Source organism: Streptomyces sp. NPDC007863, assembly GCF_040633895.1.
Lineage (GTDB): Bacteria > Actinomycetota > Actinomycetes > Streptomycetales > Streptomycetaceae > Streptomyces.
Window position 1 is genome coordinate 1 of the sequence record NZ_JBEYEI010000023.1, and the last position, 111,213, is coordinate 111,213.

Annotated in this window: 107 protein-coding genes and 2 pseudogenes (1 of these 109 only partly in view); 61 read left to right on the forward strand and 48 right to left on the reverse strand. The window is 73.9% G+C overall.

The annotated features are described in order from the left end of the window. The first annotated feature begins 872 nt into the window (after window positions 1-872). A complete protein-coding gene (locus ABZ621_RS30655; protein ID WP_360609694.1) occupies window positions 873-1,382 on the forward strand; it encodes a hypothetical protein in 510 nt (169 codons plus the stop codon). A 65-nt stretch (window positions 1,383-1,447) separates the two neighbouring features. Here the strand turns inward: ABZ621_RS30655 and ABZ621_RS30660 are convergent, their stop codons facing one another. Further along, entirely contained in the window at window positions 1,448-1,681 is a 234-nt protein-coding gene (locus ABZ621_RS30660; protein WP_360609695.1) for a helix-turn-helix domain-containing protein, read from the reverse strand. A 503-nt stretch (window positions 1,682-2,184) separates the two neighbouring features. On the opposite strand from ABZ621_RS30660, the gene panD reads away from it, so the two are divergent. From panD to ABZ621_RS30675, 3 genes are all read left to right on the forward strand, one after another. After that, complete coding sequence (panD, locus tag ABZ621_RS30665) at window positions 2,185-2,610, forward strand: aspartate 1-decarboxylase (RefSeq protein ID WP_169091533.1); 426 nt, start codon at window positions 2,185-2,187, stop codon at window positions 2,608-2,610. Window positions 2,611-2,628: 18 nt separating this feature from the next. Further along, window positions 2,629-2,988, forward strand: a complete 360-nt coding sequence (locus ABZ621_RS30670; protein WP_360609696.1) for a GNAT family N-acetyltransferase — start codon at window positions 2,629-2,631, stop codon at window positions 2,986-2,988. A 380-nt stretch (window positions 2,989-3,368) separates the two neighbouring features. Then, window positions 3,369-4,787 carry a transglycosylase family protein gene (locus ABZ621_RS30675; protein ID WP_360609697.1) on the forward strand — a complete coding sequence of 473 codons (1,419 nt, stop codon included), beginning with the start codon at window positions 3,369-3,371 and terminating at the stop codon, window positions 4,785-4,787. Here the strand turns inward: ABZ621_RS30675 and ABZ621_RS30680 are convergent. Continuing rightward, window positions 4,668-5,636, reverse strand: coding sequence for a DMT family transporter (locus ABZ621_RS30680; protein WP_360609698.1), 969 nt, complete (start codon window positions 5,634-5,636; stop codon window positions 4,668-4,670). The two genes, ABZ621_RS30675 and ABZ621_RS30680, sit on opposite strands and share 120 nt — an antisense overlap. A 313-nt stretch (window positions 5,637-5,949) precedes the next feature. Here ABZ621_RS30680 and ABZ621_RS30685 point away from each other — a divergent pair, with 313 nt between their 5' ends. From ABZ621_RS30685 to ABZ621_RS30695, 3 genes are all read left to right on the forward strand, one after another. Continuing rightward, on the forward strand, window positions 5,950-6,675 hold the full coding sequence (locus tag ABZ621_RS30685) for an IucA/IucC family C-terminal-domain containing protein (RefSeq protein ID WP_360609699.1): 726 nt from the start codon (window positions 5,950-5,952) through the stop codon (window positions 6,673-6,675). 64 nt (window positions 6,676-6,739) lie between these two features. Then, window positions 6,740-8,215: an SDR family NAD(P)-dependent oxidoreductase gene (locus tag ABZ621_RS30690; protein WP_360609700.1), complete on the forward strand. Its 1,476-nt coding sequence runs from the start codon at window positions 6,740-6,742 to the stop codon at window positions 8,213-8,215. Between the two features lie 284 nt (window positions 8,216-8,499). Next, on the forward strand, window positions 8,500-8,670 hold the full coding sequence (locus tag ABZ621_RS30695) for a hypothetical protein (RefSeq protein WP_360609701.1): 171 nt from the start codon (window positions 8,500-8,502) through the stop codon (window positions 8,668-8,670). Window positions 8,671-8,779: 109 nt separating this feature from the next. On the opposite strand, the gene ABZ621_RS30700 is transcribed toward ABZ621_RS30695, so the two are convergent. The 3 genes from ABZ621_RS30700 to ABZ621_RS30710 are packed head-to-tail and all read right to left on the reverse strand — an operon-like array spanning window position 8,780 to window position 11,657. Then, window positions 8,780-10,189, reverse strand: coding sequence for a lipase maturation factor family protein (locus tag ABZ621_RS30700; protein ID WP_360609702.1), 1,410 nt, complete (start codon window positions 10,187-10,189; stop codon window positions 8,780-8,782). A gap of 11 nt (window positions 10,190-10,200) precedes the next feature. Continuing rightward, a complete protein-coding gene (locus tag ABZ621_RS30705; protein ID WP_360609703.1) occupies window positions 10,201-10,743 on the reverse strand; it encodes a DUF1990 domain-containing protein in 543 nt (180 codons plus the stop codon). Further along, entirely contained in the window at window positions 10,740-11,657 is a 918-nt protein-coding gene (locus ABZ621_RS30710; RefSeq protein ID WP_360609704.1) for a YndJ family protein, read from the reverse strand. The genes ABZ621_RS30705 and ABZ621_RS30710 overlap by 4 nt, the downstream gene beginning before the upstream one ends. Before the next feature lie 163 nt (window positions 11,658-11,820). Between ABZ621_RS30710 and ABZ621_RS30715 the strand changes: the two genes are divergently transcribed. From ABZ621_RS30715 to ABZ621_RS30745, 7 genes are all read left to right on the forward strand, one after another. After that, window positions 11,821-13,131, forward strand: a complete 1,311-nt coding sequence (locus ABZ621_RS30715; RefSeq protein WP_360609705.1) for a DUF6777 domain-containing protein — start codon at window positions 11,821-11,823, stop codon at window positions 13,129-13,131. A gap of 168 nt (window positions 13,132-13,299) precedes the next feature. After that, window positions 13,300-15,276 (forward strand): SpoIIE family protein phosphatase, encoded by a 1,977-nt coding sequence (locus ABZ621_RS30720; protein WP_360609817.1) that lies wholly within the window; start codon window positions 13,300-13,302, stop codon window positions 15,274-15,276. A gap of 121 nt (window positions 15,277-15,397) precedes the next feature. Continuing rightward, window positions 15,398-16,270 (forward strand): DNA-formamidopyrimidine glycosylase family protein, encoded by an 873-nt coding sequence (locus ABZ621_RS30725; protein ID WP_360609706.1) that lies wholly within the window; start codon window positions 15,398-15,400, stop codon window positions 16,268-16,270. A gap of 10 nt (window positions 16,271-16,280) precedes the next feature. Then, the gene (locus ABZ621_RS30730; RefSeq protein WP_360609707.1) at window positions 16,281-17,033 is read left to right on the forward strand and encodes a LytTR family DNA-binding domain-containing protein; all 753 of its coding nucleotides are present in this window, start codon (window positions 16,281-16,283) and stop codon (window positions 17,031-17,033) included. A 75-nt stretch (window positions 17,034-17,108) separates the two neighbouring features. Then, window positions 17,109-17,492, forward strand: coding sequence for a hypothetical protein (locus tag ABZ621_RS30735; protein WP_360609708.1), 384 nt, complete (start codon window positions 17,109-17,111; stop codon window positions 17,490-17,492). 19 nt (window positions 17,493-17,511) lie between these two features. Then, window positions 17,512-19,245: a cation acetate symporter gene (locus tag ABZ621_RS30740; RefSeq protein ID WP_360609709.1), complete on the forward strand. Its 1,734-nt coding sequence runs from the start codon at window positions 17,512-17,514 to the stop codon at window positions 19,243-19,245. Then, window positions 19,242-20,453 carry a histidine kinase gene (locus ABZ621_RS30745; protein WP_360609710.1) on the forward strand — a complete coding sequence of 404 codons (1,212 nt, stop codon included), beginning with the start codon at window positions 19,242-19,244 and terminating at the stop codon, window positions 20,451-20,453. Before ABZ621_RS30740 ends, ABZ621_RS30745 begins: the two co-directional genes overlap by 4 nt. A 5-nt stretch (window positions 20,454-20,458) precedes the next feature. Here the strand turns inward: ABZ621_RS30745 and ABZ621_RS30750 are convergent, their stop codons facing one another. From ABZ621_RS30750 to ABZ621_RS30760, 3 genes are all read right to left on the reverse strand, one after another. Continuing rightward, window positions 20,459-20,932 carry a hypothetical protein gene (locus tag ABZ621_RS30750; protein WP_360609711.1) on the reverse strand — a complete coding sequence of 158 codons (474 nt, stop codon included), beginning with the start codon at window positions 20,930-20,932 and terminating at the stop codon, window positions 20,459-20,461. 184 nt (window positions 20,933-21,116) lie between these two features. Beyond that, window positions 21,117-21,566: a PaaI family thioesterase gene (locus tag ABZ621_RS30755; protein WP_360609712.1), complete on the reverse strand. Its 450-nt coding sequence runs from the start codon at window positions 21,564-21,566 to the stop codon at window positions 21,117-21,119. A gap of 4 nt (window positions 21,567-21,570) precedes the next feature. Next, window positions 21,571-22,149: a sigma-70 family RNA polymerase sigma factor gene (locus ABZ621_RS30760; protein WP_360609713.1), complete on the reverse strand. Its 579-nt coding sequence runs from the start codon at window positions 22,147-22,149 to the stop codon at window positions 21,571-21,573. A 279-nt stretch (window positions 22,150-22,428) separates the two neighbouring features. Between ABZ621_RS30760 and ABZ621_RS30765 the strand changes: the two genes are divergently transcribed. After that, window positions 22,429-23,661 (forward strand): CapA family protein, encoded by a 1,233-nt coding sequence (locus tag ABZ621_RS30765; protein ID WP_360609714.1) that lies wholly within the window; start codon window positions 22,429-22,431, stop codon window positions 23,659-23,661. Between the two features lie 13 nt (window positions 23,662-23,674). On the opposite strand, the gene ABZ621_RS30770 is transcribed toward ABZ621_RS30765, so the two are convergent. Further along, window positions 23,675-24,136: a universal stress protein gene (locus ABZ621_RS30770; protein ID WP_360609715.1), complete on the reverse strand. Its 462-nt coding sequence runs from the start codon at window positions 24,134-24,136 to the stop codon at window positions 23,675-23,677. Window positions 24,137-24,226: 90 nt separating this feature from the next. Here ABZ621_RS30770 and ABZ621_RS30775 point away from each other — a divergent pair, with 90 nt between their 5' ends. Further along, window positions 24,227-25,075, forward strand: coding sequence for a polysaccharide deacetylase family protein (locus tag ABZ621_RS30775; RefSeq protein WP_360609716.1), 849 nt, complete (start codon window positions 24,227-24,229; stop codon window positions 25,073-25,075). A gap of 63 nt (window positions 25,076-25,138) precedes the next feature. Here the strand turns inward: ABZ621_RS30775 and ABZ621_RS30780 are convergent, their stop codons facing one another. After that, window positions 25,139-25,801 (reverse strand): class F sortase, encoded by a 663-nt coding sequence (locus tag ABZ621_RS30780; protein ID WP_360609717.1) that lies wholly within the window; start codon window positions 25,799-25,801, stop codon window positions 25,139-25,141. A 415-nt stretch (window positions 25,802-26,216) separates the two neighbouring features. Between ABZ621_RS30780 and ABZ621_RS30785 the strand changes: the two genes are divergently transcribed. Beyond that, on the forward strand, window positions 26,217-26,702 hold the full coding sequence (locus ABZ621_RS30785) for a hypothetical protein (RefSeq protein WP_360609718.1): 486 nt from the start codon (window positions 26,217-26,219) through the stop codon (window positions 26,700-26,702). A 100-nt stretch (window positions 26,703-26,802) separates the two neighbouring features. On the opposite strand, the gene ABZ621_RS30790 is transcribed toward ABZ621_RS30785, so the two are convergent. From ABZ621_RS30790 to ABZ621_RS30800, 3 genes are all read right to left on the reverse strand, one after another. Next, window positions 26,803-27,363, reverse strand: a complete 561-nt coding sequence (locus ABZ621_RS30790) for a hypothetical protein (protein ID WP_360609719.1) — start codon at window positions 27,361-27,363, stop codon at window positions 26,803-26,805. 164 nt (window positions 27,364-27,527) lie between these two features. Further along, the gene (locus tag ABZ621_RS30795) at window positions 27,528-28,292 is read right to left on the reverse strand and encodes a hypothetical protein (RefSeq protein ID WP_360609720.1); all 765 of its coding nucleotides are present in this window, start codon (window positions 28,290-28,292) and stop codon (window positions 27,528-27,530) included. A gap of 70 nt (window positions 28,293-28,362) precedes the next feature. Further along, window positions 28,363-29,010 carry a hypothetical protein gene (locus ABZ621_RS30800; RefSeq protein ID WP_360609721.1) on the reverse strand — a complete coding sequence of 216 codons (648 nt, stop codon included), beginning with the start codon at window positions 29,008-29,010 and terminating at the stop codon, window positions 28,363-28,365. 557 nt (window positions 29,011-29,567) lie between these two features. Between ABZ621_RS30800 and ABZ621_RS30805 the strand changes: the two genes are divergently transcribed. After that, a complete protein-coding gene (locus ABZ621_RS30805; protein ID WP_360609722.1) occupies window positions 29,568-30,380 on the forward strand; it encodes an SAM-dependent methyltransferase in 813 nt (270 codons plus the stop codon). After that, window positions 30,377-32,554: an EAL domain-containing protein gene (locus ABZ621_RS30810; RefSeq protein ID WP_360609723.1), complete on the forward strand. Its 2,178-nt coding sequence runs from the start codon at window positions 30,377-30,379 to the stop codon at window positions 32,552-32,554. Before ABZ621_RS30805 ends, ABZ621_RS30810 begins: the two co-directional genes overlap by 4 nt. Before the next feature lie 146 nt (window positions 32,555-32,700). Here the strand turns inward: ABZ621_RS30810 and ABZ621_RS30815 are convergent, their stop codons facing one another. Both ABZ621_RS30815 and ABZ621_RS30820 read right to left on the reverse strand, forming a co-directional pair. After that, window positions 32,701-34,878 (reverse strand): hypothetical protein, encoded by a 2,178-nt coding sequence (locus ABZ621_RS30815; RefSeq protein WP_360609724.1) that lies wholly within the window; start codon window positions 34,876-34,878, stop codon window positions 32,701-32,703. Window positions 34,879-35,119: 241 nt separating this feature from the next. Next, window positions 35,120-35,590 (reverse strand): TrkA C-terminal domain-containing protein, encoded by a 471-nt coding sequence (locus ABZ621_RS30820; RefSeq protein WP_360609818.1) that lies wholly within the window; start codon window positions 35,588-35,590, stop codon window positions 35,120-35,122. A 337-nt stretch (window positions 35,591-35,927) separates the two neighbouring features. Here ABZ621_RS30820 and ABZ621_RS30825 point away from each other — a divergent pair. Beyond that, window positions 35,928-36,857: pseudogene (locus tag ABZ621_RS30825) on the forward strand (HAMP domain-containing sensor histidine kinase); the annotation flags it as partial. Between the two features lie 284 nt (window positions 36,858-37,141). Then, window positions 37,142-37,810 (forward strand): response regulator transcription factor, encoded by a 669-nt coding sequence (locus ABZ621_RS30830; RefSeq protein WP_360609725.1) that lies wholly within the window; start codon window positions 37,142-37,144, stop codon window positions 37,808-37,810. Window positions 37,811-37,817: 7 nt separating this feature from the next. On the opposite strand, the gene ABZ621_RS30835 is transcribed toward ABZ621_RS30830, so the two are convergent. Beyond that, the gene (locus ABZ621_RS30835; protein ID WP_360609726.1) at window positions 37,818-38,741 is read right to left on the reverse strand and encodes a LysR substrate-binding domain-containing protein; all 924 of its coding nucleotides are present in this window, start codon (window positions 38,739-38,741) and stop codon (window positions 37,818-37,820) included. 97 nt (window positions 38,742-38,838) lie between these two features. Here ABZ621_RS30835 and ABZ621_RS30840 point away from each other — a divergent pair, with 97 nt between their 5' ends. The 4 genes from ABZ621_RS30840 (at window position 38,839) to ABZ621_RS30855 (ending at window position 43,182) form a co-directional block, all read left to right on the forward strand. Then, window positions 38,839-39,636 (forward strand): succinate dehydrogenase, encoded by a 798-nt coding sequence (locus tag ABZ621_RS30840; RefSeq protein ID WP_360609727.1) that lies wholly within the window; start codon window positions 38,839-38,841, stop codon window positions 39,634-39,636. 2 nt (window positions 39,637-39,638) lie between these two features. Further along, a complete protein-coding gene (locus ABZ621_RS30845; RefSeq protein ID WP_360609728.1) occupies window positions 39,639-41,579 on the forward strand; it encodes a fumarate reductase/succinate dehydrogenase flavoprotein subunit in 1,941 nt (646 codons plus the stop codon). Further along, a complete protein-coding gene (locus ABZ621_RS30850) occupies window positions 41,576-42,319 on the forward strand; it encodes a succinate dehydrogenase/fumarate reductase iron-sulfur subunit (RefSeq protein ID WP_360609729.1) in 744 nt (247 codons plus the stop codon). Before ABZ621_RS30845 ends, ABZ621_RS30850 begins: the two co-directional genes overlap by 4 nt. Before the next feature lie 182 nt (window positions 42,320-42,501). After that, the gene (locus tag ABZ621_RS30855; RefSeq protein WP_360609730.1) at window positions 42,502-43,182 is read left to right on the forward strand and encodes a DUF5701 family protein; all 681 of its coding nucleotides are present in this window, start codon (window positions 42,502-42,504) and stop codon (window positions 43,180-43,182) included. Here the strand turns inward: ABZ621_RS30855 and ABZ621_RS30860 are convergent. Both ABZ621_RS30860 and ABZ621_RS30865 read right to left on the reverse strand, forming a co-directional pair. Then, on the reverse strand, window positions 43,179-45,593 hold the full coding sequence (locus ABZ621_RS30860) for an excinuclease ABC subunit UvrA (RefSeq protein ID WP_360609731.1): 2,415 nt from the start codon (window positions 45,591-45,593) through the stop codon (window positions 43,179-43,181). The two genes, ABZ621_RS30855 and ABZ621_RS30860, sit on opposite strands and share 4 nt — an antisense overlap. Before the next feature lie 9 nt (window positions 45,594-45,602). After that, window positions 45,603-46,658, reverse strand: coding sequence for an LLM class flavin-dependent oxidoreductase (locus ABZ621_RS30865; RefSeq protein ID WP_360609732.1), 1,056 nt, complete (start codon window positions 46,656-46,658; stop codon window positions 45,603-45,605). An 88-nt stretch (window positions 46,659-46,746) separates the two neighbouring features. Here ABZ621_RS30865 and ABZ621_RS30870 point away from each other — a divergent pair, with 88 nt between their 5' ends. Further along, window positions 46,747-47,235 carry a hypothetical protein gene (locus ABZ621_RS30870; RefSeq protein WP_360609733.1) on the forward strand — a complete coding sequence of 163 codons (489 nt, stop codon included), beginning with the start codon at window positions 46,747-46,749 and terminating at the stop codon, window positions 47,233-47,235. 43 nt (window positions 47,236-47,278) lie between these two features. Here the strand turns inward: ABZ621_RS30870 and ABZ621_RS30875 are convergent, their stop codons facing one another. Then, entirely contained in the window at window positions 47,279-47,494 is a 216-nt protein-coding gene (locus tag ABZ621_RS30875) for a dodecin (protein WP_360609734.1), read from the reverse strand. A gap of 291 nt (window positions 47,495-47,785) precedes the next feature. On the opposite strand from ABZ621_RS30875, the gene ABZ621_RS30880 reads away from it, so the two are divergent. From ABZ621_RS30880 to ABZ621_RS30890, 3 genes are all read left to right on the forward strand, one after another. After that, entirely contained in the window at window positions 47,786-49,036 is a 1,251-nt protein-coding gene (locus ABZ621_RS30880) for an extracellular solute-binding protein (protein ID WP_360609735.1), read from the forward strand. 338 nt (window positions 49,037-49,374) lie between these two features. After that, window positions 49,375-50,226, forward strand: coding sequence for a GNAT family N-acyltransferase (locus tag ABZ621_RS30885; protein WP_360609736.1), 852 nt, complete (start codon window positions 49,375-49,377; stop codon window positions 50,224-50,226). After that, window positions 50,223-51,158: a lysophospholipid acyltransferase family protein gene (locus ABZ621_RS30890; RefSeq protein WP_360609737.1), complete on the forward strand. Its 936-nt coding sequence runs from the start codon at window positions 50,223-50,225 to the stop codon at window positions 51,156-51,158. Before ABZ621_RS30885 ends, ABZ621_RS30890 begins: the two co-directional genes overlap by 4 nt. Here the strand turns inward: ABZ621_RS30890 and egtD are convergent. Genes egtD through egtA form a run of 4 tightly spaced genes read right to left on the reverse strand, consistent with a single transcriptional unit; the run spans window position 51,053 to window position 55,408 of the window. Then, window positions 51,053-52,018 (reverse strand): L-histidine N(alpha)-methyltransferase, encoded by a 966-nt coding sequence (gene egtD / locus ABZ621_RS30895; RefSeq protein ID WP_360609738.1) that lies wholly within the window; start codon window positions 52,016-52,018, stop codon window positions 51,053-51,055. The genes ABZ621_RS30890 and egtD overlap by 106 nt on opposite strands. Further along, entirely contained in the window at window positions 52,015-52,767 is a 753-nt protein-coding gene (gene egtC / locus ABZ621_RS30900; RefSeq protein WP_360609739.1) for an ergothioneine biosynthesis protein EgtC, read from the reverse strand. Before egtC ends, egtD begins: the two co-directional genes overlap by 4 nt. Next, on the reverse strand, window positions 52,767-54,149 hold the full coding sequence (egtB, locus tag ABZ621_RS30905; protein ID WP_360609740.1) for an ergothioneine biosynthesis protein EgtB: 1,383 nt from the start codon (window positions 54,147-54,149) through the stop codon (window positions 52,767-52,769). Before egtB ends, egtC begins: the two co-directional genes overlap by 1 nt. Continuing rightward, window positions 54,146-55,408: an ergothioneine biosynthesis glutamate--cysteine ligase EgtA gene (gene egtA / locus ABZ621_RS30910; protein WP_360609741.1), complete on the reverse strand. Its 1,263-nt coding sequence runs from the start codon at window positions 55,406-55,408 to the stop codon at window positions 54,146-54,148. Before egtA ends, egtB begins: the two co-directional genes overlap by 4 nt. 390 nt (window positions 55,409-55,798) lie before the next feature. Here egtA and ABZ621_RS30915 point away from each other — a divergent pair, with 390 nt between their 5' ends. Together ABZ621_RS30915 and ABZ621_RS30920 are read left to right on the forward strand one after the other, a co-directional pair. Further along, window positions 55,799-56,641: a TIGR02452 family protein gene (locus ABZ621_RS30915; protein ID WP_360609742.1), complete on the forward strand. Its 843-nt coding sequence runs from the start codon at window positions 55,799-55,801 to the stop codon at window positions 56,639-56,641. 103 nt (window positions 56,642-56,744) lie between these two features. Then, the gene (locus ABZ621_RS30920; protein ID WP_360609743.1) at window positions 56,745-56,915 is read left to right on the forward strand and encodes a hypothetical protein; all 171 of its coding nucleotides are present in this window, start codon (window positions 56,745-56,747) and stop codon (window positions 56,913-56,915) included. Between the two features lie 156 nt (window positions 56,916-57,071). On the opposite strand, the gene ABZ621_RS30925 is transcribed toward ABZ621_RS30920, so the two are convergent. Then, a complete protein-coding gene (locus tag ABZ621_RS30925; RefSeq protein WP_360609744.1) occupies window positions 57,072-57,413 on the reverse strand; it encodes a hypothetical protein in 342 nt (113 codons plus the stop codon). A gap of 324 nt (window positions 57,414-57,737) precedes the next feature. Between ABZ621_RS30925 and ABZ621_RS30930 the strand changes: the two genes are divergently transcribed. After that, window positions 57,738-57,920, forward strand: a complete 183-nt coding sequence (locus tag ABZ621_RS30930; RefSeq protein WP_360609745.1) for a hypothetical protein — start codon at window positions 57,738-57,740, stop codon at window positions 57,918-57,920. Between the two features lie 159 nt (window positions 57,921-58,079). On the opposite strand, the gene ABZ621_RS30935 is transcribed toward ABZ621_RS30930, so the two are convergent. The 3 genes from ABZ621_RS30935 to ABZ621_RS30945 all read right to left on the reverse strand — a co-directional run bounded on the left by ABZ621_RS30935 (window position 58,080) and on the right by ABZ621_RS30945 (window position 61,270). After that, entirely contained in the window at window positions 58,080-59,510 is a 1,431-nt protein-coding gene (locus tag ABZ621_RS30935) for an SPFH domain-containing protein (RefSeq protein WP_360609746.1), read from the reverse strand. 94 nt (window positions 59,511-59,604) lie between these two features. After that, entirely contained in the window at window positions 59,605-59,808 is a 204-nt protein-coding gene (locus tag ABZ621_RS30940) for a hypothetical protein (protein WP_189951754.1), read from the reverse strand. Between the two features lie 79 nt (window positions 59,809-59,887). Next, complete coding sequence (locus ABZ621_RS30945; protein ID WP_360609747.1) at window positions 59,888-61,270, reverse strand: MFS transporter; 1,383 nt, start codon at window positions 61,268-61,270, stop codon at window positions 59,888-59,890. A gap of 156 nt (window positions 61,271-61,426) precedes the next feature. Here ABZ621_RS30945 and ABZ621_RS30950 point away from each other — a divergent pair, with 156 nt between their 5' ends. Both ABZ621_RS30950 and ABZ621_RS30955 read left to right on the forward strand, forming a co-directional pair. After that, window positions 61,427-62,473: a LacI family DNA-binding transcriptional regulator gene (locus ABZ621_RS30950; RefSeq protein ID WP_360609748.1), complete on the forward strand. Its 1,047-nt coding sequence runs from the start codon at window positions 61,427-61,429 to the stop codon at window positions 62,471-62,473. A 17-nt stretch (window positions 62,474-62,490) separates the two neighbouring features. Next, window positions 62,491-62,760, forward strand: coding sequence for a hypothetical protein (locus tag ABZ621_RS30955; RefSeq protein WP_360609749.1), 270 nt, complete (start codon window positions 62,491-62,493; stop codon window positions 62,758-62,760). A gap of 92 nt (window positions 62,761-62,852) precedes the next feature. Here the strand turns inward: ABZ621_RS30955 and ABZ621_RS30960 are convergent, their stop codons facing one another. Next, complete coding sequence (locus ABZ621_RS30960) at window positions 62,853-63,452, reverse strand: hypothetical protein (protein ID WP_360609750.1); 600 nt, start codon at window positions 63,450-63,452, stop codon at window positions 62,853-62,855. Window positions 63,453-63,610: 158 nt separating this feature from the next. Between ABZ621_RS30960 and ABZ621_RS30965 the strand changes: the two genes are divergently transcribed. Beyond that, window positions 63,611-64,798, forward strand: coding sequence for a thiolase family protein (locus tag ABZ621_RS30965; RefSeq protein WP_360609751.1), 1,188 nt, complete (start codon window positions 63,611-63,613; stop codon window positions 64,796-64,798). Between the two features lie 84 nt (window positions 64,799-64,882). On the opposite strand, the gene trxA is transcribed toward ABZ621_RS30965, so the two are convergent. Next, window positions 64,883-65,257, reverse strand: a complete 375-nt coding sequence (gene trxA, locus ABZ621_RS30970) for a thioredoxin (RefSeq protein WP_360609752.1) — start codon at window positions 65,255-65,257, stop codon at window positions 64,883-64,885. Window positions 65,258-65,434: 177 nt separating this feature from the next. On the opposite strand from trxA, the gene ABZ621_RS30975 reads away from it, so the two are divergent. Then, complete coding sequence (locus ABZ621_RS30975) at window positions 65,435-66,922, forward strand: NAD(P)/FAD-dependent oxidoreductase (RefSeq protein WP_360609753.1); 1,488 nt, start codon at window positions 65,435-65,437, stop codon at window positions 66,920-66,922. 509 nt (window positions 66,923-67,431) lie between these two features. Here the strand turns inward: ABZ621_RS30975 and ABZ621_RS30980 are convergent. Then, window positions 67,432-67,629, reverse strand: a complete 198-nt coding sequence (locus tag ABZ621_RS30980) for a hypothetical protein (RefSeq protein ID WP_360609754.1) — start codon at window positions 67,627-67,629, stop codon at window positions 67,432-67,434. 138 nt (window positions 67,630-67,767) lie between these two features. Here ABZ621_RS30980 and ABZ621_RS30985 point away from each other — a divergent pair, with 138 nt between their 5' ends. Next, the gene (locus ABZ621_RS30985; protein WP_360609755.1) at window positions 67,768-67,977 is read left to right on the forward strand and encodes a hypothetical protein; all 210 of its coding nucleotides are present in this window, start codon (window positions 67,768-67,770) and stop codon (window positions 67,975-67,977) included. Window positions 67,978-68,033: 56 nt separating this feature from the next. Here the strand turns inward: ABZ621_RS30985 and ABZ621_RS30990 are convergent, their stop codons facing one another. After that, window positions 68,034-68,639 (reverse strand): TetR/AcrR family transcriptional regulator, encoded by a 606-nt coding sequence (locus tag ABZ621_RS30990; protein WP_360609756.1) that lies wholly within the window; start codon window positions 68,637-68,639, stop codon window positions 68,034-68,036. Window positions 68,640-68,824: 185 nt separating this feature from the next. On the opposite strand from ABZ621_RS30990, the gene ABZ621_RS30995 reads away from it, so the two are divergent. Together ABZ621_RS30995 and ABZ621_RS31000 are read left to right on the forward strand one after the other, a co-directional pair. Beyond that, a complete protein-coding gene (locus ABZ621_RS30995) occupies window positions 68,825-70,225 on the forward strand; it encodes a cytosine permease (RefSeq protein ID WP_360609757.1) in 1,401 nt (466 codons plus the stop codon). 62 nt (window positions 70,226-70,287) lie between these two features. Further along, on the forward strand, window positions 70,288-71,979 hold the full coding sequence (locus tag ABZ621_RS31000; RefSeq protein ID WP_360609758.1) for an amidohydrolase: 1,692 nt from the start codon (window positions 70,288-70,290) through the stop codon (window positions 71,977-71,979). A gap of 19 nt (window positions 71,980-71,998) precedes the next feature. Here the strand turns inward: ABZ621_RS31000 and ABZ621_RS31005 are convergent, their stop codons facing one another. The 4 genes from ABZ621_RS31005 to ABZ621_RS31020 all read right to left on the reverse strand — a co-directional run bounded on the left by ABZ621_RS31005 (window position 71,999) and on the right by ABZ621_RS31020 (window position 74,859). Continuing rightward, on the reverse strand, window positions 71,999-72,895 hold the full coding sequence (locus tag ABZ621_RS31005) for a F510_1955 family glycosylhydrolase (protein WP_360609759.1): 897 nt from the start codon (window positions 72,893-72,895) through the stop codon (window positions 71,999-72,001). A gap of 383 nt (window positions 72,896-73,278) precedes the next feature. Next, window positions 73,279-73,890, reverse strand: coding sequence for a DUF305 domain-containing protein (locus ABZ621_RS31010; protein WP_360609760.1), 612 nt, complete (start codon window positions 73,888-73,890; stop codon window positions 73,279-73,281). Window positions 73,891-73,981: 91 nt separating this feature from the next. Further along, window positions 73,982-74,416: a DUF6153 family protein gene (locus tag ABZ621_RS31015; protein WP_360609761.1), complete on the reverse strand. Its 435-nt coding sequence runs from the start codon at window positions 74,414-74,416 to the stop codon at window positions 73,982-73,984. Window positions 74,417-74,514: 98 nt separating this feature from the next. After that, window positions 74,515-74,859, reverse strand: a complete 345-nt coding sequence (locus ABZ621_RS31020; protein ID WP_169091412.1) for a tetratricopeptide repeat protein — start codon at window positions 74,857-74,859, stop codon at window positions 74,515-74,517. A gap of 136 nt (window positions 74,860-74,995) precedes the next feature. Here ABZ621_RS31020 and ABZ621_RS31025 point away from each other — a divergent pair, with 136 nt between their 5' ends. From ABZ621_RS31025 to ABZ621_RS31045, 5 genes and pseudogenes are all read left to right on the forward strand, one after another. Beyond that, the gene (locus tag ABZ621_RS31025) at window positions 74,996-75,961 is read left to right on the forward strand and encodes a pirin family protein (protein WP_360609762.1); all 966 of its coding nucleotides are present in this window, start codon (window positions 74,996-74,998) and stop codon (window positions 75,959-75,961) included. A 219-nt stretch (window positions 75,962-76,180) separates the two neighbouring features. After that, window positions 76,181-76,420, forward strand: a pseudogene (locus ABZ621_RS31030) (alkanesulfonate monooxygenase); the annotation flags it as partial. Between the two features lie 214 nt (window positions 76,421-76,634). Then, entirely contained in the window at window positions 76,635-76,991 is a 357-nt protein-coding gene (locus tag ABZ621_RS31035) for a DoxX family protein (RefSeq protein WP_360609763.1), read from the forward strand. A gap of 310 nt (window positions 76,992-77,301) precedes the next feature. Beyond that, the gene (locus tag ABZ621_RS31040; RefSeq protein ID WP_360609764.1) at window positions 77,302-79,395 is read left to right on the forward strand and encodes a SpoIIE family protein phosphatase; all 2,094 of its coding nucleotides are present in this window, start codon (window positions 77,302-77,304) and stop codon (window positions 79,393-79,395) included. 146 nt (window positions 79,396-79,541) lie between these two features. Further along, complete coding sequence (locus ABZ621_RS31045) at window positions 79,542-81,944, forward strand: SpoIIE family protein phosphatase (RefSeq protein WP_360609765.1); 2,403 nt, start codon at window positions 79,542-79,544, stop codon at window positions 81,942-81,944. Window positions 81,945-81,986: 42 nt separating this feature from the next. On the opposite strand, the gene ABZ621_RS31050 is transcribed toward ABZ621_RS31045, so the two are convergent. Continuing rightward, window positions 81,987-82,385, reverse strand: a complete 399-nt coding sequence (locus ABZ621_RS31050; protein WP_360609766.1) for a hypothetical protein — start codon at window positions 82,383-82,385, stop codon at window positions 81,987-81,989. 383 nt (window positions 82,386-82,768) lie between these two features. Between ABZ621_RS31050 and ABZ621_RS31055 the strand changes: the two genes are divergently transcribed. Further along, entirely contained in the window at window positions 82,769-83,359 is a 591-nt protein-coding gene (locus ABZ621_RS31055) for a TetR/AcrR family transcriptional regulator (protein ID WP_360609767.1), read from the forward strand. Between the two features lie 28 nt (window positions 83,360-83,387). Here the strand turns inward: ABZ621_RS31055 and ABZ621_RS31060 are convergent, their stop codons facing one another. Further along, window positions 83,388-83,648: a LapA family protein gene (locus ABZ621_RS31060; RefSeq protein ID WP_360609768.1), complete on the reverse strand. Its 261-nt coding sequence runs from the start codon at window positions 83,646-83,648 to the stop codon at window positions 83,388-83,390. 149 nt (window positions 83,649-83,797) lie between these two features. Between ABZ621_RS31060 and recQ the strand changes: the two genes are divergently transcribed. Beyond that, window positions 83,798-85,930, forward strand: coding sequence for a DNA helicase RecQ (gene recQ / locus ABZ621_RS31065; protein ID WP_360609769.1), 2,133 nt, complete (start codon window positions 83,798-83,800; stop codon window positions 85,928-85,930). A gap of 88 nt (window positions 85,931-86,018) precedes the next feature. On the opposite strand, the gene ABZ621_RS31070 is transcribed toward recQ, so the two are convergent. From ABZ621_RS31070 to ABZ621_RS31085, 4 genes are read right to left on the reverse strand one after another with little or no spacing between them, the layout of a single operon-like run. Next, window positions 86,019-87,443, reverse strand: coding sequence for an MFS transporter (locus ABZ621_RS31070; protein WP_360609770.1), 1,425 nt, complete (start codon window positions 87,441-87,443; stop codon window positions 86,019-86,021). After that, window positions 87,440-89,224 (reverse strand): condensation domain-containing protein, encoded by a 1,785-nt coding sequence (locus ABZ621_RS31075; protein ID WP_360609771.1) that lies wholly within the window; start codon window positions 89,222-89,224, stop codon window positions 87,440-87,442. Before ABZ621_RS31075 ends, ABZ621_RS31070 begins: the two co-directional genes overlap by 4 nt. Further along, window positions 89,221-90,567, reverse strand: coding sequence for a DUF6271 family protein (locus ABZ621_RS31080; protein WP_360609772.1), 1,347 nt, complete (start codon window positions 90,565-90,567; stop codon window positions 89,221-89,223). The genes ABZ621_RS31075 and ABZ621_RS31080 overlap by 4 nt, the downstream gene beginning before the upstream one ends. Beyond that, window positions 90,549-91,733, reverse strand: coding sequence for a phytanoyl-CoA dioxygenase family protein (locus ABZ621_RS31085; RefSeq protein ID WP_360609819.1), 1,185 nt, complete (start codon window positions 91,731-91,733; stop codon window positions 90,549-90,551). The genes ABZ621_RS31080 and ABZ621_RS31085 overlap by 19 nt, the downstream gene beginning before the upstream one ends. A gap of 580 nt (window positions 91,734-92,313) precedes the next feature. Here ABZ621_RS31085 and ABZ621_RS31090 point away from each other — a divergent pair. From ABZ621_RS31090 to ABZ621_RS31100, 3 genes are read left to right on the forward strand one after another with little or no spacing between them, the layout of a single operon-like run. Further along, window positions 92,314-93,207, forward strand: a complete 894-nt coding sequence (locus ABZ621_RS31090; protein ID WP_360609773.1) for a hypothetical protein — start codon at window positions 92,314-92,316, stop codon at window positions 93,205-93,207. Window positions 93,208-93,263: 56 nt separating this feature from the next. After that, the gene (locus ABZ621_RS31095; RefSeq protein ID WP_360609820.1) at window positions 93,264-93,494 is read left to right on the forward strand and encodes an acyl carrier protein; all 231 of its coding nucleotides are present in this window, start codon (window positions 93,264-93,266) and stop codon (window positions 93,492-93,494) included. Further along, on the forward strand, window positions 93,491-94,141 hold the full coding sequence (locus tag ABZ621_RS31100; RefSeq protein WP_360609774.1) for a 4-phosphopantetheinyl transferase: 651 nt from the start codon (window positions 93,491-93,493) through the stop codon (window positions 94,139-94,141). The genes ABZ621_RS31095 and ABZ621_RS31100 overlap by 4 nt, the downstream gene beginning before the upstream one ends. A 21-nt stretch (window positions 94,142-94,162) precedes the next feature. Here the strand turns inward: ABZ621_RS31100 and ABZ621_RS31105 are convergent, their stop codons facing one another. Further along, window positions 94,163-96,490 (reverse strand): excinuclease ABC subunit UvrA, encoded by a 2,328-nt coding sequence (locus ABZ621_RS31105; protein WP_360609821.1) that lies wholly within the window; start codon window positions 96,488-96,490, stop codon window positions 94,163-94,165. A 269-nt stretch (window positions 96,491-96,759) separates the two neighbouring features. On the opposite strand from ABZ621_RS31105, the gene ABZ621_RS31110 reads away from it, so the two are divergent. The 3 genes from ABZ621_RS31110 (at window position 96,760) to ABZ621_RS31120 (ending at window position 99,294) form a co-directional block, all read left to right on the forward strand. After that, window positions 96,760-97,053 (forward strand): metalloregulator ArsR/SmtB family transcription factor, encoded by a 294-nt coding sequence (locus ABZ621_RS31110; RefSeq protein WP_360609775.1) that lies wholly within the window; start codon window positions 96,760-96,762, stop codon window positions 97,051-97,053. Beyond that, window positions 97,050-97,436, forward strand: a complete 387-nt coding sequence (locus ABZ621_RS31115; protein WP_360609776.1) for a VOC family protein — start codon at window positions 97,050-97,052, stop codon at window positions 97,434-97,436. Before ABZ621_RS31110 ends, ABZ621_RS31115 begins: the two co-directional genes overlap by 4 nt. Before the next feature lie 367 nt (window positions 97,437-97,803). Further along, window positions 97,804-99,294 (forward strand): hypothetical protein, encoded by a 1,491-nt coding sequence (locus ABZ621_RS31120; protein WP_360609777.1) that lies wholly within the window; start codon window positions 97,804-97,806, stop codon window positions 99,292-99,294. Between the two features lie 89 nt (window positions 99,295-99,383). Here ABZ621_RS31120 and ABZ621_RS31125 read toward each other — a convergent pair whose 3' ends face one another. Beyond that, entirely contained in the window at window positions 99,384-100,019 is a 636-nt protein-coding gene (locus ABZ621_RS31125) for a LysE family translocator (RefSeq protein WP_360609778.1), read from the reverse strand. A 147-nt stretch (window positions 100,020-100,166) separates the two neighbouring features. Here ABZ621_RS31125 and ABZ621_RS31130 point away from each other — a divergent pair, with 147 nt between their 5' ends. After that, window positions 100,167-100,931 carry an alpha/beta hydrolase gene (locus ABZ621_RS31130; protein ID WP_360609779.1) on the forward strand — a complete coding sequence of 255 codons (765 nt, stop codon included), beginning with the start codon at window positions 100,167-100,169 and terminating at the stop codon, window positions 100,929-100,931. A gap of 131 nt (window positions 100,932-101,062) precedes the next feature. After that, window positions 101,063-102,715 (forward strand): glycosyl hydrolase family 8, encoded by a 1,653-nt coding sequence (locus ABZ621_RS31135; protein WP_360609780.1) that lies wholly within the window; start codon window positions 101,063-101,065, stop codon window positions 102,713-102,715. Window positions 102,716-102,730: 15 nt separating this feature from the next. Here the strand turns inward: ABZ621_RS31135 and ABZ621_RS31140 are convergent, their stop codons facing one another. Beyond that, window positions 102,731-103,246 (reverse strand): hypothetical protein, encoded by a 516-nt coding sequence (locus ABZ621_RS31140; RefSeq protein WP_360609781.1) that lies wholly within the window; start codon window positions 103,244-103,246, stop codon window positions 102,731-102,733. Between the two features lie 176 nt (window positions 103,247-103,422). Here ABZ621_RS31140 and ABZ621_RS31145 point away from each other — a divergent pair, with 176 nt between their 5' ends. The 5 genes from ABZ621_RS31145 (at window position 103,423) to ABZ621_RS31165 (ending at window position 107,127) form a co-directional block, all read left to right on the forward strand. Continuing rightward, window positions 103,423-103,773, forward strand: coding sequence for a polyprenyl synthetase (locus tag ABZ621_RS31145; protein ID WP_360609782.1), 351 nt, complete (start codon window positions 103,423-103,425; stop codon window positions 103,771-103,773). Next, window positions 103,766-104,821, forward strand: a complete 1,056-nt coding sequence (locus ABZ621_RS31150; RefSeq protein WP_360609783.1) for a polyprenyl synthetase family protein — start codon at window positions 103,766-103,768, stop codon at window positions 104,819-104,821. The genes ABZ621_RS31145 and ABZ621_RS31150 overlap by 8 nt, the downstream gene beginning before the upstream one ends. Before the next feature lie 30 nt (window positions 104,822-104,851). After that, entirely contained in the window at window positions 104,852-106,054 is a 1,203-nt protein-coding gene (locus ABZ621_RS31155) for an oxygenase MpaB family protein (RefSeq protein WP_360609784.1), read from the forward strand. Between the two features lie 79 nt (window positions 106,055-106,133). Continuing rightward, window positions 106,134-106,628: an STAS domain-containing protein gene (locus ABZ621_RS31160; protein ID WP_360609785.1), complete on the forward strand. Its 495-nt coding sequence runs from the start codon at window positions 106,134-106,136 to the stop codon at window positions 106,626-106,628. A 13-nt stretch (window positions 106,629-106,641) separates the two neighbouring features. After that, window positions 106,642-107,127 (forward strand): ATP-binding protein, encoded by a 486-nt coding sequence (locus tag ABZ621_RS31165; protein WP_360609786.1) that lies wholly within the window; start codon window positions 106,642-106,644, stop codon window positions 107,125-107,127. Here ABZ621_RS31165 and ABZ621_RS31170 read toward each other — a convergent pair. After that, entirely contained in the window at window positions 107,078-108,001 is a 924-nt protein-coding gene (locus tag ABZ621_RS31170) for a SigB/SigF/SigG family RNA polymerase sigma factor (protein WP_360609787.1), read from the reverse strand. The genes ABZ621_RS31165 and ABZ621_RS31170 overlap by 50 nt on opposite strands. Window positions 108,002-108,104: 103 nt before the next feature. Here ABZ621_RS31170 and ABZ621_RS31175 point away from each other — a divergent pair, with 103 nt between their 5' ends. Together ABZ621_RS31175 and ABZ621_RS31180 are read left to right on the forward strand one after the other, a co-directional pair. Continuing rightward, window positions 108,105-108,557, forward strand: coding sequence for an ATP-binding protein (locus tag ABZ621_RS31175; RefSeq protein WP_360609788.1), 453 nt, complete (start codon window positions 108,105-108,107; stop codon window positions 108,555-108,557). A gap of 60 nt (window positions 108,558-108,617) precedes the next feature. Beyond that, window positions 108,618-108,941 carry a DUF3040 domain-containing protein gene (locus tag ABZ621_RS31180; RefSeq protein WP_360609789.1) on the forward strand — a complete coding sequence of 108 codons (324 nt, stop codon included), beginning with the start codon at window positions 108,618-108,620 and terminating at the stop codon, window positions 108,939-108,941. A 34-nt stretch (window positions 108,942-108,975) separates the two neighbouring features. On the opposite strand, the gene ABZ621_RS31185 is transcribed toward ABZ621_RS31180, so the two are convergent. The 3 genes from ABZ621_RS31185 to ABZ621_RS31195 form a co-directional block, all read right to left on the reverse strand. Then, window positions 108,976-110,322 (reverse strand): carboxyl transferase domain-containing protein, encoded by a 1,347-nt coding sequence (locus tag ABZ621_RS31185; protein ID WP_360609790.1) that lies wholly within the window; start codon window positions 110,320-110,322, stop codon window positions 108,976-108,978. Window positions 110,323-110,431: 109 nt separating this feature from the next. Then, entirely contained in the window at window positions 110,432-110,821 is a 390-nt protein-coding gene (locus tag ABZ621_RS31190; RefSeq protein WP_360609791.1) for a DUF6114 domain-containing protein, read from the reverse strand. Between the two features lie 100 nt (window positions 110,822-110,921). Next, on the reverse strand, window positions 110,922-111,213 hold the 3' portion of the coding sequence (locus tag ABZ621_RS31195) for a cyclic nucleotide-binding domain-containing protein (RefSeq protein WP_360609792.1). Its footprint extends 167 nt past the window's final position; the window shows 292 of its 459 coding nt (coding positions 168-459); its start codon lies off the right edge, out of view — the gene reads right to left on this strand; it ends in the stop codon at window positions 110,922-110,924.

Genomic DNA, 111,213 nt, shown 5'->3' on the forward strand with positions numbered 1-111,213 from the left:
CGCGGCCTCACCGACGAAGACTTCACCATCCTCGATCAATGGCTACGGGCCACTTGCGGCCCCCCACGTTGATCCACAGAAATTGACAATTGCTCCTCAAGGACGGCCCTACGGATGATCCGGCCCATGTCGCAGGACCGATTCCGCTCAATATGTTGCGAGGGGATGCGCGTCGGCGACTGCGCACGGCACGGGACTACCTGAAGCTCGCGCAGGAGCACGAGGCCGAGGGCAGGCCGCTCAGCGCGCAATGGGCGCTCAGCCGTGTCCTCCCTGAGATCGTCCCTGACGTGGATGCTACCGATGAGGAACAGGAAAGGATCCGTGCACCGTTCAGTGCCACAGCGGCGATCGGCCCCGGATTGGCCTACGGAGTGACGTCCACCCGGGCATGGGCTCCTTGAGGTGAGCCGCTGGTACGGGAGCGAGCCGGTGTGGTGGGCCCCGCTCGAACGAGATGCCAGGCTTCGCTTCGGCTCTGACCTGGCGCACCGCTACGGCGACGGCCGGTTGACCTATCGTCTCTCCGGCCTCGATGTCGTCGGCGAAACGGATCCTGTCCTGGTCACCGTCAGCTTCTACGCTGATCCGTGGTACGACACGTACGGGCAGCAGCCTCAGGACTTCCCCCGGGTCCACGCCAAGCCGGGTGCAGCGTCCAAGCATCGTTATGCCACGGACGATGCGCTCTGCCTGTGGTACCCGTACGACCCCGAGGAGCGCCGGTGGACCAGCGAGAAGGGTCTCCTCGACCTTATTGGGATCGTTGAGAGGCACCTCTTTCTGGAACACTGTTGGCGCCGCACAGGCGGGCATGCCGGCGGTGATTGGATCGTTGAGGACGCACCACATGGCCTTCCGGAGGATCGCGATTGGTCCAGGATCGGTTCCTCTCGACCACGGCGCAGGCGGGCAGTTGGTCATGGGTTCAGACAACGGCCCTGATCGTGCCCGTCATCGCGCTGCTGGGCGTCTACGTCACGTACACCCTCAACCAGCGTGCAGCCCGTCGGGAGCGACGAGCAAAAACGTTCGCCGAAGCGCTGACCGCGGTGGAGGAGTACCTGGAGATGCCGTACCGGATACGGCGGCGCCCCGACTCACCCGACGCCCGGAGGGAACTCACCGACCAAGTCAGTTTCCTCCTCGCCCGCATGGCCTTCCATCACGCATGGCTTCAGATCGAGGCGTCCGCGGTCGCCGAGCCCTACGCGGCCCTGGTGTCGGCAGCTCGTTCTGAAGCCGGCATGCACATGAGTGAGGCGTGGACGCAGCCGCCGATTCAGAGTGACGACGGCATGAACCTGGGGCAGGCGTATGCCCGAGATCGGTCTGCCGCCGCGCGTGCTGTGTGCATCGAAGCCATGAAGGCCAACCTCTGACGGTGTCCTTCTGTCGTCGGGGCGTCCGTGCAAGGAAGCTGTTGCTATAGCTGCGGGATGATCTCTCAATAGATCTTCTGCTGTTCCAGCCACTTGAAGACCTCGGTCCTTTTGTACAGAACCTTGGCGTTCTTGCCTCGGCCGAGCTTGTACCCCTTCAAGCCCAGCTTCGACGCTTCCCTGTAGACCCAGCTCGTCGACATGCTCAGCATCACGGCGACCTCGGAAGTCTCCATGAGGATGGGCTCGACGGGTGGGCGCCGTCGCGGGTGGGTGGTGTCGAAAGACTGCGGTTCCATGACTGAGACGACTCCTTCGAGGCTGGGCTGAGCGCGATCACGGTGCCGAATTGCTCTGTCCTCTGGCGGGTTCCCATGTCGTTGCCGACCGCCGTGCGGAACTGGCAGAGCCATCGGTCTGGCTAGGCCATGGTCACGAGAAGAGCCGGTTTTGCTCAGCCGGAGATTGCTGCTAAACGGCCGCGCTGTTTGTGGCTTCCGGAGGCGGCGAGTCCTCGCGCTCACGCGGATCGTGTGTCGCCGTGCCGCGAGAGTGACGGTGGTCACGAGGGCTTCTGCGGGTGCACTGCGTAGGCTTACGAGGCCGTCGCGGCGGATCCGGGGCATGCGCATGCAGTCCCTCGGGATCGCCTGATGGTGAGTCAGAAAAGTCAGCAAGTGGTCAGCATCAGTCCTGAAAAACCTGGGGAATGCTGCCCGAACTTGCGACTCGTTGTAAGGTGTGGAAACAGCCCTTGACCTGCAAAAACGCAGGCAGGGAGCCTATGTCCAGGAGTACCTCGATGATACGAACGATATTCAAGTCCAAGATCCACCGCGCCACCGTCACCCAGGCCGACCTGCACTACGTGGGTTCCGTCACCGTGGACGCCGATCTGCTCGACGCCGCCGACCTGCTGCCCGGTGAGCTCGTGCACATCGTGGACATCACCAACGGGGCCCGGCTCGAGACCTATGTCATCGAGGGCGAGCGGGGGTCCGGTGTCATCGGGATCAACGGCGCGGCCGCCCATCTGGTCCACCCCGGGGACCTGGTGATCCTCATCAGTTACGCCCAGATGGACGACGCCGAGGCCCGGGCGTTCGTGCCGCGCGTCGTGCACGTCGACGGTGCGAACCGCATCGTGGAGCTGGGTGCCGACGCCTCGGCGCCCGTGCCCGGCAGCGACACGGTGCGTCCGCCGCACGCGGTGCCGGCGTCCGTCTGACCCGAGGGAGCGCGGCGCATGGCCGAGCGGCAGCAGGTGGAACCGGAGATCCGTGACGTCCCGGAGCGGGGCCGCCTGGAGGCGTACGCCGACGGCGTCTTCGCCGGGGTGATCGTCTACTTCACGCTCGACGAGGAGCCGCACGCCCTCGTCGCCGTCCACACGGTCGTCGACGCGGACCACGAGGGGCGGGGGATCGCGGGCGCGCTCGTCCGCGAGTTCTACGCCATGGCCGCCCGCCGGGGCGTCCCCGTCGTGCCGCTCTGCCCGTACGCCGCCAAGTGGGCCCGGCGGCACCCCGAGGAGGCCCCGCCGGTCTCCGCGGAGGTGACCCGCGCCGCCCAGCGGCAGCTGGCCGCCACGCCCGGGCTGTGGTGAAGCGGCTCCTCGCGGTGTCACCCTGGTAGAGAGGGGGAGACCGCGGGGGGCCGTCGACCGGGAGGTCCGTCATGACCCATCCGTATCCCGACCCGCTGCCGCCCTCGCCGATCCCGCCGCCGCAGCCCGGGCCTCCGCCGGTGCCGCCGCCGAACCCCGTCCCCGTGCCGCCCGAGCCGGCCCCGCCCGGGCCGCCGCAGCCCGGCGGGCCGGTGCCGCCGCCCGAGCCGCAGCCCCAGCCGGGCCCCGCCGGACAGCACGGGCCGCCAACGGACCGGTGACACAAGGGAGTCGACCCCGGCGGACTTCCGCGACCGGCTTGTCACACAGCGTGCGACCCCCGTAACTTGGATCGCTGTCGCTGTGTTCTAGGGGGGCCCATGGCCGTACGCGGACGTCACCGCCGCCACCAGCCGAGCCGGATCAACCGCGCCTCGCTCACCGTCACCGCCGGAGGGGCCGGCATCGCCCTGCCCCTCGTCGGCGCGGGCGCCGCGCAGGCCGCCTCGCTCGACGTCTGGGAGAAGGTCGCCAGGTGCGAATCCTCCTCCAACTGGCGGATCAACACCGGGAACGGCTACTTCGGCGGCCTCCAGTTCAGCCAGTCCACCTGGGTCGCCTACGGCGGGCGCGAGTTCGCCCCCCGCGCCGACCTCGCCTCCAAGGACCAGCAGATCGCCGTCGCCGAGCGGGTCCTCAAGGGCCAGGGCCCCGGCGCCTGGCCCGCCTGCGGGCCCGACGCGGGACTCCGGCGCGGCGGCCCCGCGCCGGACGCGTCCGGCGGCGGCAACGACGTACGGACCACCGCGCTGCCCGGGCAGCGCGCCTTACCGCGGGAAGCCGCCGCGAAGCCCGGTCCGACGACCGTCCCCACCGTCCGCGAGATGTACACCGTCACGCCCGGCGACTCGCTCTCCGAGATCGCCCGCGACGAACGGGTGCGCGGCGGCTGGCAGCGCCTGTACGAGATCAACCGCAAGGTCGTCGGCGACGACCCCGACCTGATCCTGCCCGGCCAGCGCCTCACCCTGCGGATCGCAGCCCCGGCCCGCCCCGCGCCCGCCCCGGCCCCCGCCGCGCCGAGCGCCCGTCCGAGCTCCCCGCAGGCGCCGCCCACCCTGAAGCCGCCCGCGCCCCCGAAGCCCCCCGCCGCCCAGGCGCCCGCCACCAAGCCCCCGGCCGTCGCCCCCGCCGGCCACCGGCCCGGCGCGCGGCCCACCGCGGAGGCGCAGACCAAGCCCCAGACCAAGCCCCAGCAGAAGCCCCAGGCCAAGCCCGCGCCGAAGCCCCAGCAGCAGGTCAAGCCGAAGCCGCAGCCCCAGGCCAAGCCCCAGGCGAAGCCGAAGCCCAAGCCGACGCAGCAGAGCAGGCCCGCGCCCGCCGCCCCCCGCGAGGACCGTTACTCCGCCCCGGTCTCGGCCGACGTCGGCACCCGCTACGGCAAGCCCGGCTCGTCCTGGTCCAGCGGCTACCACACCGGCGTCGACTTCCCGGTGCCCACGGGCACCACCGTCAAGGCCGTCTCCGACGGGCGGATCGTCTCCGCCGGATGGGCCGGCGCGTACGGCTACCAGATCGTCGTCCGCCACGACGACGGCCGCTACAGCCAGTACGCCCACCTCTCCGCCGTCTCCGTCCGCGAGGGGCAGCGGGTCACCGGCGGTCAGCGGATCGGGCGCTCAGGATCGACCGGCAACAGCTCGGGACCGCACCTCCACTTCGAGGTGCGGACGGGTCCCGGGTACGGCTCCGACATCGACCCCCTCGCCTACCTCAGGGCGCGCGGCGTCTCCATCTGACGCCGAGGGCCCGTCCCCGCCGGGGCGGGCCAGCCGGTCGAGGGTCAGCTCGACGAGTCCGCCCGCCGCGACCGCGCCGCAGACCAGCGCGGCGACGGTGCCGGCCGCCCCGTACCGGAAGCCCTCGCCGAAGAGCGTGAGGCCGACGGTGGCGGCCACCACGGGGTTGACGACGGTGACCGTGGCGAGCGGCGCGGCGAGCCCGGCGCCCCGGTACGAGGCCTGCGACAGCAGCAGACCGGTGACCGCGAGCGCCGACAGCACCAGCGCGGAGCCCCACTCGGCGAGCGGGGCGTCCGGCGACCACTCCTCGGCGACGGCCTTGGTGAAGACCGACGCCACCCCGAAGGCCACGCCGGCCGCGGCCGCCAGCGCGACCCCGCGCAGCGCCGAGCGGCCCACGAGCCGTGCCAGGACGAAGAGCGCCGCGACCGCCGCGAAGGTGGCCCCGGCGAGCAGCCAGCGCTCGCCGCCGTCGGGGGTGCGGCCCTCGCCGCCGTCCGTCACGCTGAGCAGCCCCGCCAGGCCCGCCGTCGCCATCAGCGCCCCGTGCCAGGCCCGCCGCCCCGCCGGGCGCCGGACGAACAGGGCGGCCATCGGCAGCGCGAAGACGATGGTGAGGGCGCCCAGCGGCTGCACCACGCTGAGCGGCCCGTACGCGAGGGCGACCACGTGCAGGGCCGCGCCCAGGCCGTTGAGCAGGACGGCGCCCCACCAGACCGGATTGCGCAGCGGCGCGTAGGTCGGCCCGGAGGCGGCCGCGGCGACCCGCTCCTGCACGATCGCCGCGCCCGCGTACGCCACCGCGGAGACCAGTGACAGGACGACGGACAGCACGAGGGGACTCATACCCTCCACGATCGCTCTCCGGGCCGTTCCCGTCGTCAGACCAGGGAACGCCTTCACCGGTACCGCCGACGCAGTACGCGACCGTCCCGTACAACCGGAGTCGTACGCCACCGCAGGTCACATGGGGTCCAAACGGGACAAGACGGCTGCGGGAAGCGGTACCGGCGCGGCCCGCACGCGCGTACGAGAGCCACATCCCGAGCCAGTCGCCGTCCCGGCCGGTCCACTTTGGCCCGTAAGATCCCCGGCCCGGCGTTGGATACGGTGGCTCCGCACCGCCGGGCCCGCCGGCGGCGGACTCCGAGGGGGAGCGGTGGATCCCGAGACGAGCGGCACGGTGCTGGGTGGCTTCTTCGCCCTGCGGACCGTCCCGCCGCCCACCGGCGGCGACCACCGTCCGCTGGCCCGCCTCTACGACGGCGACGGGCTCGGCGACGGCCCCCTGCACGCGCGCGTGGACCGGGTCGCCGCCCGGCTCGGGGCGCCCGAGCGGAGGGTCGCCGCGTCCATCGCGCACCTCGGGCTCGCCGCCCGCCTGTGGTCGACCGCGCTCGGCCCTGCCGCCCTCAGCGGCCGCTTCCCGGTCCTCGACCCGGCCGAGCTGCGCTGGGACCCGGCGCTCACCGCACCGGACGACCTGTGGTGGGCCGGCGCCGGCACCCGCCCCGCCACCGTCGACGCGCTCCGCGAGGCCGTCCAGGAGACGCACCTCGTCCCGCTGCACGCGGCCCTCGCCCGCGACGGGCGGATCTCGCCCCGGCTGCTGTGGGGCAACGCGGGCTCCGCGCTCGCCGGCGCCCTGCGCGAGGTGATCCGCTGGTCCCGCGCCCACGACCGGCCCGAGGCGGCCTCCCGGGCCGCCGAGCTCGTCCAGGGGCTCCTCGACCACCCGGACCTCGCCGGCACCCTGCGCGGCCCCGCCCTGCGCCGCACCACCTGCTGCCTCTACTACCGCGCCACCCCCGGAGGCCTCTGCGGCGACTGTGTGTTCGACCACGCCCCGCGAACGGGTTTGGAGCGGCGGCCCCCGGCTCCGTAAAGTTGCCTCTTCGGAACCCCCCGGCGGCATCCCGCCCGCGAGCGATCGAGGAACGACGAAGGCCATGACGGTGACTGAAGAAACCCAGGAGTACGGGCCGGGCATCGACCCCGAGCGCCTGGCCGTCTGCCTGAGCGTGCTCGACGAGCTGGAGAAGATCGACGTCGACCACCCCGACGCGATCGCCGTCCGCCGCGCCACCGCCGGCATCTACCGCACGGTCAAGCAGCGCCGCCGCCAGGAGCGCCGGGCCTCCAAGACCGCCCACGACCGGGCCGTCACCGAGGCGACCGCGACCGGTTCCGCCCAGCGCATCGACGACGAGACCGAGGGCATCCTGCCCTCCTCGGTCACCGAGGCCGGCCGGATCGCGGGCATACTCCAGCGCCCCCGGTCCTGCTACACCTGCAAGACCCGGTACGTCGAGGTCGACTACTTCTACCACCAGCTCTGCCAGGACTGCGCGGCCCTGAACCGCTCCAAGCGGGACATCCGCGCCGACCTCACCGGCAAGCGCGCCCTGCTCACCGGCGGCCGCGCCAAGATCGGCATGTACATCGCGCTGCGGCTGCTCCGCGACGGCGCGCACACCACGATCACCACCCGCTTCCCCAAGGACGCCATCCGCCGCTTCAAGGCGATGGAGGACTCGGCGGAGTGGATCCACCGCCTGGAGGTCGTCGGCATCGACCTGCGCGACCCGGCCCAGGCCGTGGCCCTCGCCGAGCAGGTCGCCGCGGCCGGCCCGCTGGACATCCTGATCAACAACGCCACGCAGACCGTGCGCCGGCTGCCGTCCGCGTACGCCGCCCTGGTCGACGGCGAGACCGCGCCGCTCCCGGCCGGCGAGCTGCCCGCCCACCACGTCATCGGCGCCTTCAACTCCGGCGCGGTCGACGGCCTCGCCGCGCTCCCCGTCGGCACCAGCGGCCTCGACGCCCAGAAGGTCGCCGACCTCGCGCTCGTCGCGGGCAACGCCAGCCTGGAGCAGTACCAGGCGGGCACCGCGATCGACGCCGGCGGCCTGCTGCCGGACGTGGTGGAGTCCAACACCTGGGTGCAGACCATCGACCAGATCTCCCCGGTGGAGCTCCTGGAGACCCAGCTCTGCAACTACACCTCGCCGTTCATCCTGATCAGCGCGCTGCGCCCGTCGATGGCCAAGGCCGCGGCGCAGGCCGCGAGCGGCCGGGCGTACGTCGTGAACGTCTCCGCCATGGAGGGCGTCTTCTCCCGCGGCTACAAGGGCGCCGGGCACCCGAACACCAACGCCGCGAAGGCCGCCATGAACATGGTGACCCGGACCAGCGCCCAGGAGATGTTCGAGGCCGACAAGATCCTCATGACCTCGGTCGACACCGGCTGGATCACCGACGAGCGCCCGCACTTCGAGAAGCTGCGCCTCGCCGAGGCGGGCTTCCACGCCCCGCTGGACCTGGTCGACGGCGCCGCCCGCGTCTACGACCCGGTGGTCCGCGGCGAGGCGGGCGAGGACCTGTACGGCGTGTTCATGAAGGACTACGCCCCCGGCAAGTGGTAGCCCCCACCCTCTGACGACCGCCGTTTCAAGAGCGCCCTTCCCGCCGGGAAGGGCGCTCTTTCGGTCTCCGTCACCCGATTGCGTCACACTTTGGAGCCCGGTAGAGCGCATGCCCGCTCATTTGGTTACTCTGATGCCCACCGACGGCCACCGGAGCGACACACCGCTCCACGGCCGTCCAGGGGACTGGCCACCCACCTCGGCCGCGGCCCCGCCCCAGACCGGCGCCACCGCGACCGAACGGTCCTCCGTCCCCGACCTGACGCGACACAAAGGAGTGCGCGGTGACACCCGAAACCACGAAGCAGGAACCCCGGCCGTCGGAACCTTCCGAACGGCAGCGGCGCAACGGCGAGCTGGGCAGCCTCGAAGTGTGGGCCCGCTCGGCCCCGATCCGCCTCGCGGGCTACGAGGACGACCTCGCCGAGCCCCACATCCTGCCGGGCATCGACTGATCGAAGCCCCGGCGCCGGCGTACGGCGTCGCCCCCGGGGCCGTACCGCCACGGCCCGTGCGGCTCCGGTGCCCCCGGCCCTCCCGGCCGGGGGCACCGCCGCGTCCGGCTCACCCCCGCAGCCGGACCGGCGGCAGGTACTCCCGCAGCAGCCGCCGCTGCCACCAGTCGCCGCTCGCCCGCAGCTCGCTCCAGGTGGAGAAGCGGTACCGGTAGAGCAGCGCGCGGACGTGCACCGGCGGGGCGTCCGGGAAGGGGTTGTGCCCGAGCAGCCGCAGGGTGTCCCGGTCCCCCGCGAGCAGCCGCTCCACGAAGGGCCCGAACCACTCGCGGGCGTAGCCGGGCGAGAGCGCCGCGAACCACATCAGCCAGTCGAGCCGCAGGTGGTAGGGCGCGAACTGGCGCGGCCACCGGCCGGGATCGCCCGGCTTCCCCTTGAAGCCGTACGCGCGCCACTCCGTGTCCGGGCCGGGCACCTCGTCGCTCGTGCCCTCCACCACGATCTCGTCGCGGACACGGCCCACCGTGCCGAAGGCGCCGTACGTGTTGACCAGGTGGAAGGGGTCGTACGAGCGGTTCATGGCCTGGTCGTGGGAGAGGAGGTTGCGGACCGGGCGGTAGCTGCGGACCAGGACCATGGCAGTGAGGGCGAGGACCAGGGCCGCGTACCAGAGCGGCGGGTCGGGGCGCGGGTGGTCGCCGGTGAGCGCGGAGAGGTCCAGGGCGGAGGCGGCGAGGACGATCGTCAGCCAGTTGAGCCAGGCGAAGTTGCCGGAGAGGACCAGCCACAGCTGGGTGGCGATCATCAGGCCGGCCGCGACCGAGGCCACCGGCTGCGGGGTGAAGAGCAGGAACGGCACGCCGAGCTGGACGACGTGGTTGGCGGCGACCTCGACGCGGTGCAGGGGGCGGGGAAGCCGGTGGAAGAACCAGCTCAGCGGGCCGGGCATCGGCTGGGTCTCGTGGTGGTGGTAGAGGCAGGTGAGGTTCCGCCAGCAGGCGTCGCCGCGGATCTTGATGAGCCCGGCGCCGAACTCGACGCGGAAGAGCAGCCAGCGCAGCAGCAGGAGGACGAGGAGGGGCGGGGCGACGTCGTCGTTGCCGAGGAAGACCGCGAGGAAACCGGCCTCCAGGAGCAGCGACTCCCAGCCGAAGGAGTACCAGGTCTGGCCGACGTTCACGATCGACAGGTAGAGCCCCCAGAGCACCAGCCACAGCGGCATCGCGACGGCCAGCGGCACCGCGTCCCCCGCCCCTGCGGCCATCGCCGCCGCGAGCCCGGCCCCCGACCACGCGACCGCGGCGAAGAGCCGGTCCGAGTAGCGCCAGTGGAAGAGCGAGGGGGAGCGGAGCGGGGTGGTCCGGCGCAGGAACGCCGGTACGGGAAGCATGCCGCGCTCCCCGATGAGCGCCCGGAACTGGAGCGCGGCCGACAGGAAGGCCACGCAGTACAGCACCGCCAGGCCGCGCTGGAAGACGGTCCGGCCCATCCACAGCTCGGGCGCGTTGAACCACTCCATCGCCTCCAGTATCAGCCCGCGGCGACGAGCCGGCGGAGGACGCGGCCGAGCCGGCGGGCGTAGGCGCGCTGGAGGCGCGGGACGAGCGGGCCGGCGAGCCGGGTGTACCAGGCGGCGGGCCGGCTGAAGGCGGTCACCGTGAAGCGGACCGTGCCGTCGGGTTCGAGCTCCACGAGGAAGGCCTCCTCGCCGCTCTCCGGATGCCCGGTGAGGGTGCCGTACGCGAACCCCGCCCGGTGCTCCTCCGCGGGGAGCCAGACGACCTCGCAGGGGACCGCGTAGGCGAGCGGGCCGAGGCCGAGGGCGACCTCCACGGTGACGCCGGGGGCGGCGCGGCCGGCCGTGGAGCGGACGCGGGCGCCGCTGGCGCGGTGCATCCGCCAGGTGGTGACGGCCTCGGCGGCGGCCCGGAAGTCGGCGGGGCCGTGGCCGACGGCCGCGCTGTGGCGCAGGTGGTGGTAGCCGGCCGGGAGGGCGTCGGGGGTGCGGGTGGCACCCGCCTCCGGGTAGCTGAGGACGCGGCGCGGGGTGAGGTCGCCGAGGATGCGGCTCATGCCGGGAGCTCCGTTCGCGGGAGAGGGGCGGGGCGGCGGTGTCCGGCGGCGCGGAGCCGGCGGTGGGCGAGCAGGGCGCAGACGGCGAAGCCGAGCGCGTTGCCCAGGCCGTGGGTGGCGGCCATCCAGGTCAGGGTGGGGTGCGGAAGGCCGGTCGCCTCGCCCAGCGCCCACCAGAGCGCGAGCGCCATGGTGGCGGCCAGGACGAGGGCCGAGACGCCGAGCAGGGTCCGGGTGGCGCGGTCGGCGGCGAGCCCGCGCCGCTCCCGCAGGGTCAGCACCGAGACGGCGGCCATGCCGACGGTGAGGACGACCGCGCCGGCCAGCTCGGCCCAGTCGTCCACGAAGTAGCCGATCAGGACGAGCAGGGTGCCGGCGGGCACGCTGAGCGCGGCGGTCGTGGCCAGGGCCCCGCCGCCGGACGTCCGGCAGAGCAGTCCGGCGACCAGGGCGGCGGCGAAGCCGGCGAAGTGGAAGTGCGGCACGGTCAGCGCGAGGAGGTCGAGCTCGAAGCCGAAGAGCGGGTACGAGGCCCGCTCGGCGACGAGCGCGAGACCGGCGACGGACGGCGAGACGAGGGCCGTGAGCACCGCGAGCTCGGCGGGGCGGAGCGAGCGGAGCGAGAGGCGGGCCCTCCCGGCCGGCGACCGGGGGAGGAGGAGCGCGAGGCGGGCCGGGGCCTGGAGCGCCAGCGCCAGGGTGGCCAGGGCGTAGCAGGCCGCGAGCGCGGTCGCCGGGCCCGAGCGGGGGAGCCAGAGCGAGACCGCGCCGGGCAGGGCGAGGAGCGGCCAGGCCCGGCGCAGTGGCTCCCAGCCGGGCGGCCGGGGCCCCTCGACGAGGCCGAGCCCGGTCGGTACGACCCAGAGCATCCCGACCGTCACGACCGGGACCACGAAGGCCGACAGCGCGGTCATGGCGCCCACCCCCTGACTTGAACGTGTTCAACGGTGTCGGGACCGAGCGTAGGGCTTCCCTTGAACGTGTTCAAGTCCGGGGTGGGGGTCTCCGGGGCGCCCGGTCGGACGCGCTCCGCTTGCCGCCCGTCACCGACTGCGACAGAACGGGAGGAACCCAACCGTGACGACCGGGAGAAGCAACGTGCGCCCCACACAGCGCCGGACGCGGAGCCACCCCGCCGTCCGCCCCGCCCCCGGAGCCGCCCGCACCCAGGGCCGCACCGCCCTCGCCGCGACGCTCGGCGCCGCCGCCCTGTTCCTCGCCGGGTGCTCCGCCGGGGAACCCGGAAGCGCCATGGGCCGCGCCGCCCTCGGCGCCGGGGACGAGGTGCACCTCCAGCCGGTCGCCGCCCAGGGCCCCGACCCCTTCACCTCCTCCACCGCGCGCGGCGCCGGACTGCGCGCCCTGCAGGAGGACGCCGACCCCGGGGCCCAGCCCGTCAGCGCCCCCGGCATCCGCGAGGTCACCGGCTCCGCCCCCGGCCTCTACGGCGGCACCCGCGCCGAGTCCAGCTGCGACGTCGAGCAGCAGGTCGCCTACCTCGCCGCCGAACCCGCCAAGCTCCGGGCCTTCGCCGAGGCCGCCGGCATCCCCGAGGGCGGCGTCGCCGACTGGCTCCGCGAGCTCACCCCCGTCCTGCTGCGCGCCGACACCCGCGTCACCAACCACGGCTTCCGCGACGGCCGCGCCGCCGCCTTCCAGTCCGTCCTCCAGGCCGGCACCGCCGTCCTCGTCGACCCCTACGGGGCCCCGCGCGTCCGCTGCGCCTGCGGCAACCCGCTCCGTTCGCCCGTCAGCGTCCCCGGCGCCGTCCACCACGGCGACCCCTGGTCCGGCTTCGACCCCGACCGCGTGATCATCGTCAAACCCACCACCGCCGTCGTCACCAGCCTCGTCATCGTCAACGTCTCCGACGACAGCTGGATCGAGCGGAAGGCGGGCAGCGACGGCGACCAGGACCGCAAGCCCGACACCGTCCCCGACTGCGACCCCGACACCTGCGCCCTCAGCGACCCCGTCACCCCCGACACCGACCCCGGGACCGGTACCGGCGACCCCGACGCGCCCGCCGCCCCGAAGACCCCCACCGAGCGCCCCGCCGCCCCGAAGACGCCCGAAGCCCCCGTCGTACCGGAGACGCCGAGCGCGCCCGACACCCCCGCCGTGCCGGACACGCCCGCGGCGCCCGACCCGACGGTCCCGGACGCGCCCTCGGAGCCGTACGCCGACCCGTACGCCCCGGCCGACCCGTACGAGGAGCCGCCGGCGGACCCGTACACGGACCCCTCGGCGGACCCGTACCAGGACCCCTACCAGGACCCGTACACCGACCCGTACAACGACCCGTACGCGGACCCCTACGCGGACCCGGACACCGCCCCCGACGGCCAGGTCCCCGACGAGCCCGAGCCGACCACCTTCCCCGGCTGAAAGATCTTCGTGGTGCGCGAGGAACCCGCCGGCCCTAGCGTGGCCCCCATGAGTGTGGGCAGCGGGGGAGCGGACACGGAACAGGACACGGCGGCGGACACGGCGGCGGACACGGCGGCGGACACGGCGGCGGCGCCGATCCTCAGCGCGTTCGGAGCCGCCTTCCGCATGGGCGGCTTCGACTGGGACCTGGTCACCGGCCACATGGAGATGGACGAGGCCGCCCTCGACGTCTTCGACTTCGACCCCGACGAGTACGACGGCCGCCCCGAGACCCTCGGCAGCCGCGTCCTGCCCGACGAGGGCCGTCAGCTCGACACCCTCGTCGCCCAGGCACTCAAGGACGGCAGCGACCAGTACGGGGCGTACTTCCGCATCCGCCGCCGCGACGGCTCCCACCAGTGGACCCACACCCAGGGACTCGTCCACCGCGACCCCGACGGCCGCCCCGTACGGATCATCGGCGTCATCAGGGACGCCACCCACGAACTCACCGAGTCCGCCGCCCGCCTCGGCCTCGACGAGGGCCGCAGACGCCGCGCCGGGGTCGTCGAGGGCACCACCGCCGCCCTCGCCTACGCCCGGACCGTCCAGGACGTCATCGACCTCCTCAACGACTCGCACGCCCTGGAGCACTTCGGCGCCGCCAGCCTCGTCGTGGGCCTCCTGGAGGCCGGCCGCATCCACCTCGTCGCCGAGGGGCCCGACGGCGCGTTCGTCCCCGGCACCCGCTTCACCCGGGTGGACGAGCCCTACCCGATGAGCGAGGTGATCCGCACCCTGCGGCCCCGCTTCATCGACACCGCCGAGGACTTCGCCGCCTCCTTCCCGGTCCTCTGGCCGCACATCAGCGGCCTCGGCATCACCGCCGCCGCCTACCTCCCGCTCATCGCCCAGGCCCGCCCCATCGGCGCCCTCGGCCTGCTCTACAGCGACCGCACCGGCTTCAGCGAGGACGAGCGGACCCTCCTCGTCGCCCTCGGCAGCAGCATCGCCCAGAGCCTCCAGCGGGCCATGCTGTACGAGCAGGAGCACGACCTCGCCGAAGGGCTCCAGCAGGCGATGCTGCCCCGCCGGATCCCCGACGTGCCCGGCGCCCAGATAGCCGTCCGCTACCGCTCCGCCCGCCTCGGCCGGGACATCGGCGGCGACTGGTACGACATCATCCCGCTCCCCGGCGGCCGGGTCGGCGCCGTCATCGGCGACGTCCAGGGCCACGACACCCACGCCGCCGCCGTCATGGGCCAGCTCCGGATCGTGCTGCGCGCCTACGCCGCCGAGGGCCACACCCCCGCCACCGTCATGGCCCGGGCCTCCGTCTTCCTCCACGAACTCGACACCGAACGCTTCGCCACCTGCACCTACGCCGAGGCCGACCCGGCCACCGGCGTCGTCCAGGTCGTCCGCGCCGGGCACGTCGACCCGCTGGTCCGCGAGCCCGACGGCTCCTGTCGCCGCGTCCCCGTCGAGGGCGGGCTCCCGCTCGGCCTCTCCGCCGAGTTCGGCCGGCTCGACTACCCCGTCACCACCCTGGAACTCGACCCCGGCCAGACCCTGATGCTCTACACCGACGGGCTCGTCGAGAAGCCCGGCGCCGACCTCGACGAGGGCCTCGAATGGCTCTCCTCCCTCGTCCGGCACGGCCCCGCCGACCTCCAGCAGCTCGCCGACCTGCTCTGCGACGTCGTCGCCGAGCGCGGCGGCGAGGACGACGTCGCCATCCTGCTGCTGCGCCGCCTCGGCGCGTACGCGCCCAGCGGCGGCCGCTTCCGCCAGCACGTCGCCCAGAGCGACCCCGAGGCGCTCAGCGCCGCCCGCCACATGATCCGGGCCGCCGTCCGCGCCTGGGGCGCCGGCTCCCGCGCCGACGAGATCGAACTCGTCGCCGACGAGCTCATGACCAACGCCCTGATGCACACCGACGGCGGCGCCATCATCACCCTGCGGATCCTGCCCGGCGCCGAACGGCGGCTGCGCGTCGAGGTCGAGGACCGCTCCAGCGCCCTGCCCCGCCGCCGCGAGGCCGGCGAGGCCGGGGTCTCCGGCCGAGGCCTCCTCCTCGTCGACCAGCTCTCCGACAGCTGGGGCGTGGAGTCCCGCGGCGGCGGCAAGTGCGTCTGGTGCGAGTTCGCGGTGACGGACTGACCCGGTTCGGCGCGGTCCGGCACGGCGCGGTGCCGTTTGGCCCGGTCCGGCCCTGCCCTGCCCTGCCCTGCCAGGCCCGGTCCGCCGCGCGACGCCCGCGCCCGTGCGGCAGGGTGGTGGCATGCCCGAACTGCCCGAGGTGGAAGCGCTCCGCGAGTTCCTCGGCGAGCACCTGGTCGGCAAGGAGTTCGCCCGCGTCCTGCCCGTCGCGATCAGCGTCCTCAAGACGTACGACCCGCCGCTCGGCGCGCTCGACGGCGCCGAGGTCACGGGTGTCGGCCGGCACGGCAAGTGGCTCGACATCACCGCCGCCACCGACAGCGGGCCGCTCCACCTCGTCGTCCACCTCGCCCGGGCCGGCTGGCTGCGCTGGCAGGACCCGCTGCCCTCGGGGCCGCCGAAGCCCGGCAAGGGGCCGCTCGCCCTGCGGGCCGCGCTCACCGGCGGCGACGGCTTCGACCTCACCGAGGCCGGCACCACCAAACGCCTCGCCGTCCACCTCGTCCACGACCCGCACGAGGTCCCCGGCGTCGCCCGCCTCGGCCCCGACCCCCTCGCCGACGGCTTCGGCCCCGAGGACCTCGCCGCCCTCCTCACCGGCGAACGCCGCCAGATCAAGGGCGCCCTGCGCGACCAGAGCCTGATCGCCGGCATCGGCAACGCCTACAGCGACGAGATCCTGCACGCCGCCAGGATGTCCCCCTTCAAGCCCACCGCCACGCTCACCCCCGACGACGTCACCACCCTCTACGAGGCCCTGCGGACCACCCTCCGCGACGCCGTCGCCCGCTCCCACGGCCTCGCCGCCGGCAGGCTGAAGGCCGAGAAGAAGAGCGGCCTGCGCGTCCACGGCCGCACCGGCGAACCCTGCCCCGTCTGCGGCGACACCATCCGCGAGGTCAGCTTCGCCGACTCCTCCCTGCAGTACTGCCCCACCTGCCAGACCGGCGGGAAGGTCCTCGCCGACCGCCGCATGTCCCGGCTGCTCAAGTAGGCTCCCGCGCATGCTGCGCGTACTGGCCGTCGACGACGAGGAACCCGCCCTCGGGGAGCTGCTCTACCTGCTGCGCGCCGACCCCCGGGTCAGGACCGCCGAGGGGGCCGGGGACGCCACGGCGGCGCTGCGCCGGATCGGGCGCGCGCTCGACTCCGGGCCGGACGGCGAGGAGACCATCGACGTCGTCTTCCTCGACATCCACATGCCGGGCCTCACCGGGCTCGACGTGGCCCGGCTGCTCGCCGGCTTCGCCCGGCCGCCGCTCGTCGTCTTCGTCACCGCCCACGAGGGCTTCGCGCTCCAGGCCTTCGACCTCAAGGCCGTCGACTACGTGCTCAAGCCGGTCCGGCGCGAGCGGCTCGCGGAGGCCGTCCGGCGGGTCCACGAGCTGGTCCACGCCGGCGCCGCGCCCGCCCCGGCCCCCGCGCCCGAGCAGATCCCGGTCGAACTCGGCGGCGTCACCCGCTTCGTCTCCGTCGACGACATCGCCTACGTCGAGGCCCACGGCGACTACGCCCGCCTCCACACCGACCAGGGCAGCCACCTCGTCCGCATCCCGCTCTCCACCCTGGAGGAGCGCTGGGCCGACCGCGGCTTCGTCCGCATCCACCGCAGTCACCTCGTCGCCCTCGGCCGCGTCGACGAGCTCCGCCTCGACGGCGGCGCCACCTCCGTCCGGGTCGGCTCCACCGACCTCGCCGTCAGCCGCCGGCACGCCCGCCACCTCCGTGACCTGCTGATGCGCCGGGCCGGCGGCTGACCGGAAACCCCTACCGGCGCCCGGCCCCGTCTGCCTACACTCCACGGGCCCACCCGCCGTCAGAGAGCGAAGCCGATGCCGGAGCACCCCCAGCCGCGCCGGCCGCGGCGCGAGACCGTCACCCACGCCTCCGCCCTCGGCGACCGGCCCGCGCCCCGGCTGCGGCCCCGGGCGCCGCACCCGCCCGCCCGCTCCGAGATCGACGAACAGACCACCCTCGGCCACACCTACGTGCGCTCCCTGATGCGCAGCCAGCTCCGCGCCGCGCTCACCGCGCTCGGCGCGCTCGCCCTGCTCGTCGGCACCCTCCCGCTGCTGCTCGCGCTGCCCGCCCCCGAGGCCCTGGTGTGGGCGGCGCTCGGCGTCGGCGTCTACCCGGTCGTCTGGGCGGTCGCCCACTGGTACGTCCGCAGGGCCGAGCGCAACGAGCGCGACTTCACCGGCCTCGTCGAGCGCTGAGACCGGTGGACCGTCCCGCATGAACCAGACCTACGCGGTCGCCGCCGTCACCGCCGTCGTCCTCGCCACCGTCCTCATCGGCGCCCTCGGCCTGCGCGTCTCCCGCACCACCTCCGACTTCTACGTCGCGTCCCGCACCGCGGGGCCCCGGCTCAACGCCGCGGCCATCAGCGGCGAGTACCTCTCCGCCGCCTCCTTCCTCGGCATCGCCGGACTCGTCCTCGTCCAGGGCCCGGCCATGCTCTGGTACCCGGTCGGCTACACCGCCGGCTACCTGGTGCTCCTCGTCCTCGTCGCCGCCCCGCTGCGCCGCTCCGGGGCGTACACGCTCTCCGACTTCGCCGAGGCCCGGCTGGAGTCCCCGCAGGTCAGACGGCTCGCCAGCCTCTTCGTCGTGGGCATCGGCTGGCTGTACCTGCTGCCGCAGCTCCAGGGCGCCGGGCTCACCCTGGAGATCCTCACCGGTGCCCCCGACTGGTTCGGCGGCCTCCTCGTCGCCCTCGTCGTCACCTGTACGGTCGCCGCGGGCGGCATGCGCAGCATCACCTTCGTGCAGGCCTTCCAGTACTGGCTGAAACTGACCGCCCTGCTGGTCCCGGCCTTCTTCCTGGTCGCCGCCTGGTTCGGGGACGGGGCGCCCCGGGCCCGCTTCGACGCGCCGGCCGTGCTCCGCGAGCACACCGTCGTCCGGGTCGCCGACACCGTGCGCATCGGGCTCGACGCCCCGCTGACCCTCACCGTCACCGGCACGGTGGACTCCGTCCGGTACGAGGAGCGGGCCGTCACCCTCGCGCCGGGCACCCACCACGTCGGCGGCGGCACGGTCCTCGCCCTCGCGCCGGGCAGCGGCCTCCCCGAACGCCGGGCCGAGGGGGCCGACCCCCTCGGCTGGTCGCAGCCGCTGGCCGGCGGCCACGACGGGCACCAGCTGTACGCCACGTACGGGCTGATCCTCGCCACCTTCCTCGGCACCATGGGCCTGCCGCACGTCGCCGTCCGCTTCTACACCAGCCCGAACGGACGGGCCGCCCGCCGCACCACCCTCGTCGTCCTCGTCCTCATCGGCGGCTTCTACCTGCTGCCCGCGCTCTACGGGGCGCTCGGCCGGATCTACGCCCCCGAGCTCGCGCTCACCGGCTCGGCCGACGCCGCCGTGCTCGTCCTGCCCGACCGGATCCTCGGCGGCGCGCTCGGCGACGTCCTCGGGGCCTTCCTCGCCGGCGGTGCCTTCGCCGCCTTCCTGTCCACCGCGTCGGGACTCACCATGTCCGTCGCCGGCGTCCTCGCCCAGGACGTGCTGCCCTCCCGCGCGGTCCGGCACTTCCGGCTCGCGACGCCGCTCGCCACCGCCGTCCCGCTCGCCGTCGGCGTCGCCGCCTCCAAGGTGCCGGTCGCGGACGCCGTCGGGCTCGCCTTCGCCGTCTCCGCCTCCTCCTTCTGCCCGCTCCTCGTCCTCGGCATCTGGTGGCGGCGGCTCACCCCGCCCGGCGCCGCCGCCGGGCTCGTCCTCGGCGGCGGCTCCGCGCTCGCCGCCGTGATGGCGACCCGCGCCGGACTCGCCCCGGACGGCTGGCCGCACACCCTGATGGCCTGGCCCGCCGTCTGGTCCGTCCCCCTCGGCTTCCTCACCATGGTCCTCGTCTCGCTCGCCACCCCGCGCAGCGTCCCGCCCGGCACCGCCGCCACCCTCGCCAGGCTCCACCTGCCCGAGCGTTTCACCGCCCCCGTACCCGCCCAGGAGGCACGCCGGTGAGCGGCATCGCGTGGGCCGCGGCGAGCGCCGCAGGCGCCGTCCTCCTCGCCGCCGGGGTCGTCCTCGGCCGGCTCACCGCCCGGCGCGGCGCCCGCGCCGCCGACCCCGACCTCGGCACCCCCGTCGAACGGGCCACCTTCCACACCCTGCACACCGCCTCGCTCGCCGCGCCGCCGCTGCGCGCCGGACTCACCGAGGAGACCGCGCACCGGGCGGCCCGCCCGCTGCGCTCGCTCCTCGGCACCGAGGCCCTCTGCCTCACCGACGGCACGGCCGTCCTCGCCTGGGACGGGCCCGGCGAGGAACACCACCACGCGGGCGTGCCCGACCTGGCCGCCGCGACCCTGGAGACCGGCCGCAGCCGCTCCGCGCCCACCGGCTGCGCCGAGCCCGGCTGCGAGCTGCGCTGGGCGGTGACCGCCCCGCTGACCGGCGAGGAGGGCGTGCTCGGCGCGCTCGTCGCCTACGGCTCCCGGGAGTCGGCGGTGCTCGTCCGGGCCGCGACGGAGGTGGCCCGCTGGGTCTCGGTCCAGCTGGAGCTCGCCGAGCTGGACCGCTCCCGCACCCGGATGGTGGAGGCCGAGATCCGCGCGCTGCGCGCCCAGATCTCCCCGCACTTCATCTTCAACTCCCTCGCCGCCATCGCCTCGTTCGTCCGCACGGACCCCGAGCGGGCCCGCGATCTCCTCCTGGAGTTCGCGGACTTCACCCGCTACTCCTTCCGCCGGCACGGCGACTTCGCCCAGCTCGCCGACGAACTGCGGGCGATCGAGCAGTACTTGGCGCTCGCCGGGGCGCGCTTCGGCGACCGGCTCAAGGTGACGCTCCAGATCGCCCCCGAGGTGCTGCCGGTCGCCCTGCCCTTCCTCTGCCTCCAGCCGCTGGTGGAGAACGCGGTCAAGCACGGCCTGACGGACCGGGAGCGGGGCTGCCGCGTCACCATCGCCGCGCGGGACGCCGGCGCCGAGGCGGTGGTGACCGTCGAGGACGACGGGGTCGGCATGGACCCCGAACGGCTGCGGGCGGTGCTGCGCGGCGAGCATCCCAGCGGCTCCGGCATCGGCCTGTGCAACGTCGACGAGCGGCTGCGGCAGGTGTACGGGCCGGAGTACGGCCTCGTCATCGAGACCGGTGTCGGTGCCGGCATGAAGGTGACGGCGCGCTTCCCCAAGTACCGCTCCGGCGTGCACCCTTCGCCGCCGGGCTGACCGGATCAGGCGAGCCAGAGGGCGAGATGGGCGAGCGGCAGGCCCAACTGCCAGGCGGGCAGCCAGGTCCGGGCCGTCTCGTCGACCAGCAGGGCGGGTCCCGGTCCGGGCGCGCCGTCCAGGTCGGCGGCGTGCACCCAGGTCTCCCGCAGCGCCGTCCAGGCGCCGCGGGCGAGCGCCAGGTCCGCTCCGTCGGGGTCCTCGTCCGCCTCGGCGGCGAGCCGTTCCTCCACCCACTCCGGCCAGCCGGCCTCGTGGGCGGTGTGCCGGAGCCAGGCGTCGGCCGCGGGCTCCCCGGACAGATGGACCGTCAGGGCCAGCGCCCGCAGCGCGGCGCGGTGCTCCAGCGAGCCGGGCTCGGCGAGGCCGGCCGCGGTCAGGTACTGGTCGGCCAGGTACTCGGCGCACAGCCAGGCCATCGGAACGGCGAGGCTCCCGCCGTTCCTGCGGCCGGCGCCGTTCGTGCTCTCGGGCGGCAACGCTCCCACCTTCTCCCGGACGTCGGGGACCCGCGGTTTCCGGGACCCCGAGCAGAGCTTCCTCCGCCCGGGGCGTCCGCGTGGACCGCTTTGCTCAACTCGCCGGTGTGGTTTCGGATACGTTCCCGGGCCGGATCGGTGCCACGGAGGCCGGTGGTGCGGGAGGGGCGTTTGGGGTGCGGGCTCAGCCCAGCAGGGCGTAGACGGCGGTCGCGTGGGCGGCCGGTTCGGCGGTGCCCTCGGCGGTCATCGTGATGTCGGCGAAGGCCATCCGCTTCCCCAGCTTGGTGAGGCGGGCGCGGACCAGGACGTCGGCGCCGAGGACCGCCCGCTGGAAGCTGGTGGACTGCTGGACGGTCGTCATCGGGACGAAGCCGCCGCGGGCCGCCGAGACGGCGATCACGGTGGCCGTGTCGGCCGCCGCCATCAGGGCCTGGCCGGAGATCCCGCCGCCCTCGCGCGCCAGCCGGTCGGACCAGGGCAGCCGCAGGACGGCCTCGTGGCCGTCGAGGGAGTCGACCCTGAGTCCCAGGTCCAGGACCCAGGGGGCGAAGTTGTCGGCGAGGATCTTCTCGGCCCCGGCGGGCGTCAGCGGCGGGGTGCCGGGCAGGGTCACGGCGTCGGTGTGCGTCACGGCGTCATTGTGCGGCCGCGGCCCGCGGCCGGGCAACGGAGCCGTGGCGCGGCCGGTAGCCGGGCAGTGAGCGGCCCAGCTGCCGCAGGGCGTAGTGCGAGCGGGACTTGACCGTGCCGGCCGGGATCCCGAGGGAGGCGGCGGCCTCGTTGACGGTGAGCCCGTCGAAGTAGAGCCGGACGAGGACCGCCCGGTGCTCGGGGCTCAGGCCGCGTACCGCCGCCCGGACGTCCAGCGCCGCGTCGGCGGACTCGGTGGCGTCCGAGGGGTCGGGGGTCACCGCGAGCACCCCGTCGCCGATCTCGGCGGGGCGGGCGAGCCGGGAGCGGCGGGCGTCGATGGCGAGGCGGCGGGCCACGGTGAAGAGCCAGGGCCGCATCGAGGCGTAGGCGCCGCTGAACGCCTCGGGGTGGAGCCAGGCCCGGACCAGGGTCTCCTGGACGAGGTCCTCGGCGCGCTGGCGGTCCCCGTAGGTGAGCCCCAGGAGGAAGGAGAGCAGGGCGGGCCCGTGCTCCCGCTGGAGCTCCTGGAGCGTCCGCTCGTCGGTCGTCGCGGTCGCTGTCGCCGCCGTCGCCGTCGTCATGAGTGCCACCCTTCCCCGCCCGCTCAGCGGTTCGTCGTCCGCGCCGTATACGAACGCATCCGGGCGGAAGGGGACAGGGAGCGGACAACGGTCTGCGGCGAACGGTCGGAACGAGCGGCGAATGGCACGCCGAGCGGTCGAGCGGGGGCCGGGTGAGGGGCGTACGTCCGATTCGGTGGGGTTCGCGCTCCGCCCCGGCCACGTCCCTTGACGGAGGACCGCCCGAAGGGTGAATTCGGCAGAACACATGTTCTTCCTATGATCGGGGTGGCAGTCGTCATGACCGCAGGCACCAGACCCGCAGGCGCCCGACCCGTACGCGCCCGACTCGTCCGGGCCGGCTCCGCCGTCCTCGCCGGCTCCCTGCTCGCCGTCGTCGCCGCGTGCAGCCAGAACGGCACGGACGGCGGCGCCCCGCCGCCGGGCGGCTCACCCGGCGGCTCCACCGCCCCCCGCCCGGCCGCCCCGGCCCCGAAGCCGGCCGGCTTCACCCTGGTGGCCTCCGGCGACGTCCTCCCGCACGACTCGATCATCCGCCGGGCCGCCGCGGACGCGGGCGACGGCGGCTACGACTTCCGCCCCATGCTCGCCGGCGCGAAACCGGTCGTCTCCCGTGCCGACCTGGCCATCTGCCACATGGAGACCGTGTACGGGAAGGCCGGCGGGCCCTACACCGGCTACCCCGCCTTCAAGTCCCCGCCCGAGATCGCCGCCGCCCTCGGGGCCACCGGCTACGACTCCTGCTCCACGGCCTCCAACCACACCCTCGACGACGGCGCCGCCGGTCTCGGCCGCACCCTCGACGCCCTCGACGCGGCCGGCGTCAAGCACGCCGGCTCGGCCCGCACCGCCGCCGAGGCCGCCCGCCCCACCCTCCTCAAGGCCGGCGGCGCCACCGTCGCCCAGCTCGCCTACACCTACGACACCAACGGCTACCCGCTCCCCGAGGGGAAGCCCTGGGCGGTGAACCTGCTCGACGAGTCCAGGGTGATCGCCGACGCCCGCGCGGCCCGGGCGGCCGGCGCCGACGTCGTCGTGGTCAGCGTCCACTGGGGCACCGAGTGGCAGACCGAGCCCGACGAGCGCCAGCTCTCCCTCGCCCGCGCGCTCACCGCCTCCGCCACCGGGGGCCGCCCCGACATCGACCTGATCCTCGGCACGCACGCGCACGTGCCGCAGGCGTACGAGAAGGTCAACGGCACCTGGGTGATCTACGGCATGGGTGACCAGATCGCCGGCGACATGATCAACCACCAGGGCGCCTTCGACCCGCGCGGCAACCAGAGCAGCATCGGCCGCTTCACCTTCGCCCCGCCGAAGAAGCCCGGCGCCCGCTGGGAGGTCACCAAGGCCGAGTTCCTGCCCCAGTGGTTCGACACCGGCCGCGGCCGGATCGTGAACCTCGGCGCCGCCGACGGCTCCGACCCCCGCCACCCCGGCATCCGCGAGACGATCCGCCAGGTCGTCCTGGGCCGGGGCGCCGACAAGGACGGCCTCACCCTGGGCAAGTGACCCCGTCGGCCGGTCAGGGCACCACCGTGACCGGCCAGCGGCCCGCCTTCACCAGCCGCACCGCCACCGAGCCGACGAAGCGGTGCCCGGCCGACTCCGAGACGCCCACCACCACGGCGTCCGCCTTCAGCTCCTCCGCCGCCCGCACGAGTCCCGTGTACGCGTCGCCCTTGAAGGTGCGGAACTCCCACCGGACCTGCCACAGGTCCTTCACACGCTCGGCCGACGTCCGGATCTCCTCGACGAGCCCCTCCGCGATCTCCTCGGTGGTCCCGGTCACCGGCGCCCCCAGCGAGGCGCCGGCCGCCATCACCGGCTGGACGTAGACGAGCGCGAGGAGCGCGTTCTGCCTGCGGGCGAGCCCCGCCGCGTACGCCGTCGCGCGCAGCGAGGAGGCCGAGCCGTCGACCCCCGCCATGATCACCTTGGGGCCGTCGGTGCCCCGTTCGAACCGGTGGGGCTGGTGTTCGCTCACCCTTCGAGGGTATCGGCCCATCGGGTGCATTCGACGGGCGGCCCGGTGTCGGTGAGGGGCACGGGACCCTCCCCGGACGAACCATTGGTCATGAAAAACGATCAGCTGCCCACCGGTCGGAGGTCGGTACTGCGCCTGGCCGCCGCCCTCGGCGTCACCGTCACCGCCGGGGCACTCGCCGTCGACCGGCTCGGAGCCCTCGACGACACCGCGGCCCCGTCCCCGGGCGGCCGCGGCGCCGCGGGACCGCCGGCCGCCGCGCCCCGGCTGCGCCCCTCCGCGTACCGGCTCCAGCCCATGACCGCGTACGCCCCCGCCGTCCGCCCCCGCGCGCTGCCGCCGGTCCGCAGGAGGCCCTTCCTCTCGCTGAGCGACGTCGGCCGCTCCATGGTCCTCACCTTCGACGACGGCCCCGACCCCCGCTACACCCCGGCCATCCTGGAGACCCTGCGCCGCCACGGCTGCCGGGCGATGTTCTTCGTCTGCGGCGAGATGGCGGTGGAGAACCAGGACCTGCTGCGCGAGATGGCCGACGACGGGCACGTGGTCGGCAACCACTCCTGGTCGCACCCGCTCGTGCCGAAGCTCCGGCCCTCCCGCATCCGGGACGAACTCGGCTCCACCAGCGAGGTGGTGGAGCGCGCCCTCGGCACCGCGCCGGTCTGGTACCGGGCCCCGTACGGCGCCTGGAACCGGCACTCCTTCGAGATCGGCGCCGAGCTGGGCATGGAGCCGCTCGCCTGGACCGTGGACACCCTCGACTGGAAGGAGCCCGGCAGCGACACCATCGTCCACCGGGTCCTCGACGGCGCCGGACCCGGCGTGATCGTCCTCTCGCACGACGCCGGCGGGAACCGCTCGCAGAGCGTCACGGCACTGCGCCGCTATCTGCCCGAGCTCCTCGACGCCGGGTACACCCTCACCGTGCCCCGGCGCTGACCGGGCGTCACGCGGAGCGGGGCCCCGGGGAGTTCCCCGGGGCCCCGCGCACGCGCGCGTGCGTCAGCGGGAGCCGACCATCCGCGCGTAGACGACCACGTTCCCGTCGTATCCGTGGGCGCGGGTGTAGCCGCCGCCGCAGGTGATCACGCGGAGCTCCGGGTGGCCGGTGTCCCCGTACACCTGGGGGCCGGGGAATTCCTGCTTGGAGTAGACCTCGACGCCGTAGATCTCGAAGACCGCCACCCGTCCGTCGTACCGCTCGACCTCGACGTGCTGCCCCTTCTCCAGGGAGCCGAGGCCGTAGAAGACCGCCGGGCCGCTGTTGTTGTCGACGTGCCCGACGATCACGGCGGTGCCGCGCTGGCCGGGCGCGATGCCGTTCTGGTACCAGCCGGCGAGGTTGGCGTCCTGCGGGGGAGGGGCCGCCACCCAGCCCTCCGCGTCGAGCCCCACGTCCATCACCGGGGCCGCGACGTCGATCGCCGGGATGCGGACCCGCGAGGCGGGCGCGAAGGGCAGCGCCTGGACGCCCGCCGAGGCCTCGGCGGGCGGGGCGACGACCGGACGCGCCACCGGACGGGCCGCGGCGGCCGGCTGCGGGGGGCCGCCGGCGATGTCCACGCCGTTGCGCATCATCGCGATCCCGGACAGCATGGCGAGGGCCAGGACGCCCCAGGGGTGTCGTCTCCTGCGCTCAGGGACGCGGAAGTCCTTCGGGGGCATGGTTCTCCCTTCGTGGCGACGTGTGAACGGTAAGGGCGACCGGGCGCCCCCGCGCTCCGGGCGGCCCGAACGGGTAGCCCCCGCCGCCGTACGGGTGGCGACGCGCCGGAGGAGGACCGCGCGGTGGCCGACCCTCCGTCAGAAACCCGTCGGGCGACGGCTCTCGGGCCCCACTGGTCGGCTCGGGTGACAGACCGCTGATCCATCCGAGTACTCGTCGGACAATCGTTTCGCGCGCCCCTGACCTGCGATTGTGCCCTTCCGGGCAACTCGATCGGCGGCATAGGCCCTCACCGGACCGGCCCAGTGCCGAGGTGCAGGGCGGTGCCCGAGTTGTGATGGTTCGTCATGGAAGGCGTACTCGTCGAATCTCCCGGAGCACCGCTTCGGGGCGTCTTCCACTGGAGGTTCAACCATGCGTGCTGCACGCACTCTGGCGGTGACCGCCACCGCGTTCGCGGCGGTCGGCCTGGCCGCGCCCCTCGCCGTCGCCACCAACGGTCCCAGCAATGTCCAGGTCAGCCCCTACGACGTCCACGCGGGGTCCACGATCACGATCACCGCCAAGGGGTGCGGCCACGGTGGCACCGTCACGTCCAACGCCTTCCCGGAGACCAACCTCTCGGTCAACTCCAACGGCCTGTCCAGCGCCATCGCCCGCGTCTACAACAACGCGACGCCCGGCAACTACAACCTCGCCGTCAAGTGCAGCGACAACTCCCGTGTCGTCACGCACCCGTTCCGCGTCCTCGCGGGCCGCGGCGCCCAGGGCGGTCTCGGCGGTTCGCTGGCGCCCAGCTCCACCGAGATGGCCATCGGCGGCAGCCTGGTCGCCGCTGCCGCGCTCGGCGGCGGTGTCTTCGTCCTCCGCCGTCGCCGCATGACCGGCACGAGCGCCTGACCGGCCGAACCTCCCGGTCGGCCGACCGTGCCCGCCGCCCCCGCGTTCCGGAAGGGACCCGGGGGCGGCGGGCTGTCCGGCGCCGCCCCCGGGCCGGGGCTCAGTGCTTGCGCTCGCTCGTACGGCGCCGGATCGCGTACGCCGAACCGGCCGCCGCGACCAGCACCAGGGCCGTACCGGCCGCCAGCGTGCCCGGCCCGACGGCGCTCTGCGAGCCGCCGAGGCCGCCCTGCACCCCGCGCGGGGTGAGCAGCACCGTCGAGCGGGCGGTGGGCGAGAGCGTGGCGAGACCGCTGATGGTCAGGTCCACGGTGTCCTGCACTCCGCCCGAGCAGTTGAACGCCACCGTGTACACGGCGCCGCGCTTGGCGTCCGCGTCCACGGTGGCGGTCACCGACGACCCGGGGGCGATCTGGACGGTGTCGAAGACGCCCGCGGTCGCCGTCGCCGTGCTGGAGCAGCCGGGGGCGCTGAGCGTCACCTGGCCGCCGGGGGAGACGAGCGAGGGGGAGACGACGAAATCGCCCGGGGCCTTCGCGCCCCGCACCCGCGGGTTCGGCGCGGGCGCGCCGTCGGCCGCGAAGGCGACGGTGACGGGGGCGGCCAGGGCGAGGGCGGCCGCCCCAAGGAGGGCGGTGGACGCGGCTCGTATCGCGCGCATGGTGATTCCTCCGGGTACCGAGGGCCGGCCGCGGCGGATTGGCCGCATGGAGCCTGCGTGCACCTCGTTGCCCGAAACGCTAGGAGCGCACTACCACAGCCGCGATCCCAGACGTGCGAATGGGGCACGGATGTCCCCCGGGCGGCCCAGCCCCGCCCCTTCGGTCAGCCGGTGACCTGCGGGAACAGCTCGGTGAACGGCGCGGCGGAATCGGCCAGGCCGCGGCCGTACGGCGCGTCGAAGTCCCAGATGAGGAAGAGCAGGAAGGCGATCAGCGCGCTGTAGAGGCCCGCGAGCAGCAGCTCGCGCCCGGTGCGCCGGATCTGGAGGGTGAAGATCAGCCCCACCGAGACCAGGGCGCCGATGATGAGGCCGAACCAGACGACCCCCGGCATGGTGTCCCCGGCGCTCTGGCCGCGGGCGCCGCGGGCGTCGTCGGCGACCATCGCCTGGTCGACCAGCGGCTGGTAGGCCTGCCCCTCGAAGTCGTTCGCCGGCTGGTAGTCGGTGACGCTCCGGCGGACCTTCTGGAGCAGGGCGTCGCCCTCCGGCGTCGTACCGCCCTGCGCGGCCTGCCGCTCGAACTCCTCGTCGACGACGTAGGTCACGTACGCGTCGACGTCGGCGCGGATCTGTGTGCGGTCCATCACCGGGTAGACCTCGACGCGTTCGGAGATCTCGTGCATGGCCTGCGCCTCCTGCCGCGCCACTTCCTGGGCGGCGCCGCGCGCCTCCCACACGCCGGCGATGGCGAGGCCGAGGACGATCGCGTAGATCACGCCGATCATCATCGTCATGTACTCGATGACGTCGGGGGTCTCGCTGGGGTCGTCGTCCGCGGGGATCCGCCGGTGGTTGATGACGACGATGGCCAGGACGACGGCGCAGGCCGCCGCCATCGCCAGGGTCAGGACGAGCCATTCGGACATGGGTGTTCGGTCTTCCTCACGGGAGTCGGGTTCGGGGTCGTGGTGCGGGGGTGCTGCGGCCGGGGCCGGATCAGCGGGAGGAGCGCGGGCGCAGGATCGCGGTGGCGAGGACGGCGGGCGCGGTGATGAGGAGCATCGTGGTGACGGGTGACGCGGTGCTCTTGGGCTGGGGCCTGCTGGTCCGCTGGTAGTGCGGCAGCGCGGCGGGGGGTGCGGCGGCCGGGCGCGGCGCCGCCGTGCGGGCGGGCGGCGGGGCCGGAGGCGCGGGGGCCGGCGGTGCCTCGGGCGCCGGGGTGGCGGGCGCGGGGGAGGGCGACGGCGGGTCGGGGGCCGGCCGCGGTGCCGGGGTGGTGGCGGGCGGCCGTGCGGGGGACGGAGGAGGCGGGAGCAGCGGCGCGGGCACCGGCTCGATGGACGGCGGCTTGGGCGCGGGCCGTACGGGCGGCCTGGGCGGCACCGACTGCTGCGGCGGCTCGGGCGGGGTGGGCGGCTTCGGCTCGGGCGGCTTCGGAGGCTTGGTCGGCTTGGGCGGCTTGGTCGGTTTCGGCGGCGGTGAGCACGCGTCCGGGCCGACGACCGCCACCGAGGTGTGCGAGCCGTTCGGCCCGACGGTGGCGTAGGCGCAGGAGTCGGCGGCCGCCGGCGCGGGCGAGGCGAGCAGCCACACCAGGCCGGCGGCCGCCAGCGACCGCGTGAGAGGTGATCCGTACAGAGACACGCCGACGAGCTTGAACACACGGACGGCGAACCGGGGGCCGAATCCGCTCTGATTCCCCGGATGGTGGGGATCTTGGGATGCACCGGTTTGACGTTTTGCCGCGGACTGCCCGATCCGGAGCAAGGATCAGGGCCGTCGGAGCAGGTGTGGAGGGGGCGTGCGCCGGGGCATGAAATGGCCGACGGAAGCCGTCGACGGCCCCCGTGGGAAGAACTGTCCGGTTGTCGCCCTGCCCTGAATCCGGTTCCGGCGGTAAGGCGGCCGGCGGCGGCCCGGTGCCGGGAAGCCGACCGCCGAGGTGCGGAGGGGTGTGGGGGTGCGCAACGGGCCCCCGACGGCGGGCCGGAGAGCCGTCGCACGACCATATGCACGTGAATTTGCACGACCTGAAGGCGTGAACTCTTCGTTCCGCACGCACGTGCCAAAGGCGTGTGACCAAGAACGGACCGCGAATTTCCGTTTCTACTCGCTCTCTCGGCGGGCGATCAGTAGCCTCACCTCGAACACGGCCGCGAACACCGGGCCGCATCCCCCATGGCGACTTGTTGGAGACATTGATGGAGCGTCCCGCCTGGGCTCCGCCGGGTATCGACATTTCGGTACCGAGCGTGTCCCGTATGTACGACTTCTATCTGGGCGGCTCGCACAATTTCGAAGTCGACCGGGAAGCGGCCCGCAAGGCCATGGAGTTCCTGCCGGGCCTCCCCAAGATCATGCAGGCGAACCGGGCGTTCATGCGCCGCGCCGTCCGCTTCGCCGTCGAGGGCGGCGTCACCCAGTTCCTCGACATCGGCTCCGGGATACCGACCTTCGGCAACGTGCACGAGGTCGCGCAGGCCGCCGACCCCGCCGCCCGGATCGTCTACGTCGACCACGACCCCGTCGCCGTGGCGCACAGCAGGGCCGTCCTGGAGGGCGTCGACGGCGCCGCCGTCGTCCCCGCCGACCTCCGCAAGCCGGCCGACATCCTCCACAGCCCCGAGCTCACCGGCCTGCTCGACCTCGACCGGCCGGTGGCCCTGCTCCTCGTCGCCGTCCTGCACTTCCTGGAGGACGCCGACCGGCCGCACGAGGCCGTCGCCGAACTCCTCGACGCCCTCGCCCCCGGCAGCCTCCTGGTCGTCACCCACGCCTCGTACGAGGGCATCCCCGTCGACGAGGAACGGGCCAGCGGCACCGTCGACGTCTACCGCAGCACCCGCAGCCCGCTGGTGATGCGCTCCCGCGAGGAGATCGCCCGCTTCTTCGACGGCACCGAGACCGTCGAACCCGGCGTGGTCTCCATGCCGCTGTGGCGGCCGGACAGCCCGGCCGAGGAGGAGGATCCGTACGCCTTCTCCGGCTTCGCAGGTGTGGGGCGCAAGGCGTGAAGGTGCCGTCGCAGCCGTCCGGATCCGCCGCGGAAGCCGACGGCCCGGAGGACAGACTCAGGCGGTTCGTCACCATCTGGAGCCGGGCCATCTTCCCGGTGACCGCCACCTCCCTCACCCGCACCGAGTTCGAGGGCCATCTCCTCCCGCTCGCCCGCCTGCTGTGCGAGGCGCTGCTCGCCCGGCCCTTCGACACCGCCCCCGCCCAGCGGGCCGGCGCCGGCCTGGTCGACGCCCACTGCACCGACCCGGACGCCCTCGGCCGCAGCCTCGGCGTCGTCGACTCGTACCTCGTCCTCTACTGCGGTACGGACCCCGAGTTCGCCGCCGAGGAACTGCGGGCCCGCTGCGCCCGCCTCCAGCACGCCATGGCCACCGGCTACGCCCAGGCCCTGCGCGAGCGCACCCGTCTGGAGCAGGAGGCCATCGCCCGCTCCGCGCTCGCCGCCCGCAGCGCCGCCGAGATCGCCCTGCACGCCACCGAGAGCCGCTTCCGGGCCGTCTTCGACGGCGCCGCCATCGGCATCGGCATCGCCGACCTCGACGGCCGGATCGTCGAGATCAACGACACCATGACCCGCATGTTCGGCGGGGTCGAGGCGCACGTCCGCAGCCGCAACGTCAGCGAGTGGGTCCACCCCGAGGACGGCCCGCACGTCTGGCGGCTCTACGAGGAGCTGGTGCGCGGCGAACGCGAGCAGTACCGGGTGGAGAAGCCGTACTACCGCGGTGACGGCACCGTGCTGTGGACCAACCTCACCGTCTCCCTGCTCCGCGACGCCGAGGGCCGCCCCCAGTACCAGCTCGCCCTCATGGAGGACATCACCGAACGGCGCCTGCTCCACCTGCGCCTGCGGTACGAGGCCACCCACGACGCCCTCACCGGACTCCCCAACCGGACGCTCTTCTTCGAGCGCCTGGAGAAGGCCGTCGCCCCCGCCACGGGCGGCGACGACGCCCGCTTCGCCCTCTGCTACCTCGACCTCGACGGCTTCAAGGCCATCAACGACAGCCTCGGCCACTCCGTCGGCGACCGGCTCCTCGTCGAGGTCGCCGACCGGCTCCAGGCCTGCGCCACCGGCCCCGGCGAGATGGTCGCCCGGCTCGGCGGCGACGAGTTCGTCGCCCTCACCACCGGCACCGACGGCGAAGGGGACGCGGTCGCCCTCGCCGACCGCATCCTCGCCGCGCTCTCCACCCCCGTCGGCGTCGACGGACGCGAACTGACCGTGCGCGGCAGCCTCGGCGTCGTCGAGGGACCGGCCGGCGAGCGCACCGCCGCCGAGGTCCTGCGCAGCGCCGACATCACCATGTACCGGGCCAAGTCCGCGGGCGGCAACCGCTTCGAGCGCGCCGACCCCGAGGCCGACGCCCGCGCCATCACCCGGCACGGCCTCACCACCGCTCTGCCGACCGCCCTGGAACGCGGCGAGTTCTTCATCGAGTACCAGCCGCTCGTCCACCTCGACGACGGCAGCGTCCACGGTGCCGAGGCCCTCGTCCGCTGGAGCCACCCGCAGCACGGCGTCCTCGGCCCCGACCGCTTCATCCCGCTCGCCGAGGACACCGGGCTGATCGTCCCGCTCGGCCGCTGGGTCCTCCAGGAGGCCGTCCGGCAGGCGCGCTCCTGGGAGCTCGACAACCCCAGGTCCGGCAACCAGCTCCGCATCAACGTCAACCTGTCGCCGACACAGCTGCACCACCCCCGGCTCGTCGCCGACACCGTCGACGTCCTGGAGCGCGCCGGGCTCGCACCGGGCGCGCTCTGCCTGGAGGTCACCGAGTCCGCCCTGATCGGCGCCGACGAGGACCTCCTGAAGCCGCTGCGCCAACTCGCCGAGATGGGCGTCGACATCGCCCTCGACGACTTCGGCACCGGCTACTCCAACCTCGCCAACCTGCGCCGCCTCCCGGTGAGCGTCCTCAAGCTCGACCGCTCCTTCACCCGCGGCATGCAGCAGCACCCGGTGGACCCCGTCGACCTGAAGATCGTCGAAGGCATCGTCTCCCTCGCCCACAGCCTCGAACTCGCCGTCACCGTCGAGGGGGTGGAGACCGCCGCCCAGGCCGCGCGCCTCCGCGAGATCGGCTGCGACACCGCCCAGGGCTGGTACTACGCCCGCCCCGGCGCCCCGGACCGCATCCACTCCCTGGTCCTCGCCGACGCGGTGTGAGCACACGCGCGTGTGGGCCCGGAACTCCTGAGGACCGGGCCCACACGGGTGAAGCGCGAAGGGGGCGAGGAAAGCGAAGGGGCTATGTCATCAGGAGTATGAGAAGGAAGCCCCTTCATGGCCTCGCCCCGCACCGACCGTAACACTCAGGCCGGGACCAGGTCGCGCAGATTTTCCGGCGTGACGACCCGGGAACCCGGCGCGAGACCCTCGGGCCGGGCCAGACCGAGGTACGTCACCGGCTCCGCCGGCACCGCGCCCCCGGACCACTCCGAGACCTCCGCGCCCGACTGCCGTGCGAGCTCGACCAGATGACGGACCGTCACCGGATTCCGCTCGACCGCGCCCCGCAGCAGGAGTGCCAGCGAGACCCGGTGGTCCTCGACCCGGTTGTCCGACGGCGTGCCCCGCAGGCACAGGTGGAGCCAGTGCGCGTGCCACCGCCCCTCGTCGTCCCGCCGGAAGGCCACCGGCAGCGCCACCCGCCCCGGCCCGCGCAGCTCGGACTTCATCCGGACCGTGCGCGGCTCGAAGGGACGGCCGCCCCGCTCGCCCTCGCGGAGCATGTACCCGAAGAAGGACTCGGCCGTCTCCTCGAAGGTCTCGCCCGCGTACACGTGCACGTGCGGGACCACGAACGCGCCGCGCACGGCCCCGAGCCGCAGCTCGATGAACTCCGAGGCGCCGTCCGGGGCCTCGGTGATGTCCCCGGAGTGCCGGCCCTCCACCGTGGTCAGCTCCGTGTACGACAGCCAGGAGATCGTCGCGTACCGCTCGTCGAGGAGCAGCGCCGACAGGTCCAGGTCCGTCCTGCGCCGTGCCTCCTTCCAGTACATGAAGAACCGCAGCAGCTCGCCGTCGACCGGCGAGACGGAGCCGCGCGGCAGCACCCCGAACCCTCCCGTCGAGGCCCGGCCGCTCAGCGGCAGCGCCACGTCCAGGATCGCGGGGTCGACCAGCAGGCGCCCGGTCACGGGAAGCCGCCGCAGGGTCTCCCCGTCGAGCAGCGCGAGCAGCCGCCGCTGGACGGCCCTCGGCAGGTCGCGGCGGGTGTCCGCGGTCGCCCACGCGGTGCCGTTCCGGTTCACGAACAGGCGCCGGGGCGCGCCCGAGGCGTCGTGCCGGTTCTGCAGGTGCTCCCGCACCGACAGCACCACCCGGCCCGCCACCCGCGGCGCGGCGCGCTCCGCCGCGGCCAGCACCGCTTCCCGGCCGGCGTCGTCCGGCGCGGTGCGCAACAGCCGGTCCAGGGCCCGGAAGAGCCGCCCGGGCGCGGCCGCGGCCAGCAGCTCCGCCGCCCCCGGCGCGTCCTCGTCGGCGAGCAGCGCCTCGACCCGGGCGTCCAGGGACGGCGCCCGCAGCTCGCCGCGCGCCACCGCGAACACCCGGGCCGCGTGCGGCCACGCCGGGTGCTCGTGCGGGTGCAGTCGCTCGCCGAGCCGCTTCCACGCCTCCCGGTCCCGCCCCACGTCGGCCAGCTTCTCCGGCGCGGCCGCCACCACCGCGTCCAGGCCCGCGAGCAGGACCCGGCGCAGCGGCCGGGACAGGCCGCGGAAGCGGGTCCGCTCCCGCAGCGTCACGTCCCCGTCCGACAGCGCGCAGGCCAGCCGCAGCACGTCCGTGACGGTGTCGAGCAGCGGGGCGGCGCCGGCCCGCAGCCGGGCGGCGTTGACCACGGCCCGGTTCTCCCGGACCGGGATCTCCGCCGGCTGCGGCCCGTCCGCGCAGTGCGCGGCGAGCACCGACAGATCGGCCAGGTGCTCCTCGCCCAGCGGCGTCACGGAACCGGCCAGCGACACGTACAGCGCGCCGATCTCCTCCCCGAGGGGGCCGCCGAGGTGCAGCACGGTCAGCCGGTCACCGTCCGACGGGGTCAACTCCTCGTGCGCCGCGAGCAGTTCCTCGTACGAGTGCTGGTACCGGCCGTAGCCGGGCAGCGTCAGAAGGTTCAGGACCCCGGCGCTCGGCCGCGCCTCGACGGCCTCCCGGGCCTCGGGGTCGTCGAGCGCCTTCAGGACGCACGACAGCCAGAACTCCCCGGTGTCGGGGACGTTGTGGGGGAAGTCGATGAAGTACGCGTTGTGCCGGACGTGGTCGCCGACCCGCTCGCGGACCGCCTCCAGCGCCCGGCGGGCCAGCTCGACGACGGTCTCGGCGGACCGCCCGGACAACTCCCGCAGCAGCGGGTTCGCCAGGGCGAAGCCCGCCGTCCGCAGCGCGGCGTCGAACCGCAGGGCGGCGGCGGAGCCGTCCCCGGCGGGACCGGCGGGCAGGGGAAGCCGCAAGGTGTGCCGGACGAGCAGGCGTTCGAGAGCGTGGTCCATTCCGCGATGCTCGCAGCCCGCCCGACCGCCACGCACGCGGATTTCCGGCGGCTCCCCGGCCGGTCAGCCGGGCCGCGCTCGCCCCCAACGGCAGCAGTCCGCCCTTGCCGAACGCGAGCCCGGCCAGCAGATACAGGGGTATGGGCGAGAACCTCAGCCGCCCGGCCATCCGGCCCAGCAGGCCGAGACCGAGGATGATCGCTCCGAACTCGATGAGGAAGACGGCGGACGAGTGCACCGATCACTCCCTTCCCAGGATGGTGGCGGCGGCGTCCACGCCCTCGTGGGTGCCGATGACGATGAGGGTGTCCCCGCCCGCGAGGCGGAAGCCGGGGCCGGGGGAGGGGACGGCGTCGGCGCGGCGCAGGACGGCGACGATGGACACGCCGGTCTCCGTGCGCATGCGGGTCTCGCCGAGGGTGCGGCCGTTCCAGTGGGAGGCCGAGGACAGCTCGATGCGCTCGGCCACCAGGCCCAGCTCGGTGGTGTGGAGCAGGTTCGGGCTGTGGTGGGCGGGCAGCAGCGCGTCGACGAACGCGGCGGACTCCCCGGCGGTCAGGTGCAGCGACTGCAGACAGGCGTCGGGGTCGTCGGACCGGTACACGTTGACCGTGCGGGTGCCGTCGCGGTGGGCGATCACCGACAGGTGCCGGTGTTCCCGGGTGGTGAGGTCGTACTGGACGCCGATGCCGGGAAGCGGCGTCGAGCTCATCCGTGAAGTGGGCACGGCCCGGACTCCTCGTGTCGTCGAATGGCGTGGGCGCGCGCGGCGAGGAGGCCGGTGCCCCTGTGCAGAGGCGGGAGTTCCGGGGCCGCGGCCGGAACATGCTGCCACGCCGGACGCCCTTCGCACATGGGTGCCGGCACGGATGGACAGGGGGCCCGGGCGGCGGTGACGATGGGGCGGGGACGTAGGCTTCTTCGCAGGTCAGCGCGGTCTGCGCAGTCAGTGCGGTCGGCGCGGTCGGCATGGCCGGTGCGGTCGGCGGGTGAGCGGCCACCGGGGCCGACCGGAGTCGGCGGAGTCAGGAGAGGGAGAGGGCGGGACGGTGTCACTGTACGGACGGATCTTCCTCCTCAACGCGGCCGTCCTCGTCCTCGCCGCGGGACTCCTCCTGGGACCCGTCACCGTCTCCACCCCGGTCCTCCTCGGCGAGGCGATCGTCGTGGTCGGCGGCCTCGTCCTGATGCTCGTCCTCAACGCGGTGCTGCTGCGCGTGGGCCTCGCCCCGCTCGGCCGGCTCGGCCGCGCCATGGGCGCGGCCGACCTCCTCAAGCCGGGCACCAGGGCCGAGGTCACCGGACGCGGCGAGATCGCCGACCTGACCGCCGCCTTCAACGCCATGCTGGACCGGCTGGAGGCCGAGCGGGCCACCAGCAGCGCCCGGGTCCTCACCGCGCAGGAGGCGGAGCGCCAGCGGATCGCCCGCGAGCTCCACGACGAGGTGGGCCAGACCCTCACCGCCGTCCTCCTCCAGCTCAAACACACCGCCGACCACGCTCCGGCGGACCTCCGCGAGGACCTGCGTCAGGCACAGGAGACCACCCGCGCCGGACTGGAGGAGATCCGCCGGATCGCCCGCCGGCTGCGGCCCGGGGTCCTGGAGGAACTGGGCCTGCACAGCGCCCTCCGCTCCCTCGCCGGCGAACTCTCCACACCGGGCCTCCGGGTGACCACCCAGCTCGCGCCCGCCCCAAGGCCCCTCGACCCGGCCACGGAACTCGTCGTCTACCGGGTGGCCCAGGAGAGCCTCACCAACGCGGCCCGCCACGCCGCCGCCGGCCTCGTCGAACTGCGTCTCGGCCCGTCCCCGCACGGCGGCACCCGCCTCCTCGTCCGCGACGACGGCCGGGGCACGGCCGGCGCCGAGGAGGGCGCAGGGATCGGCGGCATGCGCGAGCGCGCGCTGCTCGTCGGCGCCGAGCTGAGGGTGGGACCGGGGGAGGACGGCGGTACGGAGGTACGCCTCGACCTGCCGGAGCGGCGGACGGCGGAACCGGTCGCGGAACCGGTCCCGGAACCGGTCCCGGCGGCGGCACGCGCGCGTGGGGAGGTGGTCGGGCCCGCGGCCGGTCCTGTGGCCGTGCCTGTGCCTGCGGCGGTGCCCGGTCCTGCGGCGGTGCCCGGTCCCGGTCCTGGGCCTGTGCCCGGATCCGGCGGTGAGCCCGTACCCCGTGCCGATTCCGTACCCCGTGCCGGTTCCGTACGGACGCCCGGAACCGATCCCGTACCCCTGCCGGCCCCGACCTCTGGACACGAGCCATGACCTCCCCCGTACGCCCGCCCGCCCGGATCCTCCTCGTCGACGACCACGCGCTGGTACGGCGCGGGGTGCGGCTCATCCTCGACGCGGAGCCGGATCTGGAGGTCGTCGCGGAGGCGGGGGACGGGGCGGAGGCGGTCGCCGCCGCGCGCGGGGACGACCGGCTGGATCTCGCCGTCCTGGACATCGCGATGCCCCGGATGACCGGGCTCCAGGCGGCGCGCGAACTCGCCCGGCTGCGGCCCGGGCTGCGGATCCTGATGCTGACCATGTACGACAACGAGGAGTACTTCTTCGAGGCGCTGAGGGCCGGCGCCAACGGGTACGTGCCGAAGTCCGTCGCCGACCGGGACCTCGTCGAGGCCTGCCGGTCGGCGCTGCGCGACGAACCCTTCATCTACCCGGGCGCGGAGACCGCGCTGATCCGCAGCTACCTCGACCGGGCGCGCTCCGGCGCCGGGCTGCCCGAGCGGCCGGTCACCGAGCGGGAGGAGGAGATCCTGAAGCTGGTGGCCGAGGGACACACCTCGAAGGAGATCGGCGATCTGCTCTTCATCAGCCCGAAGACGGTGGAGCGGCACCGCGCCAACATCCTCCAGAAGCTCGGGCTGCGCGACCGCCTCGAACTGACCCGGTACGCGATCCGGGCCGGGCTCATCGAACCCTGACCTCCCGCTACCCGCCTGCTGCCTGCTGCGGGGCGTCCAGGCCCGTCTTGCCGCGCCGCGTGGCCATCAGGAGCTTCTGGAGCTCGCGGGCGGCGCGCGGCGGGGCGACGTCGCTGCGGTGGGCGAGGGCGATCGTGCGGCGCAGACCGGGCCGGGCGAGCGCGGTGACGCGCAGGTCGCGGCCGGCCCGGGAGGCGACCATGGCGGGGACGACGGCGAGCCCGAGCCCGGCCCGTACGAAGCCGAGGACCGCGTCCAGCTCGCCGCCCTCGACGGTGAACGTCGGCTCGAATCCGGCGGCCCGGCACGCCCCGACGGTCAGCTCCCGCAGGTCGTAGCCGTGCCGGAACATGACCAGCGGCTGGTCGCGCAGGTCGGTGATCCGGACCGGCCGGCGCGGCGGTGGCGCGGAGGCCGCCGAGACCACCACGAGGTCCTCGCGCAGCAGCTCCACCGTGGTCAGCGCCGGCGACGGCGACGGCAGCGGCAGCACGACGAGCGCCAGGTCGAGGGAGCCGCGGGCCAGCTCCCGCACCAGGTCGTGCGAGCCGCCCTCCTCGATGAGCAGCTCGATCCCCGGGTGCAGGTCGTGGAAGGCGCGCAGGACGTCGGGGAGGAGGCCGGTGCAGAGGCTGGGGGTGGCGCCGAGGCGCACCCGGCCGCGCTTGAGCTGGGCGAGTTCCTGGACCTCGCGGCGGGCGGTCTCGGTGTCGGCGAGGATCCGGCGGGCCAGCGGGAGGAGGGCCTCTCCGGCGTCGGTGAGCGCGATGTTGCCGCGGGCCCGGCTGAACAGTTCCGCGCCCAGTTCCTGCTCCAGCGCCTTGATCTGCTGGGAGAGGGAGGGCTGCGACACGTGGACGCGTTCGGCGGCCCGGGTGAAGTGGCGGGTCTCGGCGACGGCCACGAAGTAGAGGAGCTGCTGGAACTGCATGAAGCCCAGCCTAGGGCACACGCATAGCTACAGCCTATGGATATCAGCCGGACCATGTCTTGGACCTCTCGGGTCCTTCGGCCCTAGCGTCGAAGGCATGGCTCTGGCACCCAGCAAGGACACGGCGACCCCGAAGGACACGGGGTCCGCGAAGGGCTCGGCGTCCGCGAAGGGCTCGGCGTCCGCCCGCGAGGCGGCCCCGGCCCGACCGCCGTCCCGCACCCCCACCCGCGGCTTCTGGTCGTCGACCATCGGCAAGAAGACCGTGATGGCCGCGAGCGGCCTCGTCATGCTCGCCTACCTCGTCGCACACGTGGCCGGAAACCTCAAGGTCTTCTTCGGCCCCGAGGAGTTCAACGGCTACGCCCACTGGCTGCGGGTGATGGGCGCCCCGGTCCTGCACCACGAGTGGGGACTGTGGCTCGCCCGGATCGTGCTCCTCGCCGCCGTCGGCGCGCACGCCGTCTCCGCGTACCAGCTCAGCCGCCGCGACATCAAGGCACGTCCCACCCGGTACGCCCACCGGCGCAAGGGCTCCTCGTACGCCACCCGCACCATGCGCTGGGGCGGGATCATCCTCGCCCTCTTCATCGTCTGGCACGTCCTCGACCTCACCACCGGGACCGTCCACCCCGGCGGCTTCGAGGAGGGCAGGCCCTACCAGAACGTCATCGACACCTTCTCCACCTGGTACGGCAACACGATCTACATCGTCGCCATGCTCGCCGTCGGACTCCACGTCCGGCACGGCTTCTGGAGCGCCGCCCAGACCCTCGGCGTCGGCAACGCCCGGCGCGAACGCGCCCTGCGCCTCACGGCGAACCTCCTCGCGCTCGCCCTGACCGCGGGCTTCATCGCCGTCCCCGTCGGCGTCATGACCGGAGTGGTGAACTGACCATGAGCTACCTCGACTTCCGCACCGGCGAACCGATCGCCGACACCAAGGCGCCGGCCGGGCCCATCGCCGAGCGGTGGGACACCCGCCGCTTCGAGGCCAAGCTGGTCAACCCCGCCAACCGGCGCAAACACCGGATCATCGTCGTCGGCACCGGCCTCGCCGGCGGCTCCGCCGGCGCCACCCTCGCCGAACAGGGCTACCACGTCGTCCAGTTCTGCTTCCAGGACTCGCCCCGCCGCGCCCACTCCATCGCCGCCCAGGGCGGCATCAACGCCGCGAAGAACTACCGCAACGACGGCGACTCCGTCCACCGCCTCTTCTACGACACCGTCAAGGGCGGCGACTTCCGCGCCCGCGAGTCCAACGTCCACCGGCTCGCGCAGATCTCCGTCGAGATCATCGACCAGTGCGTCGCCCAGGGCGTCCCCTTCGCCCGCGAGTACGGCGGACTCCTCGACACCCGCTCCTTCGGCGGCGTCCAGGTCTCCCGCACCTTCTACGCCCGCGGCCAGACCGGCCAGCAGCTCCTCCTCGGCGCCTACCAGGCGCTGTCCCGGCAGATCGCCGCCGGGAACGTCGAGATGCACGCCCGTACCGAGATGCTCGACCTGATCGTCGTCGACGGCCGGGCCCGCGGCATCGTCGCCCGCGACCTGATCACGGGCGAGATCTCCACCCACTACGCCGACGCCGTCGTCCTCGCCAGCGGCGGCTACGGCAACGTCTTCTACCTGTCGACGAACGCGATGAACTCCAACGCCACCGCCGTCTGGCGGGCCCACCGGCGCGGCGCGTACTTCGCCAACCCCTGCTTCACCCAGATCCACCCCACCTGCATCCCGCGCACCGGCGACCACCAGTCGAAGCTGACCCTGATGAGCGAGTCGCTCCGCAACGACGGCCGCATCTGGGTGCCGAAGGCCAAGGGCGACACCCGCCCCGCCGCCGAGATCCCCGAGGACGAGCGCGACTACTACCTGGAGCGGATCTACCCCTCCTTCGGCAACCTCGTCCCCCGCGACATCGCCTCCCGCGCCGCCAAGAACGTCTGCGACGAGGGCAGGGGAGTGGGCCCCGGCGGCCAGGGCGTCTACCTGGACTTCGCCGACGCCATCGCCCGGATGGGCCGCAAGGCCGTCGAGGCCAAGTACGGCAACCTCTTCGACATGTACGAGCGGATCACGGCGGAGAACCCGTACGAGGTCCCCATGCGGATCTACCCGGCCGTCCACTACACGATGGGCGGACTGTGGGTCGACTACGACCTCCAGACCACCGTCCCCGGCCTCTTCGCCGTCGGCGAGGCCAACTTCTCCGACCACGGGGCCAACCGGCTCGGCGCCTCCGCCCTCATGCAGGGCCTCGCCGACGGCTACTTCGTCCTGCCGGCCACCATCAACGACTACCTCGCCCGCCACCCGCACGCCGAGCCCGTCACCGACGAACACCCGGCCGTCCGCGAGGTCCTGGCCGAGACCGAGGACCGGCTCAACCTCCTCCTCTCCGTCGACGGCGACCGCACCCCCGACTCCTTCCACCGCGAACTCGGCGAGATCATGTGGGAGTTCTGCGGCATGGCCCGCACCGAGGAGGGACTGCGCACCGCGCTCCGCCGGGTCCCCGAGATCCGCGAGGAGTTCTGGCGCCGCATCAAGGTCCCCGGCACCGGCGCCGAGCTCAACCAGTCGCTGGAGAAGGCCAACCGGATCGTCGACTACCTCGAACTCGCCGAGCTGATGTGCCTCGACGCCCTGAACCGCGCCGAGTCCTGCGGCGGCCACTTCCGCGAGGAGTCCCAGACCCCGGACGGCGAAGCCGCCCGCCGCGACGAGGAGTTCGCGTACGCCGCCGCCTGGGAGTTCACCGGCGGCGCCCCTGTCCTCCACAAGGAGGACCTCGCCTTCGAGTACGTCCACCCCACCCAGCGGAGCTACGCATGAAGCTCAACCTGCGCGTCTGGCGCCAGAAGAACCCCGGCGCCGAGGGCGCCATGGTCACCTACGAGGTGGACGGCGTCTCCCCCGACATGTCGTTCCTGGAGATGCTCGACACCCTCAACGAGGACCTCATCCTGCGCGGCGAGGACCCCGTCGCCTTCGACCACGACTGCCGCGAGGGCATCTGCGGCGCGTGCAGCCTCGTCATCGACGGCGACGCCCACGGCCCCGAGCGCACCACCACCTGCCAGCTCCACATGCGGTCCTTCCGCGACGGCGACACCATCGACGTCGAACCCTGGCGGGCCTCCGCCTTCCCGGTCGTCAAGGACCTCGTCGTCGACCGCACCGCCTTCGACCGGATCATCCAGGCCGGCGGCTACGTCACCGCCCCCACCGGCTCCGCCCCCGAGGCCCACGCGACCGCCGTCCCCAAGGCGGACGCCGACTTCGCCTTCGAGCACGCCGAGTGCATCGGCTGCGGCGCCTGCGTCGCCGCCTGCCCGAACGGCTCGGCGATGCTCTTCACCTCCGCCAAGATCAACCACCTGAACGTGCTGCCGCAGGGCGCCCCGGAGCGCGAGACCCGGGTCCTCGACATGGTCGCCCAGATGGACGCCGAGGGCTTCGGCGGCTGCACCCTCACCGGCGAGTGCGCCACGGCCTGCCCCAAGGGCATCCCGCTGCCCTCGATCGCGGCCATGAACAAGGAGTGGCTGCGGGCCCGGCGCAAGGTGAAGTGAGAGAACCTCGTCCTGCCGGACACGGGTGAGGCGAGAAGTCCTCGTCCCGCCGGACACGGGTGGGGCGAGAAGTCCTCGTCCCGCCGGACACGGGTGAGGTGAGAAACCTCCTCGCCACCGGGAACAAAGCGCCGGCCCGGGCCGTTCTCCCCGGGCCGACGCCATCCCGACCGAGGAGAACCTTGCCCGACGCGCACAGCACCACCCCCTCCGCCGACGTCCACACCAGCCCCTTCCCGCTGCCCCCGCTCGCCGCCCAGGCCGAGCGGCTCATCGAGCTCGGGGTGCCCGCCCGCACCGGCGTCGACGCCGGCGAGCTGCGGGCCTACGCCGAGAAGGCCGCCGCCGACGCCCCGGCCGGCTCCCTGCTGGCCGTCCACCCGGACGCCGCGCCCGCCTCTGCCCTCGCCCCGCTGCTCCGCCTCGCGGACAAGCCCGGATTCGTCGTGGTCGACATGGAGGACGTGGACGCCTTCGCCCCGCAGGGCGTGGAGCTCCCCGACGGCCCCTTCTACCTGGTCCACGACCTGGACCGGGGCGACCACATGGGCAACTGGTCGCCCGAGGAGGCCCTTCCGGCCCTCACCGGCGCCGGGCGCACCCCGCTGCTCCTCACCGAGGGCATCCACTGGCTGCTCCAGCGGCCCGAGGTCCTGGAGCGCAACAAGTGCTTCATGACCATCGGTTCGCGCCTGCGCAAGCCCAACGGCTCCTTCGACGCCCGCACTCCGGCCATCTGGATCAGCAACGGCACCGGACGCGACGGCAAGGAGCGCAAGGGCGCACCCAAGGTCGGCTGGTGCTGGTGGAACAACCGCCACACCTGGCTCGGCTTCGGCTCCACCACCGGACGGAACGGCTAGGCGGTTCCGCCGGGGATCCCCAGGGCCCGGGCCAGATAGGGCGCGGTGCGGCTGTCCGCCGTACGCGCCACCCGGGCCGGGGGCCCCTCGGCGACGATCCGGCCGCCCGCGTCGCCGCCGCCCGGGCCGAGGTCGATCACCCAGTCAGCGCCGGCGGCCACGTCCATGTCGTGCTCGACGACGACCACCGTGTGGCCACCGTCCACGAGCCCCCGCAACTGCCGCACCAGCACCTCGACATCGGCCGGGTGCAGCCCGGTGGTCGGCTCGTCGAGGACGTACAGGGTGTGGGCGCGCCGCAGGCGCTGGAGCTCGGTGGCGAGCTTGATGCGCTGTGCCTCGCCGCCGGAGAGTTCGGTGGCGGGCTGACCGAGCCGCAGATAGCCGAGGCCGACGTCGAGGAGGGTGGTCAGGCTCCGGGCCGCCGCCGGGACCTCCGCGAAGAAGGCGGCCGCCGACTCCACGGTCAGGTCCAGGACTTCGGCGATCGTCAGACCGCGCAGCCGTACCTGGAGGGTCTCCGGGTTGTAGCGGGCGCCGTGGCAGTCGGGGCAGGGCGCGTACGTGCTCGGCAGGAACAGCAGCTCCACCGAGACGAACCCCTCGCCCTGGCAGGTCTCGCAGCGGCCGCCCCGCACGTTGAACGAGAAGCGTCCGACCTTGTAACCGCGGGCCCTGGCCTCCTCGGTCTCCGCGAACAGTTTGCGCACCACGTCGAAGAGGCCGGTGTACGTGGCCAGGTTGGAGCGCGGGGTGCGGCCGATCGGCCGCTGATCGACCGTCACCGTCCGTCCGCTGCCTTCGGTCTCCTCGGCGAGCGCCGCGACGAGGGTGGACTTCCCGGAGCCCGAGACGCCGGTGACGGCGGTGAGGGCGCCCCGGGGGAAGGCGGCGTCCACTCCGCGCAGGTTGTGCCGGGTGACGGGGCCGGTGCGCAGCCACCGACCGGGGGCGAGCGCGGGCCGCTCGGGCACGGGGGGCCGGTCGAAGAGGAAGCGGCGGGTGGCCGACTCCGCGACGTGCGCGAGGAGTTCGGGCGGTCCGCTGTGCAGGACCCGGCCGCCGTGTTCCCCGGCGCGCGGGCCGACGTCGACGAGCCAGTCGGCGTGCCGGACCACGTCCAGGTGGTGTTCGACGACGAAGACCGTGTTGCCGGCCGCCTTCAGCCGGTCGAGGACCACGAGGAGGGCCTCGGTGTCGGCCGGGTGCAGTCCGGCGGACGGTTCGTCGAGCACGTAGACGACGCCGAAGAGTCCGGCGCGGAGCTGGGTGGCGAGCCGCAGCCGCTGGAGCTCCCCGCTGGAGAGGGTGGGGGTGGTGCGGTCCAGGGAGAGGTAGCCGAGGCCGAGTTCGGTGACGGTGGCGATCCGGGCGAGCAGGTCGTCGGCGAGGACACGGGCGGTCTCCGGGCCGCCGGGCGTGGCGGTGGGGCCGGTGGGTGTGGTGGCCCGCGCGGCCGGCGCGGCGGCCGGGGTCAGCACCTCCGCCAGGGCGGTCAGCGGCAGCGCCGCCAGCTCGGCGATGGTCCGGCCGGCGAAGGTGACGGCCAGCGCCTCGGGGCGCAGCCGGCTCCCGCCGCACACCGGGCACGGCGCGCTGGTGAGGAAGCGTTCCGCCTTGGCCCGCAGCGCCGGGCTCTTCGACTCGGCGTAGGTGCGCAGGACGAGCCGGCGGGCGCCGGTGTACGTGCCCTGGTACGGACGCTGGATCCGGCCCGCCTCACGGACCGGGTGGACCGTGACGACCGGCTGCTCGTCGGTGAAGAGGATCCACTCCCGGTCCTTCGGGTCCAGCTCGCGCCACGGCCGGTCGACGTCGTACCCGAGGGTGTCGAGGACGTCGCGCAGGTTCTTCCCCTGCCAGGCGCCGGGCCAGGACGCGACGGCGCCCTCCCGGATCGACAGGCCCGGGTCGGGGACCAGGAGTTCCTCGCTGGTCTCGTGGATCCGGCCGAGGCCGTGGCAGGACGGGCAGGCGCCCGCGGCCGTGTTGGGGGAGAAGGCGTCGGAGTCGAGCCGGGGCGCCCCCGCCGGGTAGTCGCCGGCGCGGGAGTAGAGCATCCGCAGAGAGTTCGACAGGGTGGTGACCGTGCCGACGGAGGAGCGCGCGCTCGGCGCGGCGCGCCGCTGTTCCAGGGAGACCGCCGGGGGCAGGCCGGTGATCTCCCCGACCTTCGGGGCGCCCACCTGGTGGATGAGCCGGCGGGCGTACGGCGCCACGGACTCGAAGTAGCGGCGCTGCGCCTCCGCGTAGACGGTCCCGAAGGCGAGCGAGGACTTCCCGGAGCCGGAGACGCCGGTGAAGACGGTGAGGGTGTCGCGGGGGATGTCGACGTCCACGGCCTGGAGATTGTGTTCGCGGGCGCCGCGGACACGGACGTAGGGGTCGTGAGCGGAGACTGGATCCAGCATTCGGAGATTTTATCCAATATCCGTTTCTCGGCCGGTATCCGTCCCTCGGCCGCTCCAGGGCGTCAGCCCCGCCGCCCGGGCCAGCCCCCGGTACGAGGCGAGCAGCGCCTCCCGGTCGTACGTGCTCGTCGTCACCAGGATCTCGTCCGCCCCGGTCTCCCGCACGGCGTCCGCGAGCCCCTCGGCCACCTGCGGCTCCGTGCCGTACAGATGGCCGGCGAGCCCCTCCTCGTACAGACCGCGCTGGCGGTCCGTCATCGGCAGCCGCTCGATCCGCTCCGGCGGCGCGAGCGGCGGGAAGTCGCCCCGGGTGCGGGAGTACGCCATGCCCCACGCCTCCGGGACGAGCAGCCGGCGCGCCTCCGCCTCGGTCGGGGCGACCGCGATCGTGCCGGAGACGACCACGTACGGCTCCGGGGCCCATGCCGAGGGCCGGAAGGCGGCCCGGTACGCCTCCACGGCGGCCAGCAGCCGGGAGCGGTGGCGCAGGTCCCCGACGACCAGCGGCAGCCCCGCCTCCGCCGCGATCCGGGCGCCCGCGCCGGTCGCCAGCACGAACGGCGGGACCCGCAGCCCCTCCGCCGGGCGGGCGTGGACGCCGGGATGGGCCGTCTGGGTGCCGGTGAACCAGCCCAGCAGCTCCTCGATCCGCTCCGGGAAGGACTCCGCCTCGTCCTTCTCGTGGCCGAGGGCGCGCCGGACCCCGTCGGTGAAGCCCAGCGAGCGGCCGAGGCCCATGTCGATCCGGTCAGGGAAGAGCGAGGCCAGGACGCCGAACTGTTCGGCCACCACCATGGGCCGGTGATTGGGCAGCATCACCCCTCCGGTGCCCACCCGGATGGCCGTGGTGGCGGCGGCGACGGCCGCGGCGAGCACGGTCGGCGCGGAACCGGCGACGCCGGGCACGCCGTGGTGCTCGGAGACCCAGAAGCGGTGGTAGCCGAGCGCCTCGACCTCGCGGGCGAGCCGCACGGTGTCGCGCAGGGCCTGGGACGGCGACTCGCCCTCCCGTGTGCGGGAGCGGTCGAGGACCGAGAGGCGGAGGCCCGGGGGCAGAGTGCTCATGAGGGTTCCAACGCGCGCGTGCCGCCGGTGTTCCCGGCGGCCGCCCCGCCGCGCGACGGTTGTCGGTCCCGGCTCCTAGGCTGGACGCGTGACAGGAGACTCCCGGCCGCTGGCCGTCTTCGACCTCGACGGCACACTGGCCGACACGGCCCACCGGCAGCACTTCCTGGAGCGCAGGCCGCGGGACTGGGACGCCTTCTTCGGGGCGGCTCCGGACGACCCGCCGCTGGTGGAGGGCGTGGTGCTGTGCCGGTCGGCGGCCGAGGAGTGCCAGGTGGTGTACCTGACCGGGCGTCCGGAGCGCTGCCGGCGGGACACCCTGGAGTGGCTGGCCGCGCAGGGCCTGCCCGAGGGGCCGCTGCACATGCGGCGTCACCGCGACTTCCGGCCGGCGCGGGTCACCAAGGTGGAGATCCTGCGGCGGCTCGCCGCCGGCCGGGAGGTGCGGATGCTCGTCGACGACGACGGGCTCGTCTGCGACGCCGCGGAGGCGGCCGGCTTCCCGGTCGTCCGCGCCCACTGGGCGACCCCCTCCGAGGCGCTGAGGGAGGCCCAGGAGCGCGAGGGCAGGACCTGACCCCGGCCGCGGAGGGCCGCGCAGCCCGCCGGCCCGACCCGCGTCAGGCGTTCTCGTCCAGCCGGAAGCCGACCTTCAGGCCGACCTGGTAGTGCTCGATCCGCCCGTCGACCAGGTGCCCGCGGACCTGCGTGACCTCGAACCAGTCGAGGCCGCGGAGCGTCTGCGAGGCGCGGTCGATGCCGTTGCGGATGGCCTGGTCGACGCCCTCGGTGGAGGTGCCGACGATCTCGGTGACGCGGTAGGTGTGGTTCGACATGGGGGCCGGATCCTCTCGGTGCCCGCGAGTGGGACCACTCCACCGTGCCCCAGCGCGCGGCACCCCGCGACACGACACGGGGGCGGTCCCGCCCCCTTCGCCCGTACCCGTGGGTAACCGTTCCGAATGCCCGCCCGATCCGGGAACGAGATGGTCAAGGACTTGACCACCTCGGTTGGTCCAGACCAGAATCCTGGCCACATACCCGCGCGAACATCCCGTTCGGTCCCCCCACACGTCGGGTCAGCCGCCCATGTCGCACCACCGTGTGCTGAACCGAAGGTGACCTCCGTGAAGAACCGCTTCCTCGCATGCCCGCTGGCTGCCGCCACCGCACTCGCCCTCGCGGGCTGCGGGCTGTTGCCGGGCTCCGGGGGCGAGACCCGGACGGTCGACATATGGCTCATGCGGGACAGCGTCAGCGAGGACTTCCTGAACCGCTTCACCGAGGCGTACGAGGACGAGCACGACGACGTCGAACTCAACGTCACCATCCAGGACTGGACCGGCATCGGCAAGAAGGTCACCGAGGCCATCAAGGGCGGCGGCGGACCGGACCTCATCGAGGTCGGCAACACCCAGGTCGCCCAGTACGCCGACACCGACCGGCTCTTCGACCTCACCCTGGAGTCCGTCCGCGACCTCGGCAGCGAGGACTGGCTGCCCGGCCTCGCCGAACCCGGCAGCGTCGGCGGCTCCCAGTACGGCATCCCCTGGTACGCCGCGAACCGCATCGTCATCTACAACAAGGACCTCTTCGCCCAGGCCGGCGTCACGGAACCGCCCGCCACGCGCGCGGAGTGGCTCGACGCCACCGAGAAGCTGAACCGCCAGGGCTCCCAGGGCATCTACCTGGCCGGCCAGGACTGGTACACCCTCGCCGGCTTCATCTGGGACGAGGGCGGCGAGCTGGCCGTCGACGAGGGCGGCGTGTGGAGCGGCACGCTCGACAGCCCCGAGGCCCTGCGCGGCATGGAGTTCTACAAGGACCTCCAGTCCCTCGGCGCGGGCCCGAAGAACGCCGACGAGCAGAACCCGCCGCAGGCCGAGGTCTTCGCCCGCGGCGACGTCGCCCAGATCGTCGCCGTACCCAGCGCCGTCTCCGCCATCCTCAAGGCCAACCCCGGCCTCAAGGACAAGCTCGGCTACTTCCCCGTCCCCGGCAAGAAGGCCGGCACCCCCGGCGCCGTCTTCACCGGCGGCTCCGACCTGATCATCCCGGAGAACGCCCCCGACCGCACCGCCGCCCTCGACGTCGTCAAGGCGCTGGCCGGGGAGAAGTGGCAGACCGAACTCGCCCGCGCCATGGGCTACGTGCCCAACAAGAAGGGCCTCGCCTCCGTCGTCTCCGGGCAGGAGGCCACCGCGGCCATGGCCGCCGGCGCCGCCAACGGACGCGCCACCCCCAACTCCCCGCAGTGGGCGAGCGTCGAGGGCGACAACCCCATCAAGCCCTTCATGACCGCCGTCCTGGAAGGCGAGGACGCCAGGAAGGCGGCCCGCAAGGCGTCGGAGGCCATCACGGAGACCCTGGCCGAGTAGGCCGAGTAGGGCCAGCAGGGCCAAGCCGGGCGAGTGGGTCGGGTGGCCGAGGGGGCCGGGAACGGTGGCGGCGGGACCGTCGGCCAGGGGGAGGTGGCCGGCCGCTCCGGCCGGACGGCGAGCCGCCCTGCCCCGGCCTGGAGGCCAGGGGCCAGGCCGGGCGGCCGGGCGTGGCGCCCCCGGGCACGGGCGCCGCGGAGCATTCAGCCTTCCCACACCCGCGATCCCCCGGGCGGTCATGTCGAATCCAGGCTGCGGCGGAAGAAACGAGGGGCCGGGCCGCACCGCTCGCGGACCGGCGCCGCCCCTTCACCTTCCGTATCCCGGAGGAGACCGCCATGACCGCCCTCTCGCACGTGCTCGCCGACGCCACCGCCCCCGCCGTCCCCGTGCCCGCGGGCATCCAGCCCGCCGTGGCGCTGCCCGCGCAGCCCGGACGGGCCGGCGGCCCCGAACCCGAACCGCGCTACCTGGTGGGACTCGCCCGCGACCAGGACGACGTCCGCGCCGCCCAGCGCCTGCGCCACCTGGTCTTCGCCGGCGAGATGGGCGCCCGCCTCGACGGACCGGAGCCCGGCCTCGACACCGACGCCTTCGACGCCTACTGCGACCACCTCCTGGTCCGCGAGGAGTCCACCGGCGAGGTCGTCGGCACCTACCGGATCCTGCCGCCCGAGCGGGCCGCCGTCGCCGGCCGCCTCTACTCCGAGTCCGAGTTCGACCTCGCCCGGCTCGCGCCGATCCGGCACGACCTCGTCGAGGTCGGCCGCTCCTGCGTCCACCCCGCCCACCGCAACGGCGCCGTCATCGCCCTCATCTGGGCCGGCCTCGCCCGCTACATGACCGACACCGGCCACGAGTGGCTCGCCGGCTGCTGCTCTGTCCCGCTCGCCGACGGCGGCGCGCTCGCCGCGGCCACCTGGGACACCGTCAAGGCGAAGCACCTCGCCCCCGAGGAGTACTGGGTCACCCCGCACAAGCTGTGGAACTCCGACGGCGTCCGCCGCCCCGAGGGCCGCACCGAACTGCCCCCGCTGCTGCGCGGCTACATCCGGCTGGGCGCCTGGGTCTGCGGGGCCCCGGCCCACGATCCCGACTTCGGCGTCGCCGACCTGTACGTGCTGCTCTCGCTGCGCCGGACCAACCCGCGCTACCTGCGCCACTTCCTCTCGCTCGTCCCGGCCTCGTGAACGCCGCGGTCCCGGTCCCCTCGCCGTGGCTCCCCACGGCGCCCTGCACCCCGGGCCGCCGCTGCGCGGCCCACCCGGACCCCTTACCGGCGGCCCGGAATGCCTTCCGGACCGCGCCCGCGGCGCTCGCCGGCGCCCGCCTCGCGGCGGGCCTCGCGACCGTCCTCCTCGGCGTGCTCCTGCTGCCCGTGGCGGGCCCGCTGCCCGCCGCCGCGCGGTACGCCCTGGTGCGGTTCTGGACGCGGGCGGTCGTCCGGGCCTTCGGGGTCCGGCTGACCGTCACCGGCGCCCTCCCGGGCGCCGGCCGGTCCGCGCTCGTGGTCGCCAACCACGTCTCCTGGCTCGACATACCCGTCGTCGCCGCCGTCCTGCCCGGCCGGATGATCGCCAAGCGGGAGGTGCGCGGCTGGCCGGTGCTCGGCCCGCTCGCCGCCCTGGGCGGCACGCTCTTCATCGACCGCGACGGGCTGCGCCGGCTGCCCGGGACGGTGCGCGAGGTCGCCGGGGTGCTGGCCGGGGGCGGCCGGGTGACGGTCTTCCCGGAGGGCTCCACGTGGTGCGGGCGGGACGGCGGACGGTTCCGTCCGGCGCTCTTCCAGGCCGCTGTGGATACGGGATCCGATATACAACCGGTACGCATCGCCTATCGGCCCGAAGGGGCGGCGGCGTATGTGGGGGAGGACCCGCTGGGCGCGTCGCTGTGGCGGGTCGCGCGGACGCCGGGACTCACCGTGGAGATCCGGATACTGGATCCGATATCCGCAATCCAGTATCCAGACCGTCGGCTTCTCGCCTCCGCGGCCCAGCGGGCCGTCCTGCCGGCTTCCTACCGGGCCGTCGCCAGCGACAGCGCGAAGCGGCCCTCCGCGTCCGTCCACCAGCGCGTCAGCTCGAACCCGGCCTCGGCCAGCTCCGCCCGCACGCCCTCCTGACGGAACTTCGCCGACACCTCGGTCCGCAGCTCCTCGCCCTTCTCGAACTCGACCATCAGGTCGAGCTCGGGGATCTTCACGGTCAGCGCGTGCCGGGCGCGCAGCCGCATCTCGATCCACTCGCGCTCCCGGTCCCACCGGGCCACGTGGTCGAAGTCGTCCGGATTCGCGTCGGCGCCCAGCTCACGGTCGAGCACGGCCAGCACGTTCTTGTTGAACTCCGCCGTCACCCCGGCCGCGTCGTCGTACGCGGCCACCAGGGTCGACTCGTCCTTCACCAGGTCCGTGCCGAGCAGGAAGCCGTCACCCGGCGCCGTCATCTCCCGGACCGAGCGCAGGAACGTCCGCCGCTCCTCCGGCAGCAGATTGCCGATCGTCCCGCCCAGGAAGGCCACGAGCCGCGGCCCCGGCGTCTCCGGCAGCACGACGCTCCGGGTGAAGTCGGCGATCAGCGCGTGCACGTGCAGCCCGGGACGTTCGGCGAGCAGCGCCTCCGCCGCCCCGGTCAGCGCCGACTCGCTGACGTCCACCGGCACGTACGCGGCAAGGCCCGGCAGCAGCGCGTCGATCAGGAACCGGGTCTTCTCCGAGGAACCGGAGCCCAGCTCCACGAGCGTCCCGGCCCCGGTCGCCGCCGCGATCTCCGGCGCCCGGTCCATCAGGATCTCCCGCTCCGCCCGCGTCGGGTAGTACTCGGGCAGCCGGGTGATCTCCTCGAACAGCTCACTGCCCCGCGCGTCGTAGAACCACTTGGGCGGCAGCTCCTTGGGCGTGCGGGTCAGCCCGTGCAGCACATCGGCGCGCAGATCCGCGGCGGCCGCGTCCGGGGCGAGGGTGCGGGTCAGCTGGAACGTGCTCACGCGGTGAACTCCTTGAGCGGAATGAGGGTGACGTCGGAAGGGCGGGCGGTGACGAGCGTCTGCTCGGGCACCTCCTGCCACAGCGGATCGTCGTCGTAAGGTTCGGAGGCCACGACCACCCGGCCGGGGCCCGACAGGTACCACAGGCTGTTGCCCCAGGCCGTGGCGGCGATCTGTTCGCCGTCGGTGAGCAGCAGGTTGAGCCGCGCGTCGGGGGCCGCCTCGGCGGCCGCGGTCACCGTCTCGGCGAGCGCGTCGCCGGGACTCCGGCCCGCCCGGAGCCGGTGCAGCACCAGTGCCCACAGCAGCGCCGCGTCGGTCCGCGCCTCCAGTTCGAGCAGCTCTGCCGCCGGCAGCGTCGACGCCAGCGGCGTCAGCGTCCCCGGCCAGCCCGGCACCGCGCCGTTGTGGCTGAACAGCCACGGCCCCGAGGCGAGCGGCGCGGCCGCCGCCTCGCCGTCGGCGCCGGGCAGCGTCGCTCCCCGGACCGCGCCGAGGAACGCCCCGCTGCGTACGACCCGGGCGAGGTCCGCGAAGGACAGGTCGCCCCAGATGGGCCCCGTGCGCCGGTACCGCGCCGGGACCGGGTCCCCGTCCGCGTACCAGCCGACGCCGAAGCCGTCCGCGTTCACCACGCCGCTGCTCTGCGTCCGAGGCGCCCAGGCCTGGCGGAGCAGCGCGTGCGGCGGCCGGACGATCAGGTCGCCGAGCGCCACCGGCTCGCCCAGATAGGCGAGATGACGGCACATCAGTCCGTCTCCGCGGAGCGGGCCGTGCGGAAGCCGGCGAAGATCTGCCGCCGCACCGGATAGTCCCAGTTGCGGAAGGTGCCCCGGCAGGCCACCGCGTCCACGGCGAACGAACCGCCGCGCAGCACCTTGTGCTCGGGCCCGAAGAACACCTCCGAGTACTCCTTGTACGGGAACGCCCGGAAGCCCGGGTACGGCAGGAAGTCGCTCGCCGTCCACTCCCAGACGTCACCGATCAGCTGCCGCACCCCGAGCGGCGAGGCGCCCGCCGGGTAGCTCCCCGCCCGGGCCGGCCGCAGATGCCGCTGGCCCAGGTTGGCGTGGTCCGGGCCCGGGTCGGCGTCGCCCCACGGATAGCGGTGCGAGCGGCCGGTCACCGGGTCGTGCCGGGCCGCCTTCTCCCACTCCGCCTCCGTCGGCAGCCGCCGCCCCGCCCACCGGGCGTACGCGTCCGCCTCGTACCAGCTCACGTGGACCACGGGCTCGTCCTCCGGCACCGGTTCCGTCACGCCGAACCGGCGGCGCAGCCACTGGCCGCCCTCCTGCCGCCAGAACAGCGGGGCCACGATGCCGTGTTCACGGATCTGCGCCCAGCCCTCCGGGTGCCACCACCGGCGTTCGGTGTAGCCGCCGTCCGCCATGAAGGCCAGGTAGGCGCCGTTGGTGACCGGCACCGTGTCGATGTGGAAGGCGGCCACGGTGCGGACGTGCGCAGGACGCTCGTTGTCCAGCGCCCACGGCTCGTCCGACGTTCCCATCGTGAACGGGCCGGCGGGTATCAGGACTTCGGGAGGGAGCGGCCCCGAGGGGTGGACCGGGGGCGGCGGTGCGCTCAGCGCGGCCGGCCCCTTCCTCAGCTGATGGGTGATCAGCATGGTCTCGTCGTGCTGCTGTTCGTGCTGGGCGATCATCCCGAAGGCGAACCCCTCGTCCAGCAGCGGACGTCCGTCGGGGCGCACCTCGGTCAGGACGTCGAGGACGCGGGTCCGTACGTCGGAGGCGTACGCCCGGGCCTCGGCCGGCCCGAGGAGCGGCAGCGACGGCCGCTCCGACCGGGGGTGCGCGAAGGCGTCGTACAGCGGGTCGATCTCGGGCCGCAGGGCGTCCCGTCCCGCCACCTCCCGCCACAGCCACTGCTCTTCCTGGTTCCCGATGTGCGCCAGGTCCCAGACGAGGGGGGACATCAACGGAGAGTGCTGGGCGGTGAGTTCGCCGTCGTCCACGCTGTCCGTGAGCAGCGCGGTGCGCTCCCGGGCGGTCGTCAGCGCCTCCAGCGCCCGCTCCCGCAGCGCTTCCGGCCCGAGCTTCCCGCCCGTGGCCGGGCCCGTCTCCGTGCCCGTCGTCGTGCCGGTCGTCGTGTTCGTGTCGGCCGTGCTGGTCATGACGTCACCACCTGGAGCTCGTCTGCGGGGCAGCCCCCGGGGTCCACATACCGTTCCCGGAAGGCGTCGACGGCCTTCCGTACCTGCTCGCTCGCGCCGATCCGGTGGAGGGCGGGCCGGACCGCGGCGAAGACCTCGACCGCCACCGCGTGCAGCAGCGGATCGGCGAGGCCGTCCCTGGCGGCCCGCAGCCAGAGCGGGTTGCGGGGCGCGGGTTCCGTCCCGGCGAGCTCTGCCAGCGGCCGTACCGCCCGGTACACCGCCTCGGAGGCCGTCACGTCCTCGAAGGCCGCGGCCGTCACCGCCACCGGCACCATCCAGCCGTCCGGGCCGGGCTGCGCGTCGATCATCCGCAGCTCCAGATGCCCGCGCGGCCGGACCGGCGGGAAGAGCGTCGTCAGGTGGTAGCGCAGGTCGTCGGCGTCGGCCGGCCGGGGCTTCCCGGTCCGCAGCCACTCCCGGAAGGTCAGTCCTTCCGGCACCAGCCACGGGCCGTCGTCCTCCGCCCGCACACAGAGCACCGGCGTGTCCAGGACGTGCGCGGCCCACGCCTCGCGCGGGTCGCCGTCCGCCGGCGGGGCCAGCGCCCGCGTCGGGTCCAGATCCGTCCACAGCGCCTGCCGGGTGGAGCGCCAGCCGGTCTGACGGCCGCCGTGCAGCGGGGAGTTGGCGAAGACCGCCACGAGGACCGCGCCGAAGAGGTGCGCCAGTTCCCAGCGGCGCAGATAGCCGAGCGGACCCGGATCCTCGTGTCCGGCGTCGAGGCAGACCTGCACCGAGGCCGACTCGCACATCATCGCCCGGCCCGAGGGTCCCGTCCGGCCCAGTGCGAGCTCCATAGCGTCGTACCGGGGCTCGCGCAGCACCCGCTCGCGGGGTGCGTGCCAGGGGTCGACCCCGTATCCGCTCAGCGTCAGACCGAGCGGTCCGAGCGCCGCGCGCACCGCCGACAGGTCGGAGGCGAGGGAGTCCATGCATTCCATGAGAGAACCGGCAGGGAGCGAGCTGAGCTCCAGCTGCCCGCCGGGTTCGAAGGTGAGCGACGACACCAGGGGCAAGGACCGTACGGTGTCGAGCGCGGCCGCCAGACGGTGCGGACGCACCGGTTCACGCGGGTCGCGCAGATCGTGGACGAGCCACTCCAGCTCCGCCCCCACGGTCCGGGGCGGGCCGGTCTTGAAACAGATACAGCGCAGCAGGTCCTCTGCCGCCTCCTCGGTGAGGGGCGGGCCGCTGCGCGGAGTGACGCCGGGCGCCATCCGTGCACCTCCAAGTGCTGGTCGCGGAGCCGTTCGGCTAGCCGCTGCCTTCCACCTAAGGCCACGGTCGGGCGGCGTGCAAGAGCGCGTCGGCGCCCCTGAGTGCGCCCTCCGCGCCCCTTGAGGGGCGCTGCGGCGGAGAGTCGAGAAGGACTCAAGAATTACCCGAGCAAGACTCAAGCAAGACTCAAGCGGGATTCGAGTGGGATTCGAGCGAGATTCAAGAGTGGTTCGAGTGAGATTCGAGAGTGACTCAAGAGAGACCAGACGAAGACCGGACGATGATTCGAGGATGACCCGGACGGATACCGAGCGTGCTCCGGAGGGGCGCCGAGGGTGAGCGTGGAAAACCGTTTGTCGCGAACCCGCCGAAACGATCATCCTCGGGACATGAGTGCACGACTGCGCGAGATCGCGCGGCAGACCGAGGCGATCGTCGCCGCGGCTTCCTACACCGCCCCCGACGGGCGGACCGTCTCCCTCCACGAGGACCTCTCCGCCGCCCTGGCCGGAACCCGGCTGTACGGGCCCGAGCCGGTCCCCGTCACCCCCGCCACCGGCCGCGCCGGCCGCATCGAGGTCACCGGCGAGAGCAGCCTCGCCGCCGCCCGCCGGATGACCGCCGCCGAACCGGCCGGGCCGGTCGCCGTCCTGAACTTCGCCTCCGCCCGCAACCCCGGCGGCGGCTACCTCAACGGGGCCCAGGCCCAGGAGGAGGCCCTGTGCCGCTCCTCCGCCCTCCACGCCACGCTGCTCCGCGCCCCCGCCTACTACGAGCACCACCGGAGCGAGCGGGACGCCCTGTACACCGACCGGGTGATTCACTCGCCCAGGGTCCCGGTCTTCCGTGACGACCGCGGCGCCCTGCTCGCCACCCCCTTCACCGTCGGCTTCCTGACCTCTCCCGCCCCCAACGCCGGCGTCGTCCGCCGCCAGGACCCGGCACGGGCCCATCTGGTGCCGGTGGCCCTGGCCTCCCGCGCCGAGCGGGTCCTGGAGACGGCGGTCGCCGAGGGGTACCGCCGGATCGTCCTGGGCGCGTGGGGCTGCGGAGTCTTCCGCAACGACCCGGCCGAGGTGGCCGGGGCCTTCAAGGCGCTGCTGACCGGTGACGGACGGTTCTCCGGCCACTTCGACGAGGTCGTCTTCGCGATCCTGGACCGCGCGTCGGGCACCCCGACCCTCGCCGCCTTCCATCGGATCCTGGATCCGATATCCCGATCCGCTCCGTAATGCGGTGTTCGTACCCCCGTGCGAGCCTGGAAGGAGACGGGCGCGCTGCCGAACCGCGGCGCGGCCGAGAGTCTTCGCACGTCTTCGTACGGGAGGCACGATCGTGGGCAAGAAGCAGACCCGGGTGAACAAGGGCGCCCGCACGGGTGGTCACGAACACCGCGAAACCCCGCCCGCCAAGGAGAAGAGCGGCAGCCCGGCCATGGGCGAGGCGCCGCGCTCCGTCATCGAGCAGCCCTCCCACCGCAGAGAGCGGAAGTTCGGCCACAACTGACTTCCGCGTGACAGGAAGTACCTCGCTGCTCCCGCGCCGTCGCGCGGGAGCTTCGTCGTTGCCGTCCGCGGGGGAGAGGGGCCGGCGGACGTGTCGCGGCGACGGGGACCTGACGACTTCGGTCGTCAAGGAGCCCTCGCCGGGCCCTCCATGAAGTCAGCCGTTCCGGTCCCGGTCCTTGATCACCACGACCAGCAGGGCGACTCCGCCCACTCCGATGGCCCCTCCGGCGGCGATGCCGATCCAGCCGAAGATCCGCCGGGCCAGCTCGTCGCCTTTCTTCTGCTCGTCCGCACTGGACTGGACGGCGTCGTCGCCGATGCCCCGGACGCAGACCTGCCCGTCATCCATCTCCCGGCTCCCGCACAGGGCTCGCCCCTCCGAGGCGGCCAGTCCCCAACTGACGTTCAGCAGCCAGATGCCGGCGGCCGCGATGGCCAGGGCGATCGGAATCGCACAGCCGAGCACGGGTCCTTGCCGCTGCGATCTCGATGTCATGTGCCTGACACACCCCTCGACGGCTCATTAGAATTTCATTCTAGTTCTCGCGTCATCATATCCAGCGAGCCGCATGCGCTCCGGCGGCGATCGGAGGGGCGCGTCGACGAACAGATGAACATTCCGCAACGCGACCCCCACGGCACGCCGTCCAGGGCAAGGCTGCGCCCGACGAACGAAGAGACCGGGCGAACTCGCCGACTCAGGGCCCGTGTTCGGCCCGCTGCCCGATAAGGTGCGGGCGCCGCACGAAGAAGGAGTCACGTACGGTCAGGCGGCGGGAGGCGGACGCCCCTTCGCCCCGAAGCGCCGACAGGAGCAGATGTGAACGGATGGACCGCCTACGGAGCGATGGCCGTGGGCGCGGTGATGCTCGGCGTCCACCTGGCCGACGTCCTCGCGATCCCCTACTCGATCTTCGCCGTCCTCGCCGGAACGGCTCTGGTGGTCGACGGAGGGCGACGGGTCATCGAGCTACGACGTCACCGGCATCCGCGGGGTTCGTAGGGTTCCTGGACGGCCGACCCCGGAAGGTCCCCGGTCCACGCGGCGTCGAGGAGCGTCAGGCGCGGCGGCCACCCGACGTCCGGCAGACGGAGCGCGGGCCGGGTCCGGCACGCCGGTGGCGCGTCGTACCCGGCCCGCGTGCGTACGGGGACCGTCAGGTCACGTGTCGGCGTCGCCGACGGTGATCTCGACCGTCGTCACCTCCTCCTCCGCGGCCGGCCGGGCACCCGGTACGGCCGTCGAGGCCGGGCGCTCGGAACCGTTCGGGCCCATCGTGGCGAGCAGCTGACGGGCCAGGCCGAGGCCCGTACCGCCCATGGTGAGCGCCTTGGCGAACATGTCCGCCATGCCGTCGGCGCCGTTCAGGAGGACCATCTGGTCCACGTTCCCGAAGGCGGAGGCACCGGCCTCGACGATCTCCGGCCACCGTTCGGCCAGCTGCTGCGCGACCACGGCCTCCTGGTTCTCGGCGAGGGCCGCCGCCCGCGCCTTGATCGCCTCCGCCTCGGCCAGACCCTTGGCCCGGGTGGCCTCGGCCACCGCGAGGCCCTTGGCGTGCGCCGCCGCGGCCTCGGCCTCACCGGTGACGCGGGTCGCCGTCGCCGACGCCGCGCTCGCCAGCTCGGTCTCCCGCGCCTTGGCCTGCGCGGCCGAGATCCGGGCGTCGCGCTCGGCCTCGGCCAGGGTCCGCGTCTCGTACGCCATCGCGTCCGCCGGCTTGCGGACCTCCGCCTGGAGCTGCTGCTCCTTGCGGTGTCCTTCCAGCTCCGCGACCCGCGTCTCCTGGACCACGACCTCCTGCCGCGAGGCCGCCTCGGCGAGCGGGCCGGCCTGCCGGGCCCGGGCACTGGCCTGGTCCCGCTCGGCCTGGTAACCGGCCTGGAGGATCTCGCTGTCGCGGGTCGCCTCCGACATCCGGGCCGCCGCCTGCTGCTCGGCCTCGGTCGCCAGCCGGTTGGCCTCCGCCTGCGCGATCCGGGCGTCACGCTGGACGGCGGCCGCGTGCGGGGCGGCGAGGTTCTTGATGTAGCCGGTCGGGTCCTCGATCTCGTGGATCTGGAGCGAGTCGACGATCAGACCGAGCTTCTCCATCTCCGTGCCACAGGCCGAACGCGCCTGCCCGGTCAGCTTCTCCCGGTCACGGATCATGTCCTCGACGGTCAACCCGCCCACGATGGCGCGGAGATGACCGGCGAAGACGATGTGGACCCGCTCGCTCATCAGCTTCTGCTGGTCGAGGAAGCGTCGGGCCGCGTTGGCGATCGACACGAAGTCGTCGCCCACCTTGAAGATCACCACACCCCGGACCTTGAGCGGAATGCCCTGGTGGGTGACGCATTCGACTTGCAGCTGCGTCTCGTTGAGGTCCAGCGACAGCTTCCGTACCGCCTGCACGCCGGGCACCACGAGGGTGCCGCGCCCGGTGACGATGCGGAACCCCATGCCGTCGCCGAGGCCCTCGTTCTTGTGGTTGGAACCGGAGATGATCAGGGCCTCGTTGGGTTCCGCGACCCGCCACATCATTTTGAACAGGACGATCAGGACGGCGACCGCGCCGACGACGGCGCCCGCCAGAATGCCGATGCCCATGGGAAAGGTCCCCCTTCACCGGAGCCGTGCGGATCCGGTGAAGGGAGTGTGCGCCCGGGGCGGCCACGGCTCAACGGCTGTGCCGGACGTCGTGTCAGACGCCGTACACGGCTGTGACATAGACGGTGCGCGGAGGAAGGTGTTCCACGACGGTCACCAGGGTGCCGACCTCGATCCGCTCCTTCGGGGCCGCCGCGTACGCGAGGAAGTGCTCGGCCCCGCCGCGGATCCGCAGCATCACCTCGCCGACGAGTCCGGGCCCGATGGTCCCGGTCACGCGGCCGAGCAGTCCCACCATCGAGCTCTCCATCGACTCGTCCATGACCAAACGGTACGTCAGAACCCGCGCGCACGGAGATGGTTGCCGCCCGCGCTGATCAGCGGACCGAGCGGATCGGCCGCACCGCGAGGGCGCCCAGGACCGACAGCACCGCCGCCACGAGGAACAGCGGCGTGTAGCCGCCGCCGATCGACACCACGGCCGAGGCGACGAAGGGCGCCACGATCTGCGGACCCGCGTTGGCGATGTTCAGCACGCCCATGTCGCGGGCCGCGTCCTCCGCCGCCGGGAGCACCATGGTCACCAGAGCCGTGTCCACCGCCATGTAGCAGCCGAAACCGAGCCCGTTGACGACCGAGAAGGCCAGCATCGCCGTCCAGCTGCTGGAGAGCGCCGGGATGAGCAGCGCCCCGGCGGCCAGCGCGGCGGAGGCGCCGACGAACAGCTTGCGGCGGTCGTAGCGGTCGGACAGCCAGCCGCCGACGACCGTCGAGACCACCATGGCGACGGAGTTGACCGGCATCAGGATGGCGACGGCCTCCTCGGCAGAGAGCCCGGCCGGCAGATCGGTGTGGTCCTTGAGGATGTAGAGCTGGAAGCCGGACACCGCGAAGTAGCCGAGGACGAGCAGCGCCCGGCCGATGAACGCCCAGCGGAAGTCGTGGTCCTTGAGCGCGCTGCCGAAGGCGGCGATCTGCTCCTTCACCGGCAGCGGCGCCTTCGCCGGCATCCGTTCCTCGCGGGCGAGCGAGGTGAAGACCACCGAGGTGACGGCGACGATCGCACCGAAGACCAGATAGCCGGTCCGGTAGTCGTCGGAGTACGCCGCGCCGACCAGGGCGCCGATGGTGGAGCCGATCGGCAGACCGAGGCCGACGGCCGCCGAGGCCTTGCCTCGGGAGGCGAGCGGGACGCGGTCGGGCACGACGGAGGTGATGGCCGCCTGGTACACGTTCATCACCGCCTGCCCGAGACACCAGGCGATGGTGACCAGCAGGATCGTGTGCACGCTGCCGAGCAGCAGCATCACCGGCACGGCGAGCAGCCCGCCGCCGAGGATCCACGGGTTGCGCCGCCCGGAGCGGTCGGAGAGCGCCCCCGCGACCGGGTTGAAGACGGTCGCGAAGATCGCGGATATGCCCGCGACGAGCCCGAAGTTCGCCACCTTCCCGGCCGGGTCGATGGCCTCGATCTGGAGCGCGAGCAGCATGCCCGCCACGCCGATGTAGAGGGCGTACATCGCGCTGTTGCCGAGGAGCAGCAGGGGGAGCAGTCCACGGGTGGGGCGGGGGCCGCCGGGGGAGTGCGGGCCGGGGGAGCCGGGGCCGGCGGGACCGGGGGCGGGGGCGGAGCCCGTACCGGCTTCGGCTCCGGCGTCGGCGTCGGCTGCGGCTCCGGCGTCGGCCTTGGAGTCGGCTCCGGTGTGGGATCCGGTGTGGGATCCGGATCCGGAGCCGGTCCCGGGGGAGGAAAGGGCCACGTTGCCCTCCAGGGGAGAACGCCCGATGAGAGGGCGGAAGGCGGATGATTTCGGGGTAGTGACACGTGTCAGTGACGCGTGTCAGCATTGTGTAGCACTCGATTCCGGCCATCCGCCAGACCTGGCGCCGGATTGTTCTGGAAAGATGCCGAAGCGATGAGTCAGTCGATCGAACAGCCTGCCGACGGCACCCCGGGCCGCACCCCCGCCCGCACCGTGCCGACCAGCGCCGACGTGGCGCGCCTCGCGGGCGTCTCCCGGGCCACCGTCAGCTACGTCCTGAACAACACCTCCGCGGTCCGCATCAGCGAACCGACCCGCGAACGGGTCCGCGAGGCCGCCCGCGAGCTGGGCTACGTCCCCCACGCCGCCGCCCGCACCCTGCGCGCCGGCCACAGCCGGATGGTGGTCCTCCCCAGTGCGCACGTCCCCGCCGGCCCGCTCTACAGCCACTTCTTCAACGACCTCCAGTGGGCCCTGCGCCGCCTCGACTACACCGTCGTCCAGTACGGCAGCGTCGGCCTCGCCCCCGAGGACGCCGCCCGCGCCTGGGCCGAGCTGCGCCCCGCCGCCGTCGTCTCGGTGGGCGAGGTCGAGGTGACCCCCGCAGCCGTGGAGATCCTCAGGCGCTCCGGCGTCAAGGCCGTCATCACCGTGGGGACCCGGCCGACGGAAGGCGCCCACTCCCTCGTCCTCGACCAGCCGCGGGTCGGCCGGGTCGCCGCCGAGCACCTCATCGCCACGGGCCGGCGCCGGATCGGCGTCGTCGTCCCCGAGGAGGCGGGCCTCGGCATGTTCTCCGGGCCCCGCCTGGACGGCGCCCGCCAGGCCGCCGAGGCCGCCGGCATCGGAGTCGTACCCCTGCCCCTCGCGTACACGGAGGAGTCCGCCGCGGCACTGGCCGCACGCTGGCCGGAACTCGCTCTCGACGGTGTGTTCGCCTACAACGACGAGTACGCCATGCTCCTGATGCGCGCCCTCCAGGACGCGGGCGTCGCCGTGCCCGAGGAGACCGCCGTCGTCGGCGCCGACGACCTCCTCCTCGGCCGGCTCCTGCGCCCCCGGCTGAGCACCGTGCACATCGACCTGCTCCAGGGCGGGGAGCTGGCCGAGCTCGTCGACAGCGCCGTGAACGGCACCGCCGTCGAGACGAGCACCCGCCCCCTCCTGGGCTCGCGGGTCGTCCGGCGCGAGTCCAGCTGAACGCTTAGCGTCGGTTCATGAGCACTCACCCGAACCGATACGAGATCCTCCTGGTCCCCGGCCACGTCGAGGACCGGGGCGGCGCGAGCGTCGCCGACAGCGCGGTGCGCTCCGCCGTGGTGGAGCGCACCGGCCGGTACGGCGAGACCGGATACCCGATCTACGAGGGCCACGGCATGACCGCCGACATCGACCCCGAGACCCGCACGGTGGAAGCCCTCCTGGTGGACGGCCGCGAGCTGGACTACGGGCTGGTGGCGCTGGTGAGGGACGCGGGGGAGCGCTGAGAGGGGTGCCGGGAAGGGCCGAGGGGCGTGAGTGAGGCGGGGAGGGGCGTGAGTGAGGCGGGAGGGGCGGGAGGGGCGGGAGGGGCGGGGAGTCAGCAGCTCCCGTCGTCCGGCGCCCCCTCCGCGTCCCTCCGGCGACCCGGGCCCGTCGAGCCGTCCAGCTGCCACGTGAGGAGCCGGGTCACGGAACGGGCCGCTGCCGGGCCGAAGCGTGCCCCCGCCGCCTCGGCCGCGCGGACGACGTACGCCTCGGCCTCGGCGCGGGCGGCTCCCGGGGTACGGGCCTCCCGTGCGGCGTGGGCGGCCTCGACGGCGCGGAGTTCCGCCTCGGCGCGATCCAGCTCGGCGTCGTACGCGTCGGCCTCGAAGTCCAGTTCGGGCGGGCGCGACTCCCCGTCGGGAACCAGCCACTCCGTCCACTGGACGACATCGCCGTGGCGCTGCACGACCGCGGAGAGGAATCCGCAGCATCCGCCGGTGCAGTCCGGCTCGCCGAGCTCGACGCGGCGCGCTTCGGGCGTCGCCCGCAACGGGCTGGGGGCACCCAGGGGAAACATCCGGTCGACGCCCAGCCCACGGGCGCCAGGCCCCGCGCCCTCCTCGACGACGTCCTCGCCGTCGACGCACAGGCGCACCAGGCGGTGGCTCTCGAAGGACACCGCTTGAAAGGAGATCTCCAGCCGGTCGAACACCGGACCAGCCTACGGGCCGGCCTATGGACCCGGCCCGCGGACCGCCCCATGGACCGTTGACAGCCGGGACGCCGGGGCCCAGAATCTGCGCGCGCAGCCGCGCGAAACTTGTTTCACCAGGCGAACAGAGTCGTCCGCCGGGACCCGGGAGAGATCCGATGAGCATCCGCGACGTGTACATCGTCGACGCCGTCCGCACCCCCATCGGGAAGTTCGGCGGCGCCCTCGCCTCCGTACGGCCGGACGACCTCGCCGCCCATGTCGTCAAGGCCCTCGTCGACCGCACCCCCGGCCTCGACCCGGCCCTCGTCGACGACGTCTACTTCGGCGACGCCAACGGCGCCGGCGAGGACAACCGCGACGTCGCCAGGATGGCCGTCCTCCTTGCCGGCCTGCCCGTCACCGTCCCCGGGGTCACCGTCAACCGCCTCTGCGGCTCCGGCCTGGAGGCCGTGATCCAGGCGGCCCGCGCGATCGCCCTCGGCGACGCCTCCGTCGCGATCGCCGGCGGCGTCGAGTCCATGTCCCGCGCCCCCTGGGTGCTCCAGAAGCCCGAGCGCGCCTTCCCCGCCGGCCACCAGCAGCTGCACTCGACCACCCTGGGCTGGCGCATGACCAACCCGGCGATGCCCGCCGAATGGACCGTCTCCCTGGGCGAGGGCGCCGAACTCGTCGCCGACAAGCACGCCCTCGGCCGCGACGTCCAGGACGCCTTCGCCCTCGACAGCCACCGCAAGGCCGCCGAGGCGTGGGCCAAGGGACTGTACGACGGCGAGGTCGTCCCGTACCCGGGCGCGGAGCCGACCCGCGACGAGTGCGTCCGCGAGAACACCTCCCTGGAGGCACTCGGCCGCCTCAAGCCCGCCTTCAGGGCCGACGGCGGCACGGTCACCGCGGGCAACGCCTCCCCGCTCAACGACGGAGCCGCCGCCCTCCTCCTCGTCGACGAGGACGGCCTGCGGGAGACCGGCCGGGAGCCGCTCGCCCGGATCCGTACCTCCGCCGTCACCGGCATCGAGCCCCAGCTCTTCGGCCTCGGGCCGGTCGCCGCCGTCCAGCGCGCGCTGGGCAAGGCCGACCGGTCCTTCGCCGACCTGACGACCTTCGAACTCAACGAGGCCTTCGCCGCCCAGGCCCTCGGCTGCCTCGCCGAATGGCCGGAACTCGACCCCGCGATCGTCAACCCGCGCGGCGGCGCCATCGCCCTCGGCCACCCGCTCGGCGCCTCCGGTGCCCGCCTCGCCGGCTCCGTCGCCCACCAGCTCGCCGCCGCCGGCTCCGGCACCGGTCTCGCCGCCCTCTGCATCGGCGTCGGCCAGGGTCTGGCCCTGGTCCTGGAGCGCTGACCGCACCCTCCGGGAGGGAAGCCGTACGGACATGGGAGAGCCCCCGCCGGGGCGGGGGCTCTCACCGGGCGCGGGGCGCCCAGGTCACTCGGAGGCGGCCTGCTGCTGCGCCGCGACCGACTTGCGGACCTCGTCCATGTCCAGCTTGCGCGCCTGGCCGATGACGTCCTCCAGGGCGGCCTCGGGCAGCGCGCCGGGCTGCGCGAAGATCGCCACGTTGTCCCGGACGATCATCAGGGTCGGGATCGACCGGATCTCGAAGGCGGCCGCGAGCTCCTGCTGCGCCTCGGTGTCGACCTTGGCGAAGACCAGGTCCTGGTGGCGCTCGGAAGCGGCCTCGTACACCGGGCCGAACTGACGGCACGGTCCGCACCAGGAAGCCCAGAAGTCGATCAGGACGAACTCGTTGCCGCTCACGACCTCGTCGAAGTTGTCCTTGGTGAGCTCGATGGTGCTCATGCTTCCGCCTTTCGGTCTCCGGTGGTGTCCTCACGGTCCTCTGGGGACTCGCCCCGCACAACGGCCTATCGAGCCGCGCTATTCCGGCCCCTACCCACCAGACTGGTCCGCATGACGCGAACCACGGGGAACGAACACGCGAACGAGCACGGAAACGGGCAGGGGAAGGGTCGGGGCATGGGAGAGGTCCAGGGGACGGGAGCGGGGCGGGGGACGGGACACGGCACCGAGCACGAGTACGACGTGGTGGTCCTCGGCGCGGGACCGGTCGGCGAGAACGTCGTCGACCGGGTACGGGCAGCCGGGCTGACCGCCGCGATCGTGGAGGCCGAACTCCTGGGCGGCGAGTGCTCCTACTGGGCGTGCATGCCCAGCAAGGCCCTGCTCCGCCCGGTCCTCGCCCGCTCCGACGCCCGCAAGGTCCCCGGCCTGCGCGAGGCGGTCTACGGACCTCTGGACGCCCTGGAGGTCTTCGCGCACCGCGACGAGACCGTCGGGCACTGGAAGGACGACGGGCAGGTCGACTGGCTGGACTCGATCGGGGCACGCGTCTACCGCGGGCACGGGCGTGTGGCCGGGCCCCGCCGCGTCGTCGTCGACGGATTCGAGGGCGAGCACCACGTCCTGACCGCCCGGCACGCCGTGGCCGTGTGCACCGGCAGCCGCGCCGTCCTGCCCCCGCTGCCCGGGCTCTCCGGTGCCCGGCCCTGGACCAGCCGCGAGGCGACCAGCGCCGACCGGGTGCCGGGCCGGCTGATCGTCGTCGGCGGAGGCGTCGTCGGCGTCGAGATGGCCACCGCCTGGCACGCCCTCGGCTCCCACGTGACGATGCTGGTACGCGGCGACCGGCTGCTCCCCCGCATGGAGCCCTTCGTCGGCGAACGCGTCGCCGAGGCCCTGCGGGCGCGCGGCGCCGACGTCCTCACCGGCACCGGCGTCGAGGCGGTCGTACGGGACGGGGGCAGCGGCCCCGTCACCGTGGTCCTGGAGGGCGGCGACACCGTCGAGGGCGACGAGGTCCTCTTCGCCACCGGTCGCGCCCCGCGCACCGAGTCCATCGGCCTGGAGACCATCGGTCTGGAACCCGGCTCCTGGCTCGACGTCGACGACAGCCTCCTCGTCGAGGGAACCGACTGGCTCTACGCCGTCGGCGACGTCAACCACCGGGCCCTCCTCACCCACCAGGGCAAGTACCAGGCCCGCATCGCCGGCGCCGCGATCGCCGCCCGCGCGTCCGGCACTCCGCTCCCGGACGCCGCGCCCTGGGGGCCGCGCGCCGCCACCGCCGACCACGCCGCCGTCCCCCAGGTGGTCTTCTGCGACCCGGAGGCCGCGGCCGTCGGCCTGAGCCTCGCCGAGGCCGAACGCGCCGGACACCGGGTCCGCGCCGTCGACGTCGAGATGAGCTCCGTCGCCGGCGCGGGCCTCTACGCCCACGGCTACCGAGGCCGCGCCCGGCTCGTCGTCGACCTCGACCGCGAGGTGCTCCTCGGCGCCACCTTCGTCGGCCCCGCCGTCGGCGAACTCCTCCACGCCGCCACCATCGCCGTCACCGCCGAGGTCCCCGTCTCCCGCCTGTGGCACGCCGTCCCCTCGTACCCCACGCTCAGCGAAGTCTGGCTCCGTCTCCTGGAGGCCTACCGGGACGGCGCCGACCCGGCGTGAACCCCGACTCCCACACCAACGCCTACGACGCCCCCTGCGCCCACTGCGGCGCCCCGGTCCCGGCCGGCGCCGGACTCCTCCGGCGCGGCCGACGCGGCTGGGACGTCTACCACCGCGAGCACGCTCCCGCGCCGGGGCCACCGGCGCGGGGCGACCACTCGGGGTGGCATCGTCGACGGCTGCTGTCCCTGGATATTGGATCCACCGGGAACCGGCCGGAGAGGGACCGGATCACGGGGGCGGCGGTGCGGGGGAGTGACGGGACGGCGCGAGACTGGGTACTGGATCTTGGATCCAACCTCCAGGATCCGAAATCCAGCTTCAGCCCTCGGAGTTCGGATCCCGGATCCGAACTCCCGGATCCGGATCCGGGACCGAGTCTCCAGCAACCGAAGCCCGGCTTCCGCCTCCAGGATCGGGATCCTGGATCCAATCTCCAAGATTCGGATCCAGCATCCAGGATCCCGGATCCCACCGTTGGATCCACCCACCAGGATCCGGACTCCGGATCACAGCTCCGGGATCCAGATGTTGGATCCGATCTTCACTATCCGGATGCTGGATCCAAGATCCAGCCCTCCCCACCCGCCCAAGCCCTGGAAGAGCTCGCCACCCTCCTCGCCGACCACCTCGCGAGCCGCGAACTCCTCGTCGTCTGGTACGCCCCGCACGTCCTGTCGACCCTCCACGCCGAACTGCTCCGCCACGGACTCACCCCCCTCGCCGACCGGCTCGCGGAGAGCGGAGGCGTCGCCCCGATCTGCGATCCGCTGATCCTGGACAGGCACGTCGACCGCTACCGGCCCGGCGGCCGTTCGCTGCCCGCCGTCGCCGAGTGGTACGGCGTGCCGCACGAGCGCCCGGGTGATCCGGCCTCGGACGCCGAGGCGGCGCTGCTCGTGGCGGGTGCGCTCGCGGCCTCGTATCCGGCGGTGGCGCGGTTGTCGCGGCCGATGCTCCACACGGAGCAGATGATCTGGTACGCGGAGCAGATGGAACGTCACCCCGACGCGCCGGCCTGGCCGTTCGACCCCGTGGAGCCGGCCACAGGCTGAACAGTCGCCCGTCGGCCCGTCGGCCCGTCGGCCCGTCGGCCCGTTGGCCCGTAGGCTCAGGCGCGAGGTACGAGCAGGGCCGCCGCGGCGCGGGCGGACTCCAGGGCGGGGCGGGCGCCGGGAGCGGAGTCCTGCCCGAGGACGACCCGTGTGCTCAGGCCGTCGAGGAGGGCGAGCAGTTCCGAGGCGCGGGCGGCCGCGTCGAGCGGGGCGAAGCGGCCGCGGGCCGCGCCCGCGGCGAGCAGGGACTCCAGATCGCGCTGCCAGTCGCCGTCCAGTTCCCGCTGGGCGTCGCGGAGTTCGGGGTTGCCCGCGGTCCTGGCCCAGAGTTCGATCCACAGCGTCCAACGCGGATCGCGCGGACCGCGCGGCAGATAGAGGCGGAGGAAGTCGTCGAGTTTCCGCTCGGCGCCGGTCCGGCGGTCGAGCAGCGCCCTGCGTTCCTCGGCGAGCGCGGCCTCGCTCCAGCGCAGCGCGGCGAGCAGCAGCCGGTCCTTGGATCCGAAGTAGTACAGGATGTGGCCGCCGCTGGTGCCGAGCCGTTCGGCCAGGGCGGACATGGTGAGGGAGGCGAGGCCGTCCTCGGCGATCGCCGCCATGGCCTCCTCCAGCATCCGCTCCTGGGTGACGTGTCCGTCGCGCCGCCGTGCCGCCCCTGCCATCGTCGCCGCACCCCGTTCCGTTCCCTCGCCCGGCCACCCCGCGGCCACCGGCCGCGGATCCTCGTACCGCATCGACCTTAACCGGATCTCCGCCGGGGTCTTGACGTGGCCGGAACCTTTCACTCATCTTGAATGCCATTCAAGAACTTAGAACGTCATTCAAGATCCAGGCAGAGGAGCGTGATGTGCTCGACCACGAGACGGCGGCACCACTGACCGCCACCCGGGACGAGGTCTTCCAGGTCGAGGAGCACGGCATCGACCCCATCCCCGACGCCGAGCGCCACGGCAACGCCAAGGACGTCTTCTGGGTCTGGTTCGGCTCGAACCTCACCTTCACCTACGTCATCAACGGCGCCCTCGCCGTCGCCTTCGGCCTCTCCTTCTGGCAGGCCACCGCCGTCGTCGTGATCGGCGGCCTCTCCTTCCTCGCCATCGGAGCCGCGGGCCTCGGCGGCGTCCGCACCGGCACGGCCACCCTCGTCCTCTCCCGCGCCGCCTTCGGCCCCCGCGGCAACCGCCCCGCCGGCGCGCTCAACTGGGTCGTCAGCATCGGCTACACGGTCGTCAACACCGTCGTCGGCACCCTCGCCCTGGAGGCCTTCCTCGCCGCCCTCGGCTGGGACGGTGGCGCCGCGCCCCGCGCCCTGGCGCTCGCCGTCACCCTCGCCCTGACCTTCGCGATCTCCTTCTGGGGCCACGCCACCGTCCAGTTCGCCGAGCGCTGGATGGCCTACGTCCTCGCCGTCGGCTTCGGCATCCTCGTCGTCCTCCTCGTGCCCGGCGCCGACACCGCCGCCCCCGCGAGCGGGCCCGGCGCCGCCGGCTGGAGCCTCGCGTTCGTGGTGATGCTGGCCGGCCCGTTCTCGTACCTCCCGATGCCCGCCGACTACACCCGCTACCTGCCCCGCACCACCAGCCTGCGCGCCGTCACCGTCAGCGGCGCCCTCGGCGGCTTCCTCTCCTCCGTCGCCCTCGGCGTCGCGGGCGTCGCCGCCGCCACGCGCACGGACATGACCGACGCCGTCGCCGAGAGCCTGCTGCCCGGCTGGTTCCGGCCGGTCTTCCTCGCCCTCGTCCTCGGCGGCTCCGTCACCAACTCCGTCATCACCCTCTACTCCTCCAGCCTCAACCTCCAGGTCCTCGGCATCCCCTGGAACCGCGCCCGCGCCCTCGCCGTCAGCGCCGCCGTGACCGCCGCCGGCTCCCTCGGCGCCCTGTTCCTCACCGACTTCACCACCTCCCTCCTCTCCTTCCTCTCCCTCCTGATCATCGTCTTCGCCCCTTGGGGCGGCGTCTTCCTCGCCGACATGGTCCTGCGCCGCTGCCGGTACGACTCCGAGGCCCTGCACCGCACCGACCCCGGCGGCGCCTACTGGTACCGGTCCGGCTGGCACCCCGCCGGCGCCGCCGCCCTCCTCGCCGGTGGCCTCTTCTCCGCCCTCACCTGCGACTCCGCCCTCTGGACAGGTCCCCTCGTCGCGCCACTCGGCGGCGCCGACCTCACGCTCCTCGGAGCGCCCGTCGCCGCGCTCGTGTACGTCCTCCTGGCCCGCCGCACCGCCACCCCGCACCCGGCCGCCTGACCGGACCCGCCGCGCCCGCGACCGCCGCCGCCCCCACCCGTACGACAAGGAACGCACCCCGCATGAACGGCACCACCCCCGCGCACCCCTCCACGCCCGCCCCCGCCGACCTGCTCCTCACCGGCGCCCGCGTCCACACCGTGGACCCCGCCCTGCCCGAGGCGGAGGCGATGGCCGTACGGGACGGGCGGATCGTCTGGCTCGGCGCCGACGCGGACGCCGCGGCCTGGACCGGCCCCGGCACCCGCGTCCTCGACGCCGGCGGACGCCTCGTCCTGCCCGGCTTCGTCGACGCCCACAACCACGTGCGCCTCGGCTCCGACGACGCCTGCGTCCAGCTCGCCGGCGCCCGCACCCTCGACGAGATCCACGCGCGCGTGCGGGCCTGGCACACCGCCCACCCCGACGCCCCCTGGATCGAGGCCGAGGCCTTCGACTACTCCGCGATCCCCGGCGGCCGCATGCCCACCGCCGCCGACCTCGACCCCGCCACCGGCACCACCCCCGCCCTCGTCCTCAGCTACGACGTCCACATCGCCTGGCTCAACACCGCCGCCCTGCGCGCCCTCGGCGTCGACCGCGACCACACCGACCTGCCCTTCGGGCGCGCCGTCACCGACCCCGCCACCGGCGAACCCACCGGCTTCGTCAAGGACTTCGCGGTCAAGGGCCTGTCCCGCGACGGCCACCGCGCCCTGCGCGCCCTCGGCGTCCCCTGGGCCTCGCCCGACCGCCAGTACGGCCGTCTCGCCCGCAGCCTCGACGACGCCATCCGCTTCGGCATCACCACCGTCGTCGAACCCCAGAACTCCCTCGACGACCTCACCCTCTTCGCACGCGCGCGTGCCGAGGGCCGACTCCGCTCCCGGATCGTCGCCGCCCTCTTCCATCCCCGCGGCACCACCGACGCCGACCTCGACGCCTTCGAGACGGCGGCCGCCGAACACTCCGACGACCGCTTCCGCGTCGGCCCGCTCAAGCTCTACATCGACGACGTCGTCGAACCCCGCACCGCCGCCCTCCTGGAGCCCTACGCGGGCTGCGCCCACCACCGGGGCGAGACCTTCTACCCGCCGGAGGAGTTCGCCGAGCTGCTCACCCGCCTCGACGCCCGCGGCTTCCAGTGCTTCGTGCACGCCACCGGCGACCGCGGCATCCGCACGGTCCTCGACGCCATCGCCCACGCGCGCGTGGCCAACGGTCCGCGCGACGCCCGCCACCAGGTCGTCCACGTCGAGTGCCTCGACCCGGCCGACACCCCGCGCTTCGCCGAACTCGGCGTCGTCGCCTGCATGCAGCCCCGGCACGCCGCCCCCGACATCGCGGGACCGGGCCAGGACTGGGCGGAGAACATCGGCCCCGACCGCTGGCACAAGGCCTGGCCGCTCCGCGACCTGCGCGACGCGGGCGCCGTCCTCGCCCTCTCCAGCGACTGGAACGTCGCCGAGATGGACCCCATGGTCGGCATCCACGCCGCCGTCACCCGCCGCCCGCTCGCCGGAGGCGAGCCCTGGACGGCGGACCAGGCCCTCACCGTCGCCGAAGCCGTCGAGGGCTACACGATGGGCTCGGCGTACGCGAACTTCCTGGAGCACGAGCGCGGCTCGCTCACCGTCGGCAAACTCGCCGACTTCGTCGTCCTCTCCCGCGACATCCTGCGCGTCACCCCGGAGGAGATCCCCGGTACGGTCGCCGAGACGGTGGTCGTGGGCGGCGAAGTGGTGGTGGAGCGGGCGGAGACCTCCGCGGGATGAGTCCTCCCGTACGCCCGGCTCAGTGCCCAGCCTCCCCGGTCCCGGACGTCACCTCCATCCGGCGTACGAAGGAACGGCCCGCGTCCCTCGACTCGTAGACCCCGTCCCCCGAGGCCACGAGCAGCCGGCGCGCGTCCACGACGGTCAGCGCCTGCGGGGCTCCTCCACCGGGAACGGGGCCGACCCGGCCCCAGGCCCGGCCGCCGTCCCCGGAACGGAAGAGGACCCCGCCCGGCGAGACCCCGAAAAGCGCGTCGCCCGCGCCCCACGAGACGTACGCGAGGACCTCCCCGGCCCCGGCCGAGAAGGTCCTGCCGCCGTCGGCGCTCCGAGCGACGCCCCTCTCGGTCGTCGCGAGCACGACCTCCGGGTCGGCCGGTGAGGCGGCGATGTCGAGGGCACGGAGCTCTGCTCGGTCCTCCCAGGCGACCTGGTCCCGGGTCACCCTCAGCCGCCCACCGGTGCTGTCGTAGCCGTAGACCGTCCCGCCGGGCACGACATCGAGCGCGTGGAAGTCCACCTCGCCCCCAAGGGACCTCTCCTTCCAGGTGAGACCCGCGTCGCCAGAGGCGACCAGACCGAGGTCCGACGGACCCCCACCGCCCGGGGCGGGGTGACCACTGGCCAGGAACGTGCCGTCGGCAGCGACGGTGAACCCCATGAAGTCGTCCCGCCGCTCCCCGACCAACACGGGCGCCCCGCCGGCCCCGGGGGAGTAGATCCCCTCGTGCGTCGCGACGTAGAGGGTCTCTTCGTGGAGGCCGAGGCCATGGATATGGGTGAGGGCGGAGGCCGCTCCCTTTGATCCACCGGAGTGGTCGGAGTCCGTGGATTGGGAGCAGGCGGTCAGAGAGAGGGCGAGAGCGAGGACGGCGGTGGAGGCGGCCGCAGATCGGGGGAGGCGGAGGGTGGTCATGATTCTTTCGTTCGCGGGGAGGTGACGGAGAGAGTGCGGAAGATTGGATCCGAGATCCGAGATCCCGGACTCGGGAGCCTGGATGTTGGATCTCGGAGGTTGCATCCCGGGGGCGGAGCCGGGGATCCGGGATTCTGGAGGCGAGATCCCGGATCCAAAATTCGGATCGTGGATCCAAAATCCGGGATCCAAAATCCGGGATCCGGGATCTCGAATCCCGGGCCCGCCCCCCGAGTAGCCGGAGCGGGTCTGCAGGTCGACCAAGGGCCGGGCCTGATCACGGATCACGGATCACGGATCACGGATCACGAGGCACGGATACTGGATACGAGATACCGGATGGTGGATCCAAAACACTGACCCACCATCCGGACCGACGAGCCTCAGAGCCGGTCGAGGATCTTCCTCAGCTCGGCGATCTCCGCCGTCTGAGCCGCGACGACCTCGCCGGCCAAGGCCTTCGCCTCCGCGTTTCCGCCGTCCTTCTGTTCGGCCTTCGCCATCTCCACCGCGCCTTCGTGGTGGGCGATCATCAACTCCGCGAACGTGCGGTCGAAGTCCTTGCCCTTCGCGGCGGCCAGGTCCTTCATGTCCTGCTCGGACATCATCCCGGCCATGGCGTGGTTCATTCCGGCGGACTCGGGCTTGCCCCAGCCCTTCAGCCACGCCTTCATCTTCCGGATCTCGGGGTCCTGCGCCTTCTCGACGGCCGCGACGATCTTCTTCACGTCGGCGTCCTCGGCGCGTCCGTCGGCGAGCTCGGCCATCTCCAGGGCCTGCTCGTGGTGGGGGATCATCATCTGCGCGAACATCACGTCGGCGTCGTTGAAGGTCCCGGAGGCGGACGGGGCGGCGGCGGTGGCGGAGGACGTACCGCCGTGGTCCATGCCGCTCATGGAGTCGTCGTTGCCGCAGGCGGCGAGGAGCAGGGTGGCCGCGGCGAAGGCGCCGGTCAGGCCGAGGGCGCGGGTGGTGCGCTTGCGGAAAGTACGCATGGTGATTCCTCGTGTGCTGTACGTACGGGGTGTGGGCTGTACCGGTGGGCGCGCGGGCGGCGTGAAGCGGCCCGCGGCGGGGTGGTACGGCCTAGATCCGCAGGACGGACAGCCGGGCGAGGTCGGGAGGGCGGCGCGGCGGGGCGTGCGGCGCGAGCGCCGGCGCGAGGCGCGCGAGGAGAAGGACGAGCCAGTCGGGGCGGCGGCCGAGCGCGGCCCGGACGAGGCCGGCGAGCAGCCAGACGGCGAGGACGGCCACGCAGAGCGTGGTCATGTCCATCCCGGAGCCGGGCGCGTGCCCGTCGTCCGGCCGCGGCGAACCGTGGCCGTCGGCGGCCGGAGCGCCGCCGGGGGCACCGGGGGCGCCGGCGTGCGCCGCGCCCGTCGTGGAAGCGCCTGCCGCGGGGCCCTCGGGATGGCCCACGGAATGCATCATGAACACCCCGAGCGCGAGCACGACGACGAGCAGGAGGTGCGCGAGGGCACCTCCCGCTCGCTTGACGTCGTGCGGCCGGGCTGTGGGCATGATCAGGTCCTCCTGGGCCCGACCATACCGTGTAGGGGTATCAGTTCCGCGTCAGGGCGTCCCGTGGCGAGGCCTCCACGCGCGCGTGCGCCCCGTCGTCAGGACGGCAGCTCGCCGCTCATCGCCGCGGCCATCCGCAGGTGCGGGGCGGCCTCGTCCTGGCGGCCCTGGCGCTCCAGCGTGCGGCCGAGCATCAGTCGGGCGTAGTGCTCCACCGGGTCGCGCTCCAGGATGGCGCGGAGCTCGGTCTCGGCGGGCTTCAGCTGGGCGGAGTGGTAGTAGGCGCGGGCGAGCAGCAGCCGCTGGGCCGTCTGGTCCGGGTGCTCGGCGACGAGGCCGCGCAGGATGCGGACGGCGGTCTGGTACTCCTTCGCGTCGAAGAACAGCTGCGCGCGGCTCCAGCGATCGGCGGCCGTTCCGAACTCGTAGTACGTGTCGCTCACTTGCTCTCCCTGTTCCGGGGTGCCGGATCTGCCACCCTGTGGGGTGGTCCGCCCTCGTCAACACCCAAGACTAGTTGAACATTCCACTTCTAGGATGCTCCTTGATGTCCCCCCACTGGAGAGGTGTCGATCCCCGATGAGCAATCTCGACCGCCAGGCCGAGCTCGCCGTGTGCGGTGGCCGCGGCTTCGTCGTCGCCGAGCCCGTACGCGAACTCCTCAGCCCCCGGCGCGTCCGGCTGGGCGAGTCGACCGAGGTGCGGCGCCTGCTGCCGAACCTCGGCCGCCGGATGGTCGGCGCGTGGGCCTTCGTCGACCACTACGGCCCCGACGACATCGCCGACGAACCCGGCATGCAGGTGCCGCCCCACCCGCACATGGGTCTCCAGACCGTCAGCTGGCTGCACGAGGGCGAGGTCCTGCACCGCGACTCGACCGGCAGCCTCCAGACGATCCGCCCCCGCGAGCTGGGCCTGATGACCTCCGGCCGGGCGATCTCCCACTCCGAGGAGAGCCCCCGCCCGCACGCCCGCTTCCTGCACGGCGCCCAGCTGTGGGTCGCCCTGCCCGACGCCCACCGGCACGTCGAGCCGCACTTCCAGCACCACGCGGACCTGCCCCGCGTCACCGCGCCCGGCCTCACCGCCACGGTCATCCTCGGCTCCCTCGACGGCGCGACCTCGCCGGGGACGACGTACACGCCCCTCGTCGGCGCCGACCTCGCCCTCGCCGCCGGCACCGAGACCGAGCTGCCGCTCGACCCGGACTTCGAGTACGCCGTCCTCTCCATGTCCGGCGAGGCGCACGTCGACGGAGTCCCCGTCCTCCCCGGCTCGATGCTCTACCTCGGCTGCGGCCGCACCCACCTCCCCCTCCGCGCCTCCTCCGACGCGGGCCTGATGCTCCTCGGCGGCGAGCCCTTCGAGGAGGAGATTGTCATGTGGTGGAACTTCGTCGGCCGGTCCGGTGACGAGATCGTACAGGCGCGCGACGACTGGGAGAAGGGTTCGCGGTTCGGTGAGGTGCAAGGCTACGACGGTGCTCCGCTGACCGCCCCGGAGCTGCCCGCCACCCCGCTGAAGCCGCGCGGACGGGTGCGCTGACCTGGGAAAACGTGCGCTCGCGCGGGCCGCGCTCGAAGCGGCGGCCCGCATGCGAGGTCCCCGACCCCTGCCTGGCCCGGTCGGGGCGCGGGGGTCCGCTGGGGCCCGTGAGGGACTGAGCGGATTCTCCGGTCCAGGCGTGCGTGACAAGGTCTGGTCGGATCGATGCTGACCTCTTGCCGGCTTGCCTGACCACTGGTCAGGCAAGTCCCGGCCGCCGCCGTGCAGAGCGGCCTGGCCCGTGGCGAGTCCGAAGGGTAGCGGCCCGCCCTGCACGGCGGCGGCCGGGACGACCTGGAGATCGATCCCAGCCTGTGGGCCGGCATCGGCCTGGTGCGCGGCGGCGCGGGCGCCGCCCCGGTCGGCGGCCGCGCCGGGGTGGCCGAGTGGATCGCCGAGTACCACCGGCTCGGCACCGACGAGTTCGTGGTCTCCGGATACCCGCACCTGGAGGAGGCGCCCGGGAGACGAGCCGGTCGGCGAGGTGCGGTGCCGGTCCGTGGGGCGGGCGACGCGCCGGGCCGTCACGATGCCGGACCACGCCGCCGGGCGGGGCGGGGCGAAGGGGAGGGAACTCCGTGGAGACTCCCCGGGCGAAGGTGTCAGATCGAGAGGTGCCGTGCGGTCAAGGAGGTGAACGATCACCGTTTCCGCGCAGCAGAAGGAGCTTCCCGTGTTCGCCACCTACGTCGTGGTCACCGTCCTCACCTCGGTCGTCAACGGCTCGGCCGCCATCGCCAACCTCGTCGGTCACGACTATCCGAAGAGCCAGGCCGACAAAATGGGCGTCCCCCGGTCCTGGATGCGCTGGCTCGGCACCATGCTGGGCCTGGGGGCCCTGGGACTGGTGGCCGGGTTCGCCGTGCCGTTGCTGGGCACTGCCGCGGCCACGGGCCTCGTGCTGTACTTCCTCGGCGCGCTGTGGGTCCACCTTCGGGCCGGCGACTACCAGCTCGGTGCCTGGGCCGTCTTCTTCTGTCTGCCCGTCGCCGCTCTGGCCCTGAACCTGTCCCACCACGGCACCTGGTGACCGGAGTACGCAGAAGGCGGCTGCCGCGCGGGCGCAGCCCCCGGGCACGTCCCCTGTCGGTGACGACACGGTCGGCCCAGCGCGCCGCCCTGGATTCCGCCGTCTCGACACCTCCCCCGGCAGGGGCGGCTGTCGGGGGCGACACCGGGCGCGGGCAGCGGTGCGGAGGGGCGGGACGAGGGACCGCCCGGCCCCCGAAGCCGCCGGGCAGGCGCATCATGGTCTCATCGGGGCGAGGTCCCGGAGCCGGCAACAGGGCTGTCGTCCGGAAGCATCGGTGGTGCGCGTGGGGCAGGACGGTTCGCGGTCCGTGATCGGCCCCGACGCCTGCGACTCCACGCCGGCGGCGGTGATCGTCACCCATGGGCCGCAGCACCGCATCACGTACCGCAACGCGGCCCACCGTGAGATGTTCGGTGACCACCCCCACCCCCTCGGCGCGCCGCTCCGCGAATTCCTTCCCGGCACGTCCGGCACGTCCGGCACGTCTCCGACCGACTTCTCCGAGGTCCTCGACCGTGTGCTCGCCACGGGCCGGTCGGAGGTGCTCCCGGCCGCTCCGGTGCGCCTGCCCCGCCCGGGGGCCGACGGGGAGCCGTTGCGCCACCTCACGTGTGCCCTGTCCAGGCTGACCTCGGCCGACGGATCGCACGGAGTGCTGGCCGTGATGCTGGACGTCACCGAGCAGGTCGCCGCCGTCGAGCGGATCCGCGTCCTGTCGGAGCAACGCCGGCTCGCCCTGCTGCGGTACGCAAGCCTCGTCGCCGCCGGCTCGCAGGCGATCTGGGTGATCGCCGCGGAGGGCGGCGTGGTCGAGCGCAGTCCCGGCTGGGAACTGATGACCGGCCAGACCTGGGAGGAGTACCGGGGCGACGGCTGGACCGAGGCGCTCCACCCCGAGGACCGGGCGTCCGTCGTCCGGGACTGGGAAACGGCTCTTGTCGAGGTACCCGCGCGCTTCACGACCACCTACCGCGTCCGCATGTCCGACGGGGCGTACCGGCATGTCGCCGTCGAGGCGGCACCGGTCCTGGACCGCGGCAGGGTGCTGGAGTGGGTCGGTACCTGCACGGACGTCGAGCAGGAGTGGCAGGAGACCCGGCGTGACGAGCTGATCGCCCGGGCGATCGCCGCCACCGCGGGAATCGCGGAACTGGACGAACTGCTCGCGGCGCTCACCCACGTGGTCGTACCCGCCGTCGCCGACAGCTGCAGTGTCTATCTGCTGACGGAGGCGCTTCCGCACCCCGGCGGTACCCGGTCCGCCGAGCGCGTCGTCGCCACCACCCGGCCTGACCTGCCCGAACTCCCCCCGCACCGGGTGGAACACCTGGGCCCCGACGGTCCCCTGCTGCGCGCGGTCGAGCACCGCAGCCCGGTGCACGCCGTCTTCCCGGCCGGCAGGCCCCCGCCCGAACTCGCCCCGTCGGACACCGAGCCGTGGCTCCCGCCCGCAGCGAACAGCGTGATCCTCCTGCCCGTCGTCGTGGAGGGCACGGTGGCCGCGCTCGTCACCGCCTCCGTGAGCGGAGACCGTACGCCTCTGGGGCAGGCGGAGACGGAACTTCTGGGCCTGTTGCTGGAGCGGGCCCACGCGCCACTCGGCAGGGCGCTCGAGTACCAGCGGACCAAGCAGGTGGCGCTCGCGCTCCAGCGCAGCCTGCTCACCGAGCCGCCGGCCGTGCCCGACCTGGAGGTCGCCGTCCGGTATCGGCCCAGCAACGCCGCGGCCCAGATCGGCGGGGACTGGTACGACTCCTTCGAGCGCGCCGACGGGAGCCTCGTGCTCACCATCGGGGACGTCACGGGCCACGACCTGCCCGCCGCGGTCACCATGAGTCAGCTGCGCAACATGCTGCGCGGGCTGGCCCTGGGGCGCCAGGAGTCGACGGGCTCCGTCCTGCGCCGCCTGGACCAGTCCGTGCAGACCCTCTACCTGGAGTGCACCGCGACCTGCGTCCTCGGCAGGGTGGAACGGCCGGCACCAGGACGTTTCGCCCTGCAGTACTCCGTAGCCGGACATCCGCCCCCGCTGCTCGTCGAGGCCGACGGAACCTCCCGTTTCCTCACCGTCGCCCAGGGCCCGCTCCTCGGCCTCGCCCCGGATCCCCACTACGACACCGTGACCGAAGAGCTGCCGCCGGGATCCACACTGCTGCTGTACACCGACGGACTCGTCGAACGCCGTCACGAGGACATCGACGTCAGCCTGGAGCGCCTGCGCCGTCACGCCTTCGACGCCTCCCGACTGCCCCTGGACGCCTTCTGCGACGCGCTCCTGGCCGAGATGCCCGCCGAAGACAGCGACGACGACATGGCCGTGGTCGCCCTGCGCGTGCCTCCGCCGGTGCCCGGACCGCCGGGAGAGCAGTCGGAGCGTGGTGATCCGGGCCGACAGGGCTGAGCCCTCATGGGAGGGGACGTGAGGTGAGGGGGTAGCCTCGCGCGGCCGCTGCGTGACGCCGGACGCGTTTGCCGGGCCGAGGGACGTGCCGGAGACTGATGCTGTCGCCACGACAGAGGCCAGGTGGTCGGATGGGTGTGTCCCGCGTGGCATCAAGCGTCCCTCCCGCGCCCCTCGACAGCGCGGTCGCCGCCGTCATCGACGGAACGGGCGCCCTCGCCGGGTGGACGCGCGAGGCCGCCGAACTGCTGGGGTACGCCGACGCGGACGTGATCGGACGCCCCGCGCGGGCGCTCGTGGCACCCCGCCCACCGTGTGGGGGGCGAGCCTCCGGGGCGCCGGGCGGGCACGTTCTGGCGCTGCGGCGCGTCGACGGCGCGTGCGTGGACGTCTGGATCAGGCTGCTGCCGATGGGCGACTCGACCGTCCTCGCGTGGGGGCTGCCCGTGGACGCTCTCACGGCCTGGGGCGACGACACCTCGATGCCGCGGACGGTCCTCGAACAGGACGCCTGGCAGGTGGCCCTCGTCGATCGTGACCTGCGACTGCGCCGGTGGAGTCCCGCCGTCCGGCGGGCCGGCCGTTTCAGCGCGGGCGGCCGTGACCGGTTGTGCGACATGCCGATGATGGACGGCAACGGTACCGGTGAGGACCTGCTGCGCCAGGTCATGGAGACCGGGCGCCCCGTGGTGGGAGCCGCGGGCGTCCTGCGCGCGCCCCGGCCGGACCAGTCCGACCTGGTCTACTCGCTGACCGCGGCCCCGCTCCACGACCTGCGGGGCGACATCAGCGGTGCCTTCACGTCCCTCGTGGACGTCACCGAGCGTTACGAGTCGGGGCGCCGCCTCAACCTGGTGTACCGGGCCTCCCGCGCGGGTGACGAGCTGGACATCCGCCGCACCGCGGAGGGGCTGGTCGACACCCTCGTCCCGGCACTGGGAGACCTGGCGGCGGTGGAGATCTCCGAGGCGGCGCTGCAGGGCGCCGAGCCACCGCTCCGCGTCCATGGGCTGCGCGGTGACTTCCGCCGCATCGCCGCCAAACACGCCCACGGGGCCTGGCCGTCCGACCTGGTCCAGGTGGACGAGATCCTGCCGGCGGTCCCCGACCAGCCGGGCTTCCGCGAGCTGGAGCGGGGTACCGTCCTCGTGTCCAACGACCTCAAGAACTATCTGGGCTTCCTGGGCGACGTGCCGCAGGCGGCCCGGATGGTGCCCCGTGACCTGCACGCCTCGATCGGCGCGGCCCTCGTCGCCCAAGGCCGGGTGCTCGGCTACGTACAGGTGTTCCGGACGAGGCGCCCGTACGCCTTCACCGGCCACGACGCCAAACTCGTCAAGGAGATCATCACCCGGGCCGCACTCGGCATCGACAACGCCCGCCGCTACACCCGCGAGCACCGGGTGGCCGAGACCCTCCAGCGAAGCCTCCTCCCGCCGGTGTCGTCCAGCACCGCGGCGGCGGAGACGGCGGGCATCTACCTGCCTCCCCCGGGAGAGGTCGGGGTGGGCGGCGACTGGTTCGACGTGATCGCCCTGTCCTCGCTGCGCACGGCCCTCGTGGTCGGCGACGTCATCGGGCACGGCCTGAAGGCCAGCACCACCATGGCCAGGCTCCGCACCGCCGTCCAGACGCTGGCCGACCTGGACCTCGCCCCCGACGAACTGCTGGTCCGGCTCGACGACCTGGTCCAGCGCATGGCGGCGGAGTCCGACCAGCCCGACACCCTGGGCGCCTCGGTCCTGTACGCCGTCTACGACCCGGTCGGCCGGCTGTGCCGTCTCGCCAGCGCCGGTCATCCGCCCCCCGTCGTCGTCCACCCCGACGGCACCACCGACGTCGTCGACGTCCCGCCCGGGCCTCCACTCGGCGTCGGCGGGGTGCCCTTCGAGGTCACAGAGGTACCGCTGTCCCCGGGCAGCGTGCTGGCGATGTGCAGCGACGGCCTCCTCGGCATCGTGCGCCGGGGCCGGCGCGCCCCGGTGAGCCCCCCGGCCGACGCCGAGGCGGAGTTCGCCGCGAGCCTGCGCGGGGCCTGCCGCCCCGGACGCCCGCTGCGGGAGATCGGCGAGGAACTCGTGGACCAGGCGCGGCAGGCGGCCGAGCGGTCCGACGACATCACGGTGCTCCTCGCCCGCGCCCGTGCCGTTCCCGGCGACTCCGTCGCCCAGTGGCGCTTCCCGCCCGATCCCGCCGCCGTCGCCGAGGCCCGGGAGGTCGCCGTCGCCCGGCTGACCGACTGGGGGCTCCACGAGAACGTCTTCGCCACCGAGCTGGTCGTCAGCGAGCTCGTCACCAACGCCGTCCGCTACGCAAGGGGCGACATCGTCCTGCGCCTGGTACGCGACCATGTGCTCGTGTGCGAGGTGTCCGACTCCAGCGAGAGCCAGCCCCGGCTGCGCCGCGCCCACAACGACGACGAGGGCGGCCGGGGACTCTTCCTGGTCGCCCAGGTCACCACGCGATGGGGCAGCCGCTACGACGCGTCGGGCAAGACGATCTGGACGGAACAGCTCATCGGCGCGGAGCACGGCGCTACGGAGGGATGAGCAGGGGCGCCCGAGCGCGTCCGTTCCACGGTGGCGGACGTGTCACCCGAGGGAGGAGCCCGCCGGGGTGGTGTCTTCGACGGAGTGGACTTCCACGGGGAGGACTTCCACGGGGAGGACGTCGACGGAGAGGACGTCGACCAGACGGTCGAGCTTGTTGCGGGCGCGGGCGGCGTCGGCGCTCGGGACGGTGATCCGGGCCGTGGCCCAGGGGGAGGTCGTGGAGGCGTAGGACAGCTGGGTCACGGGGATGGTGCCGAGGACGGAGGTGACCCGGCGCAGGGCGGCAGGAGTGTTGTCCAGGGTGAGCGTCAGCGTGCGACCGGGGACCTCCCGGCCGGCGTCCGCCTCGTCACGTCGCCCGGAGACGCCGACGCCGATGCCGACGCCGACGTACGGCTGGTGGGTGGAGGGGGTGACGTGAAGGGTTCCGTGAGCCATGTCGGGCGTTCCTGTCTGCCGGGCGGGTGGGCCGAGGGGCGGTGGCGAGGCGCTGGTGGCGGAAAACAAGAAGACCCCTCGCGGAATGCGAGAGGTCTGCGTGCGGGCGGTGGGCCGTCCGGGGAGGATCGCTCCCGGGTCAGTCCCGTGCCGGCACGCCGGTGCTGATAATGAGCTGGCGCTGCATGCCGGTGATCGTGGCACAGGGCCTCTGCGGTGGGAAAGTCGTCTCACTATCCGGACTTCGGCGTCGTCGGCCGCCGGAGGAAGGAAGGGATGAGGGCGCGCCGGGGGCGTACCGCCGGGCCCGGGCTGAGCAGGTGTGATCGAAGTAGAGTGGGGCGATCGGCGCCGTTCGGGGTCGCCGCCGAGGAGGAGCAGTCGTGACCGAGGCCAGTCCGCCCGCGCGGGAGCGGATCGTCGCCGGTGCGGCGGACATGATCCGCCGGCGCGGGCTCAACGCGACGAGCATCCGGGAGACCGCGAAGCACGCCAAGGCCCCGCTCGGCTCCACCTACCACTACTTCCCCGGCGGCAAGCAGCAGCTGACCACCGAGGCCGTGCGGTACGCGGGGGAGGTCGTCGCGCGCGTGCTGCGGGAGCGGGTGTCCGAGGAGCCCGTCGCCGGGCTGCGCGCCCTCCTGGAGATGTGGCGCGCGATCGTCGTCGGCACCGGCTTCCGGGCCGGCTGTACGGTCCTCGCGGTGGCGATCGAGGAGCCCGCCGAGCCCGGGGGCTCGTCCGTCCTGGAGGCCGCCGCCGAGGTGTTCGGCGAGTGGGAGGGGCTGCTGGGTGCCTCCTTGCGCGCCCGTGGTGTCGAGGCGGAGCGGGCCGCCCGGGTCGCGACCCTCGTCGTCGCGTCCGTCGAGGGCTCCGTCGCCCTGTGCCGGGCCAAGCGCAGCCCCGAGCCGCTGGACCGCGTCGCCGCCGAGCTGGAGGCCGTCCTCGTCGACGCGCTCGGTTCGGCCTCCTGAGCGCCCGCCGCCGAGGGGCCGTACGGGCTCAGCGCCGGGAGGCCCGTCGGCGGGCGATGAAGAGGCCCAGGACGATGCCGACGAGCAGCGTCACGGTCAGCACGATCCAGAGCGGGAGCGTGACCGTCGGGATCCACAGCCGGATCGTGACGGATCCGGTGTTGGCGGCGATGAACCAGACGGCGAGCGCGGCGATCAGCAGGAACCCGATGTTCCGCAGTCGCATGTCCCGCCCCTTGACCGTGACGGTCGCGGGCCCGTGCGGCTGCTGGGCGGTCTTCCGGGACATGAGCCGGTTCCTCTCTCGGGGAGGGAGGGTGCCCTTCCCAGTATCGAGGCGGCCGCGGTCCTTGTCCCGGTGGAGCGGGGGTCCGGGAAGTTGTCCACAGGCTGCGGCGGGCGGCCCGGGGGAGGGGCGCGGGCGGCTAGGCTTTTCGGGTGGCCCTCATCGACGCTTCTTCCGACACCTCCTCCTCGCCGAGTCCCGACGGTCCCTCCGACGCGCTGGAAGTGCTCCACCGGGTCTTCGGCTACAGCTCCTTCCGGGGCGAGCAGCAGGAGATCATCGAGCACGTGGTGGCCGGCGGCGACGCCCTCGTGCTCATGCCGACCGGTGGCGGCAAGTCGCTGTGCTACCAGATCCCGGCGCTTGTGCGGCCCGGCACGGGCGTGGTGATCTCGCCCCTGATCGCGCTGATGCAGGACCAGGTGGACGCGCTGAACGCGCTCGGGGTCCGCGCGGGCTTCCTCAACTCGACGCAGGACCCGTACGAGCGGCAGACCGTCGAGCAGGCCTTCCTCGCCGGTGAGCTCGACCTCCTGTACCTCGCCCCCGAGCGGCTGCGCACCGAGGGCGCGCAGCGGCTGCTCGACCGGGGCACGGTCTCCGTCTTCGCGATCGACGAGGCCCACTGCGTCTCCCAGTGGGGCCACGACTTCCGGCCCGACTACCTCGCGCTGTCCATGCTCCACGAGCGGTGGCCGAAGGTGCCGCGGATCGCGCTGACCGCGACGGCCACCGAGGCCACCCACGGCGAGATCGCCACCCGGCTCGGCCTGGACGAGGCCCGGCACTTCGTCGCCAGCTTCGACCGGCCCAACATCCAGTACCGGATCGCCGCCAAGAACACCCCGACCCGGCAGCTCCTCGACCTCATCCGCACCGAGCACGCGGGGGACGCCGGGGTCGTCTACTGCCTGTCGCGGTCCTCCGTGGAGAAGACCGCCGCCTTCCTCGCCGAGAACGGCGTCGACGCCATCCCGTACCACGCGGGCATGGACGCCGCGACGCGCGCCGCCAACCAGGCGCGCTTCCTCCGCGAGGACGGCGTCGTGGTCGTCGCGACCATCGCCTTCGGCATGGGCATCGACAAGCCCGACGTCCGGTTCGTCGCCCACCTCGACCTGCCCAAGTCCGTCGAGGGCTACTACCAGGAGACCGGCCGCGCCGGACGTGACGGCGAGCCCGCCACCGCCTGGCTCGCGTACGGCCTGCAGGACGTCGTCCAGCAGCGCAAGATGATCGACGGCTCCGAGGGCGACGAGAACCACCGGCGGGCCCTGGCCGCCCACCTCGACGCCATGCTCGCCCTCTGCGAGACCGTCGAGTGCCGGCGCGTCCGGCTGCTCGCCTACTTCGGCCAGGAGTCCGGGCCCTGCGGCAACTGCGACACCTGTCTGACCCCCGCCGAGTCCTGGGACGGCACGGTCGCCGCGCAGAAGCTGCTCTCCACGGTGTGGCGGCTGGCCCGCGAGCGGCGCCAGAAGTTCGGCGCCGGCCAGATCATCGACATCCTCCAGGGCAAGAAGACCGCCAAGGTCCTCCAGTTCGACCACGACACCCTGTCCGTCTTCGGCATCGGCGCCGACCTCGGCACGCCCGAGTGGCGGGGGGTGATCCGCCAGCTCCTCGCCCAGGGCCTGCTCGCCGTGGAGGGCGACTACGGCACCCTCGTCCTCACCGAGGCCAGCGGCGACGTCCTCGGCGGCCGGCGCCAGGTCCCGATGCGCAAGGAGGCCGCCAAGGCCGCCGCCCCGCGCAAGGAGAGCGGCGGCAAGTCCGGCAAGTCCCGCGTCCCCGTCGACCTGCCCGCCGCCGCCGTGCCCGTCTTCGAGGCCCTCCGGGCCTGGCGCGCGGCCACCGCGCGGGAGCAGGGCGTGCCCGCGTACGTCGTCTTCCACGACGCCACGCTGCGCGAGATCGCGACCAGCCTGCCGGGGAGCGTCGCCGAGCTGGGCACGGTCGGCGGCGTCGGCGAGGCCAAGCTCGCCAAGTACGGGGAGGGGGTCCTGGAGGCCCTCGCCGAGTTCGTCGGAGCGGCGGGCGGCGGGTCCGCCCCGGCGCCCGAGGCGGACGCGACCCCGGCCGGTGCGGAGCCCGAGGCGGCCGACCAGCCGGCCGCCCGAGCCGCCGGTACGCCGCGTACCTCCGCGCCGGCCGGGCGCTCCGACCGGCCCGCGCGCCCGGCCCAGCCCGCTGCCCGTCCCGCCGCCGCGACCGCGCCTCCCGAGGACGAGCCGCTCTTCTTCGGCGACGACGAGCCCGAGCCGTCCTGGGACGACTGGGAGTGACACCCGCCGGGCCCGGCCGGACCACCGTCCGGCCGGGCCCGTGGGTGTGAGGCGGCCGCGTCGGGTCCGTAGGAGTACGGCGGTCGTCTCAGGCTTCGGCTGCGGTCGAGGCTTCCTCGTCCGCCACCCGCCCCGGCTCCCGTACCGGCTCCCGCTCCGGCTCCCGCTCCGGCTCCCGTACCGGCTTCCGCATCTGCGCCGGACCCGGATCCGGATCCGGCGCCGCGTCCCGCTTCGGGTGGTCGAGCCGTGTGAGGCCCCGGATGGCCGGGACGCAGAGCATCGCGCCCAGCAGGACGAACGAGACCGCCGAGGAGAAGAGCAGCACCCGGTCCGCGCCGAACGACTCCGCCACGGGACCGGCCAGGGCCCGGCCCAGCGGGATCACCATGATCGAGCCGGCGATGTCGTACGCGGAGACCCGGCTCAGTACGGCCAGCGGAATGTGGGACTGCACGCTGGTCGCCCACATCACGCCCCAGAACGCGAAGCCGCAGCCGGCCACCATGCCCGTCACCGCCGTGAGCGTGAAGTTCCAGCCGAGCGCCGGGGCCAGCGGGTTGAGCGCGAAGAAGAACATCGCGCAGACGCCCGCCACCAGCGGCCGGCGCGGCCGGACCCGCATGCCGAGCAGGCCGCCGATGATCGTGCCGAGGCCGTCGGCCGAGGCGATCCAGCCGTAACCGGTGGCGCCGTGCTGCTCCGTGAGCAGCGCCGCGCCCAGCGGAAGCGACGGGCCGAAGACGAACAGGCCGTACACCGCCCACAGCGAGATCACCCCCCACAGCCAGGTGCGGGACCGGAACTCGTGCCAGCCGGTGGCGAGCCGCCGCCACATCGGATCGTCGGTCTCGTCGACGGCGTCGCCTTCGCCCGCACTGCCCTTCTCCGCCCTGCCGGCCGCGAGCCGGCGCAGGGGCAGGAGCCCGCCCGCGCTGACGGCGTACGCCGCCGCGATCACCACGAACGAACCGGCGAGATCCCAGTACGCCACCAGGAAACCGGCGAGGCCGGGGCCGATGAGCGTGGCCATCGACTCGGAGATGCGCAGCAGCGCGTTGGCGCGCTGGATGTCCTCGGCGACCCGGGGCACGATGCTCGCGAGCCCCGGCTGGAACATCGCGGTCGCCGCGCCGCTCACCCCCATCAGGGCCATGATCTGCCAGAGCCGTACCCCGCCGCCGGCGAAGAGCGCGGCCATGACGAGCATCGTCACCACCCGGACCGCGTCCGCGCCGACCATCATCACCTGCGGGGTGAACCGGTCGGCGAGCACCCCGCCGAAGAGGATGAGCACCACGATCGGCGCCATCCAGGCGGCGAGCGCGTAACCCACGCCGGTCGCCCCGAAGCCGGCGCCGAGGACCGAGGTGGTCACGGAGACCATCAGCATGCCGTCGGCGAGGAGCGAGGCGCTGCGCGCGGTGAAGAACAGCCGGAAGCGGGGCGACCGCCAGGGGCTGGACGGCGGAGCCGCCGTTCCGCCCGCCGCGACGGTGTCATCCGTGGTCATGTGGCATCTCCCGGCTCCCGGCCGGTCCCTTCCCTGAGAATCCGCCGCGCCGCGGCGGGCTGCCGCGGTGGGCCCTCGACGAACACGTACCGGTGCGGGGCCAGCACCCCGGGCCGGCCCGGCAGGACGTCCATCAGCGCGGAGTGCGCCCGCCTCGGCGTCCACTCCTCCTCCGGCCAGGACCGCTCGTCCGCCCCGATGTACGCGGCGAGGCGACGGCCGACGCCGTCGGCGGCACCGGCCTCCTCCTCCAGCACGACCTCGACCGGCCGCCCCCGCAGCGCCTCGGTCAGGGCGGCGGCGACGGCGGCGGGGGAGACCCAGCAGCCGTCCACCCGAGTCCACTCCGGACCGCGCGCCACCGGACGGACCCCCGTCACCTCGGTGAGCGGCCCCGGTGTGTCCAGCGGTACGTCGGTCTCCGCGACGGCCTCCAGGAGCCGCACCAGACCGGTGACCAGCTCCTCGGCCGCCGCCCGGGGGAAGAGCGCCGGGTCGGCCCAGGTCGCCAGGCGCAGGACCGGCTCCGTCTCGTACACGAAGGTCAGCAGCCGGGTCGGCAGCGACTGGCCGCCGCCCCAGGCGAGTTCGAGCTCGGGGGCGTCCCCGTCGGGCGCGGCCGCGCCGGCGAGGGTGGTGGGCAGGGCGCTGATGTCGTTGAAGACGACGTCGCGCGTGAAGTGGCTGCCCCGCTCGGTGGTGACCCGGCCGATCAGCTCCCACAGGTCGAGCGCGTCGAAGCGGCTGTGGCGGTAGGCGTTCATCGCCGCTCCCCAGGCCTTGGCGAGCAGCGCGTCGAAGGACGGCGCGCGGACGTCGAGGGCGAGCAGGGCGTCCTGGGAGAGGGTGCTCACCGAGCGGGCGAGCTTCGGCTGGAAGCGGTTCGCGGTCGGCACGGCCGCCACGCACACGGACTGGCCCGCCCGGTGGGCGGTGACCAGGCACCAGGCGGTGAGCAGCACCGTGCCGGGCAGGGCGCCGGTGCGCCGGGCGGCGGCGGCCAGCGCCCGGGCGCCGCGCGCCGAGCGGAGGGTGAGCCCCGGGGTGTCGGTCTCCGTGCCGGTGGCGCCGTCCTCGGCGAACATGGCCTGCGGGCCGGTGCGCAGGATCGTCTCCCAATGGGCGAGGCAGGCGGCCGACTTGCGCCGGCCGGCCGGGCTGTTCTCCTCGGCGGCGAGGTCGAGCGGGGTGAGCGCGGTGACCGGCGGGAGCGGCTCGCCCGCCAGCAGCGCGAGCCAGTCGTCGCGGAGGACGCCGAGGGCGCTGCCGTCGGTGACCGCGTGGCTGGCGGCCAGGGCGACGCGCACGGGCCGTCCGGCGCGGGCGATGATCCGCAGCCGCAGCGGGAAGTCGAGGTCGAGACGGAAGCGGGTGTCGCGGGCCGCGCGGGCCACCGCCTCCGCGTAGGCGTCGGGGTCCTCGGGGAGCTCGTCGTGGTCGAGGACGGTGACGGTGAACTCGCCTTCGGAGGCAACGACTTGCTCGGCCGGGACGGCTCCGCTGCCCTCCTCGTACGGGAACGTGGTGCGCAGTGCCTCGTGGCGGACGGCGAGGTCCGCGAGGGCGCCGAGGGCGCGGTCCATCCCGGTGCCGTCGGGGACCGGCCACACGTCGTGGATGTTGATGGACGCGGGTTCGTCCCGCAGGATGCAGCGGATCATGTTGGCCTGGCCCATCGTGACCGGGCCCCGGCGCGCACCGCCGCCCGTGTAGGTCACGGTCACGGTGCGGGCCGCCGTGACGCCGTCGGCGGTGGTGGCCGGTGCGGGGGTGGTCGTCATGGCGTCACGGCCGGGGCGGGCGAGGGTCCGCGGGTCGGGAGGTGGTTCACGGCGGTGCCTTTCGCGTGCGCGGTCAGGGCGGCCCAGGCGTCGACGAGCAGGGCGAAGTCGGCCATGTCGGAGCGGGCTTCGGCGAGGAGCCGTGCGCGCCGCTCGGCGAAGCGGCCGGCGGCGGTCGCGTACCGGCCGCCGAGCGAGCGGTAGCGGCGGTCCAGGACGTCGAGCCGGGCCGCGTTGCCGGCCGGGTCGATCAAGGCGCTCTCCCGGGCGAGGGCGGCGACCACGGAGGGCCGCACCCGCCCGCGCTCGTCGAGCAGCGCGTCGCCGGTGGCCGTCAGGCCCGAGTACACGGCTTCGAGGTGGGCGGCGGCGAGGAGGTACTTGGCGAAGCGGAGCTGGTACGCGAGGAAGCCCTCGTCCGAACGGCGCTCGCCGGTGTAGTAGTTGACGATGTGCCGGTTGTGCAGGACGCCGGGCAGCCCGGCGGCGTGGACCAGGTGCAGGAGGAAGTAGTCGGTCCCGATGGTGTCGGTGGCGGGCGGCAGCGGGACCCGTCCGTACACCTCCCGGCCGAGGGCGACGTTGCACATGTCGACCCGGGTGGGGCCGACCAGCGTCAGCGTGGTCGTGTCGGTGGTGAACGGGGTGGTGCCGGCGCCCCGGAAGGCCTCGTCGACGAGGTGCCGGCGCCAGAGCTCCGGATGGCCGGAGGGTACGGACAGCCCGACGACCTCGCGGTACGCCTCGGGGTCGAGGGCGCGGAGCTCGGCGAGGTCCACGGAGGGCTCGCCGATGAAGGACGCGCCGGCGAGGACGACCGTCCGGTCGGCCAGGCGCGGGTCGAGGCGGCTGCGGGTGACCGCGCCGGCCACGTCGGCCGCCCGCCGCCCCAGGGCGGCGAGTTCGTGGTGGATCGGGAAGACCGGTTCACCGTCGAGACGTTGGTAGCGGCTGTCGGAGTCGCGGCGGTGCACGGAGGCGCAGCCCAGCGCCTCGGCCAGCAGGAAGGCGCGGTTGGTGCAGGCGCCGTACGACACCCCGGCCGGGAGCATCAGGTCGAGCAGCCGGTCCGGTCCCGCGAGCCCCGCCGCCGCGATGACCTCCCGCAGGAAGGCGCGCTGCCGGTCCTCGTCGAGGTGGTGGACGACGACCCCGGGCGCCGGCGGCAGGGCGGCGACCGCCGCCCGGTGCTCGGCGAGGTCGGCGGGCGCCGACGAGTCGAGGATCAGCAGGTGGACCTCGACGCCGAACTCCCGGGCCCCGTACGCCGCTTCCTCGGCGACCGACGCGATCGTCGCCGTGCACGCGCGGTTGGTGGGAAGGGTCAGGCAGGCGCGGCGCACGAAGGCTCCCCGGTGGGTGCGGTCGATGCGGCGGGCGCGTCCGGTGCGTTCGCCGCTTCCGGTGCGTTCGGCACAGCCGGTGGGGTCGGCGCAGCCGGTGTGTGCGGCGCGGTCGGCGCGGTCGGGGCGTCGAGCCGGGCCGCGTCGCCGGTGGCCTCGCCGGACCCGTCCTTCTCGTGCCAGGAGGTGAGGCCGAGCAACCGGGCTCCGAGCGGGGTGAGTTCGGCGGTCGGGTAGCGCTTGGACTCGTGCAGGACCGGGTCGCCGACGAGGGTGCGGTTCCAGCGTGGGGTACGCAGATGGCGCCAGGACTCCACGCGGGAGCGGCGCAGCTTCGCGTGCTCCTCCAGGGCGGGCATCATCGACAGGTACTGGACGGCGCGGACCCCCTCCGCCGAGGTGTTGCGGGCGACCCCGTGGGCGAGCAGACCGTTCCAGATCAGCAGGTCGCCGGGGCGCAGGTCGGGGCGCACGACGGGGAACTCGGCCCGGTCCACGTCCGGACGGATGGGGTCGCGGCCCTCGGGCTGGGCGAGCTTCCACTCCTCGAAGCGCCGGAAGAGCTCCGGGTCGCACTGGAAGCCACCCGTCTCGGCGGTGGTGTCGTTGAGCGCGATGATGCCCTGGACCCGCTGGGGCGGCACGCCGAGCGTGGTGTCGATGTCCCAGTGCAGTTCGATGTCGAAGCCCCGGTCGGTGGGTTCGATGAGGGCACGGTCGCGGTTGCGGACGTTGGGCGGGTTGAGGTTGAGCCGGTCGAGGGTGACCCAGAGCTCCTCGCAGTCCCAGACGTCGACGAACGCGTCGTAGACCCGCTGGGACTGGCGGCTGTCCCAGAGCAGTTGGTGGTGGTAGGCCTCGACGAAGCCGTAGATGTGCAGCTGCTGGTCCAGCTCGGAGCGGAACGGCCGGTCCTCGTACCAGCTTTCCGGCCGTTCGGGGTCGAGCCCCTGGAAGTCCCAGGTGAAGTCGAGGAGCCGGCGGGCCGCCTCGGCCGTGATCGCCTCGCGCACGACGACGTAGCCGTACGTCTGCCAGTGCGCGAAGTCCGCCTCGGAGAGCACCCGCAGCGGCCGGGTCTTCCTCAGCTCCCGCAGGGTGGTCGCGGCGAGGTAGGACTCGCCGTCGTCGCTGAAGTACGGGCGCTCGGTGGCCGCGCGGTGCAGGTACGGGGTACGGGGGCGGCGCGGGGCGGGAGCCGGGGGCTCGGGAGCGGGTGCGGGCGTCGTGGTCACAGGTCCCTCCAGGCGGGAGTCGGACGGCGTGCGGGCTGGGGGGTGCGGGGGCACGGCGGGACGGGGCGTGGCGGGACGCGGGCGGGTCGGGTCCGGGGCGAGGCGGGTCGGGGCGCGGACCCGGTGACGGGGGAGGAGCCCGCGGGGGACGAGGGACAGAATTGGTGTAGACCATCACTGGTGTCAAGTGACCCGTCGGTATGCCCCGCGTGTCGGCCGTCTGCCCGAAAGTCGCTTTCCGGCGGGCCTGTTGGGGGATGATCTTTGGTCTAGACAACCCGCGGTCGGCTGGCCTACTGTCCCCTTGCGCAGAGCCGGCGCCGACCCGACCAGTCGAACCCCGGCACGACCGCTGCGCCCCGGTCGACGGCGACCGCGCACAGGGCCCTGCCCGCCGCTCCGCCGACACCGGCATCGACACCGACAGGGGAGACGGGCGCGTCCGCCCGGACCGCCGACGCCCTCGACCGACACCCTTGACCGACCGCCCACGCCGAGAGGGAACGGTTCCATGAGCACACCCAGCGCCACGACCCCGCCTGTCACCGGCCTCAAGAGCCCGGGCCCGGGCCTGATCACGCTGGACCCGGTGCACACCGCCCTGCTGGACGCGCTCGACGCCCTCCTCGGCGGGCTCGCCGCCCGGCTCGGCGCACCCGAGGTCACCGGCCCGCCGCTGCTCGCCGCCGAGGGACTCGCCCGCCTCGACTACTTCCGCAACTTCCCCCATCTCGGCGTCGCCGCGGGGCGGTTCGCCCCCGACGCCCACGACCTCCTCGCCGCCGGACAGGCCCCCGGTGACCGGTCCCTCGAACCCACCGGCTACCTTCTTCCTTCCGCCACCTGCTACGGACTGCTGCTCTCCCTGGAGGGCTCCGACGTCGGCGAGGACGGCCTCCGGCTCTCCGCCGCCGGACGCTGCTTCCGCAACGAGACCCACTACGACGGCCTGCGCCGCCTCTGGGGCTTCCACATGCGCGAGGTCGTCTACCTCGGCACCAAGGAAGGTGCCCTCGAACACCTGGAGCGGGGCGGCGCGTTCATCCAGGAGACCGCCGCGCTCCTCGGCCTCGACCTCACCCGCGCCACCGCCGACGACCCCTTCTACGACAAGGGCGGATCCCGGGCCCGTCTGATGGCCCTCGACCCCGTCAAGCACGAGTACAGCGCACCCGACGGCACCGCCATCGCCTCCGTCAACCGCCACCGCAACTTCTTCGGCGAGCGCCTCGACATCCGCGCCGGCAGCCACGGCCCCGCCTACAGCGCCTGCGTCGCCTTCGGTCTCGAACGCTGGATCCACGCCATGCTCCACGCCCACGGCGGCCCCGAAGAGGCCCTCGACCGCGTCCGAGCCGCCACCGCCGCCACCGTCACCGCCGCCACCAACGGCACCCCCGGCTGACGAGCCGTCGACCGGCGAGCCGTCACCGCACGACCACCCACATGGAGAACCGCACCATGGACCGCGTCACCGCCTGGATCCAGGACAAGAACCCCGGCCTCGAAGGCCCCGTCGACGTCCACGAGGACCTCATCGAGGCCCGGCTCATCGACTCGATGGACTTCCTGGAGTTCATCGACCTCCTGGAGGACATCTCCGGCACGTCGATCGACCTCCAGGAGGTCACCATCGACGACTTCCGCACCCTCGCCCGCGTCCAGGAACGCTTCCTCGCCCCCTCCGCGTGACCCCCGGCGCCTTCGTGGTCGTGGCGACCACCCGGGAGGTCCTGGACACCCCCGGCCTCGGGCCGCACCTCCTCGCACCCTGGGAGCTGCGCCGGCTCGCCGCGGTCCGCGTCCCCGCCCGCGCGGACGACGTCCTGGCCGCCCGGCTCCTGCTCCGCCTCGGCGCGGCCCGCGCCACCGGCCGCCCGCCCGCGGCGATCGGCCTCGCCCAGCGCTGCCCCGACTGCGGCCGGGCCGGCCACGGCCGCCCGTACCTCCCCGCGCACCCCGGCCTCGGCGTGAGCGTCAGCCACGCCGACGGCCTGGTCGCGGCGGCCACCGCCCCCGGCCCGGTCGGCGTCGACGTGGAGCCGGCGGCCCGGCGTCCCGGCCCCCTCCCGGTCCTCCGCCGCGTCCTTCCCGGACCCGACCTCCGCGAGGCCCTGGCCGCCCCCGACCCGGGCGCCGCGCTCCTGCGCGCCTGGGTCCGGGCGGAGGCCCGCTTCAAGGCGGGCCGCCCACCCCCGGAGGACGTACACCTCAAGGAGTGGACGGACCACGGCCGTGCGGCCGTGGTCGCGGCGGCGACGCCGACGGCGGCGGCCGAGCCGGTCCTCCTGCCGCCCTCGGCGCTCCTGGGAGGACCGACGGCGGCCGGCGAACCGTGAGGGACCGGCCCCGAGGAGCGGTCAGGCGCCGACGTACTGCGCCAGGTGCTCACCCGTCAGCGTCGAGCGGGCGGCGACCAGGTCCGCGGGGGTGCCCTCGAAGACGATCCGGCCGCCGTCGTGGCCCGCGCCCGGACCCAGGTCCACGATCCAGTCGGCGTGCGCCATCACGGCCTGGTGGTGCTCGACCACGATCACCGACTTCCCGGAGTCGACCAGTCGGTCGAGCAGCCCGAGCAGCTGCTCCACATCGGCGAGGTGGAGGCCGGTGGTCGGCTCGTCGAGCACGTACACCCCGCCCTTGTCGCCCATGTGGGTGGCCAGCTTCAGGCGCTGCCGCTCGCCGCCCGAGAGCGTCGTCAGCGGCTGGCCCAGCGTGAGGTAGCCGAGGCCGACGTCCACCAGGCGCTCCAGGATCCGGTGGGCCGCCGGCGTACGGGCCTCGCCCGCGCCGAAGTACTCCTCCGCCTCCGTCACCGACATCGCGAGCACCTCGCTGATGTCCCGCCCGCCGAGCTTGTACTCCAGGACCGAGGCCATGAACCGGCGGCCCTCGCACTCCTCGCAGGTGGTGGCCACGCCCGCCATCATCGCCAGGTCGGTGTACGTGACCCCGGCGCCGTTGCACGTCGGGCAGGCGCCCTCCGAATTGGCGCTGAACAGCGCCGGCTTGACGCCGTTGGCCTTGGCGAAGGCCTTGCGGATCGGGTCGAGCAGGCCCGTGTACGTCGCGGGGTTGCTGCGCCGCGAGCCGCGGATCGGCGTCTGGTCGACCGAGATCACCGCGGCGTCGGCCGGGATCGAGCCGTGCACCAGCGAGCTCTTGCCGGAGCCGGCGACGCCGGTGACCACGGCGAGCACGCCGAGCGGCAGGTCGACGTCGACCTTCCGCAGGTTGTTCGCGGTCGCGCCGCGGATCGGCAGGACACCGGTCGGCGTGCGCACGGCGTCCTTCACCGAGGCCCGGTCGTCGAGGTGACGGCCCGTCACCGTGCCGCTGCCGCGCAGTCCTTCGAGCGTCCCCTGGTAGGAGATCGTGCCGCCGCCCGTGCCGGCGCCGGGACCGAGGTCGACGACGTGGTCGGCGATCGCGATCGTCTCCGGCTTGTGCTCCACGACCAGGACCGTGTTGCCCTTGTCCCGCAGCCGCAGCAGGAGTTCGTTCATCCGCTGGATGTCGTGCGGGTGCAGACCGGCCGTCGGCTCGTCGAAGACGTAGGTGACGTCGGTGAGCGAGGAGCCCAGGTGCCGGATCATCTTCACGCGCTGCGCCTCGCCGCCCGACAGCGTGCCCGCGGGCCGGTCGAGCGCCAGATAGCCGAGCCCGATCTCCACGAACGAGTCCAGGGTCCGCCGCAGCGATTCGAGCAGCGGCGCCACCGAGGAGTCGTCCAACTCGCGCACCCACGCGGCGAGATCGCTGATCTGCATCGCGCAGGCGTCCGCGATGCTGATCCCCTTGATCTTCGAGGAGCGGGCACCCTCGTTGAGCCGGGTGCCGTCGCACTCCGGACACACCTGGGTGGTGGTGGCCCGCTCCACGAAGGCCCGGATGTGCGGCTGGAGCGACTCGACGTCCTTGGCGAGGAAGGACTTCTGCAGCTTGGGGATCAGGCCCTCGTACGTGACGTTGACACCCTCGACCTTGACCCGGGTCGCCTCCTTGTACAGGAGGGTGTCCAGTTCCCGCTTGGTGTACTTCCGGATCGGCTTCGCCGGGTCGAGGAGACCGGAGAGACGGTACGTACGGCCGTACCAGCTGTCCGCCGTGTACCCGGGGATGGTGAGCGCGCCCTCGTCGAGCGACTTGGTGTCGTCGTACAGCTCCGCCAGGTCGATGTCCGAGACCCGGCCGCGGCCCTCGCAGCGGGGGCACATGCCGCCGGTGATGTGGAAGCTCGCCTTCTCCTTCACCGTCCGGCCGCCGCGCTCCACGGTGATCGCGCCCGCGCCGCTCACCGAGGGGACGTTGAAGGAGAACGCCCGGGAGGAGCCGATGTGCGGGGTGCCGAGCCGGCTGAAGAGGATGCGCAGCATCGCGTTGGCGTCGGTGGCGGTGCCGACGGTGGAGCGCGGGTCGGCGCCCATGCGCTGCTGGTCGACGATGATCGCGGTGGTCAGGCCGTCGAGCACGTCGACGTCCGGGCGCGCCAGCGTCGGCATGAACCCCTGGACGAAGGCGCTGTACGTCTCGTTGATCAGCCGCTGGGACTCGGCGGCGATCGTGTCGAAGACCAGCGAGCTCTTGCCGGAGCCGGAGACTCCGGTGAAGACCGTCAGCCGCCGCTTGGGGATCTCGACGCTGACGTCCTTGAGGTTGTTCTCGCGCGCGCCGAGCACGCGGATCAGCTCGTGACTGTCGGCGACGTGACCGTCGGCGACGTGACCGTCGGTGACGCGCGAGGAGGACGGGGTCGCGGCGCGGTTCCGTCTGGCCGTGCTCAAAGGTTTCTCCCTCGTCAGGGGCGGGCGGGTATGCGACCCACCTTAGGCGGGCTTCGCGTGGCGGGCAGAGCGCATTCGGGGAGCGGGGAGCGGGGGAAGGGTGGGGAGCGGGGAAGGGTGGGGAGCGGCCCGTCGGCTTGATAGGCAAGTGTGCGCTTGCCTATGGTGGCGTCATGGAGGAGGATCTGTTCAAGGCGCTGGCCGACCCGACGCGCCGGGTGATCCTCGACGAGCTGACCGAACGCAACGGACAGTCGCTCTTCGAGATATGCGCCCGGCTGGCGACCCGGCACGGCCTCGCCATCTCCCGGCAGGCGGTCAGCCAGCACCTCGCGGTGCTGGAGACCGCGGGGCTGGTCACGCCCCGTCGTGAGGGCCGCTACAAGTTCCACGACCTCGACCCCCGCCCGCTTCAGCACATCGTCACACGATGGCTCACCCCCGCACCCCCCGAGGACACCCCATGAGGATCAACATCACCAGCGTCTTCGTCGACGACCAGGAGAAGGCGCTCCGCTTCTACACCGACGTGCTCGGCTTCGCGGCCAAGCACGACGTGCCGGTCGGCGAGGACCGCTGGATCACCGTCGTCTCCCCCGAGGACCCCGAAGGCACCGAACTCCTCCTGGAGCCCTCCGGCCACCCCGCCGTCCCGCCCTACAAGGCGGCCCTCGTCGCCGACGGCATCCCCGCGACCTCCTTCGCCGTCGACGACGTCCACGCCGAACACACCCGCCTCACCACGCTGGGCGTCCGCTTCACCCAGCCCCCCGTGGACATGGGCCCCGTCACCACCGCCGTCCTCGACGACACCTGCGGCAACCTGATCCAGCTCGCGCAGTACAAGTAGGCGGCGCACGCGGGCGGGGGAGGGGCCGGGGTTCGTTCGGTACGCGCCTGCAGGGCGAGAGGGAAGGGCGGTCCTCGGTCTGCCCGGCGGCTCGTCACCAGGCGTGGCGCCATCCGCCGGCCCCGGCCCCGGCCCTGCGCTCGCGCCCCGCGCCTGCGCTCGGCCCCGCCCCAGCCCCCGCCCGGAGCCCGGGCCCGGCCCTGCGCTCGGGCCCGCGTCCGCGTCCGCGCTCGGCTCCGTGCCTGCGCCCGGGCGAGCCCGCACCAGCCCTCGCCCGGAGCCCGGGCCCGCCCCCGCGAGGATCCTCTTCCTCCAGGCGCGGAAAACCGGGCGCGCCCGGTGCGGGCCGACCGGCAGGATGCCGGTCGTGTACGCACTCCTCCACGGACTCGCCGAGAATCCGGCTCTGCCCCCCGAGCTGCTGGACCGGCTCATCGCCCTCGCCGACGACGAACTCGCGGGCACCCTGGCCCGCCGGGCCGACCTCGATCGCGGACGGGCGGTCGCCCTGGCGCGGCGGGTCGGGGAGGCCGCGGTGTCCCTCGCGTACGGGGGGAGGCTCACCGCCGACGACGTCGATCCCGCGGAGTGGCCGGAGGCCGCCCTCGCGTTGCTGGACCGGGGTGCGGCGCCCGCCGCGTGGGCGCGGGCGTTCGCGGTGGACCCGGACCCCGAGCGCCGGCAGCGGCTGGCGGCCTGCCCGGGGCTCCCGCCCGACGTGACGGAACGGCTGGCGCGGGACCCGGTCCCGAGCGTGGTCGCCGAACTGGCCTGGCTGGGGCCGGCCGGCACGGCCGCCCGCCTCGTGGCCCACCCCCACCTCTCGGTGCGCCGCGCGGTGGCGGAGAACGACGCGACCCCGCCCGCCGTCCTGGCCTCCCTCCTGACCGGCGAGGGCCTGCCCCCGGCCCGCCACTGCCGGGTGTGCGCCGTCGACGGGGAGGCGACGGAGCCCTTCCCGCTGCCCGGTGAGCGCTGCCGCGGCGACCACGAGTCCGCCGTCGGCCACCTACGCGAGTCCCTCCTCCGTCACCCGGGCACTCCGCCGCACGCCGCCGCCCGCTTCGCCGACGACCCCCGCCCGCTGCTGCGGTGGGCGCTCGCCCAGCGAGTGGACCTGCCCCGGGAGGCCTGCGTGCGGCTCGCCGCGGACCCGATTCCCCGGGTCCGTGCCGCCCTCGCCGAGAACCCCGCCCTCGACGACGACCTCGTACGCCTCCTGGCGGGCGATCCCGATCCCGAGATACGCCGCGCGGCCGCCCGGCACCCCCGCGTCGCGCTCGACGTGCTCGTCCCCCTGGCCCGTACCACCCCGCTCGGCACCGGCCTCCTCCCGCGGATCGCCACCGCGTCGGCCGACGAGACCGAGGATCTGGTCTCCTCCGCCGAGCCGGCCGCCCGGCGGCTGGTCGCCCTCCGGCGCGACCTGCCGGCGAGGGCGCGCGACCGGCTGGCCGACGACCCCGACGCGAAGGTGGCGGCCGCCGTCGCCCCGCACCCGGGCCTCTCCGAGGAGAGGCTGCGGGCCATGGTCGTACGGCACGGGCGCCAGGTGATGACCGGGGTGGCGGCCAACCCGGACACGCCCGCGGCCCTGCTGGAGGAACTCGCCCGGCACGAGCCGCCGGTGCGCCGGGCGCTCCGCGAGATCGCCGGGCATCCCGCCGCCACGCCCCCGGCGCTCCTCGCCTGCCTGGCGGACGCCCGGGCGCGCCCCCTCGCCGCCGGTCATCCGGCGCTCCCGCCGGCGGTGCTCCGCGGACTGCTCGCGGACGCGGACGAGGGCGTGCGGGAGGCGGCGGCGGCCAACCCGTCCCTGCCGCCCGCCGAGATGGCGAGGCTCCTGCCGGAGCCGTGAGCGGCCGACCGGGCGCGAAGGCCGCCGCCCGGTCCGCCCTCCCGGTCCGCCCTCCCGGTCCGCCCTCCCGGCCCGCCCGGCCCCGCCCGTCAGTCGCTGACCGCGAGGCGTACCGCGAACGCGCCGATCACCGTGCCCGTGATCCGGTCCAGGGCCCGCCGGGCCCGCGCGCCGCGCAGCCAGGTGCCGAGGGCGGAGGCGGAGGCGATCAGGACCGTCGACCAGACCATGCCGAGGACGACGTGGACGGAGGTCAGCGCGAGGCCCATCGCGAAGTGCGGGGCCTCGGCCGGGATGAACTGCGGAAGCACGGCGACGTAGAAGACGCCGACCTTGGGGTTCAGCAGATTGGTGAGCGTGCCCTGCCGCCACCCGCTGGTGAGGGTGTCCGCGCCGCCGACCTCCACCTCCGCGCTCGCGTCCGTCCCACGGCGCCGGAACGTTTCGGCGATCATGCGTGCCGCCATCCACAGCAGATAGGCCGCGCCCGCCCACCGGAGGATCTCGTACGCGAGGTGCGACGCGGTCAGCAGCGCCGTCACGCCCAGCGAGGTCAGCGCGCCCCAGATCAGCGTGCCGGTCTGGATGCCGAGGACGACGCCCCAGGCGCGGGTACGGCGGCCGAGCGCGGCCGTCCGCAGGATGAGGGCCGTGTCGAGGCCCGGAGTGAGGGTGAGGAGTCCCACGACGAGAGCGAAGGACCAGAATGCGGTGCTCGATGCCATGGAAGGCCACGGTATCGCAGCCCCTGTCCGGCGGCTTCGCCTCCCGCCATCCCCGCCCTTCCCCGTCCTCGCCCGGCTGCCCCCGGGCCTGGCAATCCTGCCGGGGCTGACGGCAGCCCCCTCGCCCCCGCTTCGTAGGCTGCCCCCATGAGGGAACTCTTCCTGACTGACCGTCAGGCCTGTCTGCGCTGGCTCGACCTCCCGGGGGAGGGGCCCGTGCGGGTCTTCCTCCATGGGCTCGGCTGCACCGCCGCCTCCGACTTCGCGCACATCGCGACCCACCCGGCCCTGGGCGGCGGACGTGCGCTACTCGTCGATCTGCTGGGGCACGGGCTGAGCGACCGGCCCGGGGACTTCGACTACCGGCCCGAGGGGCAGGCGGCGGCGGTGGCCGCGCTGCTGGACCACCTCGACCTGAGCGGCGTCGAACTCGTCGGGCATTCGATGGGCGGTGCCGTCGCGATCCACCTGGCGGCGGCCCGGCCCGGGCGGATCGCCCGGCTGGTGGTCGCGGAGCCCAGCCTGTACAGGGGCGGCGGGGCGTTCAGCAGGCCGGTGGCCCGGCAGCCGGAGGAGGCCTTCGTCCGGAGCGGGTACGCGAAGCTGCTGGCCCTCGCCGAACGGGCCGACTACGCCGCGCGGTTGCGGCTCGCCGACGCGCGGGCCGTGCACCGCTGCGCGGTCGCGCTCGTCGAGGGCGGCGACCCGGAGCCCGGTGACGTGCTGCGGGAGCTGACGCTGCCCCGGGCGTTCCTGGTGGGGGAGAGGAGCCTGCCGGACCGGGGCGCCGAGCAGGCGGCGGCGATGGGCGTGCCCGTCCTGGAGGTGCCCGCCGCCGGGCACAACCTGATGCTCGACAACCCCGACGGCTTCGCCGCCGCCCTCGCCCGCGCCCTGGCGCTGCCGGGGTGATTCCGGCTCATCCGACGCCCCGGCCGGGCACGGGGTCTTGCGCAGGGTCCCCGCCTCTCTCTACGCTCGGCGCGCCGATAGTTAGGAATGTTTCCTAACGAGCGATCGCCCTGGAGAGAAAGGGAGTTGTCATGCGCCGACGAAGCGCCATCCCGCTCGGACTCGCCGCTCTACTGGCCCTGCCGCTCGCCGTCCTGCCCGAGAACGAGGCCGAGGCCGCCGACGCCCTCGTCTCGGCGGGCAAGCCGGCGGCGTCCTCGTCCGTGGAGGGCTCGGGCTTCGCCCCCGGCCTCGCCGTGGACGGCAGCCGCGCCACCCGCTGGGCCAGCCTGGAGGGCGTCGATCCGCAGTGGATCCGCATCGACCTCGGGGCGAACCACACGCTCTCCCGGATCAAGCTCGACTGGGAGGCCGCCTACGCGACGACGTACCGCCTCCAGACCTCCGCCGACGGCTCCGCGTGGACCGACGTCTACACGACCACGAGCGGCGACGGCGCCGTCGACGACCTCGCCGTCTCCGGCAGCGGCCGGTACGTCCGCATGTACGGCACAGGCCGGGGCACCCCGTACGGCTACTCCCTCTACGAGTTCGAGGTCTACGGCTCCCCGGCCGGCGGCGGTGGCGGAACCGGCCCCGGCGTGCCCTTCGGCAGCCACCTCAAGCCCTACGCCGCGGGCATGCTCAAGCCCTCCGGCGCCCAGTCCGGCATCGACCAGAAGGTCGTCGACTACTACAACCGCTGGAAGGCCGCCTTCGTCCGGCAGAACTGCGGCAACGGCTGGTACCAGGTCATCTCGCCCGACGCCGACCACCCCTACGTCGCCGAGGCCCAGGGCTACGGCATGGTCATCGCCGCCACCATGGCCGGCGCCGACCCCGACGCCAAGAAGATCTTCGACGGTCTCGTCAAGTGGAAGCTCGACCACCCGTCGTCCATCAACCCCGACCTCCTCGCCGCCGAGCAGGACGTCGACTGCCGCAGCGTCAACGGCGGCGACGGCGCCACCGACGGCGACATGGACGTCGCGTACGGCCTCCTCCTCGCGGACAGGCAGTGGGGCAGCGCCGGCACGTACGACTACAAGGCCCTCGCGCTCAAGCACATCGCCGCCATCAAGAAGGACGAGCTGAACCCCACCACCAAGCTCCTCAAGCTCGGCGACTGGTCCAGCTCCGGAGACCAGTACTACTACATCTCCCGCACCTCCGACTGGATGGTCGACCACTTCCGTGCCTTCCGCGCGGCCACCGGCGACACCACCTGGGACGCGGCCCGCACGGCCCACCAGACCCAGATCGCCAACCTCCAGTCCGGTTACGCCCCGAGCACCGGTCTGCTCCCCGACTTCGTCGTCGACACGAACACCAGCCCCAAGCCGGCCCCGGGCGAGGTCCTGGAGGACCCGAACGACGGCCAGTACTGGTGGAACGCCTGCCGCACCCCGTGGCGCATCGCCGACGACGCCGTCACCAGCGGCGACGCCAAGTCCCTCGCCGCCGCGCGGAAGCTGAACGGCTGGATCAAGAGCAAGACCGGCGGCGACCCCGACAAGATCGCCATGGGCTACAAGCTCAACGGCACCCAGATCGCCGCGGGCAGCGAGGCCGCCTTCTTCGCCCCCTTCGCCGTCGCCGCCATGACCGACTCCGGCAGCCAGGCCTGGCTCGACGCCCTCTGGAACAAGATGGTCGCCACCCCGATCGACACCGGCAGCTACTTCTCCGCGAGCATCCAGCTCCAGGTGATGATCACGGTCTCCGGCAACCACTGGGTCCCGTAGCGGCCGGCACACCGGTCAGCCGCTGACCAGGCCCTTCCGAGGATCGACGCGGACCCCCGCCTGCCAGACGGCGGGTCCGCACTTCTCGCCGTTCGGGGTCGACTCGCGCAGCGTGACCCGCGTCGAGAACGCGTCGACGACCCGGCCGCCTCCGGCCGGCTCGCCGCCCGCGAGTTCGTCGTCGGCGGGCTCTTCGGCCGGGGCGATGGCCGTGAAGCGCACCGCCACCTCGCGCGGCCCGTCCTCCTCCGGCAGCCGTACCTGGAGGAAGGTGGTGGAGCCGTCGCCCGCCGTGGGGTCCTCGCGCTCCCGGCACTGGCCGTCCGCGCAGATCCGGTAGCGCGAGCCCGCGGGGAAGTCCGCCGGGCGCCAGCTCACCGTCACGCCGGAGTCGGCGCCGACCAGCGTGCAGATCGTCCCCGGCCGGCCCAGGCAGCCCGCCGTCAGGAGCAGGGCGGTGGACGCCACCAGGGCGGGCGTGGCGCGGTGGGTGAGAGCGCGAGGCGCGAGGCGCGCGGATCTGCGAGGCATGAGAAGGCAACTACCGGTGGTGGAGCGGCAATTCCAGAGGGCTTCACCGTCCTCCCGCCGGAACTCCCGGTCATGATCACCTGAACGAGTGAGCGCAGGTCGGGAACGCCCCCGCCCATGCCCGATGCTGGCCCGGTACGCACCCCATCCCCCTCTCTCCCGAGGAGCCGGCCGGCATGACCCACCCCACGCCCCCGCGTGAACGCCCCGACGACAAAGCCCTGTTGCTGGCCGCAGGCCTCGCCGACCTGGTCGTGGAGACGATCGGCACCGCCACGGGTTCGCTCCGCCCCCTCCTCGGCCGCGCCGACTCCGCGGACATCGCCCAGGACGCCGCCGCCGACCTCCGCGCCCGGGGCCGACTGGCCCTCGACCGCCTCGCCGCCGACCGCGACGGCCCCCGCTCGCTCCCGCACATGGAGCTCCTCGCGCGCGAGGCCGCCGCCCGCCGGGCGGCCGCGGCGGCCCCCACCGCCGACCCGGGCACCCGGTACGCCTCCGATACCGAGGCGCACACCGATGCCTGACGTCTGGACGGCGGAGGAGTTCAAGGCCCGTACGGACGCGGTCCTCACCGGCTTCCTCGACGAGGAGGCCGCCGAACTCCTCGCCGTCGACGACGCGCTCGACCCGCTCGCCGAGGCCCTGCGCACCACCGCCCGCCACGGCAAACGGCTCCGCGCCGCTTTCTGCTACTGGGGCTGGCGGGCCGCCGGGCAGCCCGACAGCGACGCCCTGATGCGGGCCGCGGCCGCCATGGAGCTCGTCCACGCGGCCGCCGTCGTCCACGACGACCTCATCGACGACAGTCCCCTGCGGCACGGCCGCCCCACCGCCCACCGCCACTTCGCGTCCCTGCCGCACCTCGGCCGGACGCCCCGGACGGCGGCACGCGCGCTCGCCCTGCTCCTCGGCGACCACCTGATGGCCCTCGCGGGCCGCCTCTACGCGGAGTCCGGGCTGCCCGCCGCGTACCTCTCCCGGGGCCGGCCCCTCTGGGCCGCCCTCGCGCGCGAACTCGTCGCCGGAGAGGCCCTGGAGATCCTGCACACCGGCGGCCCCCCGGACACCGGCACCTCCCTCAAGGTGATCCGCTACAAGACCGCCAAGTACACCGTCGAACACCCCCTCCTCCTCGGCGGGCTCCTCGCCGGCGCCCCCGCCGCCCTCCGCGAGGGCTTCTCCCGCTACGGGCTGCCGCTCGGCGAGGCGTTCCAGCTCCGCGACGACCTCCTCGGCCTCTTCGGCGACCCCGCCCGCACCGGCAAGGCACCCCTCGACGACCTCCGCGCCGGCCGGCCCACCGTCCTCCTCGCCGAGACCTGGAACGCCGCCGGGCCCGCGCAGCGGGAGCAGCTCCGCCGGACGCTCGCCGGGGACCGGCGGCCCGACGACGGCGAACTGCGCGAGGTCCGCGCCCTGATGGCCGGACTCGGCGCGCCCGCACGGGTCGAGCGCATGATCGCCGGCCGCGTCGAGGAGGCCGTCCGCACCCTCGACGAGCTCGACCTGCCGACCGTCGCCCACCGCGCCCTCACGGACCTCGCCCACCGCGCGGCCGTCCGCCACCACTGACCTCCCCCACCGCACCCTGGAGCGCCCGCCGTGACCGGCACCGACACCACCTCGACCACCCGGACGACGTCCCCCGCCCCGTACACCGACGCCTCCCTCGACGCCCTGCGTCTCAGCGGCGACGAGCTCGCGGACGCCGTCGTCGCCACCCTCTTCGAACGTGGCGAGGTCGGCCTCTTCAACTCCCTCATGCGGTACGTCTCCGTCTCCGGCCAGGAGCTCCCCGCCGGGCTGCCCGACGTGGCCCGGGAGTACCTGGAGACGACGGCCGTCCCGCCCGCCTGGGTCGACTGGAACGAGATGGAGAAGGCCCGCCTCTTCTTCACCGACAACAACGTCCACATCAACACCGCCCTCTCCTTCGCCTCCATGCCCGCCTGCTACGTCGTCCCGCGCGTCGCCCGGCTGCTCTCCGCCACGCACGGGCTGCACTACCCGAGCAAGCGCATGGCGGAGACCGGCCAGTTCACGACGTACCTCATGCGGCCCGACGCCTTCGAGGCCGGCGGCCGGTTCGTCCCCGCCGCGCAGAAGGTGCGGCTCCTGCACGCCTCCATCCGCCACCACCTGGTCCGCGCCGACCGCTGGGACACCGCCGCCGACGGCGTGCCGATCTGCCAGGAGGACATGATCGGCGGGCAGATGTTCTTCTCGATGCTCGTCCTCGACAGCCTCCACCGGCTCGGCGTCCACATGTCCACCGAGGGAGCCGAGGCGTACTACTACGCCTGGCGGGTGGTCGGCGCGATCCTCGGCGTGGACCAGACGGCCGTGCCGAAGACCCTCGACGAGGCGCGCGCCTTCCTCGACCTCTACCTCGTCCGGCACATGGGCCCCTCGGAGGAGGGCGTGGTGCTGACCCGGCAGCTGATCGACCTGTACGAGGAGGTCGTGCCCGGCACCTTCTTCGACCCGATGGTCTCCGCCCTGATCCGCCACCTCGTCGGCGACACCGCCGGCGACTGGCTCGACGTGCCCCGCAGCCGCTGGGACACCGCGGTGAAGGCGCTGCCGCCGCTGCTCGGAGTCCTGGAGTCGGTGGAGGACGCGTCGCCGTTCGCGGCCTGGGCGCTGGACCGGCTCGGCCACCTCACCTCTGTCTTCGAGCTGTCCACGCTCACCCGGGGCCGGGTGATGCACTACGCCATCCCGGAGCACCTGAGGAAGGAGTACGGCGTCGACACGGGCGTCGCCCGCCACCACCGGTGGACGCCGCCCGCGTCCACCGTCTGACGGGCCGCCCGGAGGCCTCTCCTCGCAGGATGGGGCCCACTGGCCGAAAATGGACTCACCTGGTGAAGGTGAGGTGTGCATGGACGGCGGGGATCCTCGGGACGGAACACCCGGAAGCGGTTCGCCGGCCGGTCGGCCGGTCCGGTTCCGGGTGGACGTGCGGCCCGACCGGGGCCGGGGGACCGTCGTCGTGGCACCGCTCGGGGAACTCGACCACGACACGGTCGAGCCGCTCGCCACCGCCCTGGGGGAGCACGCCGACGCGGCCCGGATCGTCGTCGACTGCGCCGGGCTCGACTTCTGCGACTCCACCGGCCTGAACCTGCTGCTCAGGGCCCGCGCCCGGGCCCTGGAGGCGGACGGCCGGCTGGACCTGGCCGGACTGCGGCCGCCGGTGGACCGGATGTTCGAGATCACCGGCGCCGTCCACGTCTTCCGGGTGTACGCCGATGTCCGCGAGGCCCTCGCGGACGCCCCCCTCGCCGACGAGGGCCCCACGGACGCCCCGCCCGCCGGCCGGGGCGAGACCTCGGCCCCCGGGGCGGGCGGCGCCCGCCCCGGGGACCCGGTCTGACGGGCCGCCGGTCATGTGGGAGAGCGAGAGGACCCCGGGCGACGGCACCCCCGCGGTGCAGACCCGCCGGCTGCTGCTGCACAGCAGCACGGGCGCGGTCTCCCGCTGCCGTGACTTCACCGCGCGGGCGCTGGCCGACTGGGGCTGGATCCCCGCCGAGAGCGCCCTGGCCCGGGAGCGGGTCGAGGACGTCCTGCTGCTGGTCTCCGAGGTGGTGACCAACGCCTGTCTGCACGGCGGCGGTCCGGAGGAGTTCGTGCTCCGGCACGCGGACGGCCTGCTCCGGGTCGAGGTCGCCGACCGCAGCCCCGACCATCCGCGCCGGCTCGCCCCCCGCTCGCCCTCGCTGCCCGGCGGTCACGGGATGATGGTCCTGGACCGGCTGGCGAGCGACTGGGGCTCCTCGGACCGGGGGCCCGGGGCGGTGGGCAAGGTGGTGTGGCTGGAGGTCAGCAGGCCGTCGCGTCCTCCGTGGCGTCGTCGAGGAGACCGTCCCTGAGTTCGCCGAGGATGCGGGCGAGCAGCCGGGAGACGTGCATCTGGGAGAGGCCGATCCGCCTGCCTATCTCGGCCTGTGTCAGCTCGTCGCCGAAGCGCAGGGTGAGGATCAGCCGGTCGCGGTCGCCGAGCCGGTCGAGCAGCGGCCGCAGCGAGTTGAGGTCGTCGATGAGCTCGTAGGCGGGTTCCTCGACGGCGGTGCGCCGTCCGGCCGTCCCCTGGGGGGCGTGGGACTCGTCGTCGCCGACGGGGGCGTCGAGGGAGTGGGCGCTGTAGCCGTTGGCGGCGAGTTCCCCCTCCGCCACCTCCTCCGCGGTGAGGTGCAGCCGCGCGGCGAGCTCGGCGCGGTCGGGCCGGTGCCCTTCGCGCTGTTCCAGCTCGTCGGAGGCCTTGGCCAGGTCGATCCGCAGCTCCTGGAGCCGGCGCGGCACCCGTACCGCCCAGCCGGTGTCCCGGAAGAACCGCTTCATCTCGCCGACGATCGTCGGCAGCGCGAAGGCGGAGAAGTCGACCCCGCGGTCCGGGTCGAACCGGTCGATCGCCTTGATCAACCCGATCGTCCCCACCTGCACGATGTCCTCCATCGGCTCCGGACGGCCCCGGAACCGCTGGGCGGCGAACTTCACGAGGCTCAGGTTCAGCTCGACCAGGGTGTTGCGCACGTACGCGTGCTCGGGGCTGCCCTCGTCGAGCTCCCGGAGCCGTACGAACATCGCCGCCGAGAGGGTCCGCGCGTCGTCGGTGGAGGACGCGAGCGGATTCTCCGGCTCCGGCAGCCCCCCGAGTGCCCGCCGCCGCGTGGCGGCGGAGGTGGGTGCCTCTTCGCGGGTGGGCGACGGAGGCGGGGGTGCGTCTACGACTCGGCCCGTGGACATGAGATTCCTCCTCGTAGAAGAGGATTCCCCTCTGGGGACTTTTTGACCCATATAGACCTGTTTGTAAAAGTTTGGGCGGCCCGGAGGTGGTCAGACGCGGGTCATGGAGGTACAGGAGAGCAACCGGGCAACGGATTCCAGGCGGTACGCCCTCGGCGGCGGACCGGGGACCGCCCGCACCCTCCGTCACCTCTCGGCACAGGCCGTCGCCGACTGGTACGGGCCGCTCCCCGCGTCGGCCAGGACGGCCGCCGCCGACGTGCAGCTGCTCGTCACCGAGCTCGTCGTCCACGCGGTGCGGGGCGGGGGAGTCCCGTACGAGCTCCGCCTCGACCGTTCCGTCGACGGCGTCTGGCTCCAGGTCAGCGACACCTGCCCGGAGGCGCCCCGCCCGGAGGGCCGGCACCGCCCCGGAGCCCCCTGCCGGAACACCCTCTACCTGGTCCAGCGGCTCGCCGCGGCCTGGGGCTGGGTGGCACGGGACCACGGGCGGACCGTCTGGTGCGAGGTCCGCTTCCCCCAGGAGCCACCGTCTGAAGCCGCACCGGGCGGGTAGCCGCCCGGTGGAACGGCCCCGCCGCCCCGCGCGGGATCCGGACCGGAGGAGGTGTCCGCGATGGACGAGGCCCGGCTCTCCGCGCACGAGCGACGCGTACTGGCCGGCATCGAGGCGGACCTCGGCGCCGACGACCCCTTCGTCCGCCGCATGGCCGCACACCGGCCGGCCCCCCGGCCGCCCCGGATCACGAGGCGCGGCGCGGTGGGCGCCGCGGCTCTCGGGGCCGCCACCCTCATCCTGCTCGTCCTCGCCGTGGCGACCTCGGCCCCGGGCCTGATCTGGGGCTTCGCCGCCGCCTGGGTCCTGACGGTGACCCTGGTCCTGAGCATGGCGGTCCGCTGGACCCGCGGCCGGGCCGGCGGGGAACGCCCCGACGCCTGACCCCCGGCCCGCGGCCCGTCCCCGGCCCCGGTCCCTATCCCCGTCCCTGGACCACCCCCCGCACGACGCCCAGGGCGACCAGGTCGTCCGGGCGCAGGCGCAGGTCGTCGGCGGTGGCGTCGGCGTCCTCGGGGGCGCGCTTCAGGATGGCGGTGGCGAGTTCGGGGGCGATGACGGAGAAGTACGAGTCCGGGGTCGCCCAGGTGTTGCCGGGCGCGGCGAGCGCGAGCGCGCCGCCCGAGCCGCCCTCGCCCACGAGCAGCGCGGTCACCGGGACGGTCGCCTCGGCGACGGCGCCGAAGAGCTCCGCGATCGCCGGACCCGCCCCCGCGCGCTCCGCCTCGGCGTCGTTCGCGGCGCCCGGGGTGTCGATCAGCGTCAGGACCGGGATCCCCAGGCGGCCCGCGAGCCGCACAAGGCGGGCGGCGGTGCGGAAGCCGGCCGGCCGGGTCGCCGTCCCGCACTGCGCCGCGTACGCGACCGTACGCCCGTCCGGCAGGCGGCCGAAGCCGCACCGGGTGCCCGGATCGGTGCCGCCGACGCGGTCGCCGGAGAGCTCGGCCCGCTCGGTGAACACCTCGGCGAGGTAGCGGTCGGCGCGGGGCCGCTCCGGGCGGCGGGCGCGCGCCACCGCGTCGCGCCCGCTCGCGGCCGGGTCCGTGGTGCCGAGCGCGTACGGCGGCGGGACCGGCCCCTCGGCCGGCCGGGTGAGCAGCGACAGCCAGCGGCCCGCCGTCTCCCGCAGCTCCGCCGCGGGGACGACCGCGTCGACGTGCCCGTGGGCGAGCTGGGACTCGGCCGTGTACGCCGCGGGGTCGGCGTCCTTGGGCCGGACCCGGGAGCCGGCGAAGCCGACCTGCGCGCCCGGCAGCGCGAGGATCACGTCCGAGCCGGCCCCGAGGGTGGCCCAGCCGCCGCCGGTCGTCGGATCGCGCAGGACGGCGAGCTGCGGCAGCCCCGCGGCACGGGTGCGCGCCGACTCCCCGGCCAGCCGCTGGAGCTGCACCAGCGCCCGCATGCCCTCGTGCATCCGGCTGCCGCCCGTCGCCAGGAGGACCGTCACGGGCAGCCGGTGGGCCCGGGCGTACGCGTGCGCGGCGGCGACCCGGTCGCCGGTGCCCTCGCCGATCGAACCGCCCAGGTAGCCGAATTCGAAGGAGACGAGCATCGTGCGCGTCCCGCCGACCGTGCCGGTGCCGCAGACCACGGACTCGTCCTCGCCGGACCGGGCGGCCGCCGCGGCCCGCGCCCGTCCGTACCCCGGCCAGTCGATCGGCCCGTCGCCCGGCCCGTCGCCGCCGGGCCGCGCGGCGGAGGGGAGTTCGGTGAAGTCGTCGGTGACGAGGGCCAGTGCCTCGCGCGCGCTCGGAGTAGCTGTCATCGGGGGCCTCCCGCCCGTCGCCGGGTACGCCGGGTCACGCCGCCGGGTGCCGTCACCGTACCGCCGGGTAGCCCGCCGGGAAGGCCCCGCACTTCCGGTGCGGCGAAGATCACTCCGCGCGTCCCGCCGGCCGTTCCACGGCGTGACCGCCGGCCGGTCCCCCCTCCCGCCGGCCCAGCGCCAGCGCCCCGCCCGCGATCCCGAGGGCCATCCCGAGGAGGAGGCCGCCGAGGTCCGACGCGACCCAGGAGGCGAGCGAGGCGAGCACGCCGACCGTTCCGTACAGCCGTCGTCGGCGCGGATCGGCCATGAGCAGCGGGCCGCAGCCGGCCATCACCAGCGGCCCCGCGTACCGGACCTCGCCCGTGGCGAGCGCGGCGGGCCCGGCCCGCTGGACCAGCAGGATCTCGGCGCCGGCCAGCGCGAGCAGCAGCCCGGCGGCGAAGGGCCGCCGGCGCCGCCACGCGCGCCACCGGTTCCGGAGGGCGGGCGGGACCATGCGGTGCTCCTGACGTCGGCGGCGGAGCGGTACGGCGGGGAAGCCGTCCGGACCGTACGGCCGCCGCCGCGAGAGGTCAACGCCCGTGCGCCCGCAAGCGTCAGGCCATGATGCCGCTGCCGTGCGGCGCGTACAGGTCGAGGAGCCGCACCCGCGTCACCTGGAGCCGGTGCGCCAGGATCGACCCGACCCAGTAGTAGACCGCCGACCCGAACTCCCCGTCCGTGTGGCACATCGCCCGTACCGCCGTCGCGTCGAACTCGTACGCCCTGACGGGGGTCATCGCCTCCGCCCCCGACTGGCACAGGTACGGCGGGAACAGCCAGGACAGGCCCACCAGCTCGCCGTGGCGCAGCGTCTCGATGACCGGCGAACCCCGGCCCGGCACCTTG

Bases quoted from the DNA above. Each gene is read 5' to 3' on its own strand.
- ABZ621_RS30720 (WP_360609817.1), top strand. From the start codon at position 13,300: ATGGGCGGCTTCGACTGGGACCTGGTCACCGGCCACATGGAGATGGAC.
- ABZ621_RS30840 (WP_360609727.1), top strand. From the start codon at position 38,839: ATGGCTCTGGCACCCAGCAAGGACACGGCGACCCCGAAGGACACGGGG.
- ABZ621_RS30785 (WP_360609718.1), top strand. From the start codon at position 26,217: ATGCGTGCTGCACGCACTCTGGCGGTGACCGCCACCGCGTTCGCGGCG.
- ABZ621_RS31000 (WP_360609758.1), top strand. From the start codon at position 70,288: ATGAACGGCACCACCCCCGCGCACCCCTCCACGCCCGCCCCCGCCGAC.
- ABZ621_RS31025 (WP_360609762.1), top strand. From the start codon at position 74,996: ATGAGCAATCTCGACCGCCAGGCCGAGCTCGCCGTGTGCGGTGGCCGC.
- ABZ621_RS30885 (WP_360609736.1), top strand. From the start codon at position 49,375: ATGACCGCCCTCTCGCACGTGCTCGCCGACGCCACCGCCCCCGCCGTC.
- ABZ621_RS30730 (WP_360609707.1), top strand. From the start codon at position 16,281: ATGCTGCGCGTACTGGCCGTCGACGACGAGGAACCCGCCCTCGGGGAG.
- ABZ621_RS30940 (WP_189951754.1), bottom strand. From the start codon at position 59,808: ATGGTGGGACTGCTCGGCCGCGTGACCGGGACCATCGGGCCCGGACTC.
- egtA (WP_360609741.1), bottom strand. From the start codon at position 55,408: ATGGCGCCCGGCGTCACTCCGCGCAGCGGCCCGCCCCTCACCGAGGAG.
- ABZ621_RS30955 (WP_360609749.1), top strand. From the start codon at position 62,491: ATGAGCACTCACCCGAACCGATACGAGATCCTCCTGGTCCCCGGCCAC.
- ABZ621_RS30735 (WP_360609708.1), top strand. From the start codon at position 17,109: ATGCCGGAGCACCCCCAGCCGCGCCGGCCGCGGCGCGAGACCGTCACC.
- egtB (WP_360609740.1), bottom strand. From the start codon at position 54,149: ATGACCAGCACGGCCGACACGAACACGACGACCGGCACGACGACGGGC.
- ABZ621_RS30865 (WP_360609732.1), bottom strand. From the start codon at position 46,658: ATGAGCACTCTGCCCCCGGGCCTCCGCCTCTCGGTCCTCGACCGCTCC.
- ABZ621_RS31140 (WP_360609781.1), bottom strand. From the start codon at position 103,246: ATGCCTCGCAGATCCGCGCGCCTCGCGCCTCGCGCTCTCACCCACCGC.
- ABZ621_RS31170 (WP_360609787.1), bottom strand. From the start codon at position 108,001: ATGTCCACGGGCCGAGTCGTAGACGCACCCCCGCCTCCGTCGCCCACC.
- ABZ621_RS31145 (WP_360609782.1), top strand. From the start codon at position 103,423: ATGACCCACCCCACGCCCCCGCGTGAACGCCCCGACGACAAAGCCCTG.
- ABZ621_RS30680 (WP_360609698.1), bottom strand. From the start codon at position 5,636: ATGAGTCCCCTCGTGCTGTCCGTCGTCCTGTCACTGGTCTCCGCGGTG.
- ABZ621_RS31010 (WP_360609760.1), bottom strand. From the start codon at position 73,890: ATGCGTACTTTCCGCAAGCGCACCACCCGCGCCCTCGGCCTGACCGGC.
- ABZ621_RS30700 (WP_360609702.1), bottom strand. From the start codon at position 10,189: ATGGAGTGGTTCAACGCGCCCGAGCTGTGGATGGGCCGGACCGTCTTC.
- ABZ621_RS31060 (WP_360609768.1), bottom strand. From the start codon at position 83,648: ATGTCCCGGAAGACCGCCCAGCAGCCGCACGGGCCCGCGACCGTCACG.
- ABZ621_RS30775 (WP_360609716.1), top strand. From the start codon at position 24,227: ATGAAAAACGATCAGCTGCCCACCGGTCGGAGGTCGGTACTGCGCCTG.
- ABZ621_RS30740 (WP_360609709.1), top strand. From the start codon at position 17,512: ATGAACCAGACCTACGCGGTCGCCGCCGTCACCGCCGTCGTCCTCGCC.
- ABZ621_RS31130 (WP_360609779.1), top strand. From the start codon at position 100,167: ATGAGGGAACTCTTCCTGACTGACCGTCAGGCCTGTCTGCGCTGGCTC.
- ABZ621_RS30705 (WP_360609703.1), bottom strand. From the start codon at position 10,743: ATGAGCCGCATCCTCGGCGACCTCACCCCGCGCCGCGTCCTCAGCTAC.
- ABZ621_RS30780 (WP_360609717.1), bottom strand. From the start codon at position 25,801: ATGCCCCCGAAGGACTTCCGCGTCCCTGAGCGCAGGAGACGACACCCC.
- ABZ621_RS30915 (WP_360609742.1), top strand. From the start codon at position 55,799: ATGAGTGCACGACTGCGCGAGATCGCGCGGCAGACCGAGGCGATCGTC.
- ABZ621_RS31175 (WP_360609788.1), top strand. From the start codon at position 108,105: ATGGAGGTACAGGAGAGCAACCGGGCAACGGATTCCAGGCGGTACGCC.
- ABZ621_RS31115 (WP_360609776.1), top strand. From the start codon at position 97,050: ATGAGGATCAACATCACCAGCGTCTTCGTCGACGACCAGGAGAAGGCG.
- egtC (WP_360609739.1), bottom strand. From the start codon at position 52,767: ATGTGCCGTCATCTCGCCTATCTGGGCGAGCCGGTGGCGCTCGGCGAC.
- ABZ621_RS30815 (WP_360609724.1), bottom strand. From the start codon at position 34,878: ATGGACCACGCTCTCGAACGCCTGCTCGTCCGGCACACCTTGCGGCTT.
- ABZ621_RS30820 (WP_360609818.1), bottom strand. From the start codon at position 35,590: ATGAGCTCGACGCCGCTTCCCGGCATCGGCGTCCAGTACGACCTCACC.
- ABZ621_RS30875 (WP_360609734.1), bottom strand. From the start codon at position 47,494: ATGTCGAACCACACCTACCGCGTCACCGAGATCGTCGGCACCTCCACC.
- ABZ621_RS31125 (WP_360609778.1), bottom strand. From the start codon at position 100,019: ATGGCATCGAGCACCGCATTCTGGTCCTTCGCTCTCGTCGTGGGACTC.
- ABZ621_RS30975 (WP_360609753.1), top strand. From the start codon at position 65,435: ATGGGAGAGGTCCAGGGGACGGGAGCGGGGCGGGGGACGGGACACGGC.
- ABZ621_RS30925 (WP_360609744.1), bottom strand. From the start codon at position 57,413: ATGACATCGAGATCGCAGCGGCAAGGACCCGTGCTCGGCTGTGCGATT.
- ABZ621_RS31135 (WP_360609780.1), top strand. From the start codon at position 101,063: ATGCGCCGACGAAGCGCCATCCCGCTCGGACTCGCCGCTCTACTGGCC.
- ABZ621_RS30795 (WP_360609720.1), bottom strand. From the start codon at position 28,292: ATGTCCGAATGGCTCGTCCTGACCCTGGCGATGGCGGCGGCCTGCGCC.
- ABZ621_RS31075 (WP_360609771.1), bottom strand. From the start codon at position 89,224: ATGACGACCACCCCCGCACCGGCCACCACCGCCGACGGCGTCACGGCG.
- ABZ621_RS30805 (WP_360609722.1), top strand. From the start codon at position 29,568: ATGGAGCGTCCCGCCTGGGCTCCGCCGGGTATCGACATTTCGGTACCG.
- ABZ621_RS31110 (WP_360609775.1), top strand. From the start codon at position 96,760: ATGGAGGAGGATCTGTTCAAGGCGCTGGCCGACCCGACGCGCCGGGTG.
- ABZ621_RS31180 (WP_360609789.1), top strand. From the start codon at position 108,618: ATGGACGAGGCCCGGCTCTCCGCGCACGAGCGACGCGTACTGGCCGGC.
- ABZ621_RS30850 (WP_360609729.1), top strand. From the start codon at position 41,576: ATGAAGCTCAACCTGCGCGTCTGGCGCCAGAAGAACCCCGGCGCCGAG.
- ABZ621_RS30830 (WP_360609725.1), top strand. From the start codon at position 37,142: ATGACCTCCCCCGTACGCCCGCCCGCCCGGATCCTCCTCGTCGACGAC.
- ABZ621_RS30760 (WP_360609713.1), bottom strand. From the start codon at position 22,149: ATGACGACGGCGACGGCGGCGACAGCGACCGCGACGACCGACGAGCGG.
- ABZ621_RS31005 (WP_360609759.1), bottom strand. From the start codon at position 72,895: ATGACCACCCTCCGCCTCCCCCGATCTGCGGCCGCCTCCACCGCCGTC.
- ABZ621_RS30710 (WP_360609704.1), bottom strand. From the start codon at position 11,657: ATGACCGCGCTGTCGGCCTTCGTGGTCCCGGTCGTGACGGTCGGGATG.
- ABZ621_RS31160 (WP_360609785.1), top strand. From the start codon at position 106,134: ATGGACGGCGGGGATCCTCGGGACGGAACACCCGGAAGCGGTTCGCCG.
- ABZ621_RS30845 (WP_360609728.1), top strand. From the start codon at position 39,639: ATGAGCTACCTCGACTTCCGCACCGGCGAACCGATCGCCGACACCAAG.
- ABZ621_RS31190 (WP_360609791.1), bottom strand. From the start codon at position 110,821: ATGGTCCCGCCCGCCCTCCGGAACCGGTGGCGCGCGTGGCGGCGCCGG.
- ABZ621_RS31095 (WP_360609820.1), top strand. From the start codon at position 93,264: ATGGACCGCGTCACCGCCTGGATCCAGGACAAGAACCCCGGCCTCGAA.
- ABZ621_RS30660 (WP_360609695.1), bottom strand. From the start codon at position 1,681: ATGGAACCGCAGTCTTTCGACACCACCCACCCGCGACGGCGCCCACCC.
- ABZ621_RS31090 (WP_360609773.1), top strand. From the start codon at position 92,314: ATGAGCACACCCAGCGCCACGACCCCGCCTGTCACCGGCCTCAAGAGC.
- ABZ621_RS30670 (WP_360609696.1), top strand. From the start codon at position 2,629: ATGGCCGAGCGGCAGCAGGTGGAACCGGAGATCCGTGACGTCCCGGAG.
- ABZ621_RS30835 (WP_360609726.1), bottom strand. From the start codon at position 38,741: ATGCAGTTCCAGCAGCTCCTCTACTTCGTGGCCGTCGCCGAGACCCGC.
- ABZ621_RS31165 (WP_360609786.1), top strand. From the start codon at position 106,642: ATGTGGGAGAGCGAGAGGACCCCGGGCGACGGCACCCCCGCGGTGCAG.
- ABZ621_RS30965 (WP_360609751.1), top strand. From the start codon at position 63,611: ATGAGCATCCGCGACGTGTACATCGTCGACGCCGTCCGCACCCCCATC.
- ABZ621_RS30950 (WP_360609748.1), top strand. From the start codon at position 61,427: ATGAGTCAGTCGATCGAACAGCCTGCCGACGGCACCCCGGGCCGCACC.
- ABZ621_RS30690 (WP_360609700.1), top strand. From the start codon at position 6,740: ATGACGGTGACTGAAGAAACCCAGGAGTACGGGCCGGGCATCGACCCC.
- panD (WP_169091533.1), top strand. From the start codon at position 2,185: ATGATACGAACGATATTCAAGTCCAAGATCCACCGCGCCACCGTCACC.
- ABZ621_RS30765 (WP_360609714.1), top strand. From the start codon at position 22,429: ATGACCGCAGGCACCAGACCCGCAGGCGCCCGACCCGTACGCGCCCGA.
- ABZ621_RS31070 (WP_360609770.1), bottom strand. From the start codon at position 87,443: ATGACCACGGATGACACCGTCGCGGCGGGCGGAACGGCGGCTCCGCCG.
- ABZ621_RS31050 (WP_360609766.1), bottom strand. From the start codon at position 82,385: ATGGCTCACGGAACCCTTCACGTCACCCCCTCCACCCACCAGCCGTAC.
- ABZ621_RS30935 (WP_360609746.1), bottom strand. From the start codon at position 59,510: ATGGGCATCGGCATTCTGGCGGGCGCCGTCGTCGGCGCGGTCGCCGTC.
- ABZ621_RS31150 (WP_360609783.1), top strand. From the start codon at position 103,766: ATGCCTGACGTCTGGACGGCGGAGGAGTTCAAGGCCCGTACGGACGCG.
- ABZ621_RS31185 (WP_360609790.1), bottom strand. From the start codon at position 110,322: ATGACAGCTACTCCGAGCGCGCGCGAGGCACTGGCCCTCGTCACCGAC.
- ABZ621_RS31015 (WP_360609761.1), bottom strand. From the start codon at position 74,416: ATGCCCACAGCCCGGCCGCACGACGTCAAGCGAGCGGGAGGTGCCCTC.
- ABZ621_RS30790 (WP_360609719.1), bottom strand. From the start codon at position 27,363: ATGCGCGCGATACGAGCCGCGTCCACCGCCCTCCTTGGGGCGGCCGCC.
- trxA (WP_360609752.1), bottom strand. From the start codon at position 65,257: ATGAGCACCATCGAGCTCACCAAGGACAACTTCGACGAGGTCGTGAGC.
- ABZ621_RS30990 (WP_360609756.1), bottom strand. From the start codon at position 68,639: ATGGCAGGGGCGGCACGGCGGCGCGACGGACACGTCACCCAGGAGCGG.
- ABZ621_RS30860 (WP_360609731.1), bottom strand. From the start codon at position 45,593: ATGCTGGATCCAGTCTCCGCTCACGACCCCTACGTCCGTGTCCGCGGC.
- ABZ621_RS30725 (WP_360609706.1), top strand. From the start codon at position 15,398: ATGCCCGAACTGCCCGAGGTGGAAGCGCTCCGCGAGTTCCTCGGCGAG.
- ABZ621_RS30675 (WP_360609697.1), top strand. From the start codon at position 3,369: ATGGCCGTACGCGGACGTCACCGCCGCCACCAGCCGAGCCGGATCAAC.